Below are 115,343 nucleotides of genomic sequence, written 5' to 3' on the forward strand. Positions count from 1 at the left end.
GGGGTGGGGGCGGTCGATGATGATCGGTATGTCTGAGAACGGGTCGAAGGACGCTGGAGCCAGGTCGGAGCGGGAGCCCGGGGCAGTGGAGCCGAGCGCGAACGGTGCGGCGGCCGAGGACGTGACCGCCAAGGGCACCAACGGCAAGGACGCCCAAGGGGTGGGCGCCGCCGGCAGCGGGGTCGCGGAGAAGACGAGAGAGCCCGTCGAGCGATCCAGAGGCGGCAAGCACGAGCTCGCGACGCGGAGCCGGACCGGCGTGCTCTGGACCGCGCTCGCCATCGCGGGCGTGGTGCTGGTCTTCCTGCTGATCTTCGTCGCGCAGAACTTCGCGGCGGTGACCGTGCACTTCCTGGGGCTGGAGTTCAGCCTGCCGATCGGCCTCGCCCTGCTGTTCGCCGCGATCATCGGTGGCGTGCTGGTGTGGCTGGCGGGCACGGCGCGCATGATCCAGATGCGCCGCGCCGCCAAGAAGGCCCGCGAGCAGTCCTAGTTCGGTTCTCCCAGAGGAGCCGAGGTGAACGGGCCGCCGAGCAGTTCGTGCGAGGTGTTCGGGGCGACGCCGGAGGCGAAGACGACCTCCGCGTCGTCGCGGGACGCGTAACCGAGTTCGGCGGCCTCCGTCAGCGGAACCGGGCGTCGCGCGTTGTCCGAGACGCCCCAGATGACGCGGTAACCCGGAGACGGGTGCGACAGGCAGGCTTCGAGCATCCGCGCGCAGTCGTCCGGCGAGAGCCACAGGCCCAACCCGCGTTCGTCGCCCACCGTCTCGAAGCACGCACCGATGCGGATGCAGATCACGTCGATGCCGAACCGCGAGTGGTAGAGGCTGCCCAGTGCCTCCATCGCCGCTTTGCTCACCCCGTAGTAGGTGTCCGGCCGCGGCGGTGAGTCCGCCGCCAACGTCGCGGCCTCCGACGTGGAGCGGAATCCGGCGACGTGGTTGCTGGACGCGAGGACCACCCGGCGGACGCCGTTTCGGCGGGCGGCGTCCAGCACGGTGCGTGTGCCGTCGATGTTGACCGAAAGCGCTTCGGACCAGCTGCTCTCGCGGCTGTGGCCGCCCAGGTGCACCACGGCGTCGACGTCGGCGCAGGCCCGCGCCATCGCCTCGGGGTCGGTGACGCTGGCTTCGACGATCTCGACCGCTTCGCCGTCCGCCGCGGGCGCGGGCCGAACGATGTCCAGCAATCGCAGCGCCCGGCCCTCGCGGCGCAGCCGAGGCCGCATCAACGTTGCGATGCCGCCGGCGGCACCGGTGATCAAGATGCGTTCCGACAAGGCGTTTCCCCTTCGCATCAGTGAATTCCGGATGCGTGTTGCCGCGCCGAACGCTGGTTGACATGTGATCGACGCCATACTAGCGTCCGGCTCCGGAACTTTACGAAACAAATTGTTCATCGCTGCGCGGGATTTCCGTGTGGTCCGTACGGCCCAATTGGGAAGCGCTTTCCGGAGCACGCCCGGGTCGACGACGAGCCCCGCAGCGAGCTCGAAAGCCGCGGAGTTCCAAGCCATCGGATGTGAAGGGGTGGGCCGGTGCACGCGCTGGACTGGGTCATGGTGATCGGGTACTTCGGCTTGATGGTCGGCATCGGCTGGTGGTCGCACCGAAGGGTCAAGACAGACAAGGACTTCTTCATCGCCGGCGGTCGGATGCCCTGGTGGCTGGCCGGGATCTCGCACCACATGTCCGGCTACAGCGCGGTGCTGTTCGTCGCCTACGCGGGCGTGGCCTACAGCCAGGGCGTCACGGTCTACTTCTGGGGATTCGCCTCCATCGGCATCGGCGTGGCGATCGGCGCCTGGTTGTTCGCCGCGCGCTGGAACCAGTTGCGCGCCGAGTTCGGCGTGGCCTCGCCGCTGGAATTCCTGGCCCGTCGCTTCAACATCCCCACCCAGCAGGCGCTGGCCTGGAGCGGTGCCTCGCTGAAGGTCTTCGACGTGGCCTCCAAGTGGTTCGCGGTGTCGATCCTGCTGGAGTCCTTCGCGGGCGTGCCGATCCTGGTGGGCATCCTGGTCACCGGCGGCGTCACGCTGCTGTACTGCACGGCGGGCGGGCTGTGGGCCGACGCGCTCACCGACTTCGGGCAGTTCGTGATCCAGGGCTTGGCCGGCATCGTGATGATCTGGGCGGTGCTGTCCTCGCTCGGCGGCATCTCGGGGCTGTGGACGATGTGGGACCGGCTGCCCGCCGGGCACCTATCGCCGGTCACCGAGGACTACACGACCGTCTTCCTGCTGGTGTACGTGCTGGTGAAGACCCTGGAGTACAACGGCGGGATGTGGAACCTGGCGCAGCGCTACATGGCCTCGCCGGACAACCACGCCGCCCGCCGGGGCGCGCTGCTGTCCTCGGCGCTGTACCTGGTCTGGCCGCTGGTGCTGATGTTGCCGATGTTCGCCGCACCGCTGTTCGTGCCGGGGCTGGAGGACCCGACGACCTCGTACGCCGCGATGACCGAGAAGCTGCTGCCCGCGGGCATGGTGGGGCTGGTGCTCGCCGGGATGTTCTCCCACACCATGGCCATGGTCGCCTCCGATGCCAATGCCATCTCGGCGGTGATCACCCGGGACATGCTGCCGGTGCTGTGGCGCAAGGCCCGCGAGTTCGGCGAGGTGCAGCGGTTGCGCGCCGGCCGGATCGCGACGTTCGGCTTCATCGCGCTGAGCATGCTGGTGGCCACGCAGGCGGACAGCCTCGGTGGTGTGCTGTCGATCGTGGTGTCGTGGGTGGCGGCGCTGATGGGGCCGATCTCGGTGCCGCTGCTGCTGGGGATGCTGCCGTGGTTCCGCCGCTGCGGTTCGCGGGCGGCGCTGGTGTCGTGGGCGGGTGGTCTGATCACCTACGCGGTGCTCTACTACGGCGTGGACGCCAGTCAGACCGCGACCGTGGCGACGCCGATCCTGGTCTCGCTGGCCCTGTTCATCGGGTTGGGGGCGGTCGCCTCGGAACGGACCGCGGAGGTCGACGAGATGCTCGAGGTGCTGGACCGGGCTGCGAAGGGCACCACAGCGGCGGCCGCGCGGTGAGAGCGCACGTCACCGGCTACGCCTACTCCTGGGACGTGCGGCCCGGTTTCGCGGACCGGGTCGCGGCGTCCGGGGTGGACGAGGTCGCCGTCGCGGTCGCGTACCACAGCGCTCGCGCGGCGACGCCGTTCGACGGGACCCGCAGCGCGGTGGTGGCCCGTCACGCCGCGCTCTACCGCCCGGTGGGGACCGGCTGGGGCAGGCTGCGCCCGGCCGAACCGGACTGGGTGGGACCCGACAGCGCCGGTGAGGCAGTCGCGGAGCTCAACCGCAGCGGTGTCGACGCCGCCGCGTGGCTGGTGCTGACCCACAACTCCGTGCTGGGCGGGCGGTTCCCGGACGTCGCGGTGCGCAACTGCTTCGACGAGGTCTACCCGTGGGCGCTGTGCCCGTCGCACGCCGAGGTGCGCGACTACGCGGTGCGGCTCACCCGGTCCGCGCTGGACGGTCTCGACGTGCGGTCGGTGGTGCTGGAGGCGTGCGGTCAGCTCGGTGCGGTGCACCAGCACCAGCACGAGAAGACCGACGCGGTCTGGTCGCCCGCGGCGGCCCGGTTGCTGTCGGTCTGCTGCTGCGCTGCGTGCGCGCGTGGCTGGACCGGCCTGGACGCCCAGCGGGTGCGCGAGGTGCTGTGCACCGAGTTCCGCCGGATCATCGCCACCGGCGATCTCAGCGCGGTGGACGACGCACTGCCCGCTGAACTTCGAGAGACCCTGCTCGCGGCTCGTTCTGCGGCCACCGATCTGCTGCGCCGCGCGGTGCTGGATGCCGTGGGCACGGGTCGTCGGGTGCTGTTGCACGGCAGCGCCGATGCCTGGGCGACCGGTGCCCTTCCGGGACTGACGCGGCGCGCGGGGGACGAGGTCGACGGCGTCGTCGTGCCCTGCTGGGACCCGACCGGGCCGGAGGAGGTCGCGGCGGCCAAGGCCGCCGGGATCGACAACGTCGGCGCCTACGTCAACGCCGTCGGACCGCGGGTCGGCGACCTGGCCGACCACGTCCGCCGGTTGCGCGCGGCCGGAGCCGACGAGCTGCACCTGTACCACCTCGGTCTGGCGGGCCCAGCCCGAGCCCCGCTGCTGCGGGAAGCCGCCGACGAGGCCCGCCGCGGCAGCTGAACCTGCTGTCTCGGCCCGTTTCCGGGGTGCTCGCGAGAATAGTCGGTGAATTCCGCCCGGCGAGGGGGCAGGACTCCAATCGAGTGATCTCGAAAAGCTTCTCCACCGGACGGCTGCCCGGCTTTTCACACCTCTTCCCGAAGATCACGGTTCAGTGGGAAAAATCCCGGTGGAAGTGTCGTCCGTCCAGCTGTGGTGGGGAATACCCGCCAACCTCCACGATGAGTGAAGATCATCGATAAGGTGCCCGGCGTATCGAGGGCACGCGATGTTCGGATCGCCGGGATGCGTCCTGGCGTGGGCGAAAGATCATCGATGGAAAGAACGTGGAAGTGACGACCCAAGACGATTCCCTGTCCTCGCCAGGCCCAGGAAGACAACGCCCGGGCGGTTCCTCGATCCGGTCGCGGCTGACTTGGGCGGTGTTCGTCCCGTGGATCGTCGTCGCGGTGCTGTGGTCGGTGGGGTGTTCGCTGTTCGCCTTCGACGCGTTCTTCGCCCGCCAGATCGCCTCCGGCGTGCAGTCGATGTCGCTGCCCGCGGTCAACGCGCTCGACCAGGTCCAACGCGAACGGCTCCGCAGCCTCGAGGTCATCAGCCAGCCCGGCGCGGGGATCAACGAGCTCGCCGGTCAGCAGCGCGCCACCGACAGCGCGCTCGACGCGCTCAACGAGAAGGCCGCCCCGGTGCTCGAATCGGCGCCGGCCGACGTCGTCGCGCCCATGAACCAGCTCAACGGCTACTTCAAGCGGCTGCCCGACCTGCGCGAGCGGATCAACAGCCGCCAGGCGACCGTCGAGGAGCTCAACGCCTTCTACGACGACATGTTCGCCGCCGCGACCACGCTCTTCGACATCCAGTCGCGCATCACGCCCGACGCCGAGGCACGCCAGGGCTCGCTGGCCGCGGTTGGCCTGTTCCGCGCGTCCGACACGCTCTCCCGCGAGTCGTCGATGGTCGGCACCATCCTGACCAGCGGTGAGTTGAGCCCCGCCGAGCACCGCGAGCTGACCGGCTACATCGTCAGCCACCACGCCATCGTGCGGTCCAACATGACCACGATGCTGCCCGAGGTGCGCCAGCGGTACGAGGCGATGATCGCCAACCCGGACTGGAAGCAGCTGGTGGCCGCCGAGGACCAGCTCGTGCAGCACGGCGCGTTCGGGCCGAGCGAGCGGCCGCAGCTGCGCGTCGAGGACTGGCGCCGGATGACCAACAACGTCGGCGCCGAGATGTCCAACCTGGTGCGCACGCAGAGCGAGCAGGTCGCCAACGGTGCGGTCAGCCGCGCGACCGGCACGCTGTGGACGGTGCTGATCGGGAGCCTGGCGGCGCTGGCGGTATCGGTGGGCTCGTTCTTCTTCGCCCGCCGCGTCTACCGCACGGTCGTCGACGACGCGCTGCTGACGCGGCTGCAGGGACTGCGCACCGAATCGCTGGCGATGGCCGAGCGGCTGCCGGACGTGGTGCGCAGGCTCCGCGAAGGCGAAGCGGTCGAGGTCGACGCCGAGCTGGTGGCCCTGGGCCACTACGGCAGCGACGAGGTCGGCGAGGTCGCCCACGCGATCCAGCTGTTCCAGCAGGAAGCGGTGCAGGCCGCCGTCGGCGAGACGCGGGCCAGGCAGGGCGCCCGCGTGGTGTTCGTGGGCATGGCGCACCGCATTCAGCGGCTGCTGCGCGGCATGCACACCACGATCGACCAGCTGGAGCGCAACGAGGACAGCTCCCAGCAGCTGGCCAGGCTGTTCGACCTGGACAACGCCACCACCCGTGCCCGCCGCACGGTGGAGAACCTGCTGGTCCTCGGCGACCAGCAGCCCGGTCGCCGGTGGAGCCGCCCGGTCGCGCTGATGGACGTGCTGCGCTCGTCGGTCTCCGAGATCGACCAGTACTCGCGCGTGGTCATCGGCCACGTGCCGGAGGTGATGCTGCACGGCGCCGCGGTGGGCGACGCGATCCACCTGATCTCCGAGCTCATCGACAACGCCACCGCGTTCTCGCCGCCGAACACCCAGGTGCACGTGGGGGCCAACGACGTCGCGCGCGGCATCGCCATCGACATCGCCGACCAGGGCCTGGGCATGGATCCCGGTATCCGGCAGCGGGCCAACGAGATGATGCACGAGCCCCCGGAGTTCGACCGGCTCGTGCTGGAGAACAACAAGGCCGAGCAGCTGGGCCTGTTCACCGCCGCTCGTCTGGCCTCGCGCCGGGAGATCTCGGTGGAGTTCGGCGTGTCGGCCTACGGTGGAACCCGCGCCACGGTCCTGCTGCCCGACCGGATCCTGGAGGTGGGCGGCAGCGGCGACGGCGACACCGTGCAGGTGCCGGTCAGCGCCCTGGACCGCCGCCGCGCGCTCGCGGGGAACCTCGAGCAACAGCCGGTCAGCGGTGCGCGGCCCGAACGAACGCTGGTGCCGCAGCCGCGCGAACTGAGCTGGGATGGGACGATGACCGACCAGTCGACCGCACCCGGCAGGGCCACCGAGACGCTCGACCACGAGTGGCCGGCCGAGGGATCGCCCGCTTCAGCGGCCGGTCGCGAACCGGAGGCCGAGCGCGGCAAGGCGAATCGCCCCTCACTGCCCAAGCGGGTGCCGCAGACGCACCTGGCCGACGGGCTCAAGGACGACCCGGATGCCGAAGAGCGGGCGATGATCGCTTCGCCGAGCAAGCTGGCGGGTTTCCGCCGGGCGTTCCGTGGCGGTTTCGACGAATCCGGTGGCGGCGACTCGTGACCAGACCAAACGACAAGCAAGCGCGTGTGAGGTGGGCATGACCGAGACAGCTTCGAAACTGAGTTGGCTGCTGGACGACTTCGTGCACGGCGTGCACGGAGCCGACCACGCCGTGGTGCTGTCCAACGACGGCCTGGTCATCGCCAAGTCCGCCGGGCTGGACCGCGACGCCGGCGACAAGCTCGCCGCGGCGGCATCGAGCATGCGCAGCATCGGCAAGGGCGTCAGCAAGGACTTCGGTCGCGGTCAGGTCGCGCAGACCCACGTCGAGATGGAGCACGGGTTCTTGTTCGTCTCGGCGGCGGGCAGCGGCGCGTGCCTGGCGGTGCTGTCGGCGGCCGACACCGACATCGAGCTGGTGGCCTACGAGATGGGCCGTCTGATCACCCGTGTCGGATCGTTCCTGTCGGCCGCGCCGCGAGACCTGCACGGGCTGGCGGCAGAGAGGACCTGACAGTGGACGAGGCGTGGTACGACGATGAAGCCGGGCCCATGGTCCGGCCGTACACGATCACGCGCGGCCGGACCCCTGGGCAGCACAAGCACCGGCTCGACACGGCGACCCAGGTGGTCACCGTCGAACCGCCACCGGAGACTTCGAGGCTGGAACTCACGCCCGAGCACCGAGCGATCCTCGAAGCGTGCCACCGCCCGGTGTCGCTGGCGGAGCTCGCCGTCGCGCTGGGACAGCCGATGGGAGTGGTCCGGGTCCTGTGCGGTGACCTGCTCGATCACGGTGCGGTCTTCGTGCGCACGCCTCGTACTGAAGTCAGCCGAGAAATCCTGGAGCAGGTGTACCGTGGGCTTTGCAAACTCTAAGGTGACCGAGGCGAAAGTCCGGTCAGGACAAAATGTTCCGGATCAGTCCGGCCGGGACGACGGGGTTCGTGGCGCAACCGCCGCGCCGATGCCCGTGAAACTCGTCGTGGCCGGTGGTTTCGGTGTCGGCAAGACGACGATGGTCGGCGCGGTGAGCGAGATCCCGCCGCTGACCACTGAAGAGGAGATGACGGTCGCCAGCGAGGGGATCGACGACCTCAGCGGGGTGGAGCGCAAGGAGACCACCACCGTCGCGCTGGACTTCGGACGCATCACCATCTCCGACGAGATCGTGCTGTACCTGTTCGGCGCCCCCGGCCAGAACCGGTTCTGGCCGTTGTGGAACGACCTCGCGCTCGGCGCGGTCGGTGCCGTGGTGCTGGTGGACACGCGCAAGCTGCAGGAGGCGTTCGCTTCGGTGGACTTCTTCGAGCGGCGCGGCATCCCGTTCGTGGTGGCAGTCAACATCTTCGACGGCGGCTACCAGTACGAACCCGAGGAAGTGCGCGACGCGCTGGTGATCCCGGCCGAGGTCCCGATCGTCATCTGCGATGCCCGTGAGCGCGAGCTGTGCAAGGACGCGCTGGTGACGCTGGTGCGCCACGCGATCGACCGGACCCCGTCGGGACTGACCTGACCACCTGCCCCTGGCACCCCGCGGCGGGTACCAGGGGCGGGTGGTCAACCCAGCGGCTCGGTCCGGCAGCGGAAGTGGCGCAGGATCGGCGGGTTCTCGGTGATCCGGTAGCCGGGCACGGACTCGGGGTCCTTGGCGATCTCGGCGAGGACCTCGCCCACGTACTCCAGGTGGCTGTGGTCGTAGACCCGTCGCGGCAGCGCCATCCGGACCAGCTCGAACGGCGCGGGCGAGGTCAGCTCGTTGTCCTCGTCGAGCGTTCCCAGGTACAGCGAACCCAGCTCGGCGCACCGGATCCCGCCCTCGCGGTAGAGCGCGCAGGCCAGCGCGTGCCCCGGGAACTGCGCCGGCGAGAGGTGCGGCAGCAGTCGCCCGGCGTTGAGGTAGACGCCGTGCAGGCCGGAGGGGCGGATCGTGTTCACGCCAGCGTGGTGCGCGCGTTCGGCGAGGTAGGCCGCCTCGTGCTCGCGGTCGGCGAGGTATTCGGGTGTGATGACCTCGCGCAGGCCCTGCGCCAGCTGCTCCATCGTGGACCCGGTCAGCCCGCCGTAGGTGCGGAATCCCTCGGTGGCGATCACGTCGACCTCGCACCGGTCGGCGAGCTCGGTGTCGTTGAGGCCGATGAACGCTCCCTCCGGCGCCAGGCCATCCTTCTTCAGGCTGGCCACGGCCCCGTCCGCGAGTGCGAACGCCTCGCGCGCCACCTGCAGCGGAGTCTTGTCCCCGTACCCGGCTTCGCGGCGGATGACCAGCCAGGCGTTCTCGGCGAACCGCGCGGCGTCGAGGATCAGCGGCACCCCGCGCTCGCGCGCTAGCGCGCTGACCTCCTCGAGGTTGGCCATCGACACCGGTTGCCCGCCACCGCCGTTGTTGGTGATGGTCACCAGGATCTGCCCGACCCGGTGCCCGTCGGGACCGTCGAGGACCTCGCGAACGGCCGCCACGTCGATGTCGCCCTTGAACGGGTGGTCGCTGTCGAGGTCGAACAACTCCTGGTTCGGAAGGTCCCTCGCTTCGGCGCCCAGCCGCTCGACGTTGGCGCGGGTGGTGTCGAAGTGCGTGTTGCTCAAGCTGATCCGGCCTTCGCCGAGCAGCGCGGTGAACAGGACGCGCTCGGCCGCACGTCCCTGGTGCACCGGTAGCAGGTGCCGGTAGGGCGCCACTTCCTGCAACGCATCGCGGTAGCGGTAGTAGGACTCCGCGCCTGCGTAGCGCTCGTCGCCGCGCTGCGCCCAGGCCTGCTGGTCGGTGGAAACCGCGCCGGTCCCGGAGTCGGACAGCAGGTCGATGCTCACCTCGTCAGCGGGCAGGTTGAACGGGTTGTGGCCCGCGAGGTCGAGCGCCTCGATGCGCCGCTCGCGGGTGGTGATGGGAATTCGGCGCACGACGGCGGAGACGTAGGGGCGCAAGTGCGGCATGGGGTGTGCTCCTCGATGTCGTCGTGGTGACCTAGTTCTCGGGCGCGGTACCGGCGTACGCCTCGGAGGAGGCGTAGATCGTGGTTCCCGTCTGATCGGGGCTCAACCGCACCGAGACGTGCGCGAGCAACCCGGCTCGGGCCGCCAGGTCGCGGTCGGTGAGCGCGCCGATGACCTCGTCGAGCATCGCCGGGTCGATGCGGTGGCGGCGCAGGTGCTGCCGGACGCGCACGCGGGCCACGGAGTCGTCCGGCACGTAGTCGCGCAGTGGCAGGTAGATGCTGTAGTTGCTCGGCTTCTCGCGGTCGCCTTCGACGAAGGAGTAGCTCGACACCAGGGGGCGGCCGGGGAAGCGCTCGACACCGGGCGCCAGCGTCCGGCAGAAGTCCCCGACCTGGTAGCGATCGATGCCGGGAACCGCGGAGGCGGCCCGCTCGACGTCGTCGACGCACGCGTCGTGCTGGGAGACGTAGAGCTTGACCCGCGACTGCGGGCTGTTGTCCAGGTCCAGGGCGAAGAAGGTCAGCCGGTCGGCTTCGCGGCGCAGCGCGTAGTCGACGACGGTGGGGTGGGCGCCGTCCAGCCCGAGCCGGTTGAACGCTTCCCGGACGACCTCCCCGGCGTGGTCCGCACCGCGCACGTCGGGGTTGAAGTAGATCTTGAACCGGGGGCGCCCGTCGGCGTCGAAGATGAAGGAGAACCACCAGGAGAACCTGCCCTGGGGTTCTTCCGGGCTGAACAGGTCCTCGACGGCGCGCAACTGGTCCAGCGCCAGGTCGTAGCGCTCGGCGAGGGCGGTGACCAGGTGTTGGGCGGCGCGCAGGTTGGCGGCGGGTCCGGGTGCGGCGGGCAGTGTTTCGGCGAGGATCCGCAGGTGGCGGCCCCCACCGTCGTCGACCTGGACGGAGTACTCGATCGGGGTGGCGTCGTCGGCGATGTCCGACGGCCACAGCGGCGGCCGGGACAACGGGCGGTCGCGGGCCGCGCCCAGGACTTCTCCCAGCAATCGGAGTGGATCGGTCCGGTCCATTCCCACGACGCGGCAGAGGTTGTGCAACTGCCTTCTCGTGAGATCGCCGAGGGTCGTGTCGGCAGTGCTCATTGCAGCCTCGATCAATCCTGCTTACGACTCCGGCTCCGTGTTCGCCGGAAAGTGACTGGCGGGCACAGCAGTGCCCCGTGATCTTGATGATCAAAGGTAGCCGAGAGATCTTCACAACGACGTTCGGTGGCGTGAAAGCGGCTGCTGTGCAGTCGAACTGCGCAGATCATCCACTGTGATCGCGCAGCCGACCGATGATCAACAGTGCGTGACGGGAATACTGTTCATTTGGCAATGAGGCCACAGTGGACTGTGGAAATCAGCGGTTGGCGACTCGGTTGATCGGTGACTACCGGTAAAAATCAACCCCATGCCTGGTCAGCCGCCCGCGTTCGCATTGCCGCGCCGGAAGGGTGCAGGTGTGAACAAAGGGAAACCGCTTCGTGAGTATGATCTTGGAGGGGTCCGCGCGGCGGACGCGGCCAGACGCGGGAGCGCGTTCGCGCCGCGCCCGGCGTGGTGGGCTCCTGGGGCGTCCAGGTCCGCCTGGCCGGTCAGTGATGGCGTACAACAGGCGTGATCGGGCCCGCATGGTCGGGTGACGGTCGCGGGTCCGGGGTTGCTCTCCGGTACACTTCCGCGGCCGGGCGCAGAGTGAAGTTGGAGAGTCTCGATGGCACGTGACGCGGACCACGGCGATTCCGGCGGGGTCTCCGCGATCCTGAACCGGATCGATCCGTTCGCGTGGGTACCGATAATCACGATGCTGGTACTCGCGCTGGTGACGGCGCTGGTCCTGGAAGTGCCGTTGCTCGGCCTGATGCTCCTGATCATGGCCTTGGTGATCTTCGGCTTCGACCTGTGGATCAACAGTCGCAAGCAGGCGGGCAAGGCCCCGATGCGCATGCCCCGTCGCAGGCGTCGGGATGACGACGACTTCGACATGGACTTCGACCGCGACGACCGCAGGCCGTCGCGAGCGGAGACCTCCCGTCCGGAGCGTGGCGCCCAGCCACCCGCCAGTCGGGCCGGTGCGCGACCGGGAGCCAACCAGGGCCGTCCGTCCGGGGCTGGTCAGGGCCGCCCAGCGGGTCAGCAGGGCCGCCCAGCGGGACAGCCGCCAGGCGCCGGTCGTCCCGCCCCGAACCAGGGGCGTCCGCAGGGGAACCCGCCGAACCAGGGCGGCCGTCCGGCAGCTCCTGGTCAGGGTCGCCCCACCGGCGCCCCCAACCAGGGCCGTCCCGGCGGGAACCCGCCTGGCGGTCCGCCGCCCGGCGCCGGTCGTCCTGGTGCGCAGCCTCCGGGACCGGGTCGCCCTGGCGCCCCGGGCGGTCGCCCTCCGCAGCGACCGGCACCCGGCGGCAACCGCTACTGACGCACGAGATCGGCCCCGGCCAGTTCAGGCCGGGGCCGATCTCGTGCCCGGGTCAGTGCGGCGGGGGCCCCTAGCTCGCGTCCGGCTCCGGGCGAGCTCCCCTCGCGCAGACCCGGGCGAGCTCGGGAGGCACCCCCTCGCCGGACCAGTACGACTCCTCCAGGTGCGGGTATCCCGACAGCGAACTCGTCGATTCCCACCGAGCGGTACTCCTGGATGAGGTCTGCGAGGAGTGACCGCCCACCAGCGCGGTTCCGGCCCCGCCGCGCAGCACCCGACCCCCGCCCACATCCCGGGTGGATCCCCAGGTCGCGGGCGCTGGGATGCCGTTCTCCTGCTGCCTGACGGCCTCGGTCTTGGCGATCTCGACCTGCGAGGTAGCACATCGAGATCGTCGCCGCCTCGCAGAACACCTCGCCGATTGACGCCCTCGTCGTCCTGCCGAACTCCCCTCTCCAGTCCCGGGGGAGTGTTGCCGGTGCCGCCGATGTCGACGGCGTCAGCCGACAGCGCTCCCAGCAGCGGTGGACGGAGGTGGAGTTCGCCCACTCGACCTGGTACGGGAAGTCGTGAAGGAATTCACGACGGCGCAAGGTGTTCGAGTCGGTCTGCGGGGCACGACGAACCCACGCGCTGACTCCAGGTCAGCGGGCGCGCGAGGGGAGGGTCGGTTCTGCTCGAAACCCGACCGGGCATCAAGCGTGGGGCGGGTTACTGGTGACAACCGCCCGAAGGTCCTCGAGGGGCCGGGCAGGTGGGGCTGGCCTGCCGTTCCAGATCGACGGGCAGGAGCCAGGGGAAGGTGTTCCGGGTGAACACGACGACCACGGATGTTCGCCCCGGACTGGGGTCAACGTGAGGGCTCCCGGTCCCACCGAGCGGGAATTCCTCCATCCCGAATTGCCGGGGAAGCCGGACCAGTAACCCCGACCTCAGCGGAAACCGCGGCTTCCGCTGAGATCGGGGGGAGAGGTGATGTGGGGTCGGGCGGGTCAGACGGTTGCGGGCGACTTGCGAATGCCCAGCTCTGGCGTCGGGACCCGGTGGGTCTCGCGGGCGGAGGCCACCGCGATGATGTTCAGCGCGCACAGGCCCGCGGTGAACAGCGCGACGTAGACCCAGCCTTCACGCCCACCACCGATGGCCTCGGCGATGCTGGGGGAGAACCCGGCCAGCGCGAAACCGATCTGGGTGCCCACGGCCATGCCCGACAGCCGCACCTTCGCCGGGAACATCTCGCCGTAGAAGGCCGGCCAGATCCCGTTGGTGGCGCTGTAGACGACGCCGAACAGCAGGATGCCGAAGGTGAAGATCAGCGCCCAGCTGCCGACCGACAGCGACCACAGGTAGCCGAACATCAGCACCGCGCACCCGGCCGAGCCGCCGATGAACACCGGCTTGCGGCCGACACGGTCGGCCAGTCCGGCCCACAGCGGGATCGCCGCGAGCGCAACGATGTTGGCCAGCACTCCCACCCACAGGATCGGCGTCTTGGCCAGACCCACCGTGTTCACCGCGTAGCTGAGCGCGTAGACGGTGAAGATGGTGCTCACCGCGGCGATCACCGATGCGATGACCACCCGCAGCACGTCGGCCCAGTGGTCGCGGAACAACGGCAGCAGCGGGGTCTTCTCGCGCTTGGTGTCGGCGACCTCGTCGACGAAGACCGGTGTCTCGTCGAGCTTGCTGCGGATCACCAGTCCGACGATCACGACCACCGCGCTGAGCCAGAACGGCACTCGCCAGCCCCAGCTGACCAGGTGTTCCTCGGGTAGCGCGGCGACCGGCAGGAACACCGCCGTGGCCAGGATCTGCCCAGCCTGCGTTCCGCTGAGCGTGAAGCTCGTGTAGTAGGCGCGCCGGTGCGCCGGCGCGTGCTCCAGCGACATCGAGTTCGCCCCGGCCTGCTCGCCGGCTGCCGAAAAGCCTTGCAGCAGGCGCAGCGCGACCAGCAGTGCCGGTGCGGCCAGGCCGATCTGGTCGTAGGTGGGCAGGCATCCGACCAGGACCGTGGAGATCCCCATCAGCAGGACGGTGAACACCAGCACCCGCTTGCGGCCGAAGGCGTCGCCGATGTGGCCGAGGACGAACGCCCCGATCGGCCGCGCCAGGTAGCCCACGCCGAAGGAGGCCAGCGCCAGCAGGGTGCCGGTCGCGGGGTCGGAGGTCGGGAAGAAGATCTTGTTGAACACCAGCGCTGCGGCGGTGCCGTAGATGAAGAAGTCGTAGTACTCGAGCGCACTTCCGATCCACGCGGCGATCGCGGCTTTGCGTGGTTTGCCCTGCGTGGCTCTCGGGCCGTCGGTCACTGTCTGCTCCAGGAAGTCCGTGCACCGTTGCGCGGTGACTTATGAACCATCTAGTTAGTTCTCAAGACTGTGAAGCGCCCGCGAACGTGTGTCAAGGCCGTGTTTCAGTCCTGTGACAGGAAGCCGAGCACCATGTCGCCGAGCATCCGCCGGTAGTGGTCGCGTCGCGTCGGGTCGAGCAGGTCGCGCTCGAAGATCGCCTGGAACGTGTAGCGGTTGGCGGTGCGGAACACGCAGAACGAGCTGATCATCATGTGCACGTCGAGGGCGTCGACGTCCTCGCGGAACTGCCCGGCGTCGCGCCCGCGTCGTAGCACGCCGTCGAGCACCTGCACCGCTGGTCCGGCCAGTCCGGGCAGCAGCTCCGACTTGGTCAGGTGCTCAGCGCGGTGGATGTTCTCGATGCTGACCAGCCGCAGGAAGTCCGGGTGCGACTCGTGGTGGTCGAAGGTCAGCTCGGCCAGCCGGCGGATGGCCTCCGCGGGTCCCAGCTCGTCCACGTCGACCTGGCTCTCCAGGCCTCGGATGACCGCGTAGGCGTTCTCCAGCGCGGCCAGGTAGAGCTGCTCCTTGCCGGAGAAGTAGTAGTAGATCATCCGCTTGGTCGTGCTGGTCCGCGCGGCGATCTCGTCCACCCGGGCGCCGGCGTACCCCTTGTCGGCGAACTCCTCGGTGGCCACCCGCAGGATCTCGGCGCGAGTCCGGTCGGCGTCGCGCTGCTTGATCGCTCCGGTGTCGGACGTCGGTGCGGCCACGATGCTCCCCTGCGGTTGTTGCACTTCAGCGCCACTCTAGTGCACGGAGTCTTCCGGGAGAGCGCCTCGTGTGGCTATAATTAACTAGCTAGTTCGTTACTTAATGGGGAGTGCGGAGTGCACGACGGCTACCTGGTGGGGCTCATCGGATCGGGCATCGGCCCGTCGCTGAGCCCGGCGTTGCACGAGCGGGAGGCCGCCGAACTCGGCCTGGACTACCGCTACCGGCGGTGGGACCTCGACGATCTCGGCGAACCGCCGAGCGCCGTCGGCGAGCTGCTGGCCCGCGCCCGCGCGGAGGGCTACCGGGGGCTGAACATCACCCACCCCTGCAAGCAGCTCGTGCTCGATCACCTCGACGAGGTCGACGAGGACGCCGCAGCGCTGGGCGCGGTCAACACCGTCGTCTTCGACGGCCCGCGCGCCGTCGGCCACAACACCGACCACTCCGGATTCGCCCGCAGCCTCCGGCGCGGACTGCCCGACGCCGCGCTGGACCGGGTCCTGCTGCTCGGCGCCGGAGGTGCCGGGGCCGCCGTCGCGCACGCGCTGCTCGGCCTGGAAGCGGGAGAAGTCCGGATCGTCGACCTCGACGCCGAACGCGCTGCCGCGCTGGCGGCCTCCCTGCCCGAACGCGCGGTCACCGGCGGGCACCTCGACGATGAGCTGGAGAAGGCGGACGGTCTGGTGCACGCCACGCCCACCGGCATGGCCGCCCACCCGGGACTGCCGGTGCCCGCGGCGCTGCTGCGGCCGGAGATGTGGGTCGCCGACGTCGTCTACCGACCGCTGGCCACCGGACTCGTCCTCGCCGCGCGCCAACTCGGCTGCCGGGTGCTCGACGGCGGCGGCATGGCGGTGTTCCAGGCGGTGGACGCGTTCCGGCTGTTCACCGGCTTGGAACCGAACGCCGAACGGATGCTGCGGCACTTCGCCGAACTGGAGGGAGCGCATGTCTGAGCCACGACGATCCATCGCCACGGTCTGCCTGTCGGGCACCCTGGAGGACAAGCTCGCCGCTGCCGCTGCGGCCGGGTTCGACGGTGTGGAGATCTTCGAGAACGACCTGATCGCCTCGGCCGCGTCCCCGGCCGAGATCGGCGTCCGATGCCGCGACCTGGGCCTGTCGGTCGACCTCTACCAGCCGTTCCGCGACTTCGAAGCCGTCCCGCCCGCTCGGCTGCGCGACAACCTGCGCCGCGCTGAGCGCAAGTTCGACGTCATGGAACAGCTGGGCGCCGACCTGGTCCTGGTCTGCTCGACGGTGTCCCCGGACGCCGTCGACGACGACGAACTGGCCGCCGAGCAGCTGCGGACGCTGGCCCAGCGCGCCGAAGCGCGCGGGATGCGGGTGGCCTACGAGGCGCTGGCCTGGGGGCGTTTCGTCAACACCTACGAGCACTCCTGGCGGATCGTGCGCCGCGCGGACCACCCGGCGCTGGGACTGTGCCTGGACACCTTCCACGTGCTCTCCCGCGACGGCGATCCGGCGCTGATCCGCACCATCCCCGGCGAGAAGCTGTTCTTCCTGCAGCTGGCCGACGCGCCGCAGCTGGACATGGACGTGCTGCAGTGGAGCAGGCACCACCGGCTCTTCCCCGGCCAGGGGTCGTTCGACCTGGCGACCTTCGCGGGCAACGTCCTGGAAGCCGGCTACACCGGGCCGCTGTCGCTGGAGGTGTTCAACGACGTCTTCCGGCAGGCCGATCCGAAACCCGCTGCCGTGGACGCGATGCGGTCGCTTCGGATGCTGGAGGAGCAGCTCGGGATCCCGGTCGCCGAACCCGCGCCTGACCTCGACGGATACGCCTTCACCGAACTCGTCGCCGACCCGGCCACCGCCACCCGGCTGGCCGAGGGGCTCGCCGCGCTGGGCTTCACCGAGACCGGGGAGCACCGCAGCAAACCCGTCCGGCGCTGGGAGCAGGGTGGCGCGCGGGTGCTGATCAACACCACCGCGTCCACCTCGGACACCGCCGAGATCGGTGCGCTGGCGGTGGAGAGCTCGGACCCGCTGCGCTCGGCGCGACGGGCCGAGGCGATGAGCTCGCCGATCCTGCCGCGCGAGCGCGGTCCGCAGGAAGCGGGCCTTTCCTCGGTCGCCGCACCCGACGGCACCGGCGTGTTCTTCTGCGACACCGCCGCACCCGACGGCTGGCTGTCGGACTTCCGCGACACCGCGACGCCGGGACGGGGGCTGGGAGTCACCGGCATCGACCACGTGTCGCTGACCCAGCCGTTCGACCACTTCGACGAGGCCGCGCTCTTCTGCCGTTCGGTGCTCGGCCTGGAACCGGAGGAGATCACCGAGTACGCCGCGCCGTTCGGCATGGTCCGCAACCGCGGGATGGTCGACGCCACGTGCTCGGTGCGCATCGCCCTCAACGGCACCCTGGTCCGCCGCGGCGAGTGGGCACCGGCCGTCCGCGACCCGCAGCACATCGCCTTCACCTGCACCGGTGTGATCGCGGCGGCCGAGCACCTGCGCGCGTCGGGCGCGCCGGTGCTGTCGATCCCGGACAACTACTACGACGACCTCGACGCCCGCTTCGGACTCCGTCCGGAGCTGCTGGAAACCCTGCGCCGCTGCTCGGTGCTCTACGACCGGGACGCGGGCGGCGAGTTCCTGCACCTGTTCACCGAGCTGTTCGGCTCGCGGGTGTTCCTCGAACTCGTCCAACGGGTCGACGACTACGCGGGGTACGGGGTGGCCAACGCTCCGGTCCGCATGGCCGCGCATCGGAGGCAGCGGATGACTGCATCTGGACGATGATCCACCGCGTTCTCTGGCGGAAACTGGGCGAAAACGTACGACGTACGGAGTGAGAGGGGCCCTGCGCCAGATGCAGCAAGTGAATCGTCGGACGCTCATGACCGCCGCTGGATTCGCCGGGTTGGCCACCGTGCTGCCGACCGGGACGGCCGCGGCCGCACGAGGTCGCTGCGGAGACCACGCGTGGTGCGACCCCGGGCGCTCGCCCGACGAACGAGCGGCGATGGTGCTGCGCGAGCTGACCTTGGACGAGAAGATCTCGCTGCTCGGCGGCGACGACCTGGCCGGTGCGGCCGGATCCGGGCACACCGGCACCGGCCACGGCGTCGAACGGCTCGGGATTCCGCCGGTCTACTACGGCGACGGCCCCGTCGGTTCCCGCCAGGGCAGCGGCACCTCGATGCCCTCGGGAGTGTCGCTGGCGGCCTCGTTCGACCCCGAGCTGGCCAAGACCTACGGCGCCACGGTGGCCAACGAGGTGCGGTGCAAGGGCAACGACGTGGTGTTCGGCCCCACCGTCGACGTGCTGCGCGTGCCCACCTCCGGCCGCGCCTTCGAAGGTTTCGGCGAGGACCCGTACCTGTCCTCGCGCATCGTCGTCGGCTGGGCGGCCGGAGCGCATTCCGAAGGCGTGATGGTGTGCGTCAAGCACTTCGCCGCCTACACGCAGGAAGGCGTGCTCGGCGTCGTCGGCTCGCGAATGCTCTACAACGCCGTGGTGGACGAGCGCACGCTGCGCGAGATCTACCTGCCGCCGTTCGAGGCCGCTGTGCGCGAAGCGGGCGTCGGCGCGGTCATGGGCTCCTACAACCGGGTCGGCGGCCAGTACGCCTGCGAGCACCAGTGGCTGCTCAACGACCTGCTCAAGCACGAGTGGGGGTTTACCGGCTACACCATCGCCGACTACGCCGCGATGCACTCCACAGGCAACTCGCTGGCCAACGGGATGGATTTCGAACCGTGGCCCGCGCTGGTGTACTCGCCGACCGCGATCCGCACCGCCCTGGCCACCGGTCAGGCTGCGACGTCCGATGTGGACGAACACGCTCGCCGCATCCTGCGCACGATGTTCTCGCACGGCATCTTCGACCGCCCCGAATACCCCAACGACGACAGCCAGATCGACAAGTCGGCCCACCTCGACACCGCCGGGCACGTCGCCGAGCAGGGCATGACGCTGTTGCGCAACGACGGACTGCTGCCGCTCGACCCGGCCGCGCTGCGCGGCAAGACGATCGCGGTGATCGGTGAGGCCGCCGAGAAGTTCGTGCAGGGCGGTGGCTCGTCCTCGACCACGCCGTACCACTTCATCTCCCCGTTGCAGGGCATCCGGCAGCGTGGCGCCGAGGCCGGCATCACCGTCGTCCACGAACCCGGCACGACGCCGGGCGCGGCGGCCGAGGCCGCCCGCAACGCCGACATCGCGGTGGTGGTGGTCTCGGACATGATGTCGGAGTTCTTCGACAAGCCGAACCTCGACCTGGACTCGGGCATCGCCCAGTTTCCGCCGCCCGCGCTCGGCAACCCGCTGGCCAACCAGGACGCGATCATCGAGGCCGCGCTCGACGCCAACGCCAACACCGTGGTCGTGCTCGAAACCGGTGGTCCGGTCGCCACGCCGTGGCGGTACCGCACCCGCGCGCTGCTGGAGGCCTGGTACCCGGGCGCGAACGCGGGAACCGCGATCGCGCGCGTGCTCTTCGGCGACGTCGACCCCGGCGGCCGGCTACCGCTGACCTTCCCGGACAGCGATGACGACGTGCCCACCGCGGGCGACATCGCCCGCTACCCGGGCGCGGGCCTGGACGTGCACTTCACCGAAGGCGTGTTCGTCGGCTACCGGCACTACGACGCCCAAGAGATCGAACCCGCGTTCCCGTTCGGCCACGGACTGTCCTACACCTCCTTCGACTACTCCGAGCTGCGCGTTTCCGGTGCGGCGGTGAGCGTGGTGGTCACCAACACCGGCAACCGGACGGGGCACGCCGTACCGCAGCTCTACCTCGGCCTGCCCTCGCCGCGCGAGGACGTGCCGCAGCCGCCCCGGCAGCTCAAGGGCTTCGCCAAGCTCACCCTCGATCCGGGTCGCTCGGCGTCGGTGGAGTTCACCCTCACCGACTCGGCCCTGTCCTACTGGGACGAGCTGACGGGTGGCTGGACCGTCGCGGCCGGGGAGTACCGGGTCCACGTCGGCGAATCCTCCCGGGACATCCGCGGCGACGGCACCTTCACCGTCGCCGCCGAACGCCGGGTCCGGTGAAGAGGCGCAGTCGCGCTGCTCGAGATCAGGGCTTGGAGGCGTAGTACACGGCGGCCATGTCCTCGTCTGCGTGGCCCGCGGTCAGGGCCCGGGCGAACCGGGCCCTGACCGCCTCGGCCAGGTCGAGTCGCACGGCGTCGCTGGCCGCCTGGGCCACGAGACCAGCGTCCTTGGCGGCGGCGCTGAGGGTGAACGAGGGTGGGAACTCGCCGCTGATGATCGCGGCGCCCTTCAGGTGCGCGTAGGCCGAGTCGGTCGCGGTGCCCTCGATCGCGGCCAGGAACTCCGACGGGTCCACTCCCAGGTCCTCGGCCAGCGCGATCGATTCGCCCACGGCGTTGGTCAGCGTCAGCACCCAGTTGTTGGTGACGAGCTTCAGCCGCGATCCGCCCGCCTGCGACGGGTCCTCGCCGACCCACTGGGTGCGGGAGCCGATCGCGTCGAAGAGCGGCCCCACGAGCTCGCGCACCTCCGGAGCGCCAGCGGCCAGCACCACCAGCTCCCCCTTCTCGGCTGGGACCTTCGTGCCCAGCACGGGGGCGTCCACGACCGTGACGCCGCCGATCTCGGCCGCGGCCGCGCACACCGCCTCCGTTGCCGGCAGGCCGATCGTTCCCATCTGCGCCCACACGCCACCGGTGTTCAGCGCGGCGGCGGCCTCACGGCCGGCGCTGAGCGTCGATTCGGCGTCGAGCAGCATCGTGACCAGGACGTCCGCACCTCGCGCGGCCTCTGCGGGGGAGTCGACGACGACCGCGCCGGTCTCGCCCAGTGGCTCGGCCCGGCTGCGCGTGCGGTTCCACACCCGCAGGTCGAATCCGGCGGCGGCGAGGTTGCGCGCCATCGGCGCACCCATCGTGCCGGTGCCGAGGAAGGCGACTGTGGTCATGGCGAAATCTCCCAACCCAGAGAACTCGATTTCGCCGCCGATTCTCCCCGCGCGCTTTTCGGCGCACCAAACCAACACACCACCGGTGTGTTGGTGCTGGGCGCGCGCAAAGCGCGCAGGCACAGGGCATTGCCCGGCCGGAACGGGACGAACCGGCCACAGTGGATGATCAGTGGAGCTCGATCCGCCAGGTGCGGGAGATCACCAAGAACCCCGTCAGGGCCGCGGCCGTCAACGCCGCCGCGCCCTCGTTGAGGAACAGGCACATGAGCGACAGCACGCTTGCGGCGGCGGCCAGCGCCATCCGGGCGGAGACGCGTGCGCGCAGGTAACCGAAGGTGCTGGTCTGGCTCAGCCTGCGTGCGAGCTTGGGGTCCTCGTCGACGAGCTGCTGCTCGATCTCGCGCAGGCGGCGCCGTTCGTCCCTGGGAAGCATGGCCCACCTCCACCGGGTAGTACCGCCTGTTGAACAAGTATCGCAACGTTGGAACGTGCTGTGAAGGGTCAATCCAGGCGACTTCCGCAGCAACCCACAACTCTGTGACCAGCGATAGCGCATCTCACGACGGAAGGCGGGCACCCGCAGGTGCCCGCCTGTCGTCTCGTTCGGTCCTCACGCGCCGACAGGAGCCTCCACCTGGAAGTCCAGCCCGCCGTCACGGGTGCCGACCCGCAGCCGGGTGCCCTCGGTGAGCTCGCCGTCCAGGATCAGGTCGCTGATCCGGTCGTCGACCTCGCGCTCGATCGCCCGCCGCAACGGCCGCGCACCGAACTCGGGCTGGTAGCCGCGGTCGGAGACCCAAGCCACCGCGTCGTCGTCGAAGACGACATCGACGCCCAGATCGGCCAGCCGCTTCGTGGTGGTCACCAGCAGAGCACGGGTGATGGTGTGCAGCTGCTCGCCGTCGAGGCGCTTGAACACCACGATCTCGTTGATCCGGTTGAGGAACTCCGGTCGGAAGGCGTCCTTGAGCTTCGGCATGACCCGCTCCTCCAGGTCCTGGGTGGGGCTGCCGGCGGTGAAGCCGATCTTGCCGCCCGCGCTGGAGACGATCTCCGAAGCCAGGTTGCTCGTCATGATCAGCACCGTGTTGCTGAAGTCCACCGTGCGACCCTGACCGTCGGTCAGGCGGCCGTCGTCGAGGACCTGCAGCAGGGTGTTGAACACGTCCGGGTGCGCCTTCTCGATCTCGTCGAGCAGCACCACGGAGTAGGGGTTCCGCCGCACGGCCTCGGTCAGCTCACCGGCCTCGCCGTGCCCGACGTACCCAGGTGGGGCGCCGACCAGCCGACTGGCGGTGTGCCGCTCCTGGAACTCGCTCATGTCCAGCCGGATCATCCGCTGCTCGTCGCCGAACAGCGACTCCGCCAGCGCCTTGGCCAGCTCGGTCTTGCCGACACCGGTCGGGCCCAGGAACAGGAAGCTGCCCACCGGACGGGTCGGGTCGCCCAGTCCGCTGCGCGAGCGCCGCACCGCGCGGGACAGCGCCCGCACCGCGTCGTCCTGTCCGACGACCCGCTCGTGCAGCTCCGACTCCAGGTTCTGCAGCCGGACCTTCTCCTCGGCGGTCAGCCGCGCCACCGGAACACCCGTGGCCCGGGAGACGACCTCGGCGATGTCGGCCGGACCGACCTCCAGCACGCCGGAGACGCCCTGTTCCAGCCGTGCTTGCGCGGCGGTGATCTCGTCGCGCAGCGCGGAGGCGCGCTCGTAGTCCTCGGCGGCGACCGCCTCGTTCTTGTGCTGCTCCAGCCGCTCGACGCGCGCGCGGAGTTCGCCGTCGTCGGCGATGCCGGCGCCCAGCCGCTTGCGGGCTCCGGCCTGGTCGATCAGGTCGATGGCCTTGTCCGGCAGGAACCGGTCGTTGATGTACTGGTCGGACAGCTTCGCGGCGGCCTGCACGGCTTCCTCGGTGTAGCTCACCTTGTGGTGCTCCTCGTACTGCTCCTGAAGCCCGTGCAGGATCGAGATCGTGTCGGTCACGCTCGGCTCGGGAACCTGGACCGGTTGGAAGCGGCGCTCCAGGGCCGAATCCTTCTCGATGTTCTTGCGGTACTCCTCCAGCGTGGTGGCACCGACGACGTGCAGCTCACCGCGAGCAAGTCGCGGCTTGAGCATGTTGCCCGCGTCCATCGCGCCCTCGGCACCACCGGCGCCGACGACGGTGTGCAGCTCGTCGATGAACACGATCAGCTCGGCGCTGTGCTCGGCGATCTCGTCGATGACCTTGGTCATCCGCTCCTCGAAGTCACCCCGGTAGCGGGTGCCGGACAACATCGCCGAGAGGTCCAGCTGCACGACCCGCTTGCCGGTGAGCACCTCGGGCACATCACCGGAGGCGATGGCCTGGGCGAGTCCCTCCACGATCGCGGTCTTGCCGACACCGGCTTCACCGACCAGCACCGGGTTGTTCTTGGTCCGGCGGGACAGGATCTCGATGGTCTGCTCGATCTCGTCGGCGCGGCCGATCACCGGGTCCAGACCGCCGTTGCGGGCCTGCTCGGTGAGGTCGCGGCCGTACTCGTCCAGCGTCGGAGTCTGACCGCCGCTCGGGCTGGACTTCGGCGCCTGCTGCGGGGTGGGGCGCTGCCCGGCGTCGCGCAGGGCCTCGGGGCCCGCACCGGCACCGGCCAGCAGGCGGCCGGCCTCGGTCTCGGGGTTGGCCGACAGCGCCAGCAGCAGGTGCTGCGGACCGATGTAGGTCGAGCCCAGCGCGCGAGCGACCCGGTGGGCGTCGGCCAGCGCCGTGCGCGCGGCCAGCGTCAGCGAGACGGACTCCTCGTCGACCGGACTGCCCGCAGCGGGCAGGTGGCCTTCGACCTGCTTGGCGAAGGACTCGGTGTCCACGCCCACCTGGCCGAGCTGCGCCCGGGTCGGCTCGTGCTTGGCGGCCGACCACAGCAGGTGCAGGGCGTCAAGGCTGCTCTGCCCGCGGTCACGTGCGAACTTCGCGGCCTCGCCGACCAGCTGCTGCGCCTGCTCGGTCATCAGCTCGCTGATGTCGACGCGGCGCGAGCCGCCCGTGGAGTTCTCGGCCCCGAAGAAGCGCGCGAAGTACTCGTCGAACGGGCCACCGACCGGTCCGAAGAACGTCGCCATTCTCAACCTCCTCGTGGCGGTGTTGCTCAGCATCGCCGCCATCTACTTGAGTCTGTCACTATCAACCAACATAAGTGACCGCGCCGTAATTCCAAGATGATCGCGGAGTGGTTCACGTCACGTCAGGTGCATTCCGAGCACGGGTCGAACGTGCTCAGCCCGCTGCGGTGCCGCAGGTGTGGTGGTCCCGGCGCGGGAGATCGCGCAGTCGCGACTCGCCGAGGTGTTGACCTCCAGCTAGGTGGAGGTCGCAGGCTGAGGTGACCAGCTCGGATGAAAGGGACACCTCATGGGAACGTCTGTGGACCGCTCATTATTCGACGAGGCGTATGTGGCGGGCACCGCACCGTGGGTGATCGGTGCGCCGCAGCCGGCGATCGTCGAGCTCGAACGCGGCGGTGAGATCGGGGGAGCGGTGCTCGACCCCGGTTGCGGAACCGGCGAGCACACCATCCTGCTGACCGAACTCGGCTACGACGTGCTGGGCGTGGACTCGGCGCCGCACGCGATCGAACTCGCCCGGGCCAACGCCGCCGCGCGCGACGTACCCGCGCGCTTCGAGCCCGCCGACGCGCTGGCGCTGACCGGCGGGCCCTTCGGCACGGTCGTCGACAGCGCCCTCTTCCACGTCTTCGGGGAGGAGGACCAGTTGCGCTACCTGCGCAGCCTGCACGGTGTGTGCCGGCCCGGAGCGACGGTCCACGTGCTGGCGCTGGCCGACGCCGAGCCCGCGCTCGGGCCGCGCGTCGCCGAATCGGTGTTCCCGCGCGTGTTCACCGACGGCTGGCGGCTGGAGCGCGTCCGCCCGAGCACCTACCGGGGCGTGGCGCGTGGTGACCACGCCGTAGCCCACGGCGTCGCCGAGGGCACGCAGGTCGACGTCCCGGCCTGGCTGGCCACCGCCACGCGGCTGTAGCGGTGGTGGTCCCGGCCCGGGCGCTGCTGGCATGCTTGGACCCATGACCGAGGATGCCGCGTGCGCGGTCGCGCACGGCGAAGCGCCAGCCGATTCCGGGCAGCGAGTGCTGGCGGCGGTCTTCGCCTCGCCCGTCGCCGAACACCTGCTGCGCTACGGCCGGGACCTCGGCTATGCCACGATGCTCGTCGAACCCGATCCGGAACGTGCAGCGGGCCTGGACGCCCTGGCGGAGGTGCCGGAGCTGAGCCCCGGCACGGACCTGGTCGTCACCGACCACCACCGCGCCGAGCTCGGCCCCGTGCTGCGCGACGCGCTGCGGCACGAGGCCCGCTGGATCGGGATCATGGGCAATCCTCGCCACGAGGGCCCGCACGTCCAGGCCCTGCGCGATCTCGGCGTGGACGATTCCCAGATCGATCGGGTGCACCGGCCCATCGGGCTCAACATCGGCTCGCGCACACCCCCCGAGATCGCCATCGCCACGCTGGCCGGACTCATCGCAGACCGCAACGGAAAACCCGGCGGCTTCGAGTTCTGATCCCTCGCCCCGGGTCGATCCGGGTGGTTGAGCTCCGCGCGCCCGACGACGGGCGCAGAGGGAGGTTTCGCGTCGCCCGGCGTCTCTTCGGGAACTGAGTCCGGTGTTGTTCCTGGGCGCGCGGGGGAGGCGAACCCGGTGAACGGGTCGCGGTGCTGTCGCCGAACACCCACCTGCTGCTGGGAGCGGGACCGCGCGACCGATGTGATCGCCGACGCCGAAGCTCTCACAACGCATCGACACCGGCGCGTGGGCGGTGCAGGCACATGAGGCCTGTGCCGAGGACGACGCGAACCAGTGGCCGGAGCGGCTCAAGCTCGGCGACGCGATGGCCTACGGCGGCCAGGTCCTCGAGAGCCACGCCAACTGCCTGAGCTGACCCAGATGCTGGGCGACCAAGCCGCCGAGCTCTACCACCGCGGTCGGCGGCAGACCCAGCAGGCCAGGCAAGCCCACGACAAGGCGGGCTTGGGCTTGAAACTGGTGGCGGGGATCCGGGAGACGTGCGGTGGCGATTTCGGCGTGCTGGTCGGTGCGCCGAGTACCTCGTGCGGCGGCAGACCCGAACAACCGCAATGGATGTCGAATTTCCGCGGTGCCAGGAGAGCCTCGATCACGATGAATGGACTTACCGCGCCAATTCATGCGCGTTGGCTCAGCGGTTCGAAACTCGTTGGGCGTTTAGGACGGAAGCGTTGCGCACCTGGCCGCCCTACTTGACCTGCACCCGCGCCCTCACGAGCTAGACGGCGTCGGCCTCGATGGCGGTGTGGGTGCGGATGACGCGCGCGGGAACCCCGGCCAGCACGCTGTTGGGCGGGTAGACCCCGGCCGTCACCTGGGCTCCGGAGGCGACGATCGAGTTCTCGCCGATCTGCGCCCCGGCGAGGATGACCGATCCGGTGCTGATCACGGTGCCTGAACCGATGGTCACCGGTCGCACGGGCAGCGGCCACTGCGCGGCGACGGGCACGTCGGTGAGGTCATGGCGGTGGTGGTGGTCGACGATCGTCACCCGGCTGGAGGTCCACACGTCGTCACCCAGAACCACCGACGACATGGCTAAGATCTCGGAGTTGCGACCGAGCACGCAGCGATCACCCAGCACGATCATCGGTTCGCCGTCGCCGAGAACGGCTCCGGGCAAGCCCGCCGAGAGCACCGAGTGCTCGTTGATGATGCAGTCCGCGCCGATGTGGATGCGTTCGGCCCCGGTCAGCGCCCCTTGCGGGAACGCCAGGTGGCTGCGGGCCCCCATCGACCCGAACCGGCGGCCTTCCCGGGTCCGCGCGGTGATGGCTGCGCCCCTGCGCGCCCACCGCCACCAAGCCCGCGTCAGCCGGCCCATCCAACGGTTCATCTGTCGACCTCGAACAACGACGCGTTCCAACACGAGCAAGCCCTACCCAGCGGTAGGAAAGCTACCGTAACCGGCTCCGCCCCGGCCCTCGAACACCTGTCGCCGGGGTGCTCCAGCGCTCCCCGCACCTGGACTGGCGCTCATGAGCGTGGACAGGCGTCAGTGTCGGTACGAACCGTCCTCGTTCCATGTCCCGCAACTGCGGTCAGTCCAGACCAGAACTGCCCGCTGCCGGACTCGCCGCCGAAGTCGCCGGCCATTCGCGCCGAGTGGCCGGCGGAGATCGATCTCGTGGCTGGAGGTGTCCGACGTGTGATTTGCTGGGGCTTGTGCCCGGCTCGCCGCGGGTTCGCTCGCGAGCGGTGAACGACGTACTGCGGAGGTGCGAGGAATGGGATTTCACCTGCACAGGAGGGTGAGGCTGGGACCGATCTACCTCAACGTCCACAACACGCGCATCACGTCGTGGGGGTTCAAGCTCGGCCGGTTCAGCCGGAACATGACGCACGGCAAGACGACCATCGACACCCCGGGACCGGGGCGCTACACGTTCCACGGCAAGCGTCGGCGTCGGTGAGCTGAGTTGGGAAGAGGTGGACCGGAAGTGGGGTGGCATTCCGGTCCACCTCGGATCACGGGGTTGTTACGGAAGGGTCTGCGACACTGCCGCGGGGGCGACGGCAGGCGCAGGTTCGGGGGTGGGTGCCGCGAGTGCCTGAGTGGTCGGGGCGATGGTGGCCATGGCCAGGACCGCGGCAGCGGCGAGACCATGCGTCAGGCGGGTCGGGTCCTCGCGGACGGACTCCGGGAGCACGTGGAGAAGACGCTGGCGGAACACGACTTTCCTTTCAGGGCGCAGGGCTTGTCCGGGAGTGCGAGACGGAAGCGGTCCCAACCGTTCGGGGGTTCGGCTGCGTTCGGGGACGGCTGCCGCCGGACCGTTCCGTGCTCGCCTCACCGAAGGTAACCAGGGGTAGTCGTAGCTTCAAGATGTCTTCACGCGGACGAGGGATGAGCAGGCCAGCTACGCCTGATCGATTGCGGAGGGTAACCGATGGTGTTCATGTGCGACCAGCGAAAACGCCTTCCGGCACCAGCGCCTGTGACATCCGGCACAAGAGCAAGAAGTCCCTGGTCAGAGCGCCTTCTCGGTCGCGTCCGTGTTCGACCGCACGCGTTACCGCGTGAGCGGGGACACTGCGGGCTCGGCTCGGGCAAGTCCCGGCTCACGGGCTGAGGTGGAGGTCCTGGGTGCCGATGACCCGGAGGAGGTCGAGCTTCTCCCTGGCGTCGGTGCCTTCCGCGGGGAAGTAGGCGAGCAGCTTGAGGTCCGCGTCCGGGGTGAGCAGCGTTTCGCAGTTGATCTCGACCACGCCGATCTCGCGGTGGACGAAGCGCTTCCGGTCCAGGTGGCGGACTCCGACCTCGTGCCGTTCCCAGAGGTCGCGGAACTCCTCGCTGCACTCCAGCAGGTCCTCGACCAGGCTGGTGATGTCCTGCTCACCCGCGCGTCGGGAGTAGGTCGCGCGGAGGTCGCTGACCTGGGCCGCCGAGTTGTGCGCCCAGTCCTCTTCCGGCATCCCGGCCCGCACCTCGGGTTCGGTGAACCAGCGCCACACGACGCTGCGATGCCGTCCCCGGTACAACCGGTGGTCGCCCATGAGGGCGATCGCCAGCGGGTTCTGCCACCGGACCTCGTTGAGATCGGTGCAGATGACGACCGGGACGTCGGTGAGCCGGTCGGCGAGGTCGATCAAGCCCGGCCGGACGTGTCCGCCTGCGCGGCGCGGCGGCGGTGTCAGGCCGGCCAGGTGGAACAGGTGGTCGCGCTCGTCCAGGTTGTACCGCAACGCGCGCGCCAGACCTGCCACGACGGGCTCGGACGGGTGGGAACCCCGTTGCTGTTCCAGGCGCGTGTAGTAGTCGGTGGAGATCCCTGCGAGTTGGGCGACCTCGTCGCGTCGCAGGCCAGGCGTGCGTCGGCGGAGCCCCTCGGCCAAGCCGACGTCGGACGGGCGCAGCAGCGCGCGACGGCGGCGCAGGAAGTCGGCGAGCCCTGGTCGGTCGATCACGCCACCCATTCTCGGCCCGACCGCGCCCGCCAGCCAGGGAGCGCGCGTCCCTGGATGAAGCGGGCCTGTGCGGGGCCCGCGGGCGTGGCAACAGTGGTGGCATGACTGCTCAGCTCAACACCCGCCGCCTCGGCGCCACCGGTCCCAACGCCTCCTCGCCCGGACTCGGCTGCATGGGCCTGTCCGGCGTCTACGGGCACACCGACGACGACCAGAGCCTCAAGGTCATTCACGCCTACCTCGACGCAGGGGGCAGCGTCCTCGACACCGGCGACTTCTACGGTCACGGCCACAACGAGATGCTCATCGGCCGCGCGCTCAGGGATCGCGATCGCGATCAGGTCGTGCTATCGGTGAAGTTCGGCGCCATGCGCGGGCCGGACGGCGCCTCGCTCGGCATCGACGCGCGTCCCGAAGCGGTGCAGAACTTCCTGCACTTCTCCCTGCAGCGCCTCGGTGTCGACCACGTCGACGTCTACCGGCCGGCGAGGCTCGACCCCGACGTCCCCATCGAGGAGACCATCGGCGCGATGGCCGAGCTGGTCGACAAGGGCTACGTCCGCCACATCGGCCTCAGCGAGGTCGGCGCGGACACCCTCCGCCGCGCCGCGTCCGTGGCGCCCATCAGCGACCTGCAGATCGAGTACTCGATGCTGACCCGCACGATCGAGGACGAGATCCTGCCGACCTGCCGGGAGCTCGGCATCGGCATCACCGCCTACGGCGTGCTCTCCCGGGGCCTCATCGGCGGCAGCGGCGCCATCGGCGGCGGGCTGTCGTTCATGCCGCGCTTCCAGGAGGGCAACCGCGAGCACAACGAGGCGCTGGTGGCTCGGGTGCGCGAGGTCGCGGCCGAGAAGGACGCGACCGTCGCGCAACTGGCCATCGCGTGGGTCGCCGCGCAGGGCGAGGACGTCCTGCCCGTCGTCGGTGCGCGGCGACTGGAGCAGGTCGACTCGATGATCGGCAGCAACGCCGTTGCGCTCGATGCGGGCGACCTCGCCAGGATCGACGAACTCATCCCGCGCGGCGCCGTGCGCGGCGACCGCTATCCGACCGCGCTCATGGCTCAGCTCGACAGCGAGAAGTGACCTGCCGTCAGGGCTTTCGGGCGATCAGGCCGTACTGGGGGACGCTCGGCTCGGACGCGTCCGGGTTGCGCCAACGAACGCAGGAGACGATCCCGGGTTCGATGACCTCCAGGCCGTCGACGAACGCGGCGATCTCGTCCCCGCCCCTGGCGGTGATCGGCGGAGTGGCGTTGTCGTTCCAGAACGCCATCGCCTCGCGGTTGGCCTCGCCGTCGAGCTCGGTCGTCGGGTGGCTGATCACCACGTAGCTGCCGGACGGGATCGCCTCCACCAACTGCCTGACGATGTCGGTGGCCTGGGCGGTGTCGGGGATGAAGTTGAGGATGCCCAGCAGCATCACGGCCACCGGCCGCTCGAAGCTCAGCGTCCGCGAGGCAGCCCGCAGGATCTCGCCCGGGTGCCGGGCGTCGGCCTCGATGTAGTCGGTGCGGCCGAGCGCCGAGCTCGTCAGCAGCGCACGGGCGTGGGTGAGCACCAGCGGATCGTTGTCGACGTAGACGATGTGCGAGTCCGAGGCGATCCGCTGCGCCACCTGGTGGGTGTTGTTGGCCGACGGCAGTCCGGTCCCGATGTCGAGGTACTGGCGGATGCCGGCCTCACCGGCCAGGTGCACGACCGCGCGCTCGAGGAACGCGCGGTCGGCGCGGGCCACGTCGGCGATCAGCGGGAACATGCCCTGGATGTGGTCGCCTACCTCGCGGTCGACGTCGTAGTTGTCCTTGCCGCCCAGCCAGTGGTTCCACACCCGCGCGTTGTGCGCGACCGTGGTGTTCACACCCCGAAGTGGAGCCCCAGCCGTCCAGTCGCTCATCTGCTGCTTCCTCCGAAGAACCGCTCCTCGAGGCGAAGTCCCAACGTCCGGTCACTCCTCCGGAGCGGCCAAGGCGTCGAGCACGCCTTGGCCGTAGCGGTTGAGCTTGCCCTCGCCGATGCCGCTGATCGTCGCCAGTTCGTCCAACGTCGACGGTGCGACGGTGGCGATCTGCCGCAGGGTCGAGTCGTGGAAGATGATGAACGGCGCCTTGCCCTCTTCGCGCGCCACCTCCACCCGCCACGCGCGCAGCTTCTGGAAGACCGGCTCGACCTCGGGTGGCATGTCCTGCGGCACCCGCTTGGAATCCCTCGCCTTCGTTTTGGCCACGGGTTTCTTCGCGGGCTCGGTGCGCAGCCACACCTGTCGCGGCTCCTCGCGGCGCAGCACCTCGGAGCTGCTGTCGGTGAGCACCAGCGTGCCGTAGTCGCCTTCGACGGCGAGCAGGCCTTGGGCCAGCAGCTGACGGATCACACCGCGCCACTCGTTGTCGCTGATGTCGACGCCCACGCCGAAGACGCTGAGATCTTCGTGGCGGAACTGCTCGACCTTCGGCGTCTTCTTGCCGCGCAGGATGTCGATGATCTGCCCGGCCCCGAACTTCTGGTTGCGCTCCCGCTGCAACCGCACGACCGTCGACAGCAGCTTCTGCGCGGCGACCGTGCCGTCCCAGGACTCCGGCGGGTTCAGGCACGTGTCGCAGTTGCCGCAGGGGTTCGATTCCGGCTGGCCGAAGTAGTCGAGCAGCTGCGAACGGCGGCACTGCACCGTCTCGCACAGCGCCAGCATCGAATCCAGGTGCCTGCTCTGGGTGCGGCGGTGCGCTTCGTCGCCATCGGAGTTGTCGATGAGCTTGCGCTGCTGCACCACGTCCTGCAGGCCGTAGGCCATCCAGGCGGTCGAGGGCAGGCCGTCGCGGCCCGCGCGACCGGTCTCCTGGTAGTAGCCCTCGATCGACTTGGGGAGGTCCAGGTGCGCCACGAACCGCACGTCGGGTTTGTCGATGCCCATGCCGAAGGCGATCGTGGCGACCATGACCAGTCCGTCCTCGCGCAGGAACCGGGACTGGTGCTCCGCGCGCACCGCCTTGTCCAGACCCGCGTGGTAGGGCAGCGCGGTGACGCCGTTGGCGGTCAGGAACTCGGCGGTGCGTTCCACCTCGGCGCGGGAGAGCCGGTAGACGATGCCGGACTCGCCCGGGTGCTCGGTCTGCAGCAGCTGCAGCAGCTGCCTGCGGGCGTCGTTCTTGGGTGCGATCCGGTACTGGATGTTGGGCCGGTCGAAGTCGGAGACGAAGTGCCGCGCCTCGGTCAGCTGCAGGCGGGTGGCGATCTCCTGCCGGGTGGCGGGTGTGGCGGTGGCGGTCAGCGCGATGCGCGGCACGTCGGGCCACCGCTCGTGCAGCACGGACAGCGCCAGGTAGTCGGGCCGGAAGTCGTGACCCCACTGGGCAACGCAGTGCGCTTCGTCGATGGCGAACAGCGCGACCTCACCACGCGCGAGCAGTTCCAGCGTCGAGTCGAGCCTGAGGCGTTCGGGGGCGAGGTAGAGCAGGTCCAGCTCGCCGTTGAGGTAGGCGTCCTCGGTGTCGCGGCGCTGCTGGTAGCTCTGCGTGGAGTTGAGGAAACCTGCGCGCACGCCCAGCGCGGCGAGCGCGTCGACCTGGTCCTGCATCAGGGCGATCAGCGGTGAGACGACGACGCCGACGCCGGGGCGCACCAGCGCCGGGACCTGGTAGCACAGTGACTTTCCGCCGCCGGTCGGCATGAGCACGAGGGCGTCGTCACCTGCGACCACGTGGTCGATGATCTCCTGCTGCGTGCCCCGGAAGGAGTCGTAGCCGAAGACTCGTCGCAGGACCTGCAGGGGTTCGGTGGTCTGGTCGGTCGCGGTTTCAGGAGACGCCACGGCGGGCATCTTACGCAGCGGGTCGGACGTCTCCGGGTGCCCACACGCCCCCGGTGGACAGGCCCGGGGACGTGTCCGGATGTGACCTGCGTCGCCTTGGGGGAGCGCCGCGGTTCCCCTGGAATACTTCGTAAGGAAGACTCGTTCTCGCGAGTAGTTGAAGCTCGTACAAAACGGCGCGGGCTCGGGTTCAGTAGGGAGTTCACAATGCAGTTCGGGATCTTCTCGGTCAGTGACGTGACGACTGACCCGACCACCGGCCGAACCCCGACCGAGGCCGAGCGGATTCAGGCGATGGTGCGGATCGCGCTCAAGGCCGAAGAGGTCGGACTCGACGTCTTCGCCACCGGCGAACACCACAACCCGCCGTTCGTGGCTTCCTCGCCGACGACGATGCTCGGCTACATCGCGGCCCAGACCAAGGACCTCGTCCTGTCGACCTCCACCACGCTGATCACCACGAACGACCCGGTGAAGATCGCCGAGGACTTCGCGGTGCTGCAGCACCTGGCAGGCGGCCGGGTGGACGTGATGATGGGGCGTGGCAACACCGGGCCCGTCTACCCGTGGTTCGGCCAGGACATCCGGCAGGGCATCCCGCTGGCCATCGAGAACTACGCGCTGCTGCACCGGTTGTGGCGGGAGGACGTCGTCGACTGGGAGGGCAAGTTCCGCACCCCGCTCCAGTCGTTCACCGCGACCCCGCGTCCGCTCGACGGCGTGGCTCCGTTCGTGTGGCACGGCTCGATCCGCTCGCCCGAGATCGCCGAGCAGGCCGCCTACTACGGCGACGGGTTCTTCCACAACAACATCTTCTGGCCGGCTGAGCACACCAAGCGCATGGTGCGGCTCTACCGGCAGCGCTACGAGCACTACGGGCACGGCAAGGCCGACCAGGCCATCGTCGGCCTCGGCGGCCAGGTGTTCATGCGCAAGAACTCCCAGGACGCCGTCCGCGAGTTCCGGCCCTACTTCGACAACGCCCCGGTCTACGGCGGCGGACCGTCGCTGGAGGACTTCAGCCAGGCCACCCCGCTGACCGTCGGCAGCCCGCAGCAGGTCATCGACCGCACGCTGAGCTTCCGCGAGAACGTTGGCGACTACCAGCGCCAGCTGTTCCTGATGGACCACGCCGGTCTGCCGCTCAAGACGGTGCTGGAGCAGCTCGACATCCTCGGCGAGGAGGTCGTGCCGGTGCTGCGCGAGGAGTTCGCCAAGCTCAAGCCCGCGCACGTGCCGGACGCCCCGACCCACCAGTCCCTGCTCGCCGCCAAGCGACAGGACGGGGAAGAGCAGCAGGAGGTCGCAGAATGAGCGAGCACGACATCGTCGTGGTCTCGGCCGGGCTCAGCACCCCGTCCTCGACGCGGATGCTGGCCGACCGGCTGGCCGCGGCCACCGCGCGCAACACCCCGGTCAACGTCCGGGTCGTGGAGCTGCGCGACCACGCCACGGAGATCGCCAACAACTTCGTCACCGGGTTCGCCGCCCCGGAGCTGGAGGAGGTGCTCGGAGCGGTGCGCAAGGCAGACGGCCTGATCGCGATCACCCCGATCTTCCAGGCGTCCTACAGCGGGCTGTTCAAGTCCTTCTTCGACGTGCTCGACAAGGACGCACTGGCGGGGAAACCGGTGGTCATCGGTGCGACCGGTGGTTCGGCCCGGCACTCGCTGGCGTTGGAGCACGCGATGCGGCCGATGTTCGCCTACCTGCACGCCGTGGTCGCGCCGACCTCGGTGTACGCGGCTTCGGAAGACTGGGCCACCGGTGGTGAGAGCACGCTGGCCGACCGCGTCGAGCGCGCGGCCGGTGAGCTGGCGGCGCTCATCGAGCAGCGACCGGCGGTCCGGGCCGCCGACCCGTTCGACGAGCCGGTCCCGTTCGAACAACTCCTGGCGCAACAGCAGCACTGAAGCCCCGCGCACGCCCCCTCCCACCGCCGATCGCGAGGGGAGGGGCCTGCGCGGGCTGGAATCCGCTGCGGCGGGTGCGCTGCGGCCACTACCGTGGGTGCATGAGCGGTGATCGGATCCCGGCAGCGGAGCCGGCCGAGCTGGTGCCCGCCTCGGCGCGGCTGCGGGCCGAAGGCGTGGAGCTGGTGGAACTGTCCTTCGTGGACAACGCGGGCATCGTGCGGGTCAAGACCGCACCGCTGGACCGGTTGCCCGAGCTGGCCCGGTACGGGCTCGGCGCCTCGCCGTGCTTCGAGACCTTCACCTTCGACGACGTGATGCTGCGCGGAACCCACCTCGGCGGCCCCGACGGTGACCTGCGTCTGATCCCCGACATCGCCCGGCTCACCAGGCTGGTGGCCATGCCGGGGTGGGCGTGGGCGCCAGCGGACAAGTACACCCAGGACGGGCCGCGGTTCGTGGCCTGCCAGCGGGCCTTCGCCGCCCGGCAGGTCGCGGCGGCCGCCGCGATGGGCCTGACGGTATCGGCCGCCTTCGAACACGAATGGGCTCTCGCCGAGCCCGGCGCCGACGACTTCGTGCCCGCCGTCAGCGGATCCGGTTACGGGCAGGTGCGGTTGGAAGCGCTCGCCGACTACGGGCTGGCGCTGGTGCGGACCTTGCGCGAGCAGGGGCTGGACGTGCTCCAGTTCCACCCCGAGTACGCGCTCGGGCAGGCCGAGCTGTCGGTGGCGGCCAAGGACCCGGTGGGCGCCGCCGACGACGCGGTGCTCACCCGGCACACCATCCGCGCTCTCTCCCGCCGCCACGGCTGGCGCGCGAGCTTCGCGCCCTGCCTCGTCCCGGAGGGCGCGGGTTCCGGCGCCCACCTGCACCTGTCGGTGCACGATTCGCGCGGGAACCTGTTCGCCGGGGGCCGCGGACGCTACGGCCTGCAACGGCGCGGAGAAGCGTTCCTGGCCGGTGTGCTGCGCGAACTGCCCGCGCTGGTGGCCATCGGTGCCGGCAATCCGGCGAGCTTCCTGCGACTCGGTCCGTCCCGCTGGGCCGGCATCTGGCAGGTCTGGGGGCGCGAGACCAGGGAGGCCGCGCTGCGCCTGATCACCGGTACGGAACAGACCCAGTCCTGGGCCGCCAACGCCGAGATCAAGTGCTTCGACGCCACCGCCAACCCCTACCTGGCCGCCGGAGCGGTGGTCGCCGCCGGGCTCGCCGGTGTGCGCGAGGAACTCACGCTGCCCGACGAGATCACCGGCGATCCGGCGCTGCTGGCCGAATCCGACCGCGCCGAAGCCGGCATCGAACGCCTCCCGGCGGGGCCACGGGAGGCCGCCGACGCCCTCGCCGGCTCGGAGGTGCTCGCCGAGGCGCTGGAACCGGAGCTGCACGACGCGATTCTCACCGTCCGCAGGGGAGAGGCCGCCCGCTTCGGCGGAGCCACCCCCGACGAGGTGGCCGCCGCCACCCGGTGGACCTGGTAGGGGACAACGTCGTCGTGCGGACGGTTGTCGTCGGCGACGAACGAACACGGGGACTGCTGTGCCGAACGGCTCGGAACGACGGACGACCCGGTGCGGCACGCGCCCAACGGCGGCGGACTTCACCGAGCGATCCCGGCGAGGTCGCGCGCCAGTCTCGCCCTTCGCGGCGCTGCCCACCGAGCCCTGCTCCGGGGCCTGGTGCGAATCCGCCGCGACAGCGCGCTGATCGCGATGGCGGGTGAGCGGGTGCGCCTGGGCGGGTGGACCGAGATCAGCGCCGCGTTGCACCGACCCGGCCCACCGCGGCCAGGGGCTGGCGGCCCGCCTGGTCCGGTCACTGGCTCGCGGACATCCGTCGCGCGACGAACAGCCGTTCCTGCACGCCGTCACGACCAACACCGGAGCCATCGCCCTCTACGAGTCGGTGGGGTCCATCCACCGGACCCACCTCCGTCCGGTGTTCCAGGCTCTGCGGGCAGCCGGGTGAGGCTCAACCGGCGGTGGCGGTGACCCGACCGATCTCGCCGTTGCGGAAGGCGTCGACGAACAGGCGGTAGTCGTCGCGAACGACGTCGGCGTAGTGCAGGGCGAACTCGACGAGCCAGTCGACGAACTCCTGCTCCCGGTCACCGACGGCGTGCAGGATCGCCTCCTCGACCTGGAAGTCGACCAGCTGGGTGTCCGACTGCGCGTCCGACACGCAGTGGATCTTCGCGATCGCGCGGCCCAGGTAGTCCAGCACCGGCACGATGTCGCTCGGCTCGGTCAGGTCGTTCCACTCCAGGTCCGACTCGTACGGCGAGAGCTCGTCGACGAGGTAGCCGACACCGCCGATCTCGGTGTGGCCGAGCATCGGGTCGGCGTGGGCCTGCAGCGCGCGCTGCGACAGGGCCGTGCGGTGCCCGTGGTGCTCGAAGTGGTCGCGGATGCGCTGGTCGGTGACCACCCGCGACGGCGCGGCCACGTTGCCCTGCTTCATCGACAGCACGATGTCGTTCTCCAGGGCCTCGGTCGGCCCCTCGATGAGCACGTTGTACGCGGGGAGCCCCGCGCTGCCGATGCCGAAACCGCTGGAACCGACGATGTCCTTGACCGTGTAGGCGACCTCCCGCATCCGGTTCTCCTGCGGAATGGTCTCCAGGTAGCGCGCGAACGCCTCCTCGACCCTGCCGCGCTCGGCGTCGTCGAGCTGCCGGATGTTCGGCCCTCGCCGCATCCGCCGGTCGTAGCCCTCGGCCTCGGTGAGCCGGTCGAGCAGCCCGGGGCGGCTGCGCAGCCGGGTCTGCTGCAGCAGGTCGTGGATCGTGCCGTCGGTGGTCGACAGCCGCAGCGAGTAGTCGGAATCGCCGCTCTGGGTGGCGAAGGACCGGACCTGGTCCAGGTAGGACGTCGCCGCGCGCCGCACGAACGCCACGATGTCGGCGTCGGGCAGCGCCTTGCTCCAAGCCAGCAGCGCCAGGCTCGCGGCGAAGCGCTGCAGGTCCCAGGTGAAGTGCCCGAGGTAGGCCTCGTCGAAGTCGTTGACGTCGAAGACCAGCACGCCGGAGGCGTTCATGTAGGTGCCGAAGTTCTGCGCGTGCAGATCGCCCTGGATCCACACCCTGTTGGTGCGCTCGTCGGCCCACGGGTCGGGCAGCCGGTTGACGTCGGCGTAGAACAAGCACGCGGTGCCCCGGTAGAAGGCGAACGGGTCGGCCGCCATCTTGCGGAACTTGGTGCGGAACGCCGTCGGGTCGCGTTCCATGAGTTCGGAGAAGGAGTCGACGAGGACATCGGCGATCCATCGCCGGCGGGCGTCGGTGTCGGTGACGTCGAGGCTTCGAGCGAGCTCGGACATGTGATTCCGTCCACTGTGGGCAGTAGTGACAAAGGAGGCGATCGCAGATTATCCGAAGGTTCTGGGGTTCTCGACGACGACAAGCCATCCACGTAGGACGAAGCGGACCCCTGGTGCGATACCGGCCGTCCCGAGTTGGCGCGGGGCGAGCACCGGCCGGCCACCACCCCCTCGCAACGAGAGCGGGAGAGCGGGAACCGTGCGGGCGAGAACCTCGGTGCCCCCTCGCGGAGATGAGCCGAGGTTGTTCCGCTTCGAGTGGCGAAATAGCCTCAGCTGAACACGGCACCCGGAGCGAACGGAGGTGGTGATGGCCGAGGTGGGAAGTCCGCCCGCGCGCAACACGCGGCCGCGGAACCGGCGAGCGCTGATCACCGCTGCCGCGGCCGAGCTGTTCCACCGCGACGGCTTCGACCAGGTCGGCATGAGCGACATCGCCGAGGCCGTCGGCGTCGGGTCCTCCGCGCTCTACCGGCACTTCGCGGGCAAGCAGCAGCTGCTGACCCACGTCGTGCTCGACGAGCTGCACCCGTTCGTCGAGATCACCGCCGAGCCCGGCGACGTCGAGGACGTGGTGGCCCGGCTGGCCGCGACCGCGCTCGAACACCGGCAGCTCGGGGTGCTCTGGCAGCGCGAATCCCGGCGGCTGCCCGAGGAGCGTCGCGACGTGCTGCGCGGCGAACTGCGCGAGGTCGCGCGCGGGCTCACCGGCCTGGCCCGGGCCTTCCGCCCCGAACTCGACGACGCCGACGCCCGGTTCCGCGCCTGGTGCATGTTCAGCGTCCTGACCAGTCCCTCCTACCACCAGGTGCAGCTGGGGCGCCGCGAGTTCGAACGGCTGCTCGGCGAGTTGGTGGTGATCATCGGCACCCGCCCGCCGCAGGAGCTCGCGCCGCGCCCGGAAGCCCGTCCCGACCAGCTGGAACGCTTTGCCGGGCGGGCCTCGCGGCGTCGACTGCTGTTGGCCGCGGCCACCCGGCTGTTCGCCGACGCCGGATACACCAAGGTCACCACCGAGGACGTCGGCGCTGCGGCCGGGATCGCCGGGCCCAGCCTGTACAACTACTTCGCCAGCAAGCAGGAGCTGCTCAGCGCGGTGATCACCCGGGGCAACGCGTGGCTGGAGGTGGAGCTGGAACGCACCCTGGCCACCAAGGCCGACCCCGCCGAGGCCCTGCGTGCCCTGCTGCGCTCCTACATCCGCTTCGCCTTCGACCACGGCGGGTTCATCGACATCCTGGTCAGCGAGGTCGGCCACCTGCCCGCCGCCGAACGCCACCGCGCGCGCCAGACCCAGCACTCCTACGTCGCCGAGTGGGTCGGGCTGCTGTGCGAGGCGCGTCCGGAGCTGGACCCGGTGCGCTCCCGGATACTGGTGCAGGCGGCGCTGACCGCCGCCAACGACATGGCCCGCACCGGCCCGATCCGCGACGCCGTCGCCGTGCTGCGCCTGGGCTCGGCGCTGATGCTGGAAACGCCGGTCGAAGGCTGAACCGGCGCGCTACCGGCCGTTCACTTAGAGGGAGAAGAGCCAGGAGAACCCGACTGGAACGCCTCAGTGCGGCTAATGGTCGGTCACTTGTGCGTTTGACTCGATCAACCTCGGGCAATTAATCTCCGGCGAGACAGATCCGCCCGCCGCACCGACGGCGACAGGCTGCGCGCAGACCCGCGGATACTGGGACCGAGCAGGTAACGAGGACAGGTTGGTTGCATGAGCAGCGCGACGGAGCCGGTCGGTCAGCCGCCGGTTGATGTGCCCGACATCCACACGACCGCGGGCAAGCTGGCGGATCTGTACCGGCGGAACGACGAGGCGGTGCACGCCGGCTCGGCTCGCGCGGTGGCCAAGCAGCACGAGAAGGGCAAGAAGACCGCCCGCGAGCGCATCGACATGCTGCTGGACGAGGGCTCGTTCGTCGAGCTCGACGAGCACGCGCGGCACCGCTCCACCAACTTCGGGATGGAGGAGAACCGCCCCTACGGCGACGGCGTGGTGACCGGCTACGGCACCGTCGACGGCCGCAAGGTGTGCGTGTTCTCCCAGGACTTCACCGTCTTCGGCGGCTCGCTCGGCGAGGTCTTCGGCGAGAAGATCGTCAAGGTCATGGACATGGCGCTCAAGACCGGCTGCCCGCTGATCGGCATCAACGACTCCGGCGGCGCCCGCATCCAGGAGGGCGTGGCCGCGCTCGGCCTCTACGCCGAGATCTTCAAGCGCAACACCCACGCCTCCGGCGTCATCCCGCAGATCTCGCTGATCATGGGGCCGTGCGCGGGTGGTGCGGTGTACTCGCCGGCCATCACCGACTTCACCGTGATGGTCGACAAGACCTCGCACATGTTCATCACCGGCCCGGACGTCATCAAGACCGTCACCGGCGAGGACGTCACCTTCGAGGAGCTCGGCGGCGCGCACACCCACAACTCGCGCTCGGGCAACGCGCACTACCTCGCCTCCGACGAGGACGACGCCATCGGCTACGTCAAGGAACTGCTGTCGTTCCTGCCGAGCAACAACCTCTCCGAGGCCCCGGTCTTCGAGGGCGCCGACACCGGCACCGGGGCGATCGCGGACGCGATCACCGACGCCGACCGCGCGCTCGACACGCTGGTGCCGGACTCGCCGAACCAGCCCTACGACATGCACCAGGTCATCCAGACCGTGGTCGACGACGAGGAGTTCCTGGAGGTCTCCTCGCTGTTCGCGCCGAACATCATCACCGGCTACGGGCGCGTCGAGGGACAGCCGGTCGGCATCGTGGCCAACCAGCCCACCCAGTTCGCCGGGACGCTGGACATCGGTGCCAGCGAGAAGGCCGCCCGCTTCGTGCGGACCTGCGACGCCTTCAACATCCCCGTGCTGACCTTCGTCGACGTGCCGGGGTTCCTGCCCGGCACGGACCAGGAGTGGAACGGCATCATCCGACGCGGTGCCAAGCTGCTCTACGCCTACGCCGAGGCCACCGTCCCGCTGGTCACCGTGATCACCCGCAAGGCCTACGGCGGCGCCTACGACGTGATGGGCTCCAAGCACCTCGGAGCCGACATCAACCTGGCGTGGCCCACCGCGCAGATCGCGGTCATGGGCGCGCAGGGCGCGGCCAACATCCTCTACCGGCGCCAGCTCGCCGACGCCGCCGCAGCCGGCGAGGACATCGAGGCGCTGCGCGCCCGGTTGCAGCAGGAGTACGAGGACACCCTGTGCAACCCCTACACCGCCGCCGAGCGCGGCTACGTGGACTCGGTCATCCCGCCGTCGTTCACCCGCGGCTACGTGGCCCGGTCGCTGCGCATGCTCCGCGACAAGCGAGCGAGCCTGCCGGCCAAGAAGCACGGCAACATCCCGCTGTGATCAGCGAAGCAAGGAGCCATCCGATGAGCGAGCGAACCCCGCAGCGGCCGGTGCTGCGCATCGTGCGCGGCGATCCCGACGACGTCGAGATCGCCGCCGTGGCAGCCGCGCTGGCCGGCGCGGCCGCCGCCCGAGCTCCCGAGGACGCGCCCGAGCCCATGTCGATGTGGGGCGACCCGGTCGCGGCGGTGCGCCACCCGGCGGGACGCCGCCCGCTCCGGCCGGGACCGCACGGGTGGCGGGCCTCGGCCCTACCGGGCTGAACCTCGTTCCCAGACTTGACGTTTTCCGCCTGCTCCGGCGCCGCGCCGGGTACATGAGGAGTTGACCACTGTGGACGTGACGCCGATCAGCAAGGTGTTGATCGCCAACCGCGGTGAGATCGCGGTGCGGGTCATCCGCGCCTGCCAGGACGAGGCCATCGCCTCCGTCGCGGTCTACGCCGAGCCGGACGCCGACGCGCAGCACGTGCGGCTGGCCGACGAGTCCTTCGCGCTGGGCGGTTCCACGCCCGGCGAGTCCTACCTGAACATCGACAAGATCATCGACGTCGCCAAGCGCTCCGGCGCGGACGCGGTGCACCCCGGCTACGGCTTCCTGTCGGAGAACGCCGACTTCGCCCAAGCCGTGCTCGACGCCGGTCTGATCTGGATCGGCCCGTCGCCGCAGGCCATCCGCGACCTCGGCGACAAGGTCACCGCCCGGCACATCGCCACCCGCGCCGGGGCGCCGCTGGTGCCCGGCACCAAGGACCCGGTCCCGGGTGCCGACGACGTCGTGGCCTTCGCCCAGGAGCACGGGCTGCCGGTGGCCATCAAGGCCGCCTTCGGCGGTGGTGGTCGCGGCCTGAAGGTCGCGCGCACCATCGAGGAGATCCCGGAGCTGTTCGCCTCCGCGGTCCGCGAGGCCGAGAGCGCCTTCGGCCGCGGTGAGTGCTTCGTCGAGCGCTACCTGGACCGACCGCGCCACGTCGAGGCGCAGGTGGTCGCCGACCAGCACGGCAACGTCGTCGTGGTGGGAACCCGCGACTGCTCGCTGCAGCGCCGCCACCAGAAGCTCGTGGAGGAGGCCCCGGCGCCGTTCCTGACCGAGGACCAGCACAGCCGGATCCACGAAGCCGCGCGGGCGATCTGCTCCGAGGCCGGCTACTACGGCGCGGGCACCGTGGAGTTCCTCGTCGGCCAGGACGGCACGATCTCGTTCCTGGAGGTCAACACCCGCCTGCAGGTCGAGCACCCGGTCTCCGAGGAGACCACCGGAATCGACCTGGTCCGCGAGCAGTTCCGCATCGCCTCCGGCGAGAAGCTGCACCTCGGCGCCGACCCGCAACCGCGTGGCCACTCCATCGAGTTCCGCATCAACGGTGAGGACGCGGGCCGCAACTTCCTGCCCGCGCCCGGCACCGTGACCAAGTTCGTCGCCCCGCAGGGCCCGGGCGTCCGCGTGGACGCGGGCGTGGAGACCGGCAGCGTCATCGGCGGCCAGTTCGACTCGCTGCTGGCCAAGGTCATCGTCACCGGCGCCGACCGGCAGCAGGCGCTGCAGCGCGCTCGCCGAGTCCTCGACGAGATGCAGGTGGAGGGCATGGCCACGGTCCTGCCGTTCCACCGGGCGATCGTGCGCGACCCGGCGTTCGTCGGCACCGACGGCTTCACCGTGCACACCCGGTGGATCGAGACCGAGTTCGACAACACCATCGATCCCTTCGCGGGTGCCGCCCAAGCGGGCGAGGAGCCCGAGGAGCGGCAGACGATCCTCGTCGAAGTCGGCGGACGCCGCCTGGAGGTCTCGCTGCCCGCCGCGTTCGCGGCGACCTCGGCTGCTCCTGCGGTAAAGGCCAAGCCGCGCAAGCGCGCCTCGGGAAAGGCCGCTGGTGCGGCGTCCGGCGACGCGGTCGCCGCGCCGATGCAGGGCACCATCGTGAAGGTGACGGTCGAGGACGGCCAGGAGGTCGCCGAGGGCGACCAGATCGCCGTCCTGGAGGCCATGAAGATGGAGAACCCGGTCACCGCGCACAAGGCGGGCACTGTCACCGGCCTCACGGCCAAGCCCGGAGACTCCGTCACCCAGGGCACCACGATCTGCGAGATCAAGTAATACCTGCCACCCGCTCCGGCCCCGGCTGTCACCAACGGTCACCTCACCAGTGGTTCGCACGATTCCAGTGGAATTCGGGACCCCGATTCCCACTGAAATCGGAAGCACCACCCCGGTGAGGGACCGCGGCAGTTGGAAGACGTGCGCACGCGCTCGTGGGGCTTCGGACCTGGGTGGAGGAGCGAGATCGACCGCGCCAACGAAGCCGCCGCGCAGGGACCCGACGAGGGTAGGCAGGCCGGTTCCGCGCGCAGCACGGCCGCTGGGGTGCTCGATGTGGCCGTGCTGGGCGCGGAACCACCTCGCCTCGTCAGGCGACGTCGGAGGGGATCGACGCTGCGGTGTTGGCACGCCGTTCCCCTTCCACGGGCCTGGTCCTCAGCGGAGGACGTTCGGGCGTGGGGCGTTGCGGGGGCGGGTGAGGTAGCAGTGGGTGTGGTACCAGCCCGCCGCTTCCTTGCCCGCGGGGTCGAGGCCGTGGAGTTCGACGTCGTGCACGGCTGCCCGCTGCTCCTCGGCGTCGGCGAATCGACGTTGCTGGAACGTCTCCGGCAGGCGCTCGGTGACCAACCCGTGGTCCGCGAGGAGTTCGACCATGTCCGAGTAGTCGAAGACCCGCAGGACGAAGATCGCCAGCCACAGCTCCTCCGGCCGGTCGATCCCGTCGAGTAGGCGTGCGAAGGTGTTGCGGCCCACGTAGCCGACGCCGCCGGTGGAGATGATCAGGCCGGTGTCGGCGATCCCCTTGGTGAGCTCGGGGGACGGGTCGGTGGTCTCGAGGTCCTCGGCCCAGCCGTCGGTCAGCAGGCCGGCTTCGCGGGCGTAGGAGATCGCCGGTTCGGAGATGTCCAGGCCGACGATGTCGAGGTCGTCGGTGAGGTCGCGCCGGTCGGATTCGGCCAGTTCGGCCGGTGTCAACCGCGCCGCCGACGGATCGGTGTAGCGGGTGAGGACCTCGCGCGGGTCCTGAGCGGACTTCAGCAGTGCCGAGTTGATGCCGTAGGAGCAGCAGACGTCCAGGACGCGCCCGGGGCGCGCCGCCCCGATCACCTCGCGGAAGATCGGGGTGGCGCGCTGCGGGATCTGGTACTCGAACCGGTCCAGCGTCGAGACGTACGCCCGTGGGTCCGGCTGGGCGTAGATGTCGCTGAAGTCGGCCTTGCGCTCTCCGATCAGGCTCATGATCCGGTGCTGACGAGGTCGGTGAGCTCGTCGATCGCGCGGGCGAGCTGGTCGGCGAAGGCGGTCATCTGCTCGCCGACCGTGCGCGGCGTGCTCAGGTGCACGTTGAAGCTCTGCGGCAACAGCACGTAGGCGACTCCGATGCAGTGCTCGCTGGTGGCGCCGAAACCGAAGTACTGGATGTTCACCGACGGCGCGGCGCTGGTGCTCAGGTAGTCGTCGCGCATCTTCTGCCAGCCCGGCGAGGAGTACAGCGCGGGTGCGAAGTCCTGTCCCCGGCGGCCGGCGATCAGCTGCAGCTCCCACAGGTGCTGCTCGGGGGCGTCCCCGGCCTGGCACTCCTTGGCGCGCGTAACGTGCGCGTCGGCCGCGCGCCGGAACGCCTGCTCGCGGGTGGAGCGGTCGGCGTCGGGGTCCTCCATCACTGCGACGAATTCCAGGACCTCCGGGGTCACCACCCGCATCGCCTCGGTGCGGCCGTGGTGGAAGTGGCGGGTCGCGATGGACTCGTACGTCGCGCCGGTGAAGCCCTTGGAACGCCGGTGCGCTAGCTGGAAGGCCATCTGCACGAACGCGTCCGGGGAGACCCCGAGCGCCTTGGAACGCTCCGAGCCGAAGTCGTCGAAGCGCGCGGTGCGGGTCGCGGTGGCGTCGGCGTAGGCCGTGTAGTCCTTCGCAGCCGCCTCGATCTCGCCGGAGAGTTCGGGCGAGAGGCGGAACTCCAGCGCCCGGAGCTCGGGCGCGCCTTGCGGGGCCGCGCCCGAGGACTGCGAGTGCGACTCGGCGGTGCCCGACATCAGCGAGTCGACGAACTCGACGATGGTGGTGCCGTCCAGCAGGCAGTGCTCGCCGTTGATGCCCGCCGAGCCGTCGGGGAACACGATGAGCGTGACGCCCTTGTCGAACCAGCGGTCGGTCGGGTCTCCGGCCAGCAGCTGCTTGCACTTGCCGTCGGTGTCGGCGGGCAGCTCGTGCTCCAGCGCCAGGCAGAACAGCGCCGTCTCGATCACGTCGACCGAGGCGGTGTTGTCGACCAGCAGCGCCTCCCGGTTGGCCGCCCAGCGAGCGCGGTCGTGGCTGGTCAGCGCGCCGACTCCGGGTCCGCGGTCGGTGGTGGCGATGACCTGGCGCAGCGCTTCGGCGAGCTCGTCGAGGGTGTGCGGGACTCCGTCCTGCCCGATCACGTCGAGGCGGAAGGCGTTGCCGCGGTAGAACACCACGATGTGCCGGGCCTGGCTGGGACCGGGCTGCTCGGGCGTGTTGGGTGCCCGCACCCCGTCGCGCTCGGCGCGGGGGATGCGGGTGGTGGAGAACAGGTACCGGTGCTGCTGCATCGACAGCGGTTGCCCCCGCCGCGCCGTCGGGGGCACCGACTCGGTGTCCAGCGCCAGCTTGTGGTCCACCGACGCCGCGATGAGCCGCACCGCGCGGGCGATCTGGTCATCGTCGGTGTCGTTGAACAGGAAGAAGAAGTTCGCGTTGAGCGCGATCCGGTCCCGGCGGCCCAGGTAGCGGTCGCGCCAGAACTCGTCCAGCCAGCTGTGCACGTCTTCCTGGCCCGCGTAGGCCGACAGGGTGTCGTGCAGCTCCTTGGCCGTGGCGGAGTCGAGGAACTCCTCGACGGCCTGCCGGGTGGCGGACAGCTCGTCCTCGCTCAGCAGCGGCGCGCACCACTGCAGGAACCTGGCGCCGCTGTCTGCGAGCGTGGGCAGCGGAACCCGGGGGAGCGCGTCCTCGTTGCCGAAAGTGCTGGTGCGCAAAGCAACCTCGATCGTGTCTAGGTCTTGTCTCGAAGTGGCGGAGCCACTCCCTCGTCCTGGTGAGCCCCGAGCGGCTCGCACCGCCGGGGCTTCGACGAACGCCTCAGTCGAGCAGGTCGTCGGTGCGGGCAGTGGTCCCGTGAGCCGCGGTCACCCGCCCGAACAGCTGCCGGGTGCGTTCCGCGGATCCCACCACCCCTGGACGATCACTGTAGGCGAAGATCGCCGAGTGCCGCGCCACTTCCCCTGCGACCGCGCTGACCCGGTGCAACGAGTACCGGCCGTGGAACAGCTGCAGATCACCCGGTCGCAGCGGGAGTTCGCGCACCCGGTCCCGGCCGCCGCCGGTGATCACTTCGCCGACGTCGGCGAAGTTCTCCGACTCGGCCGAGCGGATGTGCGGGCAGTATTCGAAGACCCCGCCGGACCGGGGCTGCTGGGTGAGCATGCTGACCGCGAACTCGTTGGTGTCGAAGTGCCACGGGTGTTCTTTGCCGGGGTTGACGATGTTGACCACGAGCCCGGCCAGCGGGTCTTCCAGCGGGTGGATCTGGGGCCGTTCCAGGCAGTCGGCGAGGAAGCGGTGGAACAGCTCGTCGGTGTAGAGCCGGTGGATGAGGTGTTCGGCCGGGATGTCTTCGCGCGCCACGAAGGCGTTGCCGCGCAACGTGGTCCGCCTCGCCGGGTGCCAGTCGGGCAGCGAGTCGTCGGGCGCGGTGTTGTAGACGTTGACCGTCTGCTCCTCGTAGTACGCGCGATCGGCGATGCTCGCGCACTCGGCTCGCAGCGCCTCCCGGTGCTCGGCGGCCACGAAGTCGCGCAGCACGCTGCACCCTGATTCGCGCAGCTCCGCGCGCACGGACTCCACCGCCCGGACCCAGCCTTCGCCGCCGGGATCGTGGAGCGGGTAGCGGGCGGTGTCGACGATGTCGGTGACCGCAACGGTCATCGGTTTCCCTCCGTGGCCGGGATGACGGGCAGCGTGATCTCCGAAGGATGCTCCGGGGAGTTGTGGATGGCAACGGGCGACAGCGCGGCGGGCAGGTCGCGCACCGTGGGCAGCAGGTGCGGGACGTCGAACGCCTGCACCGAGATCCGCAGCTTGTGGCCGGGCGGGATGACCGCGGCGGTCGGGAACACCTCGACGTCGACCGGCTCGACCTCGCCGGGTTCCATCGTGCGCTGCGCATCTTCGGTGAACGGGTGGAACGGCTGGATCAGCTCGCCGTCGAGGTAGCGCGAGCGGGACTCGTCCAGGGATCGGTGCGAGAGCACCTGCCAGCCCCCGGTGAGCCGGTCGACCGTCCCGTCGGGTGCCACCGAGGACACCGATACCGACAGCATCCCGTTGCCGGTGGGCGTGGAGGCGTGGAGGTGGGCGTTGATCGGCCCGCGCATCCGCATCGCCTCGCTCATCGGCCCGGTCTCGAAGACCGCACCGGAGAGGTCGTTCCACCGGTTGTCGTGGCACAGCTGGGCGATGCCGATGGCGTTGGGCGTTCCCGCGGTCCACTGGTTGGTCGAGCGCGTGCACAGCCCGGAGATGGGAAGCGGTGCGACGGTGCTCCGGCCCGGTCGCGGGTCGGAATCCACGAGCCCGCCGGGCAGTCCGGGCATCGAGGTGCCGGAGAGCTGAAACCTTCGGGCGCGCTGCTCACCGATCCACTGGTCGGCCTCGAACCACTGCCCGGAGCCGATCTCGTGGTAGGTCAGCGGCGGGATGTCGGTGTCCAGCGAGGGATCGGCCTGCCCGCGCACGTGGTGGTCGAACCAGCGCAGCTGGAGGTCCTGCAGCGTGCCGTACCCGGCCTCGGCGACTCCGTCCCCGCTGCCCTGCAGGTGGTCCCACGGGCCGAAGATCATCTTCACCGGGACGCCGCGCTGCTGGAGGTTGTCGAACACCATCGGCGTGCCGCGCTGGAACAGGTCGTACTCGCCGCCGACCAGGAAGGTCGGGACGTCGATGCGGTCGAGGACGCTCGCGGGGGAGCGCTCGGCGTAGAAGGGGCCGTCGAAGGCGGCGTTGAGGCCGAGGGTGGCCTCCAGCAGCGTCGGCGCGGTGAAGCTGGTGGCGCCCTGGACGCGGTCGAGGTACATCTGCAGCGCGTTGTCGGGCTCGGCGGGGCCGTAAGCCGGTGGGATCAGCCCGGTTCCAGTGACCAGGCCCAGCCACAGCGGGATGAAGCCGACGTCCAGCGCGCCGCCGGAGGCGACCACGTCGCGGTAGGTGTCCACCGCCGGTACCTGTGGGAAGATCGCCTTGAGCCCGGGTGGCCGGTTGCCCGCCGCGAACAGCTGGCTGATGCCCATGTACGACGCGCCGTGCATGCCGACCGAACCGTTGCTCCACGGCCGTTCCGGTGAGGCCGCCCAGTTCACGATCTCGCCCGAGTCGGTGTTCTCCCGCGCGCTGAACGCCTGCCAGTCGCCGCCGGAGGAGCCGGTGCCGCGCGCGTCGACCGTGACGTGCACGTAGCCGCGCTTGACGAAGAAGCCCGGGTCACTGCCGATCGCCGCGGCGCCGGGACCGTCGATGGCCGACTTGTTGTAGGCGGTGATGGTCAGCAGCACGGGGAACCGGCCCTCGACCGGGTTGCCCTCGGAGTCGGCCGGACGTCGCACGTCGGCGCGCAGGACGGTGCCGTCGGACATCGGCACTTCGACGTCGGTCTCGGTCACCGAGCCCGGGTGGTCCTCGGCTCGGGCCGTCCACCCGGAGGTCGGCGCGGCATCGGCGGCGGTGAGGCCAGCGAGCCCGGTCAGCAGGGCGAGGAGCAGGGCCAGCAATGAGCGACGCATTCCAACCTCCCGGGATTTCCGGAAGATCAACGATCACGCGCAGCCGAGGTTACGCGGTATGCGGTCGGTCCTGCTGAGAACGCAGGTGAGCGGCCATGGCTCGACGCGCCTGGGCCGGGTCACCGGCTTCGATCGCGGTCAGCAGCCGCTCGTGGCGCGCGACCGCGCCGCGGCCGCTCTCCACCGGCAGCTCGGCAAGCAGCCGCATGAACGGTTCGAAGAGCAGCGGGACGAAGGCGTTGCCGGTGGCGCGCACGATCGCCTGGTGGAACGCGATGTGGGCGGTGACGTGCGCTTCGGGCGTGCCTGCCTCGCGCATGTTCCGCAGCTGCTCGCGCAGGCGCCGAAGATCGGCGTCGGTGCGCTTGACCGTGGCGAGCTCGGCGATACCGGACTCCAGCACCCGCCGCGCTTCGTGGATCCCGGCGACGACCTCGGGATCAGCGCCGGGGGACGTCGCCGCGCGGATCATCGGGTGAAGCGAGGTCCACTCGGCCGGCGGATTGACGTAGGTGCCGCGTCCGCGCTCGATGCGCACGACGTTCTGCACCCGCAGCGCCTTGACGGCCTCGCGCACGGTCAGCCGGCTCATCGAGAACAGCTCGGCGAGTTCGGGTTCGGAGGGCAGCGCGGCGCCGGGCGGGTAGGTCTCGTCGATGATCGACCCGAGAAGCTGTTCGGACAGCTCTTCCGGCAACGACACGCGGTCACCGCCCGTTCGATCTGAACACCGCGAGAACCCGCGGTGCTCGCGCCAACAAGGTCAAGGTCCGCTCCCGCGTCCACAGTGGACGCACGGGTGATCCGGATTCGGGGAGTGTACTGCACCAGTGAGCGTTGCCACACACCAACCGGTTGGTATGTGTGGTAGAGCTGGTAGATCGGGTCTCTGGAGGTGTCGCCATGTTCGAGTCGCGGTACGAGTGGATGGAGCCTGGGGCGTTCGAGGTAGCACCGGGCGTGCACCGGATCCCGTTGCCGCTGCCCAACGACGGCCTCCGCGCGGTCAACGTCTACGCCATCGCAGACGGTGACTCGCTGACCCTCGTCGACGGCGGCTGGGCCCTGGACGAATCCCGCCAGCAGCTCGACGCGGCGCTCGCCCAGATCGGCGCCGGTGCTGGCGACATCACCCGCTTCCTGGTCACCCACGCGCACCGCGACCACTACACGCAGGCGCTGACCTTGCGCCGCGAGTTCGGCTCCGAGGTGATGCTCGGCGAGGAGGAGCGGCACACCCTCGACCGGCTGATGTCCCCGGAGCACCGGTCCATGGACCGCCAGTTGGAACTCCTGGCCGAGCACGGCGCCAAACCGGTCCGCGACACGCTGCTGAGCCTGCGCTCGGACGCTCCGAGCAACCACGTCTGGGAGAAGCCCGACACGTGGATCAACGCCGCCACCGACCTCGGCCTGGCGGACCGGCGGCTGCGCGCGCTGCCCACGCCCGGGCACACCCGCGGCCACCTGGTGTTCCTGGAGGAGCAGGCCGGGCTGATGTTCGCCGGTGATCACGTGCTGCCGCACATCACCCCGTCCATCGGCTTCGAGCAGGCACCCACCGCGAGCCCGCTGCGCGACTACCTGGCCTCGTTGTGGCTGGTGCGCGGCCTGCCCGACATGCGACTGCTGCCCGCTCACGGGCCCGTCACCGACAGCGTCCACGATCGGGTCGACGAGCTGCTGGCCCACCACGACGCGCGCCTGGTGGCCACCGCCGCGGTCGTCGCGGCCGGTGCGAGCACGGCCTACGAGGCAGCTCGGGCGCTGACCTGGACCCGTCGCGAGCGAGCCTTCGACGATCTCGACGTGTTCAACCAGATGATGGCGGTGCTGGAAACCGCCGCGCACCTGGACGTCCTGGTGCTGCAGGACGAGCTCGGCGCGCAGCGCGTCGGAGGAGTTCTGCACTACTCGTAGTCTTCGGCAACGGAGAGTGATCGCCGCGCGGTCCATGGACGGGCCGAAATCACCCGACTGCAGCGTAGGGGCGGCAGGCGATCACGTGCGAGCCTGGATGAGCTCCACGGGCCGCGTGCGGCAGTTGAGGAGCGAGTACCTCGTTGGGGTCAAAGGGGACGTCACTAGGAGCTCGTCATGTTGAGCAAGCACGAGCGGGACATGCTCGCCGAGATCGAGACCGCGCTGGAGTCCGCAGACCCCGAGCTCGCGGAGGAGTTCGAGCGGTTCGAAGGTGAGCGGGGCTGGGGCTTGATGCGCCGAGTCCTGGTGTTCACCGCGCTCACGCTGACCGCGATGCTGTCGCTGCTGTCCTTGGCCAGCGGCCTGGTGTGGGCTTCGGTGGCGCTGGGCATGATCACTACAGCTGGCGCCATCGCGGCGTGCTTCACCGGGCGTCAGCACGAGGAGACGTGATCATTCAGTCGTGCAGCGGGTGCGGCAGGGCCTGCAGCACCGTGTCGGCCTCGACGTAGGTGCCCTCGGGCAGCTCGTCGAGGCGGTCCATCTGCTCAGGACCGGCCCCGAGCTCCGCGCACTGCTGCACGATCTCCCGCTTGGTAGCGGGGAACCGGACGTGGCAGAGAACCCGCAGCATGTCCGCGCGATCGGCCAGCACCATGATTCCTCCGTTCAGCCACTTCGCCCACCAACTACCCAGGCCGAACGCGCTGAAACCCTCAGGAGGCCAGTTCGCGGGCCTTCTCGGCGATGGCCGTGGCGTCGATGCGGGCCTGGCCGAGCAGCTCCGCGGGCTGACCTGAACCGGGCATCTCGTGCACGGCGAGCATTCGCACCTGGGCGGGCTGGTCGGTCAGCGCGCTGAGCACGGCCTCGCCGAGACCGCCCTCGGGCCAGTGGTCCTCGGCGGTGACCAGACCCGCCGTCTCGGTCGCGGCGCGTCGCAGCGTGCCGGCGTCGACGGGTTTGATCGAGTAAAGGTCGATCACCCGCGCCTCGATGCCCTCGTGCGCCAGCACGTCCGCGGCCTTGACCGCCTCGTGCAGCGTGACCCCGGCACCGACCAGCGTCACGTCGTTGCCGTCGCGGACCACCTTGGAGCCGCCGATCGGGAACTGCTCGCCGGGCGGGTAGATCACCGGCATCGTACCGCGGCTGGTCCGCAGGTAGCTGATGCCGGGCAGGTCCGCCATCGCCGTCACCAGCTGCACGGTCTGGTTGGCGTCGCACGGGTAGAGCACCGTGCTGCTGTGCACCGCGCGGAACGCCGCCAGGTCCTCCAACGCCATCTGCGACGGGCCGTCCTCGCCGATCGCCACGCCGGCGTGCGAACCCATCAGCCGCAGGTCGGCACGGCTCACCGCCGCCATCCGGACGAAGTCGTAGGCGCGGGAGAGGAACGCGGCGAAGGTCGAGGCGAACGCGCACCACCCGCGTACCTGCATGCCCACCGCTGCGGCGATGAGCTGCTGCTCGGCGATGTACATCTCGAAGTAGCGGTCCGGGTGGGCATCGCGGAACAGCTCCGCGAAGGTCGAGTTCGACACCTCGCCGTCCATGGCCACCACGTCCCCGCGCCGATCGCCCAGCGCCGCCAGCGCCTGCCCGTAGGCCTTGCGGGTGGCAAGCTCGGTGCCCTGCTCGAACGCGGGCAGTCCGCCGCTTCCGGTGTCGAACACGTGCGGCTTGGCGTCGGCGTCGGGTTTGGCGGGCTTGACCCGCAGATCGCGCAGGCCACCGAGCTCAGCGATCGATTCCTCGGCGTGCGCCAGCGGTTTGCCGTGGAAACCGGGTTTGTCGGCGACTTCCGCGACCCCCTTGCCCTTCTGGGTGGCGGCCAGGATCGCGACTGGACGGCCATCGGCGTCCTCCGCCTGGCTCAGCGCGGATTCGATCTCGTCGAGGTCGTGGCCGTCGATCTCGATGGTGCGCCAACCGGCCGCCTGCGCTCGAGCGGAGTAGGAGGACAGGTCCCAGCCGTGCATGGTGGGCCCGGTTTGGCCGAGGCGGTTGACGTCGATGATCGCGATCAGGTTGTCCAGCTGCTCGTGCCCGGCGTGCTCCAGGGCTTCCCACACCGAGCCCTCGGTCATCTCGCTGTCGCCGCAGACCACCCACACCCGGTAGGGCAGCCGGTCCAGCCGCTTGCCCGCCAGCGCCAGGCCCACGCCGATGGGCAGACCCTGGCCCAGCGACCCGGTCGCCACGTCCACCCACGGCAGCACGGGGGTCGGGTGACCTTCGAGCCGGCTGCCGAACTTGCGGAAGGTCAGCAGCTCGCCGTCCTCGACGGCGCCGACCGCCTTGAACGCGGCGTACTGCAGCGGCGAGGCGTGGCCCTTGGAGAAGATCAGGTGATCGTTCGCCGGGTTGTCCGGACGGTCGAAATCCAGCCGGAGGTGTCCGTCGAGCAGCACCGCCAGCAGGTCGGCCGCCGACATCGACGAGGTGGGGTGCCCGGAACCTGCGGCCGTGCTGGCCCGAATCGAGTCCACCCGCAGCTGCTGCGCCAGTTCGGAGCGGAACATTGCCTGGTCCATGCCCCGGAAGGTGCCCGGGGTGCGGCCGTGCGAAACAAGGCCAGGTCAACCCGGCCGCGGTGGGGATGTTCGGGGAGGCGGCGCAGCTGCGACCTCAGGTGCGCGGCTCAGCCCGCCTGCGATCGAAGCGGTCAGTCCAAGGCGCCGTTGCTCAGTCCGGACAGCAGGCGCTTGATGACCTCGGGGTCGACCTCGGCGGTCTCCTCGGTGGTTTGCGGCGCCATCGCGTTCTTCTTGCTGGAGCGGCGGGGCAGCGGGACGGAGTCGGCCTTCACACCGCTGGGCAGCGGCATCTCGCACCACACCAAGGTGCCGCCGGTGCGCAGCGCGGTCGCACCGCAGCGGCCTTCCGCGAACCCGGGCGCGAGCTGCGGGGGAACGGTGGCCTGCTCGTCCTGGACCTCGGCGACGAGGCTCTCGCCGCTCAAGCGCAGGCGGACGGTGATGAAACCCGGGTTCTTGTGGTCGGCGGCGTCCACGGCGGCGGTCACCAGGGCGCCGGTGAGTTGCGTGGCGATGTCGGTCATCTCGCGCAGAGACCACTCGGCCAGGGAGAACCGCACGAACATCTCGGTGCAGTTCACCGCGCTCGGAAGCGCGATCAGTCGAAGGTCGTCGACTTGTGCGGTCTGAGTGTTCACCTGGTTGAGTTCCTCCGTCCGCCCCCACTGCGCTTTCGATCACCCGGAAGCCGCATTTTGCCAACTCTGCTGGGTGGCTTGTACGCAGGGGCCCCTTTTTCTTTCGGCCTTGCCGTTCACCGGTCGGCCCGGGATCGGCGGGCCGCCGAGAACATCGCAATCGCCGCCGACAGCCTTCTCCATCTGCGACGACGCGATCTGGTGAAAAACGTACGTGACGAAAGCAGGTCGGGACCACCTTCGGACGTATCGGTTCCACAACGGGGAAGTTCCAGACGGATGGACGCTGTAATGACCGAGGGCGTGAACGGCGATCGGGCGCCGCGCGTGTCGGAGCGGCCGCGGCGTGTCGAGGCCGCTCCGACAACTGCTGCGCGTCAGGCCAGGGAGTCGAGACCCTCCGCGAACGCCTTGCCGATGAGGCCGATCTCGTCCTCGGTGATGATCAACGGCGGCGAGACGGCGAGGGCTTTGCCGAGCGGGCGGACGATCACCCCGAGCTCGCGGATCTTCTTCTGCAGCTTGGGCAGGCCACCCGCCTGCAGCGCCTCCGAGGTGAGCTCGACGGCTCCGAGCAGGCCGACGCCACCGCGCACCTCCGCGACCGCCGGGTGGTCGGCGACGCTGTTGAGCGCGTCGTGCAACGGCTGCTCCAGCTCGTCGGAGCGCTGGATGAGCTTCTCGCGCTCCAGGATGTCGAGGTTGGCCATGGCCGCGGCCGCCACCGTCGGGTGCCCCGAGTAGGTGGCGCCGTGGCGGAACACCCGGCCCGGCTCCTCCCAGAACGGCTCGGCGACGTGCTCGGCCACGACCACACCGCCCAGCGGAAGATAACCGCTGGTCACGCCTTTGGCGAAGGTGATCATGTCGGGCTGCAGGCCCCAGCGCTCGACGCCGAACCAGGTGCCCACCCGGCCGAAGCCGCAGATCACCGAGTCGGCGACGAACAGGATCGAGTGCTCCGCGCAGATCTTGGCGATGGCCTCCAGGTAGCCCGGTTCCGGCGGGTAGAGACCGCCCGCGCCCATCACCGGCTCGGCGAAGAACGCCGCGACCTTCTCGGCGCCGATTCGGTCGATGGCCTCCCGCAGGTTCTCGGCGTCGTCGTGCGCGACGCGGCCGGTCTCGCGGACCAGCTGACCGAACCCGGCCTGGTTGGCCTCGATGCCGCCGATGCTGGTGCCCATGCCGTTGGTGCCGTGGTAGGCGTTGCTGCGGCTGAGGACGTGGGTGCGCTGGGGCTGCCCGCGCTGCGCCCAGTACTGCCGCGCGAGCTTCGCCGCCGTGTCGATGGCCTCACCGCCACCGGTGGTCAAGAAGATCTTGGCGCCCGGCATCGGGGCGAGTTCGGACAGTCGCGTGGCCAGCGCCTCGGCGGGCGGGTTGGTGTAGTCGTTGAAGACGAAGTAGGACTCCAGCTCCCGCATCTGCGCGGCGGCGGCCTCGACGATCTCGGTGCGGCCGTGCCCGGCGTTGGCGTACCAGAGGCTCGCGGTGCCGTCGAGGTAGCGGCGCCCGGAGTCGTCGTAGATCCAGACTCCCTCGGCCTTGGTGACGCAGAAGCTGCTGCTCTTGACCTCGAACATGTCCGCGAACGGGTGCCACAGCGCGGTCTGGCTCAATGACATGGGTCCTCCTTCGTAGTTCTCCGACAGCTTCGTCGCCCGGGCACCTCGATGGCCAGTGGTGAGGGCGGGGAGTTCGGCTGCCGGCGTCCGCCAGATGAGATCCGGCGACCGTTCGTTGACATCGCAAGCGCACCGCCAAGACGATGGGTTGGTGACCACTCCGAGGCTCAGCAAGCGGATGCACGTCGACTTGCGGCGCGTGACGGCGCAGGGCTGTCGCTCCTGACGAAACCACGAAGTCAGGGGAGACGCCGCATCCGGTCGAACCCGGTAGCGGTCGCAGAGGGCCACAACCATGGAGCAGCTCGTGTCCACCGTCCTGGTCATTTCCGGAAGTCCGTCGCGCACCTCGAAGACGGAGAAGATCGGCGAGCACGTCGCGCAGCGGCTCGCTGCGGCCGGGCGCACCACCGAACACCTCCGGGTTCGGAGCCTGCCCGCCGAGGCGCTGCTGAACGCCGACGTCTCCGACCCGGCGATCTCCTCGGCGGTGGAGCAGGTCGAGGCGGCCGACGGCATCGTGCTGGCCACGCCCACTTACAAGGCCGCTTACTCGGGTCTGCTGAAGTCGTTCCTGGACCTGCTGCCGCAGTTCGGCTTCGCGGGCAAGGCAGTGCTGCCGCTGGCCACCGGCGGCAGCGTCGCGCACGTGCTGGCCATCGACTACGCGCTGCGCCCGGTGGTGCACTCGCTGGGCGCCCGGCACGCCGTGCAGAGCTTCTTCCTGCTCGACAAGCACCTCTCTTCGGTCGGCGAGGAGCTGGCCGTGCACGACGACAGCGCGGGACCGCTGGCCGATGTGATCGAGCAGTTCAGCAAAGCCCTCGACGGCATCCCGCACGCCACGGTGCTGGGTCGCTCGGCCTAGAGCGGACCGTCGATCCACCGCTGGATCAGCGGGGCCGTGAGGGCCACGAGCTCTTCGGCGGGCTCGGCGCTGATCGCCCGGGTGCGCAGCACCAGCCGCGCGGCGCCGAGCCCCATCAGGTGGCTGCACACCAGCTCGGCGCGCAGTCGCGCGCGCGGACCGTCGAGCCGATCGGCGAGCCGGGTGACCAGCTGGGACTCGAAGTTGTCGCGGAAGCGGCCGCCCGCCGGGCGCGACGAGGTGAACACCGCGCGCACGAGCGGATCGCCCTGGGTGCGCTCGTGGTAGTCCAGCAGCGTGCGCACCAGGTGTTCGCCGAGGTGCGGCAGATCGCAGTCCAGCAGCCTCTCGGCGTCGTGCTCGAAACCCGAGGCCTGCGCGAACAGGTCTTCCTTGCTGCCGAAGTACTTGACCACCAGCGCGGCGCTGACGTCGGCGTCCGCGGCGATGTCGCGCAGCGTCACGTCGGCGTAACCGCAGGAGGAGAAGCGCCGCCTCGCCACCTTCAGGATGGTTTCCCGCGTGACGCACGCGTCGCGGCGCTGCTCCTCGATCGACCCCGTGGTGGGCATGCACCTCAGGCTAGCGCGAGCCCCCCACCGCCAAGGCCACCCGATGGGTAACAGCCTCGTACCGAGGTGGTGCCGGGGTCGCCGCGGCGATCAGCGCGGCCACCAGACCGGCGCCGCCGGCGACCACGAACACCCAGGAGTAGGCGTTGATCGACGGGTAGGTCCCACCGGCCACGTGCACCAAGGACCCCGTGGTCAGCGCGACCACGATCGCGCTGCACCCGGAGGTGCCGATCGACCGGGCGAGGCTGTTGAGCGCGTTGGCGGCGGCGGTTTCGGTGGTGGGCACCGAACGCATGATCAGCGCGGGCAGCGCGCCGTAGGCCAGGGCGCCGCCGATCGAGGCGATCGTCAGGTTCACCACCACGACCGACAGCGGGTCGTGCAGCAGCGAACCGCCCAGGTTGCCCAGCGCCAGCACGCAGGCTCCGAGGATGAGCGTGGTGCGCGGACCGTAGCGGCGGGAGATCCGGGCCGAGACCGGGGAGAACAGGCCCATCGCGGCACCGATGGGCAGCAGGACCAGACCCGCGACCACCAGCGACAGGCCGTATCCGTAGCCGGTCTCCGGCGGGGCCTGCAGCAGCTGCGATCCGACCAGGAAGCCGGTGAACATCGCGATGCCCACCAGCACGGACGCGATGTTGGTCAGCAGCACCGTCGGCCGAGCCGACACCCGCAGGTCCACCAGCGGAGTTGCGGTCCGCAGCTCGTAGGCGCCCCACAGCAGCAGGGCCACGACCGCTCCGGCGAGCAGGCCGAGGACCAGGGCGCTCGACCAACCCCACTCGTTGCCCTTGGAGATGGCCAGCAGCAAGCAGGTCAGCGCCGCGGAAAGCCCCAGGGCGCCGATGAAGTCGAACTTCCCGCCCGTGCGCAGCGAGGATTCCGGGACCACCCACCGGATAAGGGCGATCTCGACGAGGGCGAAGACCATGGCTCCGGCGAACAGCCAGTGCCAGTTGAGCTCCTGGGCGACCACGCCGGTGATCGGCAGTCCGACCGCGCCGCCGATGCCCAGCGTCGCGCTCATCAGCGCCACCCCGGAGCCCACGCGCTCTTCGGGCAGCTCGTCGCGCATGATGCTGATGCCCAGCGGCACCACGCCGACGGCCGCGCCTTGCAGCACGCGCCCGACGAGGACCGCGGTGAAGTCGTCGCTGACCGCCCCGATCGCGCTGCCCACCGCCATCGTGGCCAGCGATAGCAGCAGCATCCGGCGCTTGCCGTACATGTCGCCCAGCCGTCCGGTGACCGGTGCGCACACCGCGCCCGCGACGAGCGGGGCGGTGACCAGCCAGCCGGCGTTGGCGGCCGTGGTGTGGAGCAGGTGGGGGAACTCGGGGAGCAGTGGGACGACGAGGGTCTGCATCAGCGATACCGCGATCCCGCACGAGGCGAGCACGATGATGACCACTTTCGAACTGCGCGTTGCGGACGAAGCGGACCTGGCGACGCTCATCAGACTCCTCACTCCCGGCGTGAACTCGTGTTCACCTGGTGAGTAAACCTGTGTTCACCAGTGGACGCAAGGCGCTGGGTGTCCGATTCCGCGTGGCAGTCACGAAAATTCACCCCAGTGCCGTCCACAGTGGACCGCGATCGACGCGTCACTCGGCTGAACCCCGGAGCCGGCCAGGTTGTGAACCTGAGGTTCACACTGTTACTGTGAACCTCAGGTTCACAAAGGGGGAGTCGTGTCGGTACGAGAAGCAGCTCGGCTCGTCGAGCACCTGGCCGCGGAGGTCGTCGCGCAGGTCCACGATCCCGGCCGCAAGGGCTCCGACGTGGGCGATGAGCAGGAGCGGCGGGCGGCTTCGCTCGCGCGGTTGCGGGCGGCGCTGACCACCGAAGAGCTCGTGGCCCAGGCCGCGGCCCAGCAGGCCGAGGCGGCGTCGGCCGAGAGCGTGTGGCTGGGCGCGAGCCTGGCCGACTTGAGCGCGGTGACCGGCAGGACCCGGCAGGCCGCGCGCAAGCGGTGGCCGGAGCTGGGATCGATCCACAGGCGCCGCAAGTGGCTCGGCAACCACGTCGAGGACATCGTCCACATGGCGGGCCTGCTCGCTGCGCACGCCGAGGACCTGGCGCCGGGCTGGGACCGAGGTGCGTTCATGGACAACGCGCGCCTGCTGCGCGAAGGGCTCGACCGGTGCGCCGAAGACTTCGCCGAGGGCGCACCCGCCGATGGCGACCCGGCGCGACGCTGGCGAGACCTCGACGCGCTCGTCGACACCACGATGCGTCGGATCATCGAGACCGCGGGTGAGCCCGCCACGCCCGAGGCGGGATTCGCCCTGCACGGCGCCACCGGCGTCCTCGGCTACTACGACCACGCCACAGCCGCCGACCGCGACTGATGCGGTTGCCGCGGCCGGTCAGAGCTGGGGGAGGACGGCGGCGTGCTGAGTCGCTCGCTCGAAGGCGTGGGCGATCTCCAGCAGCCGTCGTTCGCCCCGGTGGGGGGCGACGAGCTGGAGGCCGACCGGGAGGCCCTGCGGGGTGAAGCCGGCCGGGACCGAGATCGCCGGGCAGCCGGTGGCCGAGATCCAGTACGCCGAGCGCATCCAGTCGAGGTAGGACGGCATGGCCACACCGCCGATCTCGGTGGGGAACTCGAGGTCGATGTCGAACGGCGGCACCTGGCTCACGGGGAGCGCGAGCACGTCGTAGCGGCCGAAGAACTCGCGGACTTCGTGGTAGAGCTCGGTGTGGAGCCGTTCGGCGCGGCCCACGTCGGTACCGGTCAGCGCCCGTCCTGCGTCGATGTTGTCGCGCAGGCTCGGCTTGATCCGGTCCGGGTGGGCGTCGCGGAGCTCGCCGAAGGCCAGCTCGAACTGCCAGGCGCGCAACGTCCGGAAGACCTCGTCGGCGCCGGTCAGGTCGGGTGCGGCCTCCTCCACGACACCACCGATGTCGGTGAGCACCTGCGCGGCCGGTTCCAGCACCGCGCGCACCTGCGGGTCCACCACCAGCTCGCCGCCGAGGTCCAGCGAGAACGCCACCCGCAGCCCGGACAGGTCGGCTTGCAGGGAGCCCTGGAACACCGAGCCGGGCTCGCTGATCGCGATCGGGCTGCGATCGTCGGGCCCGGCGATCGCCGAGAGCATCAGCGCCACGTCGGAGACGGTGCGCGCCATCGGGCCCTGCACCGACAGCGTCGACCAGGCTGCGAGGTCCGGCCAGGTCGGGACCCGGCCCGGTGCCGGCCGCAGACCCACGACGTTGCAGAACGACGCCGGGTTGCGCAGCGAACCGCCCATGTCGCTGCCGTCGGCCAGCGGCTGCATCCGGCAGGCCAGCGAGGCCGCGGCGCCGCCGCTGCTGCCGCCAGCCGAGCGGTCGAGGGCGTAGGGGTTGGAGGTGGTGCCGAAGACCGGGTTGAAGGTGTGCGAACCGGCCGCGAACTCGGGCACGTTCGTCTTGCCGATCGCGATCGTGCCCGCTGCCTTGAGCCGTTCCACGACGAGCTCGTCGCGGTCCGGGACGTTGCCGGCCAGCAGCGGTGAGCCGTAGGTCGTGCGGATGCCCGCGGTGTCGTGGGTGTCCTTGTGCGCGATCGGCAACCCGTGCAGCGGACCGATCGGGGCACCCGAGGCCAGCCGCTCGTCGGCGGAGGCGGCAGCGGCCAGCGCTCGCTCGGGGTTCAGCGAGACCAGGGCGTTGACCTTCGGGTTCAGCAGCTCGATGCGGTCCAGGTGGGCCTGCACCACCTCGCGCGCCGAGACCTCCCGCGCCCGGATCAGCGCGGACAGTTCGGTGGCGGTGTGGTGGCAGAGCGAATCCGGCACGTCGTGGCTCCTCCTCGCAGCGTGGTTCGCCACGCAAGATAGCCGCTCGGACGTGCCGGGTGGATCAGCTCAGGTCGAGGTCGACGACCAACGGGGCATGATCGGAGGTGCCCTTGCCCTTGCGGGCGTTGCGGTCGACGTAGGAGTCGGTGACCGCGCTGGTGAACGCCTCGTTGCCGTAGGCGAGGTCGATGCGCATGCCCTGGTTGTTCGGGAACCGCAGCGCCCGGTAGTCCCAGTAGGTGAACGGCACGTCGTACTTCAGCGCCCTCGGGTACACCTCAGCCAGGCCGGACTCGATCAGCGCGGTGAGCGCCTTGCGCTCATCCGGGGTGACGTGGGTGCAGCCATCGAAGGCGGCGATGTCCCACACGTCCTCGTCGTTGGGGGCGATGTTGAAGTCGCCCAGCACCGCCCACGGGCGGTCGGCGGCCAGCTCCTCGACAGCGGTGCCGCGCAGCGCCTCCAGCCAGCGCAGCTTGTAGTCGTAGTGGGCGTGCCCGACTTCGCGTCCGTTGGGCACGTAGACCGACCAGACGCGGACCCCGCCGCAGGTCGCGGCGACCGCGCGGGGTTCGGGCGTTTCGAACATGGAGCCGTCGGCCTGGAAGCCGGGCTGGTCGAGCAGTCCTCGGCGGATGTCGGTCAGGCCGACGCGGGAGAGCACGGCCACGCCGTTCCAGCGGCCGGTTCCGTGCGCGGCGATCTCGTAGCCGAGATCGCCGACCTCGTCGTACGGGAAGGTGTCCTCGGCGCACTTGAGCTCTTGCAGGCACAGCACGTCGGGCTCGGCCGTGCCGAGCCAGTCCAGCAGCTTGGGCAGCCGGGCTCCTACCGAGTTGACGTTCCACGTGGCGATCCGCATGGCCGCAGCTTGGCACAGCCCACTGACGCTCGGACGGGCTAGGGGGCGACGTTCTGCTCGCCGGCGTACTGGTAGCGCCACACGCCGTCGGCGCGCTGGTCACGCCGGTTGTAGCACGCGTAGGGCGAGCAGGGGTCCTCCCCGTCGCGGGGCGAGGGGAAGGCGAACTCGCCCATGGGTAAGTCCGCGTCGACCGCGGGGATGATGAACGACCGGCCGTCCTCCGGGCCGCCGATGAGTTCTGCGTGCACGTGTTGCTCCATCGAGGTCTCCTTGTTCGGCGTTCGCCGCAACTCGCTTACAGCCAATAGGAACAAAAAGAACGGCGAACGGTTCCCGCTGTCACCCGAATGTTTTAACGATGTGCTGCGAATGCTGCTCACGACCAGGTGAATAGGGTTTCCGGTGCCCGGGTACAGCACTGCCATGCCGCGAAACGACACGCAGGACCGCACCGGACCGTCCAACCCGGACAAGGTGCTCTACCCGCAGGACTCCTTCCGGAAGCAGGACGTGTTCGACTACTACCGGGCGGTGTCCGGCCAGCTGATCGCGCACGCGCGGGACAAACCGGTGACGCTGCGCCGGTTCCCGGACGGGATCGGGGCGGAGGGATTCTTCCAGAAGGAGGCGTCGAGGCACTTCCCGGAGCGGATTCCGCGCGCTTCGGTTCCGCAGCGCGGCGAGGGATCTCCGGTGCACCACGTGCTCATCGACGACGAGGAGACGTTGCTCTACCTCGCCGACCAGGCGTGCCTGGAGCTCCACATCGCACTGTCCACAGTGGAAGACCTGGAGCGCCCGGTGCTGGCGGTGCTCGACCTCGACCCGCCGGAGGACGTCGGCATCGCCACGCTGCGGGACGTGGTGCGGACGATGTGCGAGCGCTTCGCCGACGAGGGATTCGTTCCGCACCTGCAGACCACCGGGGGCAAGGGGTTCCACATCGCGGCACCGCTGAGCGGAGACCGAGCGTTCGACGAGGTCCGCTCGCAGGTGCGCGAGCTGGCCGAGCGCGCGGCGCGCGAGGATCCGCAGCGGCTGACCACCGAGCAGCGCAAGAACAAGCGCGGCGACCGGATCTTCCTGGACACCAACCGCAACGCCTACGGCCAGACGATGATCGCTCCCTACTCGCTGCGGGCACGCCCCGGAGCACCGGCGGCCACCCCGCTCGACCTCGACGAGCTCGGCCGGGCGAATCCGCGCTCGTACGGGTTGAGCAACATGGCCCGCCGCCTCGCCCAGAAATCCGACCCTTGGCACGACCTGCACTGATCGGTCGTGCATGGGTCGGCGCGGGTACGGGTAAGCGAGGTGGACGCACGACGTTGGAGGAATCGTGGACGCCGACATCACGCTGTTCGTGGACGGCACCGAGCACCGGCTCACCGTGGACACCCGCACGACCGTGCTCGACGCGCTGCGCGAACGACTCGGGATCACCAGCGCCAAGAAGGGCTGCGACCACGGCCAGTGCGGCGCCTGCACCGTGCTGCTGGAGGACCGGCGCGTCAACAGCTGCCTGATGCCCGCCGTGGCCTACGACGGCGCGTGCCTGCGCACCGCTGACGGCCTCGGGGAGCCGCACCCGGTCCAGCGCGAGTTCATCCGGCACGACGCCTTCCAATGCGGTTACTGCACGCCGGGCCAGGTCGTCTCGGCTGTCGCCGCCGTCGAAGAGCTGAAGGCGGGAGAGCCGAGCGCGGTGACCGCCGAGGGCGCCGATCTCGACGGGGAGATCCGGGAGCGGATGAGCGGCAACATCTGCCGCTGCGGCGCCTATGCCAACATCGTTCGCGCGGTCACCGAGGCGGTGACCCGATGAGGCCGTTCCACTACGAGCGCGTCGCAGACGTGGACTCGGCGGTGAGCGTGCTCGCCGAGACGCCCGGAGCCGAGTACCTGGCCGGTGGCACCAACCTCGTGGACCTGATGAAGCTGGAGGTCGCCGCACCGGAAGTGCTCGTCGACGTGCGTCGGCTGACCTCCGATGAGATCGAGGACCACGACGGCGCGTTGCGCATCGGCGCCTCGGTCACCAACAGCGCGCTGGCCGCGGATCAGCTGGTGGGGCAGCGCTTCCCGGTGCTGTCCCAGGCAGTGCTCGCGGGTGCCTCCCCGCAGCTGCGCAACCTCGCCACCACCGGTGGGAACCTGCTGCAACGAACCCGGTGCGGCTACTTCCAGGACATCACCACGCCGTGCAACAAGCGCGAACCCGGCAGCGGCTGCTCGGCGCGCGAGGGCTTCCACCGCGAGCACGCGATCCTGGGCGCCTCCCGCGAATGCGTGGCCACCCACCCCTCGGACATGGCGGTGGCGCTGGCCGCGCTCGACGCCGTGGTCAACACCGTCGGTCCCGGCGGAACTCGCCGCATCGACCTGGTGGACCTGCACCGCTTGCCCGGCGACGAACCGCAACGCGACACCGTGCTCGAACACGGTGAGCTCATCACATCCGTGGACGTGCCGCCGCTGGACTTCGCGGTGACATCCCGCTACCGCAAGGCCCGAGACCGCACCTCGTTCGCGTTCGCGCTGGTCTCGGTGGCGGCCGCCCTCGACGTCGCCGACGGCGCGGTCCGCGACGTGCGGCTAGCGCTGGGCGGGGTCGCGCACAAGCCATGGCGGGCAACCACCGCCGAGCAGGTGCTGCGGGGCCACCCCGCGACCGCGGAGGACTTCCGCCGTGCCGCCGACGCCGAGCTGGAGGCGGCGAATCCCCTGCCCGGGAACGATTTCAAGCTGCAGCTGGTGCGCAACATGATCACGGGAGCGCTCGCGGACCTGGCGGGGGTGTCGCGATGAGCACCGCCACCCGAATCCTCGGAGCCCCCCTCGACCGCATCGAAGGGGAGGCGAAGGTGCGCGGTCGCGCGCTCTACGCAGCTGAGCACCCGGTAGACAAACCCGTGCACGCCCACCTCGTGCAGTCGCAGATCGCGCGCGGGCGCATCACCACCATCGACGCGACCGCGGCGCTGGACGAGCCCGGCGTTCTCGACGTGGTCACCCACCGCAACGCTCCCGAGCTGGCCTCCACCGAGGACGCCGAACTCGCGGTCCTGCAATCACCGCAGGTCGGCTACCGGGGGCAGCCGATCGCCGTGGTGCTCGCCGAGTCCTCCGAAATCGCGCGCGCCGCAGCGGGTCTCGTGCGCGTCGAGTACGAGCAGGAGGAGCACGACGCGGACCTGGACGCCGACCGCGACTACCTCGTGCCGGCCGACGACGACGTCGACCAGGGCGAGCTCGATGCCGCGCTCGCCGGGGCGGCGATGGCGCACGACGCGGTCTACACCGTGCCGCAGGAGCACCACATCGCGATGGAACCGCACGCCACCACCGCCGCGTGGACCGAAGGCGAGCTCACCGTCTACGACTCCACGCAGGGCGTGCACTGGGTGCGCGACGCGCTCACCGAGCTCTTCGGCGTCGACGCCGAGAACGTGCACGTCGTCGCGCCGCACGTCGGCGGTGGGTTCGGGTCCAAGGGGCCCGCGCACGCGCACCTGGTGGCCGCCGTCCTGGTGGCCCAGCGCGTCGAACCGCGCCCGGTGAAGCTGGTGCTCACCCGCCAACAGGTCTTCCCTGTCGTCGGGCACCGCGCCGCCACGATCCAGCGCGTGCGGCTCGGCGCCGACTCCAGTGGACGCCTCACCGCCATCGGCCACGACGTGATCGCGCAGGACGCCCGCCTCAAGAGCTTCCCCGAACTGGCCGGAGGACCCACGCGCACGATGTACGCCGCACCGAACCGGCGGATCACCCACCGGCTGGACCAGCTGGACCTGCCGGTGCCGACGTGGATGCGGGCACCGGGCGAGTGCCCCGGGATGTACGCGTTGGAAGCGGCGATGGACGAGATGGCCATCGCCTGCGGGCTGGACCCCATCGAGTTCCGCATCCGCAACGAACCCGAGACCGACCCGGACACCGGGTTGCCGTACTCCAGCCGGAACCTGGTGGCTTGCCTGCGCGAAGGTGCCCGCAGGTTCGGCTGGGCCGACCGCGACCCGGCTCCGGGCGCGCGCCGCGACGGTGAGTGGCTGGTGGGCACCGGTGTCGCCGCCTCCACCTACCCGGTCAACTCGCAGCCCGGCACCCAGGCCACCATCCAGGCCCGGCCCGACGGCCGGTACCGGGTGCTGATCGGTGCGGCCGACATCGGCACCGGCGCCTGGACCGCGTTGACCCAGATCGCCGCCGACGCCCTCCGCACCGACGTCGATCGGGTCGTGCTCAGCATCGGCGACACCGACCTGCCCTGGGCCTCCGGGGCGGGCGGTTCGACCGGGATCACCTGCTGGGGCTCGGCGATCGTCGACGCCGCGCGTCGACTGCGCATGGAGTTGCCCGAAGACGAGCCGGTGCCCGAGGAAGGCGTCGTGGTGACCGGTCGGATGCCCCACAACCCGCATCGGGCCACGTTCGCGATGCACAGCTTCGGCGCCCAATTCGCCGAGGCGCGGGTCAACGTCGACACCGGCGAGGTGCGGGTGCCGCGCATGCTCGGCATCTTCGCCGCCGGCCGCATCGTCAACGCCAAGACCGGTGCCTCGCAACTCATGGGAGGCATGACGATGGGCATGTCGATGGCCCTGCACGAGGAGGCCCACGTCGATCCGCGCTACGGGCACGTGATCAACCGGGACCTGGCGCAGTACCACGTCGCGGCCTGCGCCGACGTCGGAGACATCGAGGTCGACTGGATCGACGAGGACGATCCCTACGTCAACCCGATGGGCACCAAGGGCATCGGCGAGATCGGCATCTGCGGCACCGCGGCCGCCATCGACAACGCCGTGCACCACGCCACCGGCGTCCGCGTCCGAGACCTGCCCATCACACCCGACAAGCTCGTCGGCAAGATGTGAACCATCGCCGGGCGACCGGGAAGCGGTCGATCTCGGTGACGAGTTGCGGCCGGACTTCGCAGCGCGAACGCGGTCGCGACCACGGAACGACCACGACCGCTGCGGGCCCACACCGGCGGCTCCTGCGCGCGGTCCGGCGGCCGGCCGGGTCGTCCCAGGCCGTCAGCTCTTCTTCAGCTCCTCGGCGAACATCACGAGGATGCCGCTGGGGCCGCGGACGTAGGTGAGCTTGTAGACGTCCTCGTAGGTCGCCACGCCGCGCAGCGGACGGCATCCGTGCTCCGCCGCGATCACGAGGGCTTCGTCGATGTTGTCGACCGAGAAGGCGACGCGGTGCATGCCGATCTCATTGGGACGAGTGGGCGTCGTCTCTATCGCTTCGGGGTGGATGTACTCGAACAGCTCGAGGTGCCCGCCGTCCGGCGTCTGGAGCAGCGCGACGTTGGCGTGGTTGCCGTCGAGGCCGACGGCGGTGTCGGTCCACTCACCGCTGACCGTGGTGCGGCCGACGACGGTGAGACCGAGGTCGGTGAAGAATGAGACAGTCGCTTCGAGATCGCGCACGGCGATGCCGACGTTCTCGAACTTGATGGTCATGCACCGGATGGTACTGAGCTGGGCTGGCCGTCTCCGGTGACGAACCAGACTCGACTGGACGAGTTCGGGCGTACTCAGTCGCGCGCCTCGTCCAGGGCGATGTCGGCGATGGTGCGCAGCGGGAGGCCGAGGGCCTTCGCCGCTGCTGCGACGTCGTCGTGCTCGGGTTTGCTGCGGTGTGGGCCGTGCTTGACGCGGATCCGATGTCCCCGCACGGAAACGGTCGTGGTGCGGCGGGGGAGCGCGGTGCGCTGGACCTCGTGCCGACGGGTGCCGAGCGTGCCGGTCTCCGCCGACACGATCTCGGTCAGCTCCGCCTCGACACCGGGGGCGCACAGCACGTGCAGGACGTGGGCGGGGCGGGACTTCTTCATCGTCACCGGGCTCGTCCAGGCGTCGGCCGCACCGGCGTCGAGCAGCCGTTCGACGACGTGGCCCAGGGATTCGCCGGTGACGTCGTCGACGTTGCACTCCACCACGACCATCATCTCCGCCTCGGCGTGGGAGGACCCCAGCGACGCCGCCAGGACGTTCGGGCGCTGCGGGAAGCGCTTGCTCCCGGCCCCGTAGGCCGTGGCGCCGAGCGTCATCGCCGGGGCAGGGGTGAACCGGGTGCCCATCGCCGAGACCAGCGCCGCGCCCGTCGGGGTGACCGTTTCCCCGGCGAGGTCCGCGCCGACCACCGCCGCGCCTTCCAGCAGGCGCAACGTCGCCGGAGCGGGCGCGGGGAGCACTCCGTGCGCGCAGCGGACCGTGCCCGATCCCAGCGCGATCGGAGCGGAATGCACGGCGGTGACCGAAAGCTCGTGCAACGCCGCCGCCACCCCGACGGTGTCCACGATGGTGTCCAGCCCGCCGACCTCGTGCAGGTGCACCTCCGCCGGATCGCGGTCGTGCAGCAGGCCCTCCACCCGCGCGATCGCTTGGAGCGCGGAAACCGCCATCCGTGCAACGGGTTCCGGTCGCGCGCGGGAGGCGAGCTCGATCAGGTCCGCCGCGTGCCGCTCCGGCACGTCGTCGTCCGCGGTCACGACCGCCTTGGTCGCCGCGATCCCGTCCACGTGGACCCGCTCGACGTCCAGGGACCACCCCCGCAGGCCGGTGGACCCGATCGCCGCCCGCACCTCCTCCAGCGGGGCATCGAGTCCGAGCAGCGCGCCCAGCAGCATGTCGCCGGAGAGCCCGGTCGCGGGGTTGAGCCAGAGGATCATCGCCGGGCCACCGTGGCCAGCCGGTGCGCGGCCATCGCGGCGGAGAAACCCGAGTCGATGTTGACCACCGCCAACCCGGCCGCGCAGGAGGTGAGCATCGCCAGCAGCGCCGTCACGCCTTCCAGCGCGGCGCCGTACCCGGTCGAGGTCGGCACCGCGATCACCGGGCACGACACCAGGCCGCCGACGGCGCTGGCCAGGGCGCCTTCCATGCCCGCCACCACGACCACCGCGTCGGCCCCCCTCAGGTCCTCGCTCGCGGCGAGCAGCCGGTGGATGCCCGCCACACCGACGTCGCGGACCACGTGGGTGCGCAGACCGATCGCGGATGCGACCGCGTCCGCCTCCGCGGCGACCGGCCAGTCCGACGTGCCCGCCGTGGCCACGCACAACCGGAAATCGCGCTTGTCCGCCGGGCGCCACACCAGCAGCCGCGCCGTCTCGTCGTAATCGCCCCCGGGCACCCGCACCGCCGATGCGACCTCGGGTTCCACCCTGGTGACCAGGACCGGGCCCGTGCTGCGCGCCAACAGCTCGGTCACGATGCCGGTGATCTCCTCCGGCCGCTTGCCGGGACCGTAGACCACCTCCGGAAGACCCTGGCGGGATTCCCGGTCGGTGTCGACCCTGGCGTAGCCGAGATCGCTGAAGCCGGTCATGACGCCGTCCGGGTGGGCAGCAGCGGAAGCAGCACGTTCATCCGGCCGCTGGAGAAACCGGCCATGTCCAGCGCGCAGAACTCGAAGCCCGCCTGTCGGCCCGCGGCGTCGAGCTCGGCGTGGTGCGCTGCCGCGCGATCGATGTCCTCGGCGGGAACCTCCAGGCGCGCCACCGTGCCCTGACCGTGCGCGCGGACCCGGCACACCGGGAACCCCAGGGCGTGGACGGCGGCCTCCGCCCGCTCGACGCGGGCCAGCACCTCCGGGGTGACCGGATCGCCGTAGGCGACGCGGGAGGCCAGGCATGCGGCCGCGGGTTTGTCCGCAGTGGACAGTCCCAGCTCGGCGCTGGCCCCGCGGACGTCGGCCTTGGTGAGCCCGGCGTCGACCATCGGCGCGATCGCGCCGCGCTGCGCGGCGGCGCGCTGACCCGGCCGGTGATCTCCCAGATCGTCCACATTGGTGCCCAGTGCGACGCTCGCGCCCATCGTCGTCGCCAGCGGCTCCACCGCGTCGAACAACGCGGACTTGCAGTGGTAGCAGCGGTTCCCGTCGTTGGCGGCGTACTCGGGCCGATCGGCCTCGTCGGTGCAGACCTCGACGTGGGCGAAGCCGTGCTCGCGGGCGAAGCGCTTGGCCCGCCTGCGCTCCTCGGCGGCCAGGCTCGGGGACACCGCGGTCACCGCGAGCATCCGCGCCCCCAGCTCCTGGTGCGCCACCACGGCCAGCAACGCCGAGTCCACGCCACCGGAGAACGCCACGACCAGGGATTCCTCGGTTCTGACGCGGGCCCGCAGGCGGTCCAATCCGGTCACGACGCACTCCTCACGCACGCTCGCTCACAGCCATGTGGTCCGACCAGACTCTAACTCCATCGAGCGATGCATCCCATGCCGTCGGGGGAGATCTTTCCGGTGGTCAACGAGCCTTCTGGCGGCTCGTTCGGGGTGCTAGTGCGGACGCGCCCGCATGTTGCTCGACCGCAGTGGCGTGCCCCGGCTCGGCGGCCGGATCGACCTTTCTCTCGAAGAGGACGTGCCGACGGCAGGAGACCGCGGTGACCGGCACCAACGCTGCCCAACCTGACCGGCGACGAAGGCGAGGAAGACCTCGAGGGCATCGGTGGTGTCCCGGCCGCCAGCGCCAGGGTGGTCCTGCGGGCGCGGTCGAACTGAAGGACCAGGGCGGGGACGAGCACTACCAGCTCCACGAGCATCGGGGAGGCGATCGTGACGGTGCTGTCGGAGACCGGAGCCCACACCGGTGGCCTGGACGCGGCTGGGTCCGCCGCGCTCGCTGATGGGCGCCATCGCGGTGGGGACGGGCGTCCGCTCCTCGGCCCAGTCCTGCGACCTGCACGCCAAGTACTCCGAGACGACCGATCGCGAGTCCGCCTACGAGGAGCTCGCCCAGGAGGTCGTCGAGCCCGCCGCGCAGGAGGGCAGTCCGCGAACTCACCACGCGTCACTCGATCAGGTAGGGTCTGCCCGACTTGTCCACGCGGGAGCTCGGGCGGATCGGGCTGAGAGGGTGGCACGCAGCGCGCCACCGACCGCAGAACCTGTCCGGGTAATGCCGGCGTAGGGAGCTGTCGATGGCGCTTGACGTCGAACGGTCCGAAGTTCCGAACACCCTGGACGAACCGGCACCCAGAACGCTGGCCGTGCTCGACCAAGGAGCCTTCTGGGGCAACCTCGGCGTGAGCCTGCTGGGTTTCAGCGGTGCGCTCGCGGTCCTCGCACCCGCCGGGGTGCCGCAGCTGTCCTTCGCGGCCGCGGTGACGGCCACCGTCGTCGGGACCGTGCTGGGCAGCCTGATGGTCGGCGTCGCCGCCATCCCCGGTGCCCGCACGGGAGCACCGGCGATGATGCTGCTGCGCGGCCTGTTCGGCACCCGCCTGTCCTACGTGCCGACCGTGCTCAACATCCTCCAGCTGGTCGGTTGGGGGACGTTCGAGCTGCTGGTGATCGCTCAAGGCGCCGAGGCGCTGTTCGGCGGTGGACCGCAGTGGCTGTACGTGCTCATCGCCGGAGCCCTCACCACCGCGCTGACCTTGCGCCCCCTGGGTGCGCTGCGGTTGCTGCGCCGCTACGTGAGCATCGCGGTGCTCATCGCCATGGTCTACTTCTTCGTGCAGCTGCTCCTCCAGCCGTTGCCGCCGATGAACGACGGGTCCTGGGAGGGATTTTGGCCAGGCGCTGACGCGGCGCTGGCCGTCGCGGTGTCCTGGCTGCCGGTGGCCTCGGACTACTCGCGGCACTCGCGGTCGGCGAGCGGCGCGTTCACCGCGGCGACCGTCGGCTACTCGGTCACCCAGATCGCCTGCTACCTGCTTGGCCTGCTCGGTCTGGCGCTGGTCGGGTTCGACGGGGACAAGGCGTTCGATCCGCTGCTGGCGGCGCCGCTGGGCGTGCTGTTCTTCGCGGTTCTGGTCCTGCGCGAGGTCGACCAGTCCTTCGCTGACACCTATTCGACCGCGGTGTCCATTCAGAACCTGCGCCCCAGCACCGATCGGCGCCTGCTGAGCCTGATCGTCGGTGTGGTGAGCACCCTGGCCGCGCTGACGATGGACATCGAGCAGTTCTCCAACTTCCTGCTGCTCATCGGATCGGTGTTCGTGCCGATGTTCGGCGTGCTGGCGGTGGACTACTTCTACAACGCCCGCAACCGCGAGTGGGACGTCTCTGCGCAGGCGCCCTCCCGGTGGGGGATGCTGATCGCCTGGCTGCTGGGCTTCGCGGCCTTCCAGCTGATCAACCCCGGCGAACTGGGCTGGTGGACCGCGTTGTGGACCGGCGCCCGCGAGACCATCGGATTCACCGTTCCCACCTGGATGAGCGCGGCGCTGACCTCGTTCGTCATCTCCGCGGTGGCAGCAGGCATCATCGGCCTGCTCGCCGGCAGCCGCCGGAAGGCCTAGGCCGGGCGGTTCGCTGCGCGTCGAGGCGAACCGCCCGGGGACCGGGGACGGCCCCAGCCAGGAGGGGCGGCGGTGGTGGCTGGAGCCGTCGTTTCCGGGCGCCGGGATCAGTGGTCCCGGCGCGTCACCAGGTGGGCCAGTGCGGTGAGCGCTTCAGCCGCGTCCTCCTCCGGCTCCGCCCTGCGGAGATCGGTCAACGCCGCGGCGAGGAGTTCATCGGCCTGGGCCTGGCTCCACGCCCGGCCGCCGGCGAGCGTGACGAGCTCGGCGGCCTGGGCGAGCTCGCCGCTGACCAGCGGCTGCTCCCGGTAGTAGAGGGACGCAAGCCGCTGGCCCGTGCTGGAGCCCGAAGTCAGCGCGGAGACCACCGGCAGCGTCTTCTTGCGGGTGCGCAGGTCGGAGAACACCGGTTTGCCGGTCATCGCCGGATCGCCCCAGATGCCCAGCAGGTCGTCGATGTGCTGGAACGCCAGGCCCAGCCGCTCTCCGAAGCTGCGCATCCTGGTGATCTGCTCCGGCGAGCCGCCGCCGTGCAGCGCGCCGAGCGCGCACGCGCAGCCCAGCAGAGCACCGGTCTTGTCGCGGGCCATCCGCTGGCACGCGGCGAGGTCCACGTCAGCGCGCATCTCGAACTCCAGGTCCGAGTTCTGCCCGTCGATGAGTGCGAGCACCGCGCTGCTGAGCATCCGCACCGCGTTCGCCGCCTCCGGGTGCTGCGACGAGGCGAGCACGTCGGAGGCCAAGGTCAGCAAGGCGTCCCCGGCCAGGATCGCGGTGGCGTTGCCGAACACCGTCCACGCCGTCGGTCGATGCCGGCGCGTGACGTCGCCGTCCATCACGTCGTCGTGCAGCAACGAGAAGTTGTGCACCAGTTCCACGGCCACCGCGGCCGGCACCGCGTCGGCCGGATCGCCACCGACGGCCGAGGCGCTGAGCAGCACCATGGTCGGCCGCATCGCCTTGCCGCGGTCGGCGCGCACCGGGTTCCCGCGCTCGTCGAGCCACCCCAGGTGGTAACCGGCGACCTGGCGCATCCGGCCCGGGAGCCGGTCCACCGCCGCGCGCAGCGCAGGCTCGACCATGGTCCGGCTGCTGGTCAGCGCCTCGAAGGCCTGACCGGCGCGGTTCGCGTCCTGCTGCATCGTGGTCATTGCGGGTTCCCTTCGCTCAGCGGGTGATTTCGACGTTCTCCAGGACGCCGAGCGCGTCCGGGACCAGCACCGCGGCCGAGAAGTAGGCGCTGACCAGGTAGGAGAGGACCGCCCGTTCGTTGATGCCCATGAAGCGCACCGAGAGCCCGGGCTCGTGCTCGTCGGAGATCCCGGTCTGGCGCAGCCCGACCACTCCGTGGTCGTCCTCGCCGGTGCGCATGCACAGGATCGAGGTGGTGCCCTTGGCGCTGATAGGGATCTTGTCGCACGGCAGGATCGGCACGCCGCGCCAGGACTGGACAGCGCGTCCCTGCACCTCGGTGGTCTGCGGGTACAGGCCGCGCTTGCTGCACTCCCGGCCGAACGCGGCGATGGTGCGCGGGTGTGCCAGGAAGAAACGCGACTTCCTGCGCCGGGACAGCAGTTCGTCGAGGTCTTCCGGGGTGGGCGGCCCGGTGCGGGTGTGCAGCCGCTGGTGGAGGTCGGCGTTGTGCAGCAGCCCGAAGTCGCGGTTGTTGAGCAGTTCGTGCTCCTGGCGCTCGCGCAGCGCTTCGACGGTGAGCCGGAGCTGTTGTTGGGTCTGGTTCATCGGCTGGTTGTAGAGGTCGGCGACGCGGCTGTGCACGCGCAGCACGGTCTGGGCCACGCTGAGCTCGTACTCGCGCGGTGCCAGCTCGTAGTCGACGAACGTGCCGGTCAGCGCGGTTTCACCGGAATGACCGGACGCCAGCGCGATGTCGACCTCACCGCGCTTGTTGGTCGGCGGTGCCGGCGAGGCGTACTCGGCGGCCACGTGCGCGCGCAGCTCGTCGAACTGCCTGGTGACCTCGTGCAGCGCCGCGCGGTCGAGGGCGAGCACGATGCAGGGCGTGACCGCGCGGTAGGTGCTGTCCCAGGTGGACTGCGCGGTCGCCAGCACCTGGGAGCCGAAGAACCTGCCGCCTGCCAGCGTGTCGGTGACGGTGTCCTCGCCGTACTCCCCGCTGCGGATCTTGTCGACCTTGCCGTGCGCGATCAGCACCACCTCGGTAGCCGGTTCCCCGCCGACCGAGATCAGCTGGCCCGGTTCGTAGTGGCGCTGCACGAACCGGTCGGCGAGCGCGCTCAGCGCCGAATCGTCGTCGTACCCGCGCAGCAGCGGCAGCTCGGTGAGTTCTCGGGGGATCACGCGCACCTGGTCGCCGGTGCTGGTGAAGGTGATCAGGTTGTCACCTGCCGCGCAGGTCAGCCGTCGGTTGACCCGGTACGTGCCTGCCTCGATGTCGACCCACGGCAGCATCCTCAGCAGCCAGCGGGAGGTCCTGCCCTGCATCTGCGGCTGCGTCTTGGTGGTCGTGGAAAGCCTGCGCGCAGCCCGCGTGCTCAGGCTCAGGGCCGGGTTCTCGGTGGCGGTCAAGGTGTTTCACTCCTCTGATCGGGGAGAGGAGCGGGCCGGCGTGCGTGACCGGCCCGCACGTTCAGCTCTCGCGGCCCACTTCGACGTGCTCGAGCACGCCGAGCGCGTCCGGAACCATCACCGCCGCCGAGTAGTAGGCGCTGACGAGGTAGGAGATGACCGCCTGCTCGTTGATCCCCATGAACCGCACCGACAAGCCGGGTCGGTACTCGTCGGGCAGACCTGTCTGGTGCAGACCGACCACGCCCTGGTTCTGCTCGCCGAGCCGCATCAGCAGCACCGAGCTCGTGCGCTTGTCGCTGATGTGCAACTTGTCGCACGGCAGGATCGGCACGCCTCGCCAGGCGGGAACCTGGTGCCCGCCGAGGTCGATGCTCTGCGGGTACAGGCCGCGCTTGCTGCACTCCCGGCCGAACGCGGCGATCGTGCGCGGATGCGCCAGGAAGCAGCCGGGTTCCTTCCACACCAGCGTCAGCAGCTCGTCCAGGTCGTCGGGGGTCGGCGGCCCGGTCCGGGTGGGGATGCGCTGCCGCAGGTCGGCGTTGTGCAGCAGGCCGAAGTCGCGGTTGTTGACCAGCTCCTCCTCCTGGCGCTCGCGCAGCGCCTCGATGGTCAACCGGAGCTGCTGCTCGGTCTGGTTCATCGGCTGGTTGTAGAGGTCGGCGACGCGGCTGTGCACGCGCAGCACGGTCTGGGCCACGCTGAGCTCGTACTCGCGCGGTGCCAGCTCGTAGTCGACGAACGTGCCGGTCAGCGAAGGTTCGCCGGAATGACCCGATGCGATGTCGATGTCGGCCTCGCCGTGCGGGTTGTGCGGGCGACCGGGTCCGGCGAGAACCTCGCGGACGTGCTCGCGCAACGCTTCCGACGAGCCGTTGAGCTCCTGGAAGGTCCGCCGGCCGAGCGAGAGCACGGTGCAGGGCGTGACCGCCTTGTAGCTGGCGTCCCACTCGCCGGATTCGCCCGCCAGCACCTGCGCTCCGAAGTACTGGCCGTCGGCGAGCACCTCCAGCACGGTCTGGTCGCCGTACTCCCCGGTGCCCACCTTGTTGACCTTGCCGTGCGCGATGAGCACCACCTCCTCGGCCGGCTCACCGGCGTTGGCGATCACCTCGCCCGGTTCGAACTGGCGCTGCACGAACCGGTCGGCGAGCGCTCGCAGCGCCGCCTCGTCGTCGAAACCGCGCAACAGCGGCAGTTCCTGGAGTTCCTGGGGGACGACGCGGACATCGGCCCCGGTGTTGCTGAAGGTGATCCGGCCGTCCCCGAGGGTGTAGCTGAGCCTGCGGTTCACCCGGTACACGCCACCCGCCGCCTGCACCCACGGCAGCATCCGCAGCAGCCACCGCGAGGTGATGCCCTGCATCTGCGGGACCGACTTGGTCGTGGTCGCGAGGTTCTTGGCCGCGGCGGTGGTCAGGCTCGACTGCGGCGCTTCGGTGTCGGCGGGGTTCGGATCGGTCGCAGTCACGACAGAAATACCACCAATCATAGTGCTGACAATCGTCGGGAGAGCGCTCGAGGGGTTCGGTCCGGGCGCGAAGGCGGACGCGAAAGTTGGATCGGCGAATGTCGTCGAGGAATTCGAGGGGGATGGAAGAAATTGTTGTCCGAGTCGGATTGATGGCCTCGGCGTTGCTTCCGGATGGAACGCTAGCACCAGGCAACTGGGCCGTACAGTCACCCGAAAGTGCTGAACGGCGCTATACGCGGTGGTCAGCGCAGGGGATCGTCGCGATCACCTGATCTTCCGATCGTGCCACGCAGGGTGGCGCGCAGCTCCTGCAGCGCTACTCGTTTCCGGGCTCTGATCAGCCGGGTGCCTCAATGCGGGGTGCTGGAACGGCAGATCTCGAGACCGCATTGCTCCACCCGGGCGACGGAAGTGTGAACTCGAATTCCACGAATCGGGTTATCCGATTCGCGGCGATCTTGGGCGTATTGTTCGGGATGTGGTTCTGCCGGGTGTTTCCCGGGTTCGGTCGAGATAGCTGAAAGACCATCAGAATCGGCGAACCGGTTAGCTCTTCTCTCCAGGAGGCGATTCGCGTGAAGTGGAACCTGCGGTTGGTCGCGGCGCAGCGCGGTATCTGGAAGGCCACCGACCTGCAGCGGAGATTCGCCGAGCACGGTCTGGTGATCTCCGCCGGCAAGATGTCCGGCCTGTGGTCGAAGACTCCAGCCAGCCTCAAGCTGGACGATCTCGACATCATCTGCCGCGTGCTGGGCTGCGAGGTCGGTGATCTGCTGGAGCCCGAAGCGCCGGTGGTGCCCGCACCGCGACAACCCGACGTCGTGCGCGAAACGACCGCCAGGATCGCGGAATGAGCCTGGTTCTCAGCGGAGCCGATGGGTGCTCGGCGCATCGGTGGGTGCCGCACTGATCGGCCACCTGGTGCGGCTGGACCGAATCCGAACGGTGGTGGTCAACGCCCCGGACGAGGGGGAGTCCTAGGAGGACCGCGAGTCCGAGGCCCTCGACGAGATCAACGACGTCTGCGCGGAACGGCTCAACCCGGCGTTCGACCGCGGGGTAGTGGCGGTCGTGTGGTTCGTGCTGATCGTGGGCGACCTGGTGTGCGTGCTGCTGCCGAACCTCCTCGGCAGCGCGGAGACGTCCCCGCACGGGTGCCGGTGGTCACCTTGGCGGGTGCGCTCGCGCTGCTGCTGCGCTCGGGCGGTGACTGGTCGATCTCAGGACTGATCATCGTGATCGGCGTCGGCCTCATCGGTGCCGGCTCCTTCACCGCCGACCCGATCACCCGCCGGGTGAGGTGGGGGGAGATCACCGCGACCGGTGTGCTCCACGAGTACTTCTCGATCGGCGCGTTCCTGGGGGTTCCCGTTCGCGAGCTGGTTGCAGGGCCGGATGTCCCGGTCGATCAAGCACCCCTGGTGGCCGCCTGCTGCTTCGCGACCGCGGTCGCCTGCGCGGTGCTATTCGCGCTGGCCGTGCTCGGATTCGCCTGGCTTCCCGACTTCGAGCCCTACGCGGGGCTCTACCAGCGCATCATGCCGTGGCTCGGGTTCGGGTGGCTGGTGCTGCTCTCGGTGTTCCTGCGCGGCGCTCGCTCCTCCCGGGCCTTCAACGTCCGGGTCGGGACGGCCTGACGCCCCGGCCCGCGCGGGCCGGGGCGTCAGTGCAACTGGTTCAGTCCTGGGCGAGTCGAGCGGGGAAGCCCCCGGTGGCGATCGGACCCCAGCGGTCGATGGTGATCCGGATCAGCGACTTGTCCTGGCGGGCCATCGCCTCCCGGTACTCGTCCCAGTCCGGGTGCTCGCCGGAGATGCAGCGGAAGTACTCGACCAGGCCGTCCAGCGCGTCGGGCATGTCCAGCACCTCCGCGGTGCCGTCGACCTGCACCCACGGACCGTTCCACTCGTCGGAGACCACGCACACCGAAGCCTCCGGGTTGCGGCGCAGGTTCCGCGTCTTGGCCCGCTCCGGGTAGGTCGAGATGACCAGCCGTCCTCCGGTGTCCACACCGCAGGTCAGCGGCGACATCTGCGGCCGCCCGTCGGCTCGGGTGGTGACCAGGACGCCCTTGTGCCTCGGTCGCAGGAACTCCAGCAGCGCGTCGCGGTCGACCTTGTCAGCGGTGGCGATCGCCATGAACGACTCCTCGGAACAGATCGCTGAGAACGCCGTCCAGCCTAGTACCCGCCGCCGGCGACCGCCGCTCTCCACTGTGGATCGTCGCCGCGAACGGCGTCTAGACCCTCTCGAAGACGGCTGCCAGGCCCTGTCCACCCCCGATGCACATGGTCTCGAGCCCGTAGCGGGCTTCCCGGCGCTGCATCTCGCGCGACAGCGTCGCCAGGATCCGGCCACCGGTGGCGCCCACCGGGTGCCCCAGGGAGATGCCGGACCCGTTGACGTTGAGCCGGTCGAAGTCGGCAGGCTTGAACTCCCATTCGCGGGTGCAGGCCAGCACCTGCGCCGCGAAGGCTTCGTTGAGCTCGATGAGGTCCACCTCGGCCAGGCCGATCTCGGCGCGCTGCAACGCCTTGGCCGTCGCCGGCACCGGACCGATGCCCATGGTCCGCGGCGGCACGCCGGCCCTCGCCCACGACACCAGCTTCACGAGGGGACGGAGTCCCAGCTCGGCGGCCTTCTCCGGAGTGGTGACCACGCAGATCGAAGCGGCGTCGTTCTGGCCGCTGGCGTTGCCCGCGGTCACGGTCGCCTCCGGGTCGTTGTTGCCCAGAACCGGTTTGAGGCCGGCGAGCTGTTCCAACGTGGTCTCCGGCCGGGGGTGCTCGTCGACGTCGACCACGACCTCGCCCTTGCGGGAGCGGACCGGCACCGGCACCAGCTCGTCGTCGAAACGCCCCGCCTGTTGCGCCTCGGCGGCGCGCTGCTGCGAGCGGACCGCCAGCTCGTCCTGCTCCTCCCGCGCGATGCCGTACTCGCGCCGCAGGTTCTCGGCCGTCTCCAGCATCCCGCCCGGAACGGGGTGGTTCCTGCCGCCCGCCGTCGTGCGGCCCCGGGCCAGCGAGTCGTGCAGCTCCAAACCGCTGCCGCGAATGCCCCACCGGGCCTCGGTGGTGTAGAACGGCGCGCTGCTCATGCTCTCGGCGCCACCGGCCAGGACCACGTCGCTGACCCCGGTCTGCACCTGCATCGCGGCGTCGACCACGGCCTGCAGCCCCGACCCGCAGCGGCGGTCGATCTGGGTGCCGCCGACCTCCACCGGAAGCCCGGCGTCCAGCGCGGCGACGCGGCCGATCGCAGGTGCGTCCGAGGTGGGGTAGCAGTGGCCGAGGATGACTTCGTCGATCTCCTCGCCGGGGAGCCCGGTGCGCTCCAGCAGGCCCTTGATCGCGGTGGCGGCCAGCTCCACCGCCGACACCGTCTTGAACACTCCGCCGAACCGGCCGATCGGGGTCCGCAGCGGCTCGCAGATCACCGCTTCGCGCATCACTTGCTCCTTCGCGTTGGCACGCCGCCGTTTCGGACGTCGTTCCCTCGTTGGTAGCACAGCTTCAGCGCGGATCGTAAGAAGCGCCGATTATGTCGCAACGCGTCTCACCGGGGTGTGAATTCGGTATTGGACGCTCTCGGCGAGGCATGCGAAGCTGACCGGGAATCGGTGCCGTCAACGGATGGAGTCGACCATGCTGCCGGGCGAGTGGGCGGAGCGCGTGAAGACCGTGCGGGTGATCGGCACCGGTGTCATGGGGCGCGGCATCGCCCAGATCTGCGCGGCTGCCGGCATCACCGTCGAACTCGCCGATGCTCGACCGGAGGTCGTAGACACCGCGGTGGCCGAGATCGGCCGGATGTACGACAAGCTCGCGGGGAAAGGCCGCATGAGCGTCGAGGAAGCCGCTGCCGCGACGCGTCGGCTCGTCCCGATCTCCGACCCGCTGAGCGCAACCGACTGCGACCTCGTCGTCGAAGCCGTCCGGGAGGACCTCGACACCAAGCGCGAGCTCTTCGCCGAGCTCGAACGGGCTTGCCCGCAGCACACCGCGTTCGCCACCAACACCAGCTCGCTGCAGGTGACCTCGATCGCCACCGCTCTGCAGGACCCGAGCAGGCTCGCCGGTCTGCACTTCTTCAACCCCGTGCCGCTGATGCGCTTGGTCGAGGTCATCCCCGGTGCTCGCACGGCCGCTCACCTGCCGGACGCGCTCACCGCACTGGTGCGCCGGCTTGGGCACACGCCGGTGCGGGCCACCGACACGCCTGGGTTCCTGGTCAACCACGCCGGGCGCGGTCTGGTCACCGAAGCGCTGCAGGTCCTCGCCGAGGACCTGGCTACGCCGGAGGACGTCGACCGCATCGCCCGGGACGTGCTCGGGCTGAAGATGGGGCCGTTCGAACTGATGGACCTCACCGGGCTGGACGTCACGCACCCGGCGATGGAGAGCATTTTCACCGGCTACTACGGCGACCCCAGGCTGCGCCCGTCGCCGATCACCCGCGCTCGGCTGGAGGCAGGACTGCTCGGCCGCAAGACGCGGGAGGGGTTCTACCGCTACGAGGACGGCGTCAAGCAGGAACGACCCGAGGCCGTCGCACCCGGGGTGACCGGCGCGACGGTGTGGGCCGACGACACCGCGCTGCTGGAATCGCTGGCCGAGGCGGGTGTGCCGGTCGAGCGCGGTGACGAGCCGTCCTCGGCGGAGATCGTGCTGATCACGCCCTACGGGAGCAGTGCGGCCTCGGCGGCGTTGTCGGCCCGGTTGCCCGCTGAGCGCGTCTGCGGCGTGGACCCGCTGAGCAACGCCACCCGCTGCACGCTGACCGTGCACCCGGCCACCTACCCGGACGTGGCCCGTGCGGCCTGGGCGGCGCTGGCCGCCACCGGACGCGCGGTGACCATCGTGCGCGACGGCCCGGGGATGATCGCCCAGCGACTTCTCGCGGCGATCGTCAACACCAGCTGCTTCATCGCCGAGCAGCGCCTGGCCACCCCGGGTGACATCGACACCGCCGTGCGCCTCGCGCTGGGCTACCCGCGCGGACCGCTGGAGTGGGGTCAGCAGGTGGGAGCGCGCCGGGTGCTGACGATCCTGCACGCGCTGCACTCCGCCACCGGCGACCCGCGCTACCGGCCCAGCCGCTGGCTGGTCGAACGCGCCGAACTCGGCCTGGCGCTGGACGAGACCGGCACCGCGGTAACCGACGTCACCTGAGAGTGCTCAGATCCTTGCTCTGCTAGCCGGTGCGGGTGGCGGAAACCCCGGAGGAGAAGCGCAGCGGCTTCGTCGCGCCGCTCCTGATGTATGCCGGTGCACGGCGGCGCGGCACTGGTCACCGCTGAAGATCCCGCGGCGGTGCGAGCTGAGTCCCGCACCTTGCAACAGCAGCCACGCCGAATCGTTGATCGGGTTCTAGTCTTCGGGCGTGTTGGCCTCGCGCAGCGTCCGCATGGCCTGGGCCAGGGCGCGCGAGTCTTCCTGTCCCAGAGGAGTGAGGACGTGCTCGCGCAGGACCCGAGCCGCGGTCTCCCGGGCGCGGTTGGCCACGTCCAGGCCGTGGTCGGTCAGCTCGGCGTAGGTGACCCGGCGGTCGGTCTCGCTGGGTACGCGTCGGATCAGGTCGGCCTTGGCCAGTCGGTCGGCGACCTTGGTGAACCCGCCGCTGCTCAAAGCCGCCTCTCGGGCGAGCTTGGTCATCGGCATCCTGCCGTCGGGGGAGCGCACGAGCCGGAGAAGGATGTCGAGGGAGGCCATCGGCAGGCCGTACCCGTCCATGATCGCGGCGGCCAGCTTGGCGGCCGTGACGTGGTAGCCCTCGATGACCAGGCCCCACCAGGTGACGATCTCGTCGTCATCGACGGCGCTGTCCGGACCGATCGCCTCGTTCAACGCAACGCTCCTCCACTGCAGTTCGTGCCGTCCGATGTTACATGAAAGACATTTTCCGGAAAGTCGCTTGCGTGGAAGAGGTTGCTGCCTTCCTCGTGGGAGATCGACCGATGCGGTCGGGTCTCCCGCTGGACAGGGGTTCTGGCTGTGAGCAGCGCCGTCAAGGCGGCGTCAGCTACTGCTCGTCCACCGGACCGGGGACCGGTGCCGAGTCGCCACGCCCTGGCCGTCGAAGCGACGCATCCGGCGCCGAGGTGAGGCTGCGCCGAGTGCCGACTGGCCCTCGACTCGGCCATCGACAGCGGTCCGACCGGGCGCGCCAACGTCGAAGCCACCCGCTCGGTGCCGGAAGCCACCCCGGACGACGTCGTGTGGGGTGGCGCGGTGATCTTCGGTTCGCCGACGCGCTTCGGCGACATCGCCGCCAGCTCGAGCAGTACATCGACACCCTCGGCGGCGAGTGGGCGCAGGGCCGGGCTCGCCGACGAGGTCTTGCAGCGGCTTCACCCCCGGCTCGACCGCCCACGGCGGGCAGGAGCCACGCTGCTGGCGCTGCACGCCACCATCAACCACTTCGGCGGCATGGTGGTCGCACCGGGTTGCACCGACGGCGGCAGCAAGTTCGTCGACGGGAACCCCTGCGGCACCAGCCACACGACGCGCGGGGCGAGAACAAGGTCGACGACGCACCCGCGCCGCCGCGCTTGTCCAGCCCACCGCGTGGTCAAGGTCGCCCGCGCCCTGAGCGCGACCGCACCGAAACGGCTCAGGGATCGACGTCTTCCCGCTCCTCCCGCACCTCCAGGTGGCGGGAGGACGCGTTTCGGTCACCCCTCCAGCGCGATGGCGGAGAGGACGATTCCGCCGCGGACCAGCCAACGACCGCGCAAACCCGTCAGCCCGCCGGCGCTCTTGTGCAACCGGGCGGTGAAGCTGCCCGCGCCGAACTCCAGCTCCGCGTCCTCGAAACCCAGCCACTCGCCGGTCACCGGATACCAGGTCTTGTAAACCGATTCCTTGCAGCTGAACAGGATTCGGTCCCAGCAGGTGCCTGGATCGCGGACGCTGAGCTCCGCGATGTGCTCGCGCTCCTCGGGCCGCGAGACCACGTCGAGCACGCCGTCGGGAAGGGGTTCGTGCTGCTCGGCATCGATGCCCACCGAACGCAGTTGTCGGCGCCGGGCCACTGCCGCGCCGCGATAGCCGGCGCAGTGCGTGATGCTGCCGACCACCTCGGAGGGCCACTGCGGTGCACCGCGCTCGCCGCGCAGCAGCGGCACCGGCTGAACCCCCAGCGCGCGCATCGCCCGGTGTGCGCACCAGCGGCCACTGGTGAACTCGCGGCGGCGCTTGGCGACCGCCTTCTCGATCTCCACCGCTTCGGCGTCGAACAGCGTCGCCTCGGGTGGGTCGTCGAAGGTCTCGGCGGTGGCCACCACTGCGGGCAGGAGCTCCTCGATCACCCGGACAACCTAGCTCATCCGCTACCTGACCTGGGAAGACGGTGCGACGTCCCAGTGCGTGGAGCGCCGTTCACAGCCAACGACGTGCGGTCTAGCGCCATCACCGTGATCCCGTCGGTGCCACTGACGATCCGGGGCTGCGTGAAATCCTCCCGCGGGTCCTCGGCGGTGTGTCGCTTGACGCTGGTCTCCTCCCCCTCCCCTCACCACCGTGCTGAACCGTCTCCGGCGGTCGCTCCCGCATGTCCGCTGGAGCCCTCATCACCACACACCCGGAACCCTGCGCACGGGTGAGCACACAGCCGACACCAAGGTGCGCACCCGCACCGCCCCCGCGAATCGCCCATCCCCGTTGGGCTTTCAGGCTTCGTGCTGGTCATGCACGAGGGCCGCATCGGCTATGACGAGGTCCTGAACCTGCCGCGCCCGCGCGAGGTCGGCGACCCGTGGTTCGTCGCGATCGCGCGGAGCTGCTCGCCCGCCTCGGCGTCGGATGATCGATCGGTTGAGGTGGGGGTGGTCAGCTGGGCAGGGACCGCCCGGTTGGAGCCGTGGTGGCGGCCAGCAGCTGGTAGGCCTCGTGCTCGGTGTCGAGGACTTCCTGGTCGCCGTGGTGCGGGTGCAGTGGCTCGCCCGCCGCGATCTGATGCGCCTCGCGCAGCGCGAAGACCGCGCGCAGCAGGTGCTCGCGCGCGTGCGGATCGGTGGGGGAGCGCTGCAGGTCCCGAGCCGCCCGGCTGCAGTGCTCCAGCGCCGCGCGCAACCGCGTGCGTGCCTGCCTGTTGGTCAGCACCAGGCAGACCCCGACGCCCAGCAGCGCGCCGAACAACGTCATGCCGACCCGCTCGGCGACGAGTTGCAGGCGATCGGCCGACTGGTTCAAGGCTGCCAAGCACAGCGCCAGCGGGGTGGCGAAGACCAGGCCCAGCCCGTAGTTGGCCATCACCACCAGCTCCGCGGCGATCTGGCAGACCACGATCACCACCAGGATCGTCGCCGGTGAGGGATCGACCGCGAAGATGCCCAGCGCAAGCAACGATCCGGCGACGGTGCCTGCGGTGCGCTGCACCGCGCGCTGCCAGGTCGTCGCGGTGTTGTGCGACTGGAGCACGGAGCTGACCGAGACCACCGCCCAGTAGGCGTGGTCGAGCTGGAAGGTCGATGCGAGCAGCCCAGTGACCAGTGAGGCCACCGCCATCCGCAGCGCGTTGGTGCGGAACTCGGCGAGACCGGCGCGTTCGGCGACCACCGGCCGGGGCAGCGGCCGGTCCTGGGCCGGCGCCGGAACGCGACCGCGACGCATCCGCTTGGCGGCGGTGCGCAGTTGCGCGGACGCGTCGGCCGGGTGGTGCAGCAGGTGCAGCGCGTGCGCGAGATGTCCGCGCAGCAGCCGCGTCGTCGGGCGCTCACCTGCGGGCAGCGCGGTGAGCGCGTGGTGCAGGCAGGTGTGGGCTCGGCGGCGGGCGACTGCGTTCGGTGCCTCCAGGTGGTCGGCGACCGCCAGCAGTGCTTGCGCGGTCGCCAGCCGGTGCGGACCCGTCGGGTGCAGCGCACCGCCCACCATGCTGAGCGCGTAGGACAGCGCCGCTGAGGCCCCGGTGATCGCCACGACCTCGGCGAAACCGCTCCAGGTCTGAGGCGAGTACGCGGCAGCGCCTGCGGCGAAGACGAACATCAGTCCTGCGGGCGGACCCAGCCGCACCACGTCGGCCAGCAGCTTGGCCAAGGTCGCCACCAGGGTCAGGACCAGGACCTTGACCACGCCACCGGCGTCGAACGCCGAGGTCACCGCCCCGGCCGCCACGCCCGCGGTCAGGCCTGCGGCCACCACCGGCAGCAGCCACGCCCGGCGCGGGTAGGGGTCGACCCGGCAGTACAGCGAGGTGAAGGCGCCCAGCGCCGCGAACGGTGCGAGGTCCAGACGTCCTGCCACCAGCAACGCGGTGATCGGCAGGGCGTAGGAGACGCCGACTCGCAGAGCGGGTGCCAGCACTCCGCCGAAGTTCGGCGTGATGCGCAAGGCGTCCCTGGTGCGCAAGGCCTGGAGCGAGAAACCGTTCACTAGTAAAATGTTACTAGGTGTTTTACTGGTGAAGGAGTGTGACGTTGGACGTCGTCGGACGGATCCGCGATCAATGGCGCGAGCGGTACCCGGACCTGGACCTGTCTCCGATCGAAGTCATCGGGCGGGTGCGCAGGCTCGCGGCCCTGACCAACCAGCGGCACGATGCGGTCCTCGACGACCTGCGGCTGTCCCGGATGGAGCTCGAGGTGCTCAGCGCCCTGCGCCGGGCAGGCGGTGGTCTGCGCCCCAGCCAGCTCACCAGGGAGATGCTGTCGTCCGGTGCCGCCACGACCAAGCGCCTCGCGCGGCTCGAGGAGGAAGGCCTGATCACCCGCAGTCCGTCCGCCCGCGACCGGCGTGAGGTCGACGTGCGGCTCACCGATCGCGGCCGGGAGATCATGGACCGGGTCTTCCCGGCTCAGCTGGAGCGCGAGCGAGCGCTGCTGGAGCCGCTCAGCGAGGCCGAGCGGGCGCGGCTGGGTGAACTGCTGGCGAAGGTCCTGGAGCCGGTGGATCTGGTCAGCTGATCTTCGGTCGTGCCCGGCGAGGCGAATGCCGGAGCGTGCGCGAGGTGGGTTAAGGTTTTCCGGCTTCACCGGGGAAATCCCGCGGCTCGGCGAACTCGCTGTGATCGGGTGATCACGCACCACGCCCGGTGCCGCTCGGACGAGAGGACACAGGGTGGCCACGGTACGGATCGGCACCGTTCCTGATCTGGACCTCGGCGGTCTGCCCGGCCGCTTGCGCGCCTTCGTCGTGGCGAACTCGGGCGCGATCACGCTGATATCCGTTCCGCTCGTGCTGGCCTCGCTCGGTCTGCTGCTGCTCACCCCTCGCGCTGGAATCGGCGAGGAATCGGCCATCGACTACCAGGTCTACCGCTGGGCGGTGCACACTTGGCTTGCCGGCGGCGACATCATGAACACCGCGCCGACGGTGAGCATCGGCCGCGTCTTACCGTGGGTCTACCCGCCGTTCGCGCTGGCCCCGCTGGCGCCGCTGGCGCTGCTGCCCTTCAGCGCCGGTCTCATCGCGCTGTACCTGCTGGACCTGGCCGCCATCGGTGGCACGTTGTACCTGGTGACGCGGCACCTGTGGCCCGCCGTGGGCAAGCGCGGTGCGCTGGCCGTGGCCATGGTGCTGCTGCCCTGGACGCTGTTCCTGGAACCGGTCTACTCGTCCTTCGGGCTCGGCCAGGTCAACATCCTGCTGATGGGCCTGGTCATGGCCGACTGCCTAGCCGAATCACCGCGCTGGCCGCGCGGGCTGCTCATCGGGCTGGCCGCGGCCATCAAACTGACCCCGGCCGCGTTCCTGCTGTTCCTGGTCTTCCGCAAGGACTACCGCGCCGCGGTCGTCGGCGTGCTCACCGCGGCACTGGCCACACTGGCCGGTTTCGCGCTGAACTTCTCCGCGGCCGTCGAGTACTGGTTCGGCAAGGGGCCCGCGCACGGGGTGAGCGGGTCGGCGTTCCACACCAACCAGTCCATCATGGGTGCGCTGGTCCGCCTGGAGCTCCCGGCCGTCGCCCAGAACGGGCTGTGGTTCGTGCTGTCGGTCACTGCCACGATCGCGGTCGCGTTCGCCATCCGACGGGTGGAACCGGTGCTCGCGGTGTCGGCGAACGCCCTGCTGGCGCTGTTGATCTCACCGACGTCGTGGTCGGATCACTGGGTGTGGTGCGCTCCTGGCCTGCTGGTGCTGCTCGCCTTCGCCGTTCGGCGGCGCAGCTTCGCCTGGTTGGCGGTGGCCGCGTGGACGCTGGTCACGCTGCTGGCGGCGGCGTTCAACTGGATGCCCGCCGGCCCACCGTGGGACGTGGTGGCGCACCTGTTCGGGAACCCCTACACGGCGCTGGGGCTGGTCCTCGTCGTCCTGCTGGTGCGCTACGCCCGCCGTGAGCAGGTCAGCTCCGCGCCGCAGCCCTCTCCGCTGCCGGAACCGGCTGGCGTGTGAGAACGCGTTCGCATTCGGGTGATTGCGCCTGCGGCTGCGGACCGTGTACCAACAATTACGGAAAAGTGCGGGTCTGAACCGAATCCGAATGGTATGAGCTGCGATTCGGACTGCATTCGGTGCTGCGCAAGAAGATCGTGAACAACACCACTGATGGCCCCCAGCTGTCGCCTTAGGACAGATCTGTGGTGCACAATTCTCGGGCTCCCGGCCTTTGCGACAACGACGTCTCACAGTCTGAGAGCCGTCACATTTCCTTAACGTCGAGTTACCTAGCGGTAGCTTTCGAGCCGCTGGGTCTGTACAGTGCCTCAAACTGACCGAGAGTGCAACGGCGCATCCTTATTCGTCAGTGCCCCCAAAGGTTCCGCGGTTCGCAGTGGCTGAGTCATGCCCTGCTGCACGCCGCGACCTGTCGACGGGAGGTCCGATGCCCCAATCCCACCATGCAAGAAGCGTGGCGCAGCGTAGCGCCCAAGCCAGTGGTCTGTATGACCCGGCCAATGAGCACGACGCCTGCGGTGTCGCGTTCGTCGCTGACCTTCGCGGTCGGCGGAGTCACGACCTGGTTGACAAAGCACTGACAGCGTTGCGCAACCTGGAGCACCGCGGCGCCAAGGGCGCCGATCCCGAGACCGGCGACGGTGTCGGGCTGCTGACCCAGATCCCGGACGCGTTCTTCCGCGGAGTCGTGCCGTTCGAGCTCCCCGAAGCCGGTACCTACGCGGCCGGCACCGCGTTCCTGCCCGCCGACGACGCCGCCGCCGAAGAAGCCGTGGCCGTCATCGAGCGGATCGTGGCCGAGGAAGGGCTGCGTCTGCTGGGCTGGCGCGAGGTCCCCATCGCTGCGGACTGCGCGGGCACCTCGGCGCGCGAAACCATGCCGAACTTCCGGCAGCTGTTCATCGGCGCCCAGGACGGGCAGCAGGCCGAGACGGCGCTGGCGTTCGAGCGGCGGGCGTTCTGCGTGCGCAAGCGCGCCGAGCACGAAGCCGACGTGTACTTCCCGAGCCTCTCGGCGCGCACCATCGTCTACAAGGGCATGCTCACCGAAGCGCAGCTGGGCGCGTTCTACCCCGACCTGGGCGACGAGCGCTTCGCCAGCGCGATCGGCCTGGTGCACTCGCGGTTCTCCACGAACACGTTCCCGTCCTGGCCGCTGGCGCACCCGTACCGGTTCATCGCGCACAACGGTGAGATCAACACCGTCAAGGGCAACCGCAACTGGATGCGGACCCGCGAGAGCATGCTCGACACCGACCTCATCCCCGGCGAGCTCAAGCGGCTTTACCCGATCGCCTCGCCCGAGGCCAGCGACTCGGCGACCTTCGACGAGGTCCTCGAACTGCTGCACCTCGGCGGCCGGTCGCTGCCGCACTCGGTGCTGATGATGATCCCGGAGGCGTGGGAGAACCACGCCGAGATGGACCCCAAGCGCAAGGCGTTCTACGAGTTCCACAACTACCTGATGGAGCCCTGGGACGGTCCGGCGCTGGTCGCCTTCACCGACGGAACCCAGATCGGCGCCGTGCTCGACCGCAACGGTCTCCGCCCCGGTCGCTACTGGGTCACCGAGGAAGGGCTCGTCGTGCTGGCCAGCGAGGTCGGCGTGCTGGAGTTCGAGGCCGACAAGGTCGTGCGCAAGGGTCGGCTGCAGCCGGGCCGCATGTTCCTGGTCGACACCGACGCCGGCCGGATCATCGACGACGACGAGATCAAGGGCGAGCTCGCCGACGAGTACCCGTACCAGGAGTGGCTGGACGCGGGCGTCGTGCGGCTGGGCGACCTGCCCGAGCGCGAGCGCGAACTGCCCTCGCACGACTCGCTCGTGCACCGGCAGCAGGTCTTCGGCTACACCCAGGAAGAGCTGGGCGTGCTGCTGCAGCCCATGGCCACCACCGGTGCCGAGCCGATCGGCTCGATGGGCAACGACACCGGCTTCGCCGCCCTGTCGGAGCGCCCGCGGCAGCTGTTCGACTACTTCACCCAGCTGTTCGCGCAGGTCACCAACCCGCCGCTGGACGCGATCCGCGAAGAGCTGGTGACCTCGCTGGGCACCCACGTCGGACCCGAGCACAACCTGCTCGATCACGCCCCGGAAGCGTGCCACCAGCTGGTGCTGCCGTTCCCGGTGCTCGACAACGCCCAGCTCGCCAAGATCGTGCACATCAACGACGACGGTGACCGGCCTGACCTCAAGCCCGCGGTCATCGACGCCACCTACCGGGTGGCCGGTGGGGGAGCGGCGCTGCGCTCGCGGCTGGACGAGATCTGCGACGAGGTCTCCGCTGCCGTGGCCGACGGTGCGCACGTGCTCGTGGTGTCCGACCGCCAGGCCGACGCCGAGCGCGCGCCGATCCCGTCGCTCTTGGCCACCGGTGCGGTGCACCACCACCTGGTGCGGGAGAAGGACCGCACCCAGGTCGGCTTGATCGTCGAGGCTGGCGACGTCCGCGAAGTGCACCATGTCGCTCTTCTCATCGGTTACGGGGCCGCTGCTGTTAACCCCTACGTGGCGATGGCCACTGTCGAGGATCTCGTCACCACGGGCGTCATCAAGGGAACCGAGGCCGAGCAGGCCACCGCGAACCTGATCAAGGCGCTGGGCAAGGGTGTCCGCAAGACCATGTCCAAGATGGGCGTGTCCACTGTGGCCTCCTACACCGGTGCGCAGATCTTCGAGGCCATCGGCTTGGGCGAAGAGGTCGTGCAGCGCTGCTTCACCGGCACCACCTCCCGCCTCGGCGGCGTCGGCTTCGACGTGCTGGCCGCGGAGGTCGCCGAACGGCACCGTCGGGCCTACCCGGTCGACGGCGTGCAGGCGCCGCACCGCACGCTCGCCGTGGGCGGCGAGTACCAATGGCGCCGCGAGGGCGAACCGCACCTGTTCAACCCCAAGACGGTGTTCAAGCTCCAGCACTCCACGCGCTCCGGGCGCTACGAGGTCTTCAAGGAGTACACCCAGGCCGTCGACGACCAGTCGCGCGACCTGATGACGCTGCGCGGGTTGTTCAAGTTCCGCGACGGCGTGCGCAAGCCCATTCCGGTGGAGGAGGTCGAGCCCGTCTCGTCCATCGTCAAGCGCTTCGCCACCGGCGCCATCTCCTACGGGTCGATCTCGCAGGAGATGCACGAGACGCTGGCGATCGCCATGAACCGGCTGGGCGGCAAGTCCAACACCGGTGAGGGCGGCGAGGACGCCGACCGGTTCACCCCGGACGCCAACGGTGACTCGCGGCGCTCGGCGATCAAGCAGGTCGCCTCCGGTCGTTTCGGCGTGACCAGCGAATACCTGGTCAACGCCGACGACATCCAGATCAAGATGGCCCAGGGCGCCAAGCCCGGTGAGGGCGGGCAGCTGCCCGGTGGCAAGGTCTACCCGTGGGTGGCCAAGACGCGGCACTCCACGCCGGGCGTAGGGTTGATCTCTCCGCCGCCGCACCACGACATCTACTCGATCGAGGACCTGGCGCAGCTGATCCACGACTTGAAGAACGCCAACCCCCAGGCGCGCATTCACGTCAAGCTGGTCAGCGAGGTCGGCGTCGGCACGGTCGCGGCGGGCGTGTCCAAGGCGCACGCCGACGTGGTGCTGATCTCCGGTCACGACGGTGGCACCGGTGCTTCGCCGTTATCGTCGATCAAGCACGCTGGCGGTCCCTGGGAGCTGGGCCTGGCCGAGACGCAGCAGACGCTGCTGGCCAACGACCTGCGCGACCGGATCGTGGTGCAGACCGACGGTCAGCTCAAGACCGGTCGTGACGTCGTGATCGCCGCACTGCTCGGTGCTGAGGAGTACGGCTTCGCCACCGCACCGCTGGTGGTCTCGGGTTGCATCATGATGCGGGTCTGCCACCTCGACACCTGCCCGGTGGGCGTGGCCACGCAGAACCCGAAGCTGCGCGAGAAGTTCTCCGGCAAGGCCGAGTACGTGGTGAACTTCTTCGAGTTCATCGCGCAGGAAGTGCGGGAGTACCTGGCGGAGCTGGGATTCCGCTCCCTGGAGGAGGCCATCGGGCACGCCGACCTGCTCGACACCTCCGAGGCGGTGCGGCACTGGAAGACCCAGGGACTGGACCTCGCGCCGATCACCCACGTCCCGGAGCTGCCCGCGGGCGCACCGCTGCACCAGACCACCGAGCAGGACCACGGTCTGGAGAAGGCGCTGGACAACACGCTGATCCAGTTGTCCGAAGGCGCGCTCAAGGAAGGCACTCCGGTCCGCCTGGACCTGCCGGTGCGCAACGTCAACCGGACCGTGGGCACCATGCTCGGCTCCGAGCTGACCCGGCGCTGGGGCGGCGAGGGCCTGCCGGACGACACCATCGACGTGACCTTCACCGGTTCCGCAGGGCAGTCCTTCGGCGCGTTCGTCCCGCGGGGCATCACCCTGCGGCTGATGGGCGACGGCAACGACTACGTCGGCAAGGGCCTCTCCGGTGGCCGGATCGTGGTCCGGCCCGACGCGAAGGCGCCGTTCGTGGCCGAGCAGAACATCATCGCGGGCAACGTGCTGCTCTACGGTGCGACCAGCGGTGAGCTGTTCGTCCGCGGCATCGTCGGCGAGCGGTTCTGCGTCCGCAACTCCGGTGCGATCGCCGTCGTCGAAGGCGTCGGCGACCACGGCTGCGAGTACATGACCGGTGGTCGTGCGGTGATCCTCGGCACGACCGGCCGCAACTTCGCCGCCGGCATGTCCGGCGGCATCGCTTACGTGCTCGACGTCGACCCCAAGCGGATCAACCCCGAGATGGTCGACCTGGAAGCGCTGGACGACGAAGACCGCGAGTTCCTGCACGACCGGGTGCGCAGGCACTACGAGCAGACCGAGTCGGCGGTGGCCCGCGAGCTGCTGGCCGACTGGGACACCGCGGTCGAGCGGTTCGGCAAAGTCATGCCTCGCGACTTCAAGCGGGTGCTGGAGGCGCGGAGCGCAGCCGAACGCGAAGGGCGCGACGTCAACGAGGCGATCATGGAGGCGGCTCATGGCTGATCCCAAGGGGTTCATGACGACGCCGCGGGAGACTCCGCAGCGTCGCCCGGTGGACGTGCGCATCAAGGACTGGCGCGAGGTCTACATGGAATTCGAGCAGCCGCGGCTGGCCAAGCAGGCCGGCCGCTGCATGGACTGCGGGATTCCGTTCTGCCACCAGGGTTGTCCGCTGGGCAACCTGATTCCCGAGTGGAACGACCTGGTGTGGCGGGACGACTGGGAGTCCGCGATCGAGCGGTTGCACGCGACCAACAACTTCCCGGAGTTCACCGGGACGTTGTGCCCCGCGCCGTGTGAAGCCGCGTGCGTCGTCGGCATCAACAGCGATCCGGTGAGCATCAAGCAGGTCGAGATCTCCATCATCGACAAGGCTTGGGAAGCCGGGTACGTCAAGCCGCAGCTGCCCGCGAAGCAGACCGGCAAGAAGGTCGCCGTCATCGGTTCCGGCCCGGCCGGTCTCGCCGCCGCGCAGCAGTTGACGCGCGTGGGCCACAGCGTCGTGGTCTACGAGCGGGCTGACCGCATCGGCGGACTCCTGCGTTACGGCATCCCCGAGTTCAAGATGGAGAAGGGTCGGCTCGACCGGAGGCTCGGCCAGATGCGCGCCGAGGGCACCGAGTTCCGCACCGGGGTGAACGTCGGCGTCGACGTCACCGTGGAGCAGCTGCGCGCCGACTACGACGCGGTGGTGCTCGCCGGTGGGGCCACCCAGGCCCGCGACCTGCCCGCCACGGGCCGGGAGCTGGACGGCGTGCACCAGGCGATGGAGTACCTGCCGCTGGCGAACAAGGTGCAGGAGGGCGACTTCGAGCGCTCGCCGATCCACGCTGAGGGCAAGCACGTCGTGGTCATCGGCGGTGGCGACACCGGTGCCGACTGCGTCGGCACCGCGCACCGCCAGGGTGCGGCCTCGGTGACGCAGCTGGAGATCATGCCGCAGCCGCCGGCGGAACGCTCCGAGGCGCACCCGTGGCCGACCTACCCGATGCTCTACCGGGTCACCTCCGCCCACGAGGAGGGTGGCGAGCGGCTGTACTCGGTCAACACCCAGGAGTTCGTGGGCGATGACCAGGGCCGCTTGCAGTCGCTGCGGTTGGTCGAGGTCCAGCGCACCGACTCCGGTTTCGAGCCGGTGGCGGGCACCGAGCGGGAGATCCCGGCGCAGCTGGTGCTGCTCGCTATGGGCTTCGTCGGTCCGGAGAAGCACGGTCTGCTGGAGGACCTGGGCGTGGAACTCGACGCGCGTGGCAACGTCGCCCGCGACGAGAACTTCATGTCCAGCGTGGACGGCGTGTTCAGCGCGGGTGACATGGGTCGCGGCCAGTCGCTGATCGTGTGGGCCATCTCCGAGGGCCGCTCGGCGGCCGCCGGAGTGGACCGCTACCTCGTCGGCCGGGACGTGCTGCCGGCTCCGATCGAGCCGACCGAACGCCCGATGGTCTGAGTTCATGAGCGTGAGGCGGTGCCCGCTTTCGGCCGGGCACCGCTTCTCGCGTTCTCAGTCCGGGACCGGCACGCCGAAGTCCGGCGATCCGTCGTTCTTCCACTCGAACGTCTGCAGCCGGGCGTGCCGGTTGGTGTCGCCGACCTCGGCGTCGTACGGGCGCGCGTGGTAGACGAGCACGTCTGTGCCGTCCTCGGCGACGGTGAAGCTGTTGTGCCCCGGCCCGTACTGGCCGGTCTCGGCGTTGGTGACGAACACCGGCTCCGGGTTCTTCTCCCACGACGCGGCGTCGAGCAGGTCCGCGTCGGCGGACGCGGTCAGAAGGCCCAGGCAGTAGTTGCTGTCGGTGGCGCTGGCTGAGAACGTCAGGAACACCTTGCCGTGGAGGACGAGCGGCGCCGGCCCCTCGTTGACCCGGAACCCGCGGGTCTCCCAGTCGTGGGTCGGCATCGACAGGCGCACGTGTTCGTCGCCCAGCGTCCACGGATCGTCCATAGGAGCGAGGTAGAGGTTCGAGCTGGTCTCGACACCGGGTTCGCGCTGCGCCCAGGCCAGGTAGCGAACCCCTCGGTGCTCGAAGGTCGTGGCGTCGAGGGCGAAGGTGTCCCACGGGGTGCGGATGCGCCCTCGTTCCACCCAGGTTCCGGCCAGGGGATCGGGGTGGGAGTTCTCCAGCACGTACATCCGGACCGACTGGATGTCCTCGGAACTGCCCGCAGCGAAGTAGACGTACCAGCGTCCGTCGACGTGGTGCAGTTCCGGCGCCCAGATGTGCCTGCTCATCTCCCCGCTGTCGTGCTTGCACCAGAGCAGGTGTTCCTCGGCCGCGCCCAGCCCCCGCAACGTCGCCGATCTGCGCAGCACGACGCTGTCGTAGGTCGGGACCGTCGCGGTGAAGTAGTAGGTGCCGTCGGTGTGGCGGAAGATGTGCGGATCCGCACGTCTGAGCGCCAGCGGGTTCTCGAAGTGCGTGGGCGAACTCCAGGCCGTGGTGTTGCCGGTCATGGTGAGCGCTCCGGTGGCCAGTGCCCCGGAAAGCAAGGTTCTGCGGGAGGGAGCTGATCGTTGTCGCACTGTGCTCACCGTCCTTCGAATGCGGCCGGGGCGGACCGATTTTCGCACCTCGGCGTGGCATTCGAGATCACTAGGGTACCCCGTTCCGGGGAGGCTGGGAATTCGCCCAGCGACCGCCGGGTTCGGTGGGCGAACCGGAACGGAGGCGTGGACCCACCAGCCGAGCACCGGGGTGATCTCGCGTGAACGCACTGGTCGAAGCGCTCTTCTTCGCCGCGTTCCTCCAACTCCCCGCGGTGGTTTCGCCGGGCTGGGCTGACAACGGGGTCTTGCCGTCCGGATCTATCCGACTAGCGTCGGGTGCATCGGAATTCCGCTGCTGAATTCGGCGATCGCGCGCGCCGCACCACTGTCGAACGATGTGAGGAAAAGGGAGCATGACCGAGAACGTCCTGACCGGAATTCGTGAGCAGTCTTTCGGCGACGATCCGATCGAAGTCCGCGAAACCGACCACTACACCCAGGAATACGTGGGCGGCATGGTCGACAAGTGGGACGACCTGATCGATTGGGAGCGCCGCGCCGCGGGGGAGGGCCGGTTCTTCGTCGACCAGCTCAAGGCCCGCGGAGTGCGCAGCGTGCTGGACGTGGCGACCGGAACCGGGTTCCACTCCGTCCAGCTCATCGAGGCCGGGTTCGAGACCGTCAGCGCCGACGGCAGCCCGCAGATGCTGGCCAAGGCGTTCCGCAACGGCATGGACAACGGTGGCCACCTGCTGCGCGTGGTCAACGCCGACTGGCGCTGGCTCAACCGCGACGTGCACGGTGAGTTCGATGCCGTCATCTGCCTGGGCAACTCGTTCACGCACCTGTTCAGCGAGCACGACCGTCGCAAGGCGCTCGCCGAGTTCTACGCGATGCTCAAGCACGACGGCGTGCTGATCATCGATCAGCGCAACTACGACGCCCTGCTGGACGGCAAGACCGGCGGGAAGAGCAGCTACTACTACTGCGGAACCGAGGTCGAAGCGGTGCCCGACCACGTCGACGACGGCTTGGCCCGGTACCGCTACGAGTTCCCCGACGGGAGCGCGTACCACTTGAACATGTATCCGCTGCGCAGGGAGTACCTGCGCGGGCTGCTGCACGACGTCGGGTTCCAGCGCATCGACACCTTCGGCGACTTCCAGGAGAACCCGGTCGAGGAGCCCGACTTCTACATCCACGTCGCGGAGAAGACCTACGTCGAGGGCCCCGACGCCTGAGGGTCCTGCTCCTAGACCCGCCACGGGGACGCCCGGCGCGGCCCGGAAACCGGTGTTCAGCGGTTTCCGGGCCGCACCCGCAGGTCGGCCTCGATGCGTGCCGCCGTGCGCGCCAGCAGCGGCACGATCTCGCGCTGGACGCCTTCCTCGGTGGAGCTGTGCTTGTACAGGGAGACGTTGACCGCGGCGAAAACCCTGCCGTCGGCATCGCGGACCGGGACCGCCACGCCGCGCAGCCCTTCCTCCAACCCGTCGTCGGCGATCACGAATCCGTGCCTGCGCACCGCAGCGAGCTCCGCGAGCAGCTCTTGGCGGGTCGTGACCGTGTGCGGGGTGACCGGTGCCAGTTCGACCGACCGGAGGCTGGCCTCCAGCCGCTCCGGAGGGACGGCGGCCAGCAGCACCTTGCCCATCGAGGTCGCGTGCGCGGGGAACCGGGTGCCGACCGGGATGGTCACCGACAGCAGCTTCGGACTCGGCACCTGAGCGATGTAGCGAATCTCGGTGCCCTCCAGCACCGCCATCGCGGTCATCTCCCGGACCTGCCGGGTCAGGTCCTGCAGGTGCGGCTCGGCGATCTGCGGCAGCGAACGGCTGGTGAGGTAAGCGTGGCCGAACTCCAGCACCTGGGGGGTCAGCGCGTAGCGGCGGTCATTCTGCTGCACGTAGCCGAGCTCCACCAGGGTGAGCAGGATGCGCCGGGCCCCGGCCCTGTCCAGGTCCGCGGCCTGGGCGACCTCAGTCAGCGACAGCTCGGCCCGCTCCGCGGTGAACGCCCGCAGCACGGACATGGTCCGCTCGACTGCGCGGACGAAGTGCTCTCCACGCTGTTGCGGCACGACACCTCCCGACTCGCTTCCTGCGAAGCCTATCCGGTGCAGCACCGGGAGGAACTCATACCGACCGGCCGGTCTGTCTGGACTGAAGGGTGGGCGACGGGTTTAACTGAAGGCCGAATCTGATCGGGACCCCGGAGGGATCAGCGAACGTGACCGCCGAGAGCGAAGACGAACTGCGGGAACGCCGGCAGGCGGTGCGAGACCTCGGTTCCGCGCTGCGCGACCTCACCGACGCCGCCGTGTCCACCGAGGCGGACACCGAGACCCTGCGTGAGATCACCTCGCAGGTGAGGGCGCTCGTGCCCCCGCTGGACGCGGTGCGCCGCGAGCGCGGACAGCTGGCTGCCGTGGACGACGGTCGGCGCCCGCGCCGCCTCTACAGCCCGGCCGTGGGTCCGGGAAACCCGATCGCCCCTCCGATGCAGGTGGAGATCGTCGACGGTGCCGCCGTGGGCACCTGCACCCTCGGGTTGGCCTACGAGGGACCGCCGAGCTACGTGCACGGAGGCATGAGCGCGATGCTGCTCGACCAGATCCTCGGGCACGCCCACGCCGCAGGCGGAGCGCCGCCCGGTATGACGGTGCACCTGTCGCTGCGCTACCGGCGGCCGGTGCCGCTGACCACCGCGCTGCGGATCGTCGGCCGCGTCGAGCGGGTCGATGGTCGCTGGACCGAGTCGAAGGCCACGATCTGCACCGCGGAGGCACCGGACACGGTTCTGGTGGAGGCCGAGGGCAAGTTCGTGGTGCCCAGCGCCGAGCAGTCCAGCCGGCTCTTCGGGAAGGTCGAGGGATTGGTCAAGTGAGGTAATCGAAGTCGGTACGCGAGGTTCAAGGAGGAGCCGCATGTACCCAGGTGTCCACGCCGTCACCACGCCCGACAAACCGGCCCTGATCATGGCCGGCTCGGGCGAGGTGCTGACCTATCGAGAACTCGACGAGCGTTCGCTGCGGCTGTCCAACGCGCTGCGCGCCGCCGGGCTGTCCAAGGGCGACGTGGTCGCCGTGCTCTCCGACAACGACCTGCACGCCTACGAGGTGTACTGGGCCGCCGTGCGCTCGGGCATGTACCTCTGCGCCGTCAACAGCCACCTGCAACCCGACGAGGTCGCCTACATCGTCAACGACTCCGGTGCCAGCGCGCTCGTCGTCTCGGCCGGTCTGGGGGCGTTGCCCGAGCAGGTCGCCGAACTGACCTCGGGTGTGCGCCTCCGGCTGGCCTACGGCGGGCCGGTGGCCGGGTACGGAGATTACGAGCAGGCTCTGGCCACCGCCTCCACCGAAGTTCCGCCGGTTCAACCGTGCGGCGCCGACCTGCTGTACTCCTCGGGAACCACCGGCCGCCCCAAGGGAATCCGGCCCGAACTGCCCGACCGCCAGGTGCACGAGCCGGGGAACATCCTGGTCGACCTGCTGCGCGGCTTCTACGGCTTCGACGAGGACACCGTCTACCTGTCCCCGGCGCCCGTCTACCACGCGGCTCCGCTGCGCTACTGCGCGACGGTGCACGCCATCGGCGGGACCGTGGTGATGATGGAGCGCTTCGACCCCGAGCAGGCTCTGCGGGCCATCGAGCGCTACGAGGTGACCCACAGCCAGTGGGTGCCGACCATGTTCGTGCGGATGCTCAAGCTCGACGAGCAGACCCGCCACCGCCACGACCTCTCCAGCCACCGCAACGCCGTGCACGCCGCCGCGCCCTGCCCGATCGAGGTGAAGCGGGCGATGATCGAGTGGTGGGGCCCGATCCTGCAGGAGTACTACTCCTCCACGGAGGGCATCGGCATGACGATGATCGACTCGGCGCAATGGCTGGAGAAGCCGGGCTCGGTGGGGCGTCCGCTGCTCGGCGTGGTCCGCGTCTGCGACGACGCGGGCGACGAACTGCCGGCCGGTGAGGTCGGCACCGTGTTCTTCGAACGCGACGAGATCGAGTTCGAGTACCTCGGCGATCCCGAGAAGACCCGCTCGGCCAAACATCCCGCCCACCTGAACTGGGCGACGACGGGTGACCTCGGGTACCTCGACGAGGACGGGTACCTGTTCCTCACCGACCGCAAGGCATTCATGATCATCTCCGGCGGGGTGAACATCTACCCGCAGGAAGTCGAGGACGTGCTGGCGCTGCACCCGTCGATCCTCGACGTGGCCGTCTTCGGCGTTCCGGACCCCGAGATGGGCGAAGCGGTCAAGGCCGTCGTGCAACCCGCACCGGGTGTGCGACCGGGACCGGAGCTGGAACGGCAGATCATCGACCACGCGCGCGAGCGGGTCGCCCACTACAAGGTGCCGCGCAGCGTGGACTTCGTCGACGAGATGCCGCGCACACCGACCGGAAAACTTGTGAAGGGCAAGCTCAAAGCCCGCTACGGGAACTGAACTGAAGGGAAATCCGTGGATCGACGTTGGGGCATCTCCGTTCCTCTGCCCGAGCTCTCGCTGCCGCAGCAGCGCGAACTCATCGCCGAACTGCCCGACCTCGGCTACACCGACGTGTGGTCGTCGGAGGCCAACGGCGCCGATGCGTTCACCCCGTTGGCGCTGGCCGCCACGTGGGCCCCGCGACTGCGGCTGGGCACGGCGATCGTGCCCGTCTACACCCGCGGCCCGGCGACCTTGGCGATGAGCGCGGCCACGCTCGCCGCGGCGGCCCCGGGCCGATTCGCACTGGGCGTGGGCACCTCGTCCAACGTCATCGTGGAACGGTGGAACGGAATCCCCTTCGACGAGCCGTACAAGCGTGTGCGCGACACCGTGCGGTTCCTCCGCCGCGCTCTGGGCGGTGAGAAGGTCACCGAGTCCTACGACACCTTCGAGGTCAAGGGTTTCACCGCCGGTCTCGTGGCCGATCCGGTGCCGCCCGTGCTGGTCGCCGCGCTGCGCCCGGGCATGCTGAAGCTCGCCGGTCGGGAGGCCGACGGCGCGATCATCAACTGGCTGTCCCCGGACGACGTGCGCACCGTCGTGCCCTACGTTCGGGAAGGGGGCCCCGACAAGGAGGTCGTGGCGCGGATCTTCGTCATGCCCGACACCGACCCGGACACCGCGCGGGCGCTGGCTCGTCGGCACATCGCCGCTTACATGAACGTGCCGGTCTACCGCGCTTTCCACGAGTGGTTGGGTCGCGACGAGCTCACCCCGATGTGGCGCGCGTGGGACGCCGGTGATCGCAAGGCCGCGCTCGCGGCGATTCCGGACAGCGTGGTCGACGATCTGGTGGTGCACGGCCCGGCCGAGCACTGCCGCGAACGAGTCCAGCAGTACGTGGACAACGGTGTGACCACACCGGCGATGGCACTCGTCGCGCCGGGTGACCCGACCGAGGCCGTCCGGGCACTGGGACTGAAGTAGCGCGCGTTGGCCGCGGCGTCAGCTCAGGGCGGCGGGCTGCTCGTCCAGCCCGCCGTCCAGGTGCGCGGTGTCGTTGAACCGCCGCACGATCCAGCGTCCGGCGGTGACCACGATCTGCGAGACGGAACCGTTGCTCGCCCCGAGGAACGCCATCGGGAGACTGCCGCTGGCGATGGACATGATCTCGCCGATCACGCCGCCGTGGGTGAACACGGCGATGCGCTCGTCGGGGTGGGCGGCGGCAAGTCGGCCGATCGCTCCGGCGACGCGACCGCGCAGGGCCTCGGCGGGTTCGGCGCCCGGGATGACGTCCCACCGGCCCTCGCTGTGCAACCGCTGGATGACCGGGTCGTTCTGGGCGACCTTCTGCCGGAACAGCCCGCCCTCGAACTCGCCGAGGTGCACTTCCCGCAAGTCCTTCTCCACCTGCGGGACCAGCCCGAGCCTGGCGGCCAGGGGAGCGGCTGTCTCGGTCGTGCGGCGGAGGTTGGTGACGTAGAGGGCGTCCAGTCGTTCGTCGGCGAGTCGCCGGCCCACGCGCTCGGCGTGCACCCGGCCCGCCGGGGCCAGTTCCGGATCGCCTTGCCCATCGACGAGGTCGAAGGGCTTGCCCGGGACCGCGGGCGCGGACTCGCCGTGCCGGACCAGAAGGATGTCGGTGGCACCGGCGGGCGGTGTGAACGCGGACTGCCGGTACTCGACGTCGGACATGGTGCCCCGCTTTCTGCGCTCGTGCTTGCGGACCGGACTTTTCCACTGCGCAAGGTCGTTTTCAAACCCGCGAAACGGATGGTGCGATGACGTACACCGAGATCGGATACGAGGTCTCCGAGGGGATCGCCACGATCACCCTGAACCGCCCGCAGCAGCTCAACGCGTTCACCCACGTGATGCGCGGCGAGCTCATCGCGGCCTTCGACACCGCGGAGGCCGATGACGCGGTCCGCGCGGTCATCGTGACGGGCGCGGGCCGGGCTTTCTGCGCGGGCGCGGATCTCAGCGCGGGGGCGGACACCTTCAACGGCGAGTCCAACGACGTCCGGGCCGATGCCCACCGCGAACTCGGCGAGGTCGACGGGGTACCGCGTGATGGCGGTGGCACGGTGGCGCTGCGGGTGGCGGCGATGCGCAAGCCGGTCATCGGTGCGTTCAACGGTGCTGCGGTGGGCGTCGGAGTCACCATGACGCTGCCGATGGACATCCGCATCGCCGCCGAGAGCGCCAAGTTCGGGTTCGTGTTCACCCGCCGGGGAATCCTCCCGGAGGCGGCCTCGTCCTGGTTCTTGCCGAGGGTGGTGGGTATCTCGCAGGCGATGGAATGGGCCGCGACCGGGCGCCTCTTCGACGCGGCGGAGGCGCTGTCGGGCCGCCTGGTGTCCCGGGTGGTCGCCGACGACGAGCTGATCCCCACCGCGCGTTCGATCTGCCGTGAGATCGCCGAGAACACCTCCGGGGTGTCGGTGGCGGTGGCCCGCCAGCTCATGTGGGGAATGCTCTCCGCGGCGTCGCCGTGGGAGGCACACCGGTTGGATTCCAAGGGGATCAACGTGCTCGGCGCCGGGGCGGACGCGGCCGAGGGCATCGGTTCGTTCCTTGCCAAGCGCCCTCCGGAGTTCCCCCTCCGGGTGAGCCAGGACTACCCCGAGTTCATGCCGGAGTGGCCCGCTCGCCCGGAGGGGGTGTGAGCGCCCGCTTCTCCCACTCTGCAGTTGTCAAGCACCATGTCGCCGGGAGCACCGGCCATCTGAGGATCGGCGAGGTCGAAACTGTCTGGGCATCAGCGCGTGCCGGGTGGTGGCTCTCGGGCCTTGGCCGGGCAGCGCTGCCCGGCCAAGGCCCGAGTCCCATGCCGGAACGAATACCGCGCTCCGGTCGCGGAGTCCGCGTTCGGGTGGTCGAACACTGGTGAGCGGGAGAGGGTTTCATCGGAGGTGGGCGACGAGCACTGGTTGATCCCTGTCGAACTCATGTGCCAATCGTGCACCTCGGCACTCGAAAATGCGAGCGAAAAGTGCCTACACGATCGGGCGATCAGGTGTCAAAACCGCTGCAAGACAACACGATCAAGTGACCATCTTGGACGTATCCGCAGGTCACGCACCCGCCAGCAGGCTCGTCCCCAGCGACACCATCATCACCGCGATCACGCCGTCGAGCACGCGCCACGAACTCGGGCGGGAGAAGAAGCCGGTCAGCAACCGCGCTCCGAAGCCCAAGGCCACGAACCACACGCAGCTGGCCGCCAGCGCACCAGCTCCGAACTCCCATCGCGTCGCGCCATAACCGGCTGCCACTGACCCGATGAGCAGGATCGTCTCCAGGTAGGTCTGGGGGTTCAACCACGTCATGGCCAGGCAAGTCAGCGCCGCCCGCCGACGTGAGCGCGTCTCGCCGGTGCCGGCCTCGAGGCCGGATGCGGGGCGCAGCGCCCTCCGGGCGGCGAGGATTCCGTAGCCGAGCAGGAAGCAGCCGCCGACCGCCGTGCAGGTGGTGAGCAACGCCGGCGAGCTGGTCACCAGCGTTCCGAAGCCACCCACTCCCAGCGCGATGAGGATGACGTCCGAGACGACGCAGATGGTGACCACCAGCAGCACGGCGTGCCGTCGCAGTCCTTGGCGCAGCACGAAGGCGTTCTGGGCTCCGATCGAGACGATCAGGGACATGCACGTCGCGAAACCAGCGGACATCGGGAGCAGGGCGTTTGCCATGCGGCCGACGCTAGGCGCTGGTCGGTGAACAGTACAGCTAAGGATTCTGAAGTACCATTAGGAGATGTGAATTTCGATCTGCCGCTGGAGCACGTCCGGACGCTGCTCGCCGTGGTCGACGGCGGCACGTTGGACGCCGCTGCCGCCGAGTTGCACGTGACGCCGTCGGCGGTCAGCCAGCGGCTCAAAGCACTGGAGCAGCGCACCGGACGCGTCCTGGTGATCCGCAGCAAGCCGGTGCAGCTCACCGACTCCGGCCAAGTCGTGGTTCGCTTCGCCCGGCAGCTGGCGCGGATGGAGGGCGACGTGGCCGCCGAGCTCGGCCTGTCCGGCAGCGGTGCACCGAACACGCTGCCCATCGCTGTCAACGCCGATTCGCTGAGCACCTGGTTCGTGCCGGCTCTGGCGCGGGTTCGCGAGGACCTGGGAATCTGCTTCGAGCTGCACCGCGCTGACGAGTCGCACACCACGACGCTGCTGCGGGAGGGGCGGGTGATGGCGGCGGTGACCTCGACGCCGGACCCTGTCCAGGGCTGCTCTGCGCGTCGGCTCGGGCACATGCGCTACCTGGCGTGCGTGGCACCGGCGCGGAAGGGGGAGCGGTCGCTCGCGCAGGTCCTCGAGGAGGTCCCGGTGCTGATCTTCGACAGCCACGACGACTTGCAGGACGCCTTCGCCCGCACGATCACCCGAGGTCGGGGCGCCGGTGGCCGCCGGCACTTCGTTCCATCCTCGGAGGGGTTCGTCGAGGCCATCGTGGTCGGCCTCGGCTGGGGGATGGTCCCGCGGGTGCAGGCCGAGCCGCTGCTGCGGTCCGGTGCGCTGGTCGACATCGCACCGGACCGCGGCGTGGACGTGCCGCTGTACTGGCAGCAGTGGAAGCTCGACTCGCCCGCGCTGGCCGCCGTCGCGGACGCGGTGCAGGCCAGTGCCGTGACCGACCTGGGCTGAACCTGTTCGAAGATGCGGGTGAGCCGCTGTTCCAGGTGTGGGCCTCAGCTCGCACCACCGCAGGTTCTTCAGCGGTCTCGTGGCGAGTGAATGGCGACGCCGCGCACCGGGCACGCATGAGTCGGGGCACCCGCACCGCCGAGCAGAAGCGACTCCTCAGCCGCTAGGCCGGGTCGGCGAACTTCGGGGTGCGCTTCTCCAGGTTCGCCGAGATGGCCTCCAGCTGGTTCGGCGTCCCGATCAGCGAGTGGATCGCGACCTGCTCTGCCTCGAAACCGTCGTCGAGCGAGATCCGCCCGGCCAGGTCGAGCAGCCGCTTGGACTCGCGGATGGCTTGCGGACTCCTTCCCGCGATCTCACGCGCCAGCGCCAGGGCTGCCGCGTGCGGGTCTTCCTCCACGCGGGTGGCCAGCCGCAGTGCGACGGCCTCCTCGCCGCTGACCACGCGGCCGGTGAACGTCAGCTCCTTGGCGACATCACGGCCCACCAGCTCTGGCAGCACCTGGGTGCCGGTCATGTCCGGGTTGATGCCCCACTTGATCTCCAGCACCGAGAGCCGGGCGTCCGGGGCGACCAGCCGGATGTCGGCGCCCAGCGCGATCTGCAGGCCGCCGCCGTAGGAGACGCCGTGCACCGCGGCGATCACCGGCTGCGGCAGAAGCGTCCAGATGTGCACGGCCTGCTGCGCGAGAGCTTTGGCCGGGCCGTCGGTTTCAAGGCGTGCCGGGCGGGCGCCCTCGGCCATCTCGCCGAAGACGCTGAAGTCCAGGCCGGCGCAGAACCCGCGCCCCTCGCCGGAGAGCACGACCGCGCGCACGCTGGAATCCGAGCGCAGCCGCTCGCCGGTGGCGACGAGTTCCTCGAACATCGCTTGGTCGATGGCGTTGAGCTTGTCGGGGCGGTTCAACCGCACGTCGGCCACTCCATCGGTAACGGTGCAGCTGATCCGCTCTGCTGTCGACACGGGCTCTTCCTCCAGGCAGGGTTGTGAAAACCGCGCGCTGCAGGGCGAAACCGCGCACGGCGGAACTTAGCGAACGTTAAGGGCCGTGCGTGCGCGCAGTCAAGATCGGACGCCGGGCGCGTGCTTGTGCTGGTCGCCTCACTGTGCCTAGCGTCACCGACGAGTTCGCCGACCCCGGATGAGGTGGGATCTATGGCTGGGCCGATTCGGATCGCAGGGTTCTCGGGCTACTTGGGAGACAGGCGCAGCGCGCTCGACGAGGCGATGGCGGGAGATCCGGTCGACGTTCTCATCGGTGACTACCTGGCCGAGTTCACCCTCGCGATGCTCTCGGCACGGCACCGCGACGACCCGTCGCGCGGATACGTCGAGTACTTCCTGACGCAGCTGGAACCGCACCTGAGCGCCCTCGCCGAGCGCGGCACGCGAGTGGTCGTCAACGCGGGTGGGTTCAACCCGGCAGGGTTGGCCGGAGCGGTCCGGCGACTCGTCGCCGAAGTCGGGGTGAACCTCCGAGTCGCCCACGTCGAGGGCGACAACGTGCTGCCGAGGCTGGACGAGCTCCATGCCGAGGGGCACGACCTGGCCAGCATGGACACCGGCGAACCGCTGTCGAGCTGGCGGGGGAGACCGGTCGCGGCCAACGCCTACCTCGGCGGCTGGGGCATCGCCACCGCACTGCGAGCCGGGGCCGACGTCGTGGTGTGCGGGCGGGTCACCGATGCCTCCCTGACCGTCGGCCCCACCGCCTGGTGGCACGAGTGGAAGCGCACCGACTTCGACGAGCTCGCGGCGGCCGTCGTCGCCGGGCACATCATCGAGTGCGGGCCTCACGCGACCGGCGGCAACTTCTCAGGCTTCGCCGAGATCCCCGGCGTGGTCGCCCCCGGTTTTCCGATCGCCGAGATCGACTCCGACGGAACGACCGTCATCACCAAGCATTCCGGAGACGGCGGAGCGGTCACAGTGGACACCGTGACCGCGCAGCTGGTCTACGAGATCCAGGGCCCGCGCTACCTCAACCCTGACGTCACCGCGCACCTGGACACCGTGCGGCTGAGCGAGCTCGGGCCGGACCGGGTGCAGTTGTCGGGCACCACCGGCTCGCCGCCACCACCGACGACCAAGGTGGCGCTGTTCGCGCCGATCGGCCACCAGATCGTCACCACCCTCTACGCCACCGGTCTCGACATCGAGGAGAAGGTGGCGTTGATCCGAGAGCAGGCCGCGGCGCTGCTGGATGACACCGAGGCGGAACTCGACGTCTCCGCGATCGGTGCCGTGGCCGAGGACCCGCAGCGGCAGTGGGACGCCACCGTGCAGGTGAGGATTATGGCCACCGCGGCAGAACGCGAACCGCTGCAACGGCTCGTCTCCGGCGTGGGCCAGCTGTACCTGTCGAGCATCCCGGGCTTCTTCACCGACACCGCCGCTCGGCAGGCGGCGACTCCGAGCACGCGGATCGACTACTGGCCGGCGCTGCTGGACGTGGGCGTGGTCGGGCACGTCGTGGTCCTCGACGACGGATCGCGCATCGAGGTCGAACCCTCCGAGTTCGTCGAAAAACCCTTCCAACCGGAGCATTCCGAGCCGCCGGCGTTGGAACCGCGCGATTCTCGGCGTGTGCCCCTGGGACGCGTCGCGCACGCGAGGGCCGGTGACAAGGGCGGCAACAGCAACGTGGGTCTGTGGGTGTCGGATCCGGACGCCTGGCCGTGGCTGCGGAGCCTGCTCACCGCGGACGAGCTGCGCCGGCTGATGCCGGAGGTCGAGGACTTGGAGATCGTGCGGCACGAGTTCCCGAGCCTGCGCGCCGTCCACTTCGTGCTGCGCGGACTGCTGGGCACCGGTGGCTCCAGCAACCTGCGGGTCGACCCGATAGGCAAGGCGGTGGGGGAGTTCCTGCGCGCCCGGCTGGTAGACGTGCCCGAAGAGCTCCTCTAGATCTCGCCGTTGATGCCGTGCGGTAATATGCGTACGCCGCACGCAATAAGATTGCGAAGCGATGGGGTCGGGGCGGTTCGGCGGCATCGGCTGGGGGTGATGCCGCCGAACCGGACTCGCGAGATCTCCGAACACGCCGTGCAGACACGGGTTGTTAACCCGTTCGGCGTAACCTCTACGCGCGACGAAGACGCCGACGTCGAGCACGAGGATGGACAGCGATGACCGATCGACACGTCCAGACCAGTGGCACTCAACTGCTCTGGGGCGACAGGAACCGCCCACCGCGCGGGCCGAAACCCACCACGAGCCTCCCGCGAATCGTCGAGGCGGCCATAGGTTTGGCCGACTCCGAAGGGCTGGAAGCGCTGTCGATGCAACGCCTCGCCACCGAACTCGGCGTCGGCACCATGTCGCTCTACCGCTACGTGCCGAGCAAGGAGGCGTTGACCAGCCTGATGCTCGACGCGGCCATCGGCGCTCCACCGGACATCGGCAAGCGGACCGGCTGGCGCAGCGCGCTGGAAACCTGGGCACGCGCCAACGTCAGCGTCTTCGAGCGCCACCCGTGGGCGTTGGCGCTGGTGACCCGGCCGCGGGTGATGGGGCCGAACGAGGTCGGCTTCCTGGAAGCGGGGCTGGCGGCACTGCGCGGTACCGGCCTCGGGCCAGCCGACATGCTCAACATCGTGCTGCTGGTCAACGGTTTCGTGCGGGGCAGCGCCCCGCTCCCGGCTGACCGGCGTTCCGACCCGCAGATGATCAGCGCGACGAAGCTGGCCGAGTTCGGCCAGCAGGAGACCTTTCCGACGGTCTGCGAGGTCATGGCCGCAGTGTCGCGAAGTCGCCCGCGCAAGACCGAGGTTCCGTTCGAGTACGGCCTGCAACGCGTCCTCGACGGCATCGCCGCCCGCATCGAACAGCTCCAGCACCGCGCGAAGCCGTCAGCGCGCTGAGGGGATCGCTGCGCCGTAGGTGGCCGGGGAGGGGAGTGCCGGCCTGTTGCGGTGCGCGTCCATGATCGAGATCGCGGTGGCTGTCTCGCCCTTGCGCAGCGCGTCGATCAACATGCGCTGCTCGCGCACCAGTCGTCGCCGGGTTCCCTGGTCGTAGAAGTGGACCGAGCGGTACGGCTCGGTCATGGTCCATATTCGCTCGATCTCGTCGACGATCAGGTCGAGCCGGGAACTCCGGAAGATCACGAAGTGGAAGTCGTGGTCGAGCTCGGTCATCCGCAGCACGTCGGTGACCTCCGCGGCGGCCTCGATGTTCCGGTTGAGTTCGCGCAGGTCGACCAGCTGCGCGTCGCTGAACTGCGGAACCCGGCGCAGCACCGTCGACTCCAGCGCGGCGCGCATCAGGTAGGACTGCTGCAGCTCGTCGGAGGACAGCCGGGTCACCGTGTAGCCCACGTTCGGCTGGTGGCGCACGATGCCTTCGGCCTCCAGCGACTTGAGGGCCTCCCGGATCGGAACCCGGCTCACGCCCAGCCGTTCGGCCAGCGCCTCCTGCCGCAGGGGCTGTCCCGGCAGCAGTTCCTGACTGCGCAGCATCCGCCGGATCTGATCGACGGCGCGCCCCACCGACGTTCCCGCCATTGCACACGCTCCGCGCTCGACTGGATCAGTGACGGGATAGTAACGCACCGTGTTCGGCGTCTTACGCGGAGCTGTGGTGTTCGTCAGTCGATGCGTGCTCGGTGCGCGGCGGCTATCGTGCGTTTCGTATGTCCACCTCTCCACGACCGGGCGGAGACGCCGCGCCGAACCCCTGGCAGCCGCTCTTCGAACAGGCTGCGGCAGCCATGGCGATCATCGACTTGCAGGGCAAGTACCTGCACGTCAACGACGCGTTCTGCGCGATGCTGGGGTACCGCCCGGAGGAGCTGGTCGGTCGCGACTACCGAAGCGTGACGCACCCCGATGACATCGACGCGGGTGGTCCCATGGCGGCGGACGTACCGCTGGAGAAGCGCTACATCCGTTCCGACGGGACCGTGATCTGGGCGCTGGTATCGCGCTCGTTCATCCGGGACGCCCTCGGTGTCCCGGTCTACTTCCTCTCCCAGAGCCAGGAGATCACCCGCCGCCGCGAGGCGGAACTGCTGTGGCAGCGCAGCTTCGCCAACGCACCGATCGGCATGGCGCTGCTGGATCTCAAGGGGCATTGGACCGAGGTCAACGACACGCTCTGCGACATGCTCGGCTACACCCGTGCGGAGCTGCTCGGCAAGCACTTCAGCGAGGTCACCTTCGAGGACGACGACGAACGGGGCCGCGCTGCGATGGACGATCTCGTCCACGGCACCGTGGAGAGCGTCAACATCGAGAAGCGCTACCGGCGCAAGGACGGCCAAGCGATCTGGATGCTGATCCGCGCCACCGCCGTTCCCGGGGCCAGCGGGAGACCGGCCTTCGTGGTCAGCCAGTACGACGACATCGGTGAGCGCCGCCTCGCCGACGCGCGCCTGGCGCAGCTGGCGCTGCACGACCCGCTCACCGGGCTGGCCAACCGCACCCTGCTGGCGGACCTGATGGACCTGGGGCTCAAGCGGATCGCCCGGGGAGACGGGATGCTCGCCATCATCGTCGCCGATCTCGACGAGCTCAAACCTCTCAACGACCAGTACGGCCACCTGGTGGGGGACAAGGTGCTCATCGCCGCCGCCCACGAGCTGCAGGAGGCCGTCCCCGGAGGCGATGCGGTCGCGCGCCTCGGCGGCGACGAGTTCGTCGTGGTGGGCCGGGTCGACAGCGAAGCCGAAGCCGCCGCTCTGCGGGACCACATCGAACAGCGGCTCAACACCGAGGTGACGGTGAGCGGAAGGCCCTTGCGGTTGCGCACCAGCGTCGGACTCGCCATCACCACCGACCCGAACGCCACCCGGGACGAGTTGGTGCACGCCGCCGACCAGGACATGTACGAACGCAAGCGCCGCCGAGGCACGGCCCGCGACTAGGTGGCGGCGAGCTCGTCGAGAGCGGGTTCGATCGCCCGGTGGAACGTGGGGTAGGCGAAGATCATGTCGCTGAGGCGGGCGATCGGGACCTCCGCGTGCACCGCGACGGCCAGCGCGCCGATGATCTCACCGCCGAAGGGGCCGACGGCCGTGGCGCCGACCAGGACACCGCGATCGCCGTCGGCGACCAGCTTCACCAGGCCTTCGTTGCCGACCTTGTGGATGAAGCCCCTGGACGATTCGGGCATCCGGGAGATCGCGGTGCGGACCCGGTCGAGCTCCGCGACGGCTTGGGTCTCGGTCAGCCCGACCGTGGCCACCTCCGGATCGGTGAACGTCACCGATGGCATCGCGCGGTAATCAGCGGGGGTGACCTGCTCGCCGAGGATGTCGGCCGCCGCGATCCGCGACTGGTAGACCGAGGTGTGGGTGTACGCCCCGTGCCCGGTCACGTCGCCGATCGCCCAGACTCCGTCGGTGGCGCGCATCCGGCCGTCCACGGAGATCGTTCGAGCGGCGTCGTCGAGGCCCACGGCCGCCACGCCGAGCGCGCCCAGATCCGTGCGTCGCCCGGTCGCGACCAGCAGGTGATCGGCCTCGAACTGCTCCCCCTCGGTGAAGATCTGGAAGCGCCCGTCGTGGGACACCCGTTGCACGGCGCTCCCAACCCTGACGCGCACCCCCTCGGCCAGCAGGCGATCGGTGATGACCTCGGCGGCCTCCGGCTCGGCCAGCCGAAGCAGTTGCGACTGCGCCTCGATGACCGTGACCTCGCTGCCGAACCGGGCGAAGACCTGCGCGAACTCCAGCCCCACCGGGCCGCCGCCCAGCACGACGAGGGACTCCGGGACCTCTTCGATTGACACGGCCTCGCGGTTGGTCCAGAGCGGCGTGCCCGCCAGTCCCTGGATCGGTGGGATGGCCGGTTCTGATCCGGGGTTGAGCACGATGGCGCGCCGGGCCCGCAGCACCTGCTCGCCGACCGTCACCTCACCGGGAGCGGTGATGCGCCCGACTCCGCGCACCAAGCGGCCACCGGTGCTCTCGAACCGGCGGACCGCGATCTCGTCGTTCCAGCCTGTCGTGGCCTCGTCGCGGATGCGGGCGGCCACCGGGGCCCAGTCCGGCCGGACTGTCGACGACCCGGCCAGCTCAGGCACGCGGCGAGCTTCGGCCAGCGCGTCTGCGGCGCGCACCATGATCTTGGTCGGGATGCACGCGTAGTACGGGCACTCGCCGCCCACCAGGCGCGACTCGACTCCGACCACCGACAACCCGGCACGTCCGAGCCGGGCGGCCACGTCCTCGCCACCCGGCCCCATGCCGATCACCACGACATCGACCTCGTCGGCCACCTGGCCCACCCCCCGCACTCGTTTCGCTCCCAGCGCACCACTGGAGGCGCGGGAACGCTAGCCGAGCGCTGTGCGCAGCACCGCGTAGACCTCGCGCATCGCCTCGGCCGCGACCGGTATCGCTCCGGCGTCGGGGGCGAAACCGTGGAACAGCCCGGGGCAGTGCTGTGTCGAGGTCGGCACGCCGGCCTCCTTGAGCCGCTCGGCGTAGCGCCTGCCCTCGCTGCACAGCGGATCCATGCCGGCGGTGAGCACGTGCGCCGGCGGCAGACCGGTGAGGTCGTCGGCGCGCAGCGGGGAGGCGTGGGGGTGGTCGCGGACCTCCAGATCGGGGGCGTACTCGTCCCAGAACCACATCATGTGCTGCCTGGTCAGCAGGCAGTCCGGTCCGCTGTCCACGTAGGACTGCGTGGTGAAGTCGTGGTCGGTGACCGGGTAGAGCAGCAGCTGGAAGGCCAGGTCCGGGGTGCCGCGCTCCTGCGACTGCAGGCAGGTCACCGCCGCGAGGTTGCCGCCTGCGCTGTCGCCGGCCACTGCTAGCCGGGACGCGTCGGCGCCGAGCTCCGCGGCGTGGGCGGCGGCCCACACGGTCGCTGAGTAGGCGTCCTCGACGGCCGCGGGGTAGCGGTGCTCGGGTGCGAGCCGGTAGTCCACCGAGATCACGACCGCCCCGACCGCGTTGGCCAGCGAGCGCGCCAAGCCGTCGTGGGACTCCAGGTCGCCGAAGACCCAGCCGCCGCCGTGGAAGTACACCAGCAGAGGCAGCCCGGTCTTGGTGCTCGGCCAGTAGATCCGCACCGGGACCTCCACGCCGTAGGACCCCGGGATCAACCGGTCCTCGACGCGCTCGACCTCCGGTCGCGGCCGGTCATCGCCTCTCGCCGCCGAGAGCCTGCGCGCCGTCGCGGCGTCGGTCACCTCGCCGCCGAGGTCGGGGAACAGCTGCTTCGCCTGTGCGACGAAGGATTCGGCTTCCGGATGCAGCGGCATGGTGTCCTCCACGGGCAGGCTCGAGCGGACTTGTAGTCCGGCTTGAGATGTAATCCGACCCGGCCCCGGGTGGGCATCGGCCAGTTGAGCGATCGTTTTCCCGCATTCCGGGAAGCCGCCATGGTGTGGCAGATCACAAATTCACCGACCGGCGGCCAGTAGCGTTCGTTCACCTCCTGGTTGCACCATCGATACAGGTGCTCCTGCCTGCGTGGAGATCTGGAACTGGATCGTTCCGCGCAGAGGATGACGCGCGGTGGTCGCCAAGATCGACTCCGTGATCGCGGCCACTCCCGTACCTGTATCGTTCGCCGAAGGACGAACGTTGCCTGCAATTGAAGGGGAACGGATCAATTGGGTGCGACGAACGGACACCGGACGAACGTGGCCCGGAAGCTCAACCGGGTCGTGATTCGCTTCGCCGGTGATTCCGGTGACGGGATGCAGCTGACTGGCGACCGGTTCACCTCGGAGGCCGCGGCCTTCGGCAACGACCTCGCGACGCTGCCGAACTTCCCGGCGGAGATCCGGGCCCCTGCAGGCACGCTCCCGGGTGTGTCGAGTTTCCAGCTCCACTTCGCCGACTACGACATCCTCACTCCCGGCGACCGGCCGGACGTGCTGGTGGCCATGAACCCGGCCGCGCTGAAGTCGAACCTCGGCGATCTCCCGCATGGTGGGATCCTGATCGTCAACACCGACGAGTTCACCAAGCGCAACCTCACCAAGGTCGGCTACGAGGGCGACCCGCTGGAGGGCGAGGTCCTCGACGAGCTGTACGCGGTGCACCGCGTGGCGATGGGGACGTTGACCCAGGGCGCGCTGGCGGACACCGGTCTGGGCAAGAAGGACGCCGAGCGCTGCAAGAACATGTTCGCGCTGGGTCTGCTGTCGTGGATGTACCACCGGCCGACCGAGGGCACCGAGCGGTTCCTGCGGGAGAAGTTCGCCAAGAAGCCCGACATCGCCGAGGCCAACGTGCTGGCCTTCCGCGCGGGCTGGAACTACGGCGAGACGACCGAGTCGTTCGCGGTGACCTACGAGGTCGCCCCGGCCAAGCTGCCGGGGGGCACCTACCGGCAGATCACCGGCAACACCGCACTGGCCTACGGGATCGTGGCGGCGGGTCAGCGCAGTCGGCTGCCGGTGTTCCTGGGCACCTACCCGATCACCCCGGCTTCGGACGTGCTGCACGAGTTGGCCAAGCACAAGAACTTCGGCGTCACCACCTTCCAGGCCGAGGACGAGATCGCCGGTGTCGGCGCCGCTCTGGGCGCGTCGTTCGGCGGTTCGCTGGGCGTGACGACCACGTCGGGTCCTGGTCTGGCGCTGAAGTCGGAGACCATCGGCCTGGCGGTCGCGCTGGAGCTTCCGCTGCTGGTGTGCGACATCCAGCGAGGCGGCCCGTCGACGGGCCTGCCGACGAAGACCGAGCAGGCCGACCTGCTGCAGGCGCTCTACGGGCGCAACGGTGAGTCGCCGGTGCCGGTGCTGGCACCGTGCTCGCCCGCGGACTGCTTCGAGATCGCGCTGGACGCGGTGCGGATCGCGCTGGAGTACCGGACGCCGGTGCTGCTGCTGTCGGACGGGGCGATCGCCAACGGCTCCGAGCCGTGGCTGATCCCGGACGTGGCATCCCTGCCGGACCTGAGCGTGGAGTTCGCCACCGAACCCAACGCCACCGACGGCTCCGGCGAGTTCTGGCCCTACGTGCGTGACGAGGCAACCCTCGCCCGCGACTGGGCGGTTCCGGGCACGCCGGGGCTGGAGCACCGGGTCGGTGGTCTGGAGAAGGCCGACGGCAAGGGCAACATCTCCTACGACCCGGACAACCACGACCACATGGTCCGGTTGCGGCAGCGCAAGATCGACGGGGTGACCGTCCCCGACCTCACCGTCGACGACCCGAGCGGGCAAGCCCGGGTGCTGGTGCTGGGCTGGGGGTCGTCGTTCGGCCCGATCGGCGCGGCGTGCCGCCGGGTGCGGGCGCAGGGCTTGCAGGTCGCGCAGGCGCACCTGCGGTACCTCAACCCGATGCCCGCCAACCTCGGCGAGGTGCTGCGCGGCTACGACGAGGTGATCGTCCCGGAGATGAACCTCGGTCAGCTGGCGATGCTGCTGCGCGGCCGTTACCTCGTCGACGTGCAGTCCTACACCAAGGTCGCCGGTCTGCCCTTCCAGGCCGAAGAACTGCAGAACGTGCTCACCGATGTCTTGCAGGGGGTGTCCGCGTGACCGCCACCGAGCTGGGAATGCCGTCGCTCGGCGGGCTGGCCGGGGTGCCGGCCGCCGATGCGCAGCAGAAGGCCAAGGACTTCAAGTCCGACCAGGAGGTCCGCTGGTGCCCGGGGTGCGGCGACTACGTCGTGCTCAACGCGGTCCAGTCGTTCCTGCCGTCGTTGGGGCTCAAGCGCGAGAACATCGTGTTCGTCTCGGGCATCGGATGCTCCAGCCGGTTCCCGTACTACATGAACACCTACGGGATGCACTCCATCCACGGACGTGCCCCGGCCATCGCGACGGGTCTGGCGACCTCGCGGCCGGACCTGTCGGTGTGGGTGGTCACCGGTGACGGCGACGCGCTGTCCATCGGCGGCAACCACCTGATCCACGCGCTGCGCCGCAACGTGAACTTGAAGATCCTGCTGTTCAACAACCGGATCTACGGGCTCACCAAGGGCCAGTACTCGCCGACCAGCGAGGTCGGCAAGGTCACCAAGTCGACCCCTGCCGGTTC

General features: G+C 69.9%; 97 protein-coding genes, 3 pseudogenes and 1 riboswitch (1 of these 101 running past the window's edge). Of the genes and pseudogenes, 52 read left to right on the forward strand and 48 right to left on the reverse strand.

Translation table 11 applies throughout. From position 1 onward, the window contains the following. Positions 1 to 28: 28 nt before the first annotated feature. Positions 29 to 493, forward strand: a complete 465-nt coding sequence (locus E1161_RS15430) for a LapA family protein (RefSeq protein WP_132623983.1) — start codon at positions 29 to 31, stop codon at positions 491 to 493. On the opposite strand, the gene E1161_RS15435 is transcribed toward E1161_RS15430, so the two are convergent. Next, positions 490 to 1,281 (reverse strand): NAD-dependent epimerase/dehydratase family protein, encoded by a 792-nt coding sequence (locus tag E1161_RS15435; RefSeq protein ID WP_268951395.1) that lies wholly within the window; start codon positions 1,279 to 1,281, stop codon positions 490 to 492. The genes E1161_RS15430 and E1161_RS15435 overlap by 4 nt on opposite strands. Before the next feature lie 258 nt (positions 1,282 to 1,539). Here E1161_RS15435 and E1161_RS15440 point away from each other — a divergent pair, with 258 nt between their 5' ends. The 6 genes from E1161_RS15440 to E1161_RS15465 all read left to right on the forward strand — a co-directional run bounded on the left by E1161_RS15440 (position 1,540) and on the right by E1161_RS15465 (position 8,345). Then, a complete protein-coding gene (locus E1161_RS15440; protein ID WP_132623987.1) occupies positions 1,540 to 3,033 on the forward strand; it encodes a sodium:solute symporter family protein in 1,494 nt (497 codons plus the stop codon). Next, positions 3,030 to 4,151, forward strand: a complete 1,122-nt coding sequence (locus E1161_RS15445; RefSeq protein ID WP_132623989.1) for a hypothetical protein — start codon at positions 3,030 to 3,032, stop codon at positions 4,149 to 4,151. Before E1161_RS15440 ends, E1161_RS15445 begins: the two co-directional genes overlap by 4 nt. 332 nt (positions 4,152 to 4,483) lie before the next feature. Then, positions 4,484 to 6,889, forward strand: a complete 2,406-nt coding sequence (locus E1161_RS15450) for a sensor histidine kinase (RefSeq protein WP_132623991.1) — start codon at positions 4,484 to 4,486, stop codon at positions 6,887 to 6,889. Positions 6,890 to 6,926: 37 nt separating this feature from the next. Next, positions 6,927 to 7,343, forward strand: coding sequence for a roadblock/LC7 domain-containing protein (locus E1161_RS15455; protein ID WP_132623993.1), 417 nt, complete (start codon positions 6,927 to 6,929; stop codon positions 7,341 to 7,343). 2 nt (positions 7,344 to 7,345) lie between these two features. Then, a complete protein-coding gene (locus E1161_RS15460; RefSeq protein ID WP_165939811.1) occupies positions 7,346 to 7,708 on the forward strand; it encodes a DUF742 domain-containing protein in 363 nt (120 codons plus the stop codon). A gap of 88 nt (positions 7,709 to 7,796) precedes the next feature. Next, positions 7,797 to 8,345: a GTP-binding protein gene (locus E1161_RS15465; protein ID WP_132623995.1), complete on the forward strand. Its 549-nt coding sequence runs from the start codon at positions 7,797 to 7,799 to the stop codon at positions 8,343 to 8,345. A 44-nt stretch (positions 8,346 to 8,389) separates the two neighbouring features. Here E1161_RS15465 and E1161_RS15470 read toward each other — a convergent pair whose 3' ends face one another. Both E1161_RS15470 and E1161_RS15475 read right to left on the reverse strand, forming a co-directional pair. Further along, a complete protein-coding gene (locus E1161_RS15470) occupies positions 8,390 to 9,763 on the reverse strand; it encodes a tryptophanase (RefSeq protein WP_132623997.1) in 1,374 nt (457 codons plus the stop codon). 31 nt (positions 9,764 to 9,794) lie between these two features. Next, entirely contained in the window at positions 9,795 to 10,865 is a 1,071-nt protein-coding gene (locus E1161_RS15475) for a tryptophan dimethylallyltransferase family protein (protein WP_132623999.1), read from the reverse strand. A gap of 613 nt (positions 10,866 to 11,478) precedes the next feature. On the opposite strand from E1161_RS15475, the gene E1161_RS27605 reads away from it, so the two are divergent. Then, positions 11,479 to 12,180 carry a hypothetical protein gene (locus E1161_RS27605; RefSeq protein ID WP_207920262.1) on the forward strand — a complete coding sequence of 234 codons (702 nt, stop codon included), beginning with the start codon at positions 11,479 to 11,481 and terminating at the stop codon, positions 12,178 to 12,180. Positions 12,181 to 12,250: 70 nt separating this feature from the next. Here E1161_RS27605 and E1161_RS28075 read toward each other — a convergent pair. From E1161_RS28075 to E1161_RS15490, 3 genes and pseudogenes are all read right to left on the reverse strand, one after another. Further along, positions 12,251 to 12,477: pseudogene (locus E1161_RS28075) on the reverse strand (alkanesulfonate monooxygenase); the annotation flags it as partial. A 695-nt stretch (positions 12,478 to 13,172) separates the two neighbouring features. Next, entirely contained in the window at positions 13,173 to 14,489 is a 1,317-nt protein-coding gene (locus E1161_RS15485) for an MFS transporter (protein WP_132624000.1), read from the reverse strand. Between the two features lie 104 nt (positions 14,490 to 14,593). Beyond that, positions 14,594 to 15,244: a TetR/AcrR family transcriptional regulator gene (locus tag E1161_RS15490; protein ID WP_132624001.1), complete on the reverse strand. Its 651-nt coding sequence runs from the start codon at positions 15,242 to 15,244 to the stop codon at positions 14,594 to 14,596. A gap of 117 nt (positions 15,245 to 15,361) precedes the next feature. On the opposite strand from E1161_RS15490, the gene E1161_RS15495 reads away from it, so the two are divergent. From E1161_RS15495 to E1161_RS15505, 3 genes are all read left to right on the forward strand, one after another. Then, a complete protein-coding gene (locus tag E1161_RS15495; RefSeq protein ID WP_132624002.1) occupies positions 15,362 to 16,204 on the forward strand; it encodes a shikimate dehydrogenase in 843 nt (280 codons plus the stop codon). Then, positions 16,197 to 18,017, forward strand: a complete 1,821-nt coding sequence (locus tag E1161_RS15500) for a bifunctional sugar phosphate isomerase/epimerase/4-hydroxyphenylpyruvate dioxygenase family protein (protein WP_132624003.1) — start codon at positions 16,197 to 16,199, stop codon at positions 18,015 to 18,017. The genes E1161_RS15495 and E1161_RS15500 overlap by 8 nt, the downstream gene beginning before the upstream one ends. Before the next feature lie 97 nt (positions 18,018 to 18,114). Continuing rightward, positions 18,115 to 20,277 (forward strand): beta-glucosidase, encoded by a 2,163-nt coding sequence (locus E1161_RS15505; protein WP_207920263.1) that lies wholly within the window; start codon positions 18,115 to 18,117, stop codon positions 20,275 to 20,277. Between the two features lie 25 nt (positions 20,278 to 20,302). Here the strand turns inward: E1161_RS15505 and E1161_RS15510 are convergent, their stop codons facing one another. The 3 genes from E1161_RS15510 to E1161_RS15520 all read right to left on the reverse strand — a co-directional run bounded on the left by E1161_RS15510 (position 20,303) and on the right by E1161_RS15520 (position 24,266). Next, on the reverse strand, positions 20,303 to 21,166 hold the full coding sequence (locus E1161_RS15510; RefSeq protein ID WP_132624005.1) for an NAD(P)-dependent oxidoreductase: 864 nt from the start codon (positions 21,164 to 21,166) through the stop codon (positions 20,303 to 20,305). 169 nt (positions 21,167 to 21,335) lie between these two features. Next, on the reverse strand, positions 21,336 to 21,602 hold the full coding sequence (locus E1161_RS15515; protein ID WP_165939812.1) for a DUF3040 domain-containing protein: 267 nt from the start codon (positions 21,600 to 21,602) through the stop codon (positions 21,336 to 21,338). A 177-nt stretch (positions 21,603 to 21,779) separates the two neighbouring features. Beyond that, positions 21,780 to 24,266, reverse strand: coding sequence for an ATP-dependent Clp protease ATP-binding subunit (locus E1161_RS15520; RefSeq protein WP_132624007.1), 2,487 nt, complete (start codon positions 24,264 to 24,266; stop codon positions 21,780 to 21,782). Between the two features lie 289 nt (positions 24,267 to 24,555). Between E1161_RS15520 and E1161_RS15525 the strand changes: the two genes are divergently transcribed. The 3 genes from E1161_RS15525 (at position 24,556) to E1161_RS28380 (ending at position 26,102) form a co-directional block, all read left to right on the forward strand. Next, on the forward strand, positions 24,556 to 25,182 hold the full coding sequence (locus E1161_RS15525; protein WP_132624008.1) for a class I SAM-dependent methyltransferase: 627 nt from the start codon (positions 24,556 to 24,558) through the stop codon (positions 25,180 to 25,182). A 43-nt stretch (positions 25,183 to 25,225) separates the two neighbouring features. Further along, positions 25,226 to 25,723, forward strand: a complete 498-nt coding sequence (locus E1161_RS15530) for an XdhC family protein (RefSeq protein WP_132624009.1) — start codon at positions 25,226 to 25,228, stop codon at positions 25,721 to 25,723. Between the two features lie 256 nt (positions 25,724 to 25,979). Next, positions 25,980 to 26,102, forward strand: a complete 123-nt coding sequence (locus tag E1161_RS28380; protein WP_268951396.1) for a hypothetical protein — start codon at positions 25,980 to 25,982, stop codon at positions 26,100 to 26,102. Between the two features lie 363 nt (positions 26,103 to 26,465). On the opposite strand, the gene E1161_RS15535 is transcribed toward E1161_RS28380, so the two are convergent. Continuing rightward, on the reverse strand, positions 26,466 to 27,083 hold the full coding sequence (locus tag E1161_RS15535) for an acyltransferase (RefSeq protein WP_132624010.1): 618 nt from the start codon (positions 27,081 to 27,083) through the stop codon (positions 26,466 to 26,468). A gap of 391 nt (positions 27,084 to 27,474) precedes the next feature. Between E1161_RS15535 and E1161_RS15540 the strand changes: the two genes are divergently transcribed. Further along, the gene (locus E1161_RS15540) at positions 27,475 to 27,660 is read left to right on the forward strand and encodes a DUF4236 domain-containing protein (RefSeq protein ID WP_132624011.1); all 186 of its coding nucleotides are present in this window, start codon (positions 27,475 to 27,477) and stop codon (positions 27,658 to 27,660) included. Positions 27,661 to 28,309: 649 nt separating this feature from the next. Here E1161_RS15540 and E1161_RS15545 read toward each other — a convergent pair. Continuing rightward, positions 28,310 to 29,155 (reverse strand): helix-turn-helix transcriptional regulator, encoded by an 846-nt coding sequence (locus tag E1161_RS15545; protein ID WP_207920264.1) that lies wholly within the window; start codon positions 29,153 to 29,155, stop codon positions 28,310 to 28,312. A gap of 101 nt (positions 29,156 to 29,256) precedes the next feature. Between E1161_RS15545 and E1161_RS15550 the strand changes: the two genes are divergently transcribed. Next, positions 29,257 to 30,246 (forward strand): aldo/keto reductase, encoded by a 990-nt coding sequence (locus E1161_RS15550; RefSeq protein WP_235875050.1) that lies wholly within the window; start codon positions 29,257 to 29,259, stop codon positions 30,244 to 30,246. Between the two features lie 7 nt (positions 30,247 to 30,253). Here the strand turns inward: E1161_RS15550 and E1161_RS15555 are convergent, their stop codons facing one another. Beyond that, positions 30,254 to 31,057 carry an SAM-dependent methyltransferase gene (locus E1161_RS15555; protein WP_132624012.1) on the reverse strand — a complete coding sequence of 268 codons (804 nt, stop codon included), beginning with the start codon at positions 31,055 to 31,057 and terminating at the stop codon, positions 30,254 to 30,256. 51 nt (positions 31,058 to 31,108) lie between these two features. Continuing rightward, entirely contained in the window at positions 31,109 to 32,974 is a 1,866-nt protein-coding gene (recQ, locus tag E1161_RS15560) for a DNA helicase RecQ (protein WP_132624013.1), read from the reverse strand. A gap of 198 nt (positions 32,975 to 33,172) precedes the next feature. On the opposite strand from recQ, the gene E1161_RS15565 reads away from it, so the two are divergent. From E1161_RS15565 to E1161_RS15580, 4 genes are all read left to right on the forward strand, one after another. Beyond that, positions 33,173 to 34,279, forward strand: a complete 1,107-nt coding sequence (locus E1161_RS15565) for an LLM class flavin-dependent oxidoreductase (RefSeq protein WP_132624014.1) — start codon at positions 33,173 to 33,175, stop codon at positions 34,277 to 34,279. Next, positions 34,276 to 34,878 (forward strand): FMN reductase, encoded by a 603-nt coding sequence (locus tag E1161_RS15570; RefSeq protein WP_132624015.1) that lies wholly within the window; start codon positions 34,276 to 34,278, stop codon positions 34,876 to 34,878. The genes E1161_RS15565 and E1161_RS15570 overlap by 4 nt, the downstream gene beginning before the upstream one ends. 101 nt (positions 34,879 to 34,979) lie before the next feature. Beyond that, positions 34,980 to 36,359, forward strand: a complete 1,380-nt coding sequence (locus E1161_RS15575; protein ID WP_132624016.1) for a type I glutamate--ammonia ligase — start codon at positions 34,980 to 34,982, stop codon at positions 36,357 to 36,359. Between the two features lie 238 nt (positions 36,360 to 36,597). Next, entirely contained in the window at positions 36,598 to 36,846 is a 249-nt protein-coding gene (locus E1161_RS15580) for a GNAT family N-acetyltransferase (protein WP_235875051.1), read from the forward strand. A 3-nt stretch (positions 36,847 to 36,849) separates the two neighbouring features. On the opposite strand, the gene E1161_RS15585 is transcribed toward E1161_RS15580, so the two are convergent. Next, entirely contained in the window at positions 36,850 to 38,196 is a 1,347-nt protein-coding gene (locus tag E1161_RS15585; protein ID WP_132624017.1) for a DUF2252 domain-containing protein, read from the reverse strand. Positions 38,197 to 38,506: 310 nt separating this feature from the next. Between E1161_RS15585 and E1161_RS15590 the strand changes: the two genes are divergently transcribed. The 4 genes from E1161_RS15590 (at position 38,507) to E1161_RS15605 (ending at position 43,648) form a co-directional block, all read left to right on the forward strand. Continuing rightward, positions 38,507 to 39,688 (forward strand): TetR/AcrR family transcriptional regulator, encoded by a 1,182-nt coding sequence (locus E1161_RS15590; RefSeq protein ID WP_132624018.1) that lies wholly within the window; start codon positions 38,507 to 38,509, stop codon positions 39,686 to 39,688. A gap of 222 nt (positions 39,689 to 39,910) precedes the next feature. Then, a complete protein-coding gene (locus tag E1161_RS15595) occupies positions 39,911 to 41,551 on the forward strand; it encodes an acyl-CoA carboxylase subunit beta (RefSeq protein ID WP_132624019.1) in 1,641 nt (546 codons plus the stop codon). 23 nt (positions 41,552 to 41,574) lie between these two features. Beyond that, entirely contained in the window at positions 41,575 to 41,814 is a 240-nt protein-coding gene (locus tag E1161_RS15600; RefSeq protein ID WP_132624020.1) for an acyl-CoA carboxylase subunit epsilon, read from the forward strand. Positions 41,815 to 41,884: 70 nt separating this feature from the next. Next, positions 41,885 to 43,648 carry an acetyl/propionyl/methylcrotonyl-CoA carboxylase subunit alpha gene (locus E1161_RS15605; RefSeq protein ID WP_132624088.1) on the forward strand — a complete coding sequence of 588 codons (1,764 nt, stop codon included), beginning with the start codon at positions 41,885 to 41,887 and terminating at the stop codon, positions 43,646 to 43,648. A gap of 378 nt (positions 43,649 to 44,026) precedes the next feature. On the opposite strand, the gene E1161_RS15610 is transcribed toward E1161_RS15605, so the two are convergent. From E1161_RS15610 to E1161_RS15630, 5 genes are all read right to left on the reverse strand, one after another. Next, the gene (locus tag E1161_RS15610; RefSeq protein WP_132624021.1) at positions 44,027 to 44,830 is read right to left on the reverse strand and encodes a hypothetical protein; all 804 of its coding nucleotides are present in this window, start codon (positions 44,828 to 44,830) and stop codon (positions 44,027 to 44,029) included. Beyond that, positions 44,827 to 46,590 carry a choline/carnitine O-acyltransferase gene (locus tag E1161_RS15615; protein WP_235875052.1) on the reverse strand — a complete coding sequence of 588 codons (1,764 nt, stop codon included), beginning with the start codon at positions 46,588 to 46,590 and terminating at the stop codon, positions 44,827 to 44,829. The genes E1161_RS15610 and E1161_RS15615 overlap by 4 nt, the downstream gene beginning before the upstream one ends. Before the next feature lie 103 nt (positions 46,591 to 46,693). After that, positions 46,694 to 47,539 (reverse strand): HalD/BesD family halogenase, encoded by an 846-nt coding sequence (locus E1161_RS15620; RefSeq protein WP_132624022.1) that lies wholly within the window; start codon positions 47,537 to 47,539, stop codon positions 46,694 to 46,696. Beyond that, positions 47,536 to 49,389, reverse strand: a complete 1,854-nt coding sequence (locus tag E1161_RS15625) for a CocE/NonD family hydrolase (protein ID WP_132624023.1) — start codon at positions 49,387 to 49,389, stop codon at positions 47,536 to 47,538. The genes E1161_RS15620 and E1161_RS15625 overlap by 4 nt, the downstream gene beginning before the upstream one ends. A gap of 49 nt (positions 49,390 to 49,438) precedes the next feature. Next, positions 49,439 to 50,092, reverse strand: coding sequence for a FadR/GntR family transcriptional regulator (locus E1161_RS15630; RefSeq protein WP_132624024.1), 654 nt, complete (start codon positions 50,090 to 50,092; stop codon positions 49,439 to 49,441). 200 nt (positions 50,093 to 50,292) lie between these two features. On the opposite strand from E1161_RS15630, the gene E1161_RS15635 reads away from it, so the two are divergent. Together E1161_RS15635 and E1161_RS15640 are read left to right on the forward strand one after the other, a co-directional pair. After that, the gene (locus tag E1161_RS15635) at positions 50,293 to 51,309 is read left to right on the forward strand and encodes an MBL fold metallo-hydrolase (protein WP_132624025.1); all 1,017 of its coding nucleotides are present in this window, start codon (positions 50,293 to 50,295) and stop codon (positions 51,307 to 51,309) included. A 177-nt stretch (positions 51,310 to 51,486) separates the two neighbouring features. Further along, the gene (locus E1161_RS15640) at positions 51,487 to 51,765 is read left to right on the forward strand and encodes a DUF3040 domain-containing protein (protein WP_132624026.1); all 279 of its coding nucleotides are present in this window, start codon (positions 51,487 to 51,489) and stop codon (positions 51,763 to 51,765) included. A gap of 4 nt (positions 51,766 to 51,769) precedes the next feature. Here the strand turns inward: E1161_RS15640 and E1161_RS15645 are convergent, their stop codons facing one another. From E1161_RS15645 to E1161_RS15660, 4 genes are all read right to left on the reverse strand, one after another. Next, on the reverse strand, positions 51,770 to 51,970 hold the full coding sequence (locus E1161_RS15645) for a DUF2795 domain-containing protein (protein WP_132624027.1): 201 nt from the start codon (positions 51,968 to 51,970) through the stop codon (positions 51,770 to 51,772). A gap of 58 nt (positions 51,971 to 52,028) precedes the next feature. Next, on the reverse strand, positions 52,029 to 53,849 hold the full coding sequence (locus tag E1161_RS15650) for a transketolase (protein WP_132624028.1): 1,821 nt from the start codon (positions 53,847 to 53,849) through the stop codon (positions 52,029 to 52,031). Between the two features lie 131 nt (positions 53,850 to 53,980). Further along, positions 53,981 to 54,490 carry an ATP-binding protein gene (locus E1161_RS15655; protein WP_132624029.1) on the reverse strand — a complete coding sequence of 170 codons (510 nt, stop codon included), beginning with the start codon at positions 54,488 to 54,490 and terminating at the stop codon, positions 53,981 to 53,983. Positions 54,491 to 54,867: 377 nt separating this feature from the next. Next, a complete protein-coding gene (locus E1161_RS15660) occupies positions 54,868 to 56,118 on the reverse strand; it encodes an aminotransferase family protein (protein WP_132624030.1) in 1,251 nt (416 codons plus the stop codon). Between the two features lie 307 nt (positions 56,119 to 56,425). Here E1161_RS15660 and ssuE point away from each other — a divergent pair, with 307 nt between their 5' ends. Then, the gene (gene ssuE / locus E1161_RS15665; RefSeq protein WP_132624031.1) at positions 56,426 to 56,986 is read left to right on the forward strand and encodes an NADPH-dependent FMN reductase; all 561 of its coding nucleotides are present in this window, start codon (positions 56,426 to 56,428) and stop codon (positions 56,984 to 56,986) included. On the opposite strand, the gene E1161_RS15670 is transcribed toward ssuE, so the two are convergent. Further along, a complete protein-coding gene (locus tag E1161_RS15670) occupies positions 56,983 to 57,558 on the reverse strand; it encodes a TetR/AcrR family transcriptional regulator (protein ID WP_132624032.1) in 576 nt (191 codons plus the stop codon). The two genes, ssuE and E1161_RS15670, sit on opposite strands and share 4 nt — an antisense overlap. Positions 57,559 to 57,568: 10 nt before the next feature. Next, on the reverse strand, positions 57,569 to 59,020 hold the full coding sequence (locus tag E1161_RS15675) for an MFS transporter (protein WP_132624033.1): 1,452 nt from the start codon (positions 59,018 to 59,020) through the stop codon (positions 57,569 to 57,571). A gap of 235 nt (positions 59,021 to 59,255) precedes the next feature. Between E1161_RS15675 and E1161_RS15680 the strand changes: the two genes are divergently transcribed. After that, positions 59,256 to 59,915 (forward strand): hypothetical protein, encoded by a 660-nt coding sequence (locus E1161_RS15680; RefSeq protein WP_132624034.1) that lies wholly within the window; start codon positions 59,256 to 59,258, stop codon positions 59,913 to 59,915. A gap of 18 nt (positions 59,916 to 59,933) precedes the next feature. Here the strand turns inward: E1161_RS15680 and E1161_RS15685 are convergent, their stop codons facing one another. The 3 genes from E1161_RS15685 to E1161_RS15695 all read right to left on the reverse strand — a co-directional run bounded on the left by E1161_RS15685 (position 59,934) and on the right by E1161_RS15695 (position 62,474). Continuing rightward, entirely contained in the window at positions 59,934 to 61,346 is a 1,413-nt protein-coding gene (locus tag E1161_RS15685) for an amidase (RefSeq protein ID WP_132624035.1), read from the reverse strand. A gap of 64 nt (positions 61,347 to 61,410) precedes the next feature. Then, a complete protein-coding gene (locus E1161_RS15690; protein ID WP_132624036.1) occupies positions 61,411 to 62,211 on the reverse strand; it encodes an exodeoxyribonuclease III in 801 nt (266 codons plus the stop codon). A gap of 38 nt (positions 62,212 to 62,249) precedes the next feature. After that, on the reverse strand, positions 62,250 to 62,474 hold the full coding sequence (locus E1161_RS15695; protein WP_132624037.1) for a hypothetical protein: 225 nt from the start codon (positions 62,472 to 62,474) through the stop codon (positions 62,250 to 62,252). Between the two features lie 163 nt (positions 62,475 to 62,637). On the opposite strand from E1161_RS15695, the gene ligD reads away from it, so the two are divergent. From ligD to E1161_RS15715, 4 genes are all read left to right on the forward strand, one after another. Then, positions 62,638 to 63,489: a non-homologous end-joining DNA ligase gene (ligD, locus tag E1161_RS15700; RefSeq protein ID WP_132624038.1), complete on the forward strand. Its 852-nt coding sequence runs from the start codon at positions 62,638 to 62,640 to the stop codon at positions 63,487 to 63,489. Between the two features lie 64 nt (positions 63,490 to 63,553). After that, on the forward strand, positions 63,554 to 64,039 hold the full coding sequence (locus tag E1161_RS15705) for a 2Fe-2S iron-sulfur cluster-binding protein (RefSeq protein ID WP_132624039.1): 486 nt from the start codon (positions 63,554 to 63,556) through the stop codon (positions 64,037 to 64,039). Continuing rightward, positions 64,036 to 65,022, forward strand: a complete 987-nt coding sequence (locus tag E1161_RS15710; protein ID WP_132624040.1) for an FAD binding domain-containing protein — start codon at positions 64,036 to 64,038, stop codon at positions 65,020 to 65,022. The genes E1161_RS15705 and E1161_RS15710 overlap by 4 nt, the downstream gene beginning before the upstream one ends. Next, positions 65,019 to 67,091, forward strand: coding sequence for a xanthine dehydrogenase family protein molybdopterin-binding subunit (locus E1161_RS15715; protein WP_132624041.1), 2,073 nt, complete (start codon positions 65,019 to 65,021; stop codon positions 67,089 to 67,091). Before E1161_RS15710 ends, E1161_RS15715 begins: the two co-directional genes overlap by 4 nt. A gap of 162 nt (positions 67,092 to 67,253) precedes the next feature. Here E1161_RS15715 and E1161_RS15720 read toward each other — a convergent pair whose 3' ends face one another. The 4 genes from E1161_RS15720 to larE all read right to left on the reverse strand — a co-directional run bounded on the left by E1161_RS15720 (position 67,254) and on the right by larE (position 70,373). Further along, on the reverse strand, positions 67,254 to 67,688 hold the full coding sequence (locus E1161_RS15720; RefSeq protein ID WP_132624042.1) for a VOC family protein: 435 nt from the start codon (positions 67,686 to 67,688) through the stop codon (positions 67,254 to 67,256). A gap of 74 nt (positions 67,689 to 67,762) precedes the next feature. Continuing rightward, positions 67,763 to 68,899, reverse strand: coding sequence for a nickel pincer cofactor biosynthesis protein LarC (larC, locus tag E1161_RS15725; RefSeq protein WP_132624043.1), 1,137 nt, complete (start codon positions 68,897 to 68,899; stop codon positions 67,763 to 67,765). Next, on the reverse strand, positions 68,896 to 69,558 hold the full coding sequence (gene larB, locus E1161_RS15730; RefSeq protein ID WP_132624044.1) for a nickel pincer cofactor biosynthesis protein LarB: 663 nt from the start codon (positions 69,556 to 69,558) through the stop codon (positions 68,896 to 68,898). The genes larC and larB overlap by 4 nt, the downstream gene beginning before the upstream one ends. Next, on the reverse strand, positions 69,555 to 70,373 hold the full coding sequence (gene larE / locus E1161_RS15735) for an ATP-dependent sacrificial sulfur transferase LarE (RefSeq protein WP_235875053.1): 819 nt from the start codon (positions 70,371 to 70,373) through the stop codon (positions 69,555 to 69,557). Before larE ends, larB begins: the two co-directional genes overlap by 4 nt. A 484-nt stretch (positions 70,374 to 70,857) precedes the next feature. Here larE and E1161_RS28695 point away from each other — a divergent pair. Then, positions 70,858 to 71,004: pseudogene (locus E1161_RS28695) on the forward strand (hypothetical protein); the annotation flags it as partial. Positions 71,005 to 71,048: 44 nt separating this feature from the next. After that, positions 71,049 to 71,162, forward strand: a riboswitch (TPP riboswitch). Further along, a complete protein-coding gene (locus tag E1161_RS15745) occupies positions 71,153 to 72,478 on the forward strand; it encodes a purine-cytosine permease family protein (RefSeq protein WP_132624046.1) in 1,326 nt (441 codons plus the stop codon). It overlaps the preceding riboswitch by 10 nt. A gap of 107 nt (positions 72,479 to 72,585) precedes the next feature. Here E1161_RS15745 and E1161_RS15750 read toward each other — a convergent pair whose 3' ends face one another. The 3 genes from E1161_RS15750 to E1161_RS15760 form a co-directional block, all read right to left on the reverse strand. Next, a complete protein-coding gene (locus tag E1161_RS15750) occupies positions 72,586 to 73,629 on the reverse strand; it encodes a family 2 encapsulin nanocompartment cargo protein polyprenyl transferase (RefSeq protein ID WP_132624047.1) in 1,044 nt (347 codons plus the stop codon). A 16-nt stretch (positions 73,630 to 73,645) separates the two neighbouring features. Further along, entirely contained in the window at positions 73,646 to 75,025 is a 1,380-nt protein-coding gene (locus tag E1161_RS15755) for a family 2B encapsulin nanocompartment shell protein (protein ID WP_235875054.1), read from the reverse strand. 61 nt (positions 75,026 to 75,086) lie between these two features. Beyond that, complete coding sequence (locus E1161_RS15760) at positions 75,087 to 76,496, reverse strand: family 2B encapsulin nanocompartment shell protein (protein WP_235875055.1); 1,410 nt, start codon at positions 76,494 to 76,496, stop codon at positions 75,087 to 75,089. 578 nt (positions 76,497 to 77,074) lie between these two features. Here E1161_RS15760 and E1161_RS15765 point away from each other — a divergent pair. Continuing rightward, a complete protein-coding gene (locus tag E1161_RS15765) occupies positions 77,075 to 77,353 on the forward strand; it encodes a helix-turn-helix domain-containing protein (protein ID WP_132624049.1) in 279 nt (92 codons plus the stop codon). A gap of 306 nt (positions 77,354 to 77,659) precedes the next feature. Then, a complete protein-coding gene (locus tag E1161_RS27210; RefSeq protein WP_165939813.1) occupies positions 77,660 to 78,136 on the forward strand; it encodes a DUF998 domain-containing protein in 477 nt (158 codons plus the stop codon). Between the two features lie 40 nt (positions 78,137 to 78,176). Here the strand turns inward: E1161_RS27210 and E1161_RS15775 are convergent, their stop codons facing one another. Next, positions 78,177 to 78,638 carry a PPOX class F420-dependent oxidoreductase gene (locus E1161_RS15775; RefSeq protein WP_132624051.1) on the reverse strand — a complete coding sequence of 154 codons (462 nt, stop codon included), beginning with the start codon at positions 78,636 to 78,638 and terminating at the stop codon, positions 78,177 to 78,179. Between the two features lie 100 nt (positions 78,639 to 78,738). Then, entirely contained in the window at positions 78,739 to 79,947 is a 1,209-nt protein-coding gene (locus E1161_RS15780) for an acetyl-CoA C-acetyltransferase (RefSeq protein WP_132624052.1), read from the reverse strand. 184 nt (positions 79,948 to 80,131) lie between these two features. On the opposite strand from E1161_RS15780, the gene E1161_RS15785 reads away from it, so the two are divergent. Further along, positions 80,132 to 81,670, forward strand: a complete 1,539-nt coding sequence (locus E1161_RS15785; protein WP_235875056.1) for a 3-hydroxyacyl-CoA dehydrogenase — start codon at positions 80,132 to 80,134, stop codon at positions 81,668 to 81,670. 198 nt (positions 81,671 to 81,868) lie between these two features. Here E1161_RS15785 and E1161_RS15790 read toward each other — a convergent pair whose 3' ends face one another. From E1161_RS15790 to E1161_RS15805, 3 genes are all read right to left on the reverse strand, one after another. Next, positions 81,869 to 82,345 (reverse strand): MarR family winged helix-turn-helix transcriptional regulator, encoded by a 477-nt coding sequence (locus tag E1161_RS15790; protein WP_235875057.1) that lies wholly within the window; start codon positions 82,343 to 82,345, stop codon positions 81,869 to 81,871. Between the two features lie 827 nt (positions 82,346 to 83,172). After that, positions 83,173 to 83,808: a 4'-phosphopantetheinyl transferase family protein gene (locus E1161_RS15800; protein WP_132624053.1), complete on the reverse strand. Its 636-nt coding sequence runs from the start codon at positions 83,806 to 83,808 to the stop codon at positions 83,173 to 83,175. Between the two features lie 520 nt (positions 83,809 to 84,328). Then, positions 84,329 to 85,870: an FUSC family protein gene (locus E1161_RS15805; protein WP_132624054.1), complete on the reverse strand. Its 1,542-nt coding sequence runs from the start codon at positions 85,868 to 85,870 to the stop codon at positions 84,329 to 84,331. Positions 85,871 to 85,914: 44 nt separating this feature from the next. Here E1161_RS15805 and E1161_RS15810 point away from each other — a divergent pair, with 44 nt between their 5' ends. From E1161_RS15810 to E1161_RS15825, 4 genes are all read left to right on the forward strand, one after another. After that, on the forward strand, positions 85,915 to 86,400 hold the full coding sequence (locus E1161_RS15810) for a MarR family winged helix-turn-helix transcriptional regulator (protein WP_132624055.1): 486 nt from the start codon (positions 85,915 to 85,917) through the stop codon (positions 86,398 to 86,400). Positions 86,401 to 86,554: 154 nt separating this feature from the next. Beyond that, positions 86,555 to 87,829: a glycosyltransferase family 87 protein gene (locus E1161_RS15815; RefSeq protein WP_235875058.1), complete on the forward strand. Its 1,275-nt coding sequence runs from the start codon at positions 86,555 to 86,557 to the stop codon at positions 87,827 to 87,829. A gap of 430 nt (positions 87,830 to 88,259) precedes the next feature. After that, entirely contained in the window at positions 88,260 to 92,822 is a 4,563-nt protein-coding gene (gene gltB, locus E1161_RS15820) for a glutamate synthase large subunit (RefSeq protein WP_132624056.1), read from the forward strand. After that, positions 92,815 to 94,266, forward strand: coding sequence for a glutamate synthase subunit beta (locus tag E1161_RS15825; protein WP_132624057.1), 1,452 nt, complete (start codon positions 92,815 to 92,817; stop codon positions 94,264 to 94,266). Before gltB ends, E1161_RS15825 begins: the two co-directional genes overlap by 8 nt. A 54-nt stretch (positions 94,267 to 94,320) precedes the next feature. On the opposite strand, the gene E1161_RS15830 is transcribed toward E1161_RS15825, so the two are convergent. Continuing rightward, complete coding sequence (locus E1161_RS15830; RefSeq protein ID WP_132624058.1) at positions 94,321 to 95,271, reverse strand: glycoside hydrolase family 43 protein; 951 nt, start codon at positions 95,269 to 95,271, stop codon at positions 94,321 to 94,323. A 446-nt stretch (positions 95,272 to 95,717) separates the two neighbouring features. Here E1161_RS15830 and E1161_RS15835 point away from each other — a divergent pair. Beyond that, positions 95,718 to 96,527, forward strand: a pseudogene (locus tag E1161_RS15835) (glycine/sarcosine N-methyltransferase); the annotation flags it as partial. Between the two features lie 74 nt (positions 96,528 to 96,601). Here the strand turns inward: E1161_RS15835 and E1161_RS15840 are convergent. Next, positions 96,602 to 97,384 carry an IclR family transcriptional regulator domain-containing protein gene (locus tag E1161_RS15840; RefSeq protein WP_235875059.1) on the reverse strand — a complete coding sequence of 261 codons (783 nt, stop codon included), beginning with the start codon at positions 97,382 to 97,384 and terminating at the stop codon, positions 96,602 to 96,604. 149 nt (positions 97,385 to 97,533) lie between these two features. Between E1161_RS15840 and E1161_RS15845 the strand changes: the two genes are divergently transcribed. The 3 genes from E1161_RS15845 to E1161_RS15855 are packed head-to-tail and all read left to right on the forward strand — an operon-like array spanning position 97,534 to position 100,735. Further along, on the forward strand, positions 97,534 to 98,190 hold the full coding sequence (locus E1161_RS15845) for a PaaI family thioesterase (protein ID WP_132624060.1): 657 nt from the start codon (positions 97,534 to 97,536) through the stop codon (positions 98,188 to 98,190). Between the two features lie 40 nt (positions 98,191 to 98,230). Further along, positions 98,231 to 99,763, forward strand: a complete 1,533-nt coding sequence (locus E1161_RS15850) for an acyl-CoA synthetase (protein ID WP_132624061.1) — start codon at positions 98,231 to 98,233, stop codon at positions 99,761 to 99,763. Positions 99,764 to 99,778: 15 nt separating this feature from the next. After that, entirely contained in the window at positions 99,779 to 100,735 is a 957-nt protein-coding gene (locus E1161_RS15855; RefSeq protein ID WP_132624062.1) for an LLM class F420-dependent oxidoreductase, read from the forward strand. A gap of 18 nt (positions 100,736 to 100,753) precedes the next feature. Here E1161_RS15855 and E1161_RS15860 read toward each other — a convergent pair whose 3' ends face one another. Then, complete coding sequence (locus tag E1161_RS15860; RefSeq protein ID WP_132624063.1) at positions 100,754 to 101,446, reverse strand: histidine phosphatase family protein; 693 nt, start codon at positions 101,444 to 101,446, stop codon at positions 100,754 to 100,756. A gap of 86 nt (positions 101,447 to 101,532) precedes the next feature. Between E1161_RS15860 and E1161_RS15865 the strand changes: the two genes are divergently transcribed. Then, complete coding sequence (locus E1161_RS15865) at positions 101,533 to 102,420, forward strand: crotonase/enoyl-CoA hydratase family protein (RefSeq protein ID WP_132624064.1); 888 nt, start codon at positions 101,533 to 101,535, stop codon at positions 102,418 to 102,420. A 408-nt stretch (positions 102,421 to 102,828) separates the two neighbouring features. Here E1161_RS15865 and E1161_RS15870 read toward each other — a convergent pair whose 3' ends face one another. Further along, positions 102,829 to 103,443: a LysE/ArgO family amino acid transporter gene (locus tag E1161_RS15870; RefSeq protein WP_132624065.1), complete on the reverse strand. Its 615-nt coding sequence runs from the start codon at positions 103,441 to 103,443 to the stop codon at positions 102,829 to 102,831. A gap of 66 nt (positions 103,444 to 103,509) precedes the next feature. Between E1161_RS15870 and E1161_RS15875 the strand changes: the two genes are divergently transcribed. Beyond that, complete coding sequence (locus E1161_RS15875; RefSeq protein ID WP_132624066.1) at positions 103,510 to 104,394, forward strand: LysR family transcriptional regulator ArgP; 885 nt, start codon at positions 103,510 to 103,512, stop codon at positions 104,392 to 104,394. 163 nt (positions 104,395 to 104,557) lie between these two features. Here E1161_RS15875 and E1161_RS15880 read toward each other — a convergent pair whose 3' ends face one another. Continuing rightward, a complete protein-coding gene (locus E1161_RS15880) occupies positions 104,558 to 105,358 on the reverse strand; it encodes a crotonase/enoyl-CoA hydratase family protein (RefSeq protein WP_235875060.1) in 801 nt (266 codons plus the stop codon). Positions 105,359 to 105,550: 192 nt separating this feature from the next. Here E1161_RS15880 and E1161_RS15885 point away from each other — a divergent pair, with 192 nt between their 5' ends. Both E1161_RS15885 and E1161_RS15890 read left to right on the forward strand, forming a co-directional pair. Next, positions 105,551 to 107,302 (forward strand): acyclic terpene utilization AtuA family protein, encoded by a 1,752-nt coding sequence (locus E1161_RS15885; protein ID WP_132624067.1) that lies wholly within the window; start codon positions 105,551 to 105,553, stop codon positions 107,300 to 107,302. Positions 107,303 to 107,523: 221 nt separating this feature from the next. Next, on the forward strand, positions 107,524 to 108,258 hold the full coding sequence (locus E1161_RS15890) for a TetR/AcrR family transcriptional regulator (RefSeq protein ID WP_132624068.1): 735 nt from the start codon (positions 107,524 to 107,526) through the stop codon (positions 108,256 to 108,258). Here E1161_RS15890 and E1161_RS15895 read toward each other — a convergent pair. Then, complete coding sequence (locus E1161_RS15895) at positions 108,247 to 108,900, reverse strand: GntR family transcriptional regulator (RefSeq protein ID WP_132624069.1); 654 nt, start codon at positions 108,898 to 108,900, stop codon at positions 108,247 to 108,249. The genes E1161_RS15890 and E1161_RS15895 overlap by 12 nt on opposite strands. Before the next feature lie 128 nt (positions 108,901 to 109,028). Here E1161_RS15895 and E1161_RS15900 point away from each other — a divergent pair, with 128 nt between their 5' ends. Next, positions 109,029 to 110,261 (forward strand): sensor domain-containing diguanylate cyclase, encoded by a 1,233-nt coding sequence (locus E1161_RS15900; protein ID WP_132624070.1) that lies wholly within the window; start codon positions 109,029 to 109,031, stop codon positions 110,259 to 110,261. On the opposite strand, the gene E1161_RS15905 is transcribed toward E1161_RS15900, so the two are convergent. Then, a complete protein-coding gene (locus E1161_RS15905; RefSeq protein ID WP_165939814.1) occupies positions 110,258 to 111,616 on the reverse strand; it encodes a dihydrolipoyl dehydrogenase family protein in 1,359 nt (452 codons plus the stop codon). The two genes, E1161_RS15900 and E1161_RS15905, sit on opposite strands and share 4 nt — an antisense overlap. 57 nt (positions 111,617 to 111,673) lie before the next feature. After that, positions 111,674 to 112,606, reverse strand: a complete 933-nt coding sequence (locus tag E1161_RS15910) for an alpha/beta hydrolase (RefSeq protein ID WP_132624072.1) — start codon at positions 112,604 to 112,606, stop codon at positions 111,674 to 111,676. A 354-nt stretch (positions 112,607 to 112,960) separates the two neighbouring features. On the opposite strand from E1161_RS15910, the gene E1161_RS15915 reads away from it, so the two are divergent. Both E1161_RS15915 and E1161_RS15920 read left to right on the forward strand, forming a co-directional pair. Beyond that, the gene (locus E1161_RS15915; protein ID WP_132624073.1) at positions 112,961 to 114,841 is read left to right on the forward strand and encodes a 2-oxoacid:acceptor oxidoreductase subunit alpha; all 1,881 of its coding nucleotides are present in this window, start codon (positions 112,961 to 112,963) and stop codon (positions 114,839 to 114,841) included. Continuing rightward, positions 114,838 to 115,343 carry the beginning of a 2-oxoacid:ferredoxin oxidoreductase subunit beta gene (locus E1161_RS15920; RefSeq protein ID WP_132624074.1) on the forward strand. 556 nt of this gene lie beyond the right edge of the window, so the window shows 506 of its 1,062 coding nt (coding positions 1-506); its start codon is at positions 114,838 to 114,840; its stop codon lies beyond the right edge, outside the window. The genes E1161_RS15915 and E1161_RS15920 overlap by 4 nt, the downstream gene beginning before the upstream one ends.

The sequence above is a fragment of the Saccharopolyspora aridisoli genome (assembly GCF_004348445.1).
In the GTDB taxonomy this organism is placed as follows: domain Bacteria; phylum Actinomycetota; class Actinomycetes; order Mycobacteriales; family Pseudonocardiaceae; genus Saccharopolyspora; species Saccharopolyspora aridisoli.

Excerpts from the sequence above, each read along its gene's own strand:
- E1161_RS15430 (WP_132623983.1), top strand. The coding sequence starts at position 29 with ATGTCTGAGAACGGGTCGAAGGACGCTGGAGCCAGGTCGGAGCGGGAG.
- E1161_RS15455 (WP_132623993.1), top strand. The coding sequence starts at position 6,927 with ATGACCGAGACAGCTTCGAAACTGAGTTGGCTGCTGGACGACTTCGTG.
- E1161_RS15465 (WP_132623995.1), top strand. The coding sequence starts at position 7,797 with ATGCCCGTGAAACTCGTCGTGGCCGGTGGTTTCGGTGTCGGCAAGACG.
- E1161_RS15470 (WP_132623997.1), bottom strand. The coding sequence starts at position 9,763 with ATGCCGCACTTGCGCCCCTACGTCTCCGCCGTCGTGCGCCGAATTCCC.
- E1161_RS15475 (WP_132623999.1), bottom strand. The coding sequence starts at position 10,865 with ATGAGCACTGCCGACACGACCCTCGGCGATCTCACGAGAAGGCAGTTG.
- E1161_RS27605 (WP_207920262.1), top strand. The coding sequence starts at position 11,479 with ATGGCACGTGACGCGGACCACGGCGATTCCGGCGGGGTCTCCGCGATC.
- E1161_RS15500 (WP_132624003.1), top strand. The coding sequence starts at position 16,197 with ATGTCTGAGCCACGACGATCCATCGCCACGGTCTGCCTGTCGGGCACC.
- E1161_RS15505 (WP_207920263.1), top strand. The coding sequence starts at position 18,115 with ATGACCGCCGCTGGATTCGCCGGGTTGGCCACCGTGCTGCCGACCGGG.
- E1161_RS15510 (WP_132624005.1), bottom strand. The coding sequence starts at position 21,166 with ATGACCACAGTCGCCTTCCTCGGCACCGGCACGATGGGTGCGCCGATG.
- E1161_RS15515 (WP_165939812.1), bottom strand. The coding sequence starts at position 21,602 with ATGCTTCCCAGGGACGAACGGCGCCGCCTGCGCGAGATCGAGCAGCAG.
- E1161_RS15520 (WP_132624007.1), bottom strand. The coding sequence starts at position 24,266 with ATGGCGACGTTCTTCGGACCGGTCGGTGGCCCGTTCGACGAGTACTTC.
- E1161_RS15525 (WP_132624008.1), top strand. The coding sequence starts at position 24,556 with ATGGGAACGTCTGTGGACCGCTCATTATTCGACGAGGCGTATGTGGCG.
- E1161_RS15530 (WP_132624009.1), top strand. The coding sequence starts at position 25,226 with ATGACCGAGGATGCCGCGTGCGCGGTCGCGCACGGCGAAGCGCCAGCC.
- E1161_RS15535 (WP_132624010.1), bottom strand. The coding sequence starts at position 27,083 with ATGAACCGTTGGATGGGCCGGCTGACGCGGGCTTGGTGGCGGTGGGCG.
- E1161_RS15540 (WP_132624011.1), top strand. The coding sequence starts at position 27,475 with ATGGGATTTCACCTGCACAGGAGGGTGAGGCTGGGACCGATCTACCTC.
- E1161_RS15550 (WP_235875050.1), top strand. The coding sequence starts at position 29,257 with ATGACTGCTCAGCTCAACACCCGCCGCCTCGGCGCCACCGGTCCCAAC.
- E1161_RS15555 (WP_132624012.1), bottom strand. The coding sequence starts at position 31,057 with ATGAGCGACTGGACGGCTGGGGCTCCACTTCGGGGTGTGAACACCACG.
- recQ (WP_132624013.1), bottom strand. The coding sequence starts at position 32,974 with ATGCCCGCCGTGGCGTCTCCTGAAACCGCGACCGACCAGACCACCGAA.
- E1161_RS15565 (WP_132624014.1), top strand. The coding sequence starts at position 33,173 with ATGCAGTTCGGGATCTTCTCGGTCAGTGACGTGACGACTGACCCGACC.
- E1161_RS15570 (WP_132624015.1), top strand. The coding sequence starts at position 34,276 with ATGAGCGAGCACGACATCGTCGTGGTCTCGGCCGGGCTCAGCACCCCG.
- E1161_RS15575 (WP_132624016.1), top strand. The coding sequence starts at position 34,980 with ATGAGCGGTGATCGGATCCCGGCAGCGGAGCCGGCCGAGCTGGTGCCC.
- E1161_RS15585 (WP_132624017.1), bottom strand. The coding sequence starts at position 38,196 with ATGTCCGAGCTCGCTCGAAGCCTCGACGTCACCGACACCGACGCCCGC.
- E1161_RS15590 (WP_132624018.1), top strand. The coding sequence starts at position 38,507 with ATGGCCGAGGTGGGAAGTCCGCCCGCGCGCAACACGCGGCCGCGGAAC.
- E1161_RS15595 (WP_132624019.1), top strand. The coding sequence starts at position 39,911 with ATGAGCAGCGCGACGGAGCCGGTCGGTCAGCCGCCGGTTGATGTGCCC.
- E1161_RS15600 (WP_132624020.1), top strand. The coding sequence starts at position 41,575 with ATGAGCGAGCGAACCCCGCAGCGGCCGGTGCTGCGCATCGTGCGCGGC.
- E1161_RS15610 (WP_132624021.1), bottom strand. The coding sequence starts at position 44,830 with ATGAGCCTGATCGGAGAGCGCAAGGCCGACTTCAGCGACATCTACGCC.
- E1161_RS15620 (WP_132624022.1), bottom strand. The coding sequence starts at position 47,539 with ATGACCGTTGCGGTCACCGACATCGTCGACACCGCCCGCTACCCGCTC.
- E1161_RS15625 (WP_132624023.1), bottom strand. The coding sequence starts at position 49,389 with ATGCGTCGCTCATTGCTGGCCCTGCTCCTCGCCCTGCTGACCGGGCTC.
- E1161_RS15635 (WP_132624025.1), top strand. The coding sequence starts at position 50,293 with ATGTTCGAGTCGCGGTACGAGTGGATGGAGCCTGGGGCGTTCGAGGTA.
- E1161_RS15640 (WP_132624026.1), top strand. The coding sequence starts at position 51,487 with ATGTTGAGCAAGCACGAGCGGGACATGCTCGCCGAGATCGAGACCGCG.
- E1161_RS15645 (WP_132624027.1), bottom strand. The coding sequence starts at position 51,970 with ATGGTGCTGGCCGATCGCGCGGACATGCTGCGGGTTCTCTGCCACGTC.
- E1161_RS15650 (WP_132624028.1), bottom strand. The coding sequence starts at position 53,849 with ATGGACCAGGCAATGTTCCGCTCCGAACTGGCGCAGCAGCTGCGGGTG.
- E1161_RS15660 (WP_132624030.1), bottom strand. The coding sequence starts at position 56,118 with ATGTCATTGAGCCAGACCGCGCTGTGGCACCCGTTCGCGGACATGTTC.
- E1161_RS15670 (WP_132624032.1), bottom strand. The coding sequence starts at position 57,558 with ATGCCCACCACGGGGTCGATCGAGGAGCAGCGCCGCGACGCGTGCGTC.
- E1161_RS15675 (WP_132624033.1), bottom strand. The coding sequence starts at position 59,020 with ATGAGCGTCGCCAGGTCCGCTTCGTCCGCAACGCGCAGTTCGAAAGTG.
- E1161_RS15690 (WP_132624036.1), bottom strand. The coding sequence starts at position 62,211 with ATGCGGATCGCCACGTGGAACGTCAACTCGGTAGGAGCCCGGCTGCCC.
- E1161_RS15695 (WP_132624037.1), bottom strand. The coding sequence starts at position 62,474 with ATGGAGCAACACGTGCACGCAGAACTCATCGGCGGCCCGGAGGACGGC.
- ligD (WP_132624038.1), top strand. The coding sequence starts at position 62,638 with ATGCCGCGAAACGACACGCAGGACCGCACCGGACCGTCCAACCCGGAC.
- E1161_RS15710 (WP_132624040.1), top strand. The coding sequence starts at position 64,036 with ATGAGGCCGTTCCACTACGAGCGCGTCGCAGACGTGGACTCGGCGGTG.
- E1161_RS15715 (WP_132624041.1), top strand. The coding sequence starts at position 65,019 with ATGAGCACCGCCACCCGAATCCTCGGAGCCCCCCTCGACCGCATCGAA.
- E1161_RS15720 (WP_132624042.1), bottom strand. The coding sequence starts at position 67,688 with ATGACCATCAAGTTCGAGAACGTCGGCATCGCCGTGCGCGATCTCGAA.
- larC (WP_132624043.1), bottom strand. The coding sequence starts at position 68,899 with ATGATCCTCTGGCTCAACCCCGCGACCGGGCTCTCCGGCGACATGCTG.
- larB (WP_132624044.1), bottom strand. The coding sequence starts at position 69,558 with ATGACCGGCTTCAGCGATCTCGGCTACGCCAGGGTCGACACCGACCGG.
- E1161_RS15745 (WP_132624046.1), top strand. The coding sequence starts at position 71,153 with ATGGCGCTTGACGTCGAACGGTCCGAAGTTCCGAACACCCTGGACGAA.
- E1161_RS15750 (WP_132624047.1), bottom strand. The coding sequence starts at position 73,629 with ATGACCACGATGCAGCAGGACGCGAACCGCGCCGGTCAGGCCTTCGAG.
- E1161_RS15775 (WP_132624051.1), bottom strand. The coding sequence starts at position 78,638 with ATGGCGATCGCCACCGCTGACAAGGTCGACCGCGACGCGCTGCTGGAG.
- E1161_RS15780 (WP_132624052.1), bottom strand. The coding sequence starts at position 79,947 with ATGCGCGAAGCGGTGATCTGCGAGCCGCTGCGGACCCCGATCGGCCGG.
- E1161_RS15785 (WP_235875056.1), top strand. The coding sequence starts at position 80,132 with ATGGAGTCGACCATGCTGCCGGGCGAGTGGGCGGAGCGCGTGAAGACC.
- gltB (WP_132624056.1), top strand. The coding sequence starts at position 88,260 with ATGCCCCAATCCCACCATGCAAGAAGCGTGGCGCAGCGTAGCGCCCAA.
- E1161_RS15825 (WP_132624057.1), top strand. The coding sequence starts at position 92,815 with ATGGCTGATCCCAAGGGGTTCATGACGACGCCGCGGGAGACTCCGCAG.
- E1161_RS15830 (WP_132624058.1), bottom strand. The coding sequence starts at position 95,271 with ATGACCGGCAACACCACGGCCTGGAGTTCGCCCACGCACTTCGAGAAC.
- E1161_RS15850 (WP_132624061.1), top strand. The coding sequence starts at position 98,231 with ATGTACCCAGGTGTCCACGCCGTCACCACGCCCGACAAACCGGCCCTG.
- E1161_RS15860 (WP_132624063.1), bottom strand. The coding sequence starts at position 101,446 with ATGTCCGACGTCGAGTACCGGCAGTCCGCGTTCACACCGCCCGCCGGT.
- E1161_RS15865 (WP_132624064.1), top strand. The coding sequence starts at position 101,533 with ATGACGTACACCGAGATCGGATACGAGGTCTCCGAGGGGATCGCCACG.
- E1161_RS15870 (WP_132624065.1), bottom strand. The coding sequence starts at position 103,443 with ATGGCAAACGCCCTGCTCCCGATGTCCGCTGGTTTCGCGACGTGCATG.
- E1161_RS15885 (WP_132624067.1), top strand. The coding sequence starts at position 105,551 with ATGGCTGGGCCGATTCGGATCGCAGGGTTCTCGGGCTACTTGGGAGAC.
- E1161_RS15890 (WP_132624068.1), top strand. The coding sequence starts at position 107,524 with ATGACCGATCGACACGTCCAGACCAGTGGCACTCAACTGCTCTGGGGC.
- E1161_RS15895 (WP_132624069.1), bottom strand. The coding sequence starts at position 108,900 with ATGGCGGGAACGTCGGTGGGGCGCGCCGTCGATCAGATCCGGCGGATG.
- E1161_RS15900 (WP_132624070.1), top strand. The coding sequence starts at position 109,029 with ATGTCCACCTCTCCACGACCGGGCGGAGACGCCGCGCCGAACCCCTGG.
- E1161_RS15910 (WP_132624072.1), bottom strand. The coding sequence starts at position 112,606 with ATGCCGCTGCATCCGGAAGCCGAATCCTTCGTCGCACAGGCGAAGCAG.